Origin of the sequence: Aquimarina algiphila, from assembly GCF_007489275.1 — a bacterium.
Taxonomy (GTDB): domain Bacteria; phylum Bacteroidota; class Bacteroidia; order Flavobacteriales; family Flavobacteriaceae; genus Aquimarina; species Aquimarina algiphila.
The window spans coordinates 1-115,343 of record NZ_VLNR01000005.1; the positions used below are offsets into that span (position 1 = coordinate 1).

General features: G+C 32.2%; 111 protein-coding genes and 1 pseudogene (1 of these 112 running past the window's edge). 67 read left to right on the plus strand and 45 right to left on the minus strand.

The features are described 5' to 3' along the window. Positions 1 to 122: 122 nt before the first annotated feature. Both FOF46_RS03270 and FOF46_RS03275 read right to left on the minus strand, forming a co-directional pair. Positions 123 to 422, minus strand: a complete 300-nt coding sequence (locus tag FOF46_RS03270; RefSeq protein ID WP_143915447.1) for a hypothetical protein — start codon at positions 420 to 422, stop codon at positions 123 to 125. Positions 423 to 538: 116 nt separating this feature from the next. Continuing rightward, the gene (locus FOF46_RS03275; RefSeq protein ID WP_143915448.1) at positions 539 to 1,138 is read right to left on the minus strand and encodes a hypothetical protein; all 600 of its coding nucleotides are present in this window, start codon (positions 1,136 to 1,138) and stop codon (positions 539 to 541) included. Positions 1,139 to 1,562: 424 nt separating this feature from the next. On the opposite strand from FOF46_RS03275, the gene FOF46_RS03285 reads away from it, so the two are divergent. Next, complete coding sequence (locus tag FOF46_RS03285; RefSeq protein ID WP_143915450.1) at positions 1,563 to 1,949, plus strand: pyrophosphohydrolase domain-containing protein; 387 nt, start codon at positions 1,563 to 1,565, stop codon at positions 1,947 to 1,949. Positions 1,950 to 2,013: 64 nt separating this feature from the next. On the opposite strand, the gene FOF46_RS03290 is transcribed toward FOF46_RS03285, so the two are convergent. Beyond that, complete coding sequence (locus FOF46_RS03290) at positions 2,014 to 3,081, minus strand: branched-chain amino acid aminotransferase (RefSeq protein ID WP_143915451.1); 1,068 nt, start codon at positions 3,079 to 3,081, stop codon at positions 2,014 to 2,016. A 181-nt stretch (positions 3,082 to 3,262) separates the two neighbouring features. Here FOF46_RS03290 and FOF46_RS03295 point away from each other — a divergent pair, with 181 nt between their 5' ends. The 3 genes from FOF46_RS03295 to FOF46_RS03305 all read left to right on the plus strand — a co-directional run bounded on the left by FOF46_RS03295 (position 3,263) and on the right by FOF46_RS03305 (position 5,563). Beyond that, positions 3,263 to 3,769, plus strand: coding sequence for a DUF4920 domain-containing protein (locus tag FOF46_RS03295; RefSeq protein ID WP_143915452.1), 507 nt, complete (start codon positions 3,263 to 3,265; stop codon positions 3,767 to 3,769). Between the two features lie 11 nt (positions 3,770 to 3,780). After that, on the plus strand, positions 3,781 to 4,476 hold the full coding sequence (gene mnmC2, locus FOF46_RS03300) for a tRNA (5-methylaminomethyl-2-thiouridine)(34)-methyltransferase MnmC2 (RefSeq protein ID WP_143915535.1): 696 nt from the start codon (positions 3,781 to 3,783) through the stop codon (positions 4,474 to 4,476). A 181-nt stretch (positions 4,477 to 4,657) separates the two neighbouring features. Further along, a complete protein-coding gene (locus FOF46_RS03305) occupies positions 4,658 to 5,563 on the plus strand; it encodes a TIGR01777 family oxidoreductase (protein WP_109437213.1) in 906 nt (301 codons plus the stop codon). A 65-nt stretch (positions 5,564 to 5,628) separates the two neighbouring features. Here FOF46_RS03305 and FOF46_RS03310 read toward each other — a convergent pair whose 3' ends face one another. Then, on the minus strand, positions 5,629 to 6,300 hold the full coding sequence (locus FOF46_RS03310) for a YceI family protein (protein ID WP_143915453.1): 672 nt from the start codon (positions 6,298 to 6,300) through the stop codon (positions 5,629 to 5,631). 165 nt (positions 6,301 to 6,465) lie between these two features. Here FOF46_RS03310 and FOF46_RS03315 point away from each other — a divergent pair, with 165 nt between their 5' ends. The 12 genes from FOF46_RS03315 to FOF46_RS03370 all read left to right on the plus strand — a co-directional run bounded on the left by FOF46_RS03315 (position 6,466) and on the right by FOF46_RS03370 (position 17,959). Then, positions 6,466 to 7,008: a nucleotide exchange factor GrpE gene (locus FOF46_RS03315; protein WP_109437211.1), complete on the plus strand. Its 543-nt coding sequence runs from the start codon at positions 6,466 to 6,468 to the stop codon at positions 7,006 to 7,008. 6 nt (positions 7,009 to 7,014) lie between these two features. Further along, on the plus strand, positions 7,015 to 8,127 hold the full coding sequence (gene dnaJ, locus FOF46_RS03320) for a molecular chaperone DnaJ (protein ID WP_109437210.1): 1,113 nt from the start codon (positions 7,015 to 7,017) through the stop codon (positions 8,125 to 8,127). 284 nt (positions 8,128 to 8,411) lie between these two features. Next, positions 8,412 to 9,341: an ABC transporter ATP-binding protein gene (locus FOF46_RS03325; protein ID WP_109437209.1), complete on the plus strand. Its 930-nt coding sequence runs from the start codon at positions 8,412 to 8,414 to the stop codon at positions 9,339 to 9,341. Then, on the plus strand, positions 9,334 to 10,632 hold the full coding sequence (locus FOF46_RS03330) for an ABC transporter permease (RefSeq protein ID WP_143915454.1): 1,299 nt from the start codon (positions 9,334 to 9,336) through the stop codon (positions 10,630 to 10,632). The genes FOF46_RS03325 and FOF46_RS03330 overlap by 8 nt, the downstream gene beginning before the upstream one ends. Positions 10,633 to 10,636: 4 nt before the next feature. After that, a complete protein-coding gene (locus FOF46_RS03335; RefSeq protein WP_200825129.1) occupies positions 10,637 to 11,524 on the plus strand; it encodes a mechanosensitive ion channel family protein in 888 nt (295 codons plus the stop codon). 38 nt (positions 11,525 to 11,562) lie between these two features. After that, positions 11,563 to 12,462, plus strand: a complete 900-nt coding sequence (locus tag FOF46_RS03340) for a DUF6268 family outer membrane beta-barrel protein (protein WP_244299559.1) — start codon at positions 11,563 to 11,565, stop codon at positions 12,460 to 12,462. Continuing rightward, positions 12,462 to 13,625 carry a sigma-54-dependent transcriptional regulator gene (locus tag FOF46_RS03345; RefSeq protein ID WP_143915455.1) on the plus strand — a complete coding sequence of 388 codons (1,164 nt, stop codon included), beginning with the start codon at positions 12,462 to 12,464 and terminating at the stop codon, positions 13,623 to 13,625. Before FOF46_RS03340 ends, FOF46_RS03345 begins: the two co-directional genes overlap by 1 nt. A 51-nt stretch (positions 13,626 to 13,676) precedes the next feature. Beyond that, positions 13,677 to 14,198, plus strand: a complete 522-nt coding sequence (locus FOF46_RS03350) for a hypothetical protein (protein ID WP_143915456.1) — start codon at positions 13,677 to 13,679, stop codon at positions 14,196 to 14,198. Between the two features lie 122 nt (positions 14,199 to 14,320). Beyond that, positions 14,321 to 15,199, plus strand: coding sequence for a PPK2 family polyphosphate kinase (locus FOF46_RS03355; protein ID WP_143915457.1), 879 nt, complete (start codon positions 14,321 to 14,323; stop codon positions 15,197 to 15,199). A 20-nt stretch (positions 15,200 to 15,219) separates the two neighbouring features. Beyond that, positions 15,220 to 16,608, plus strand: a complete 1,389-nt coding sequence (locus FOF46_RS03360; RefSeq protein WP_143915458.1) for a M20/M25/M40 family metallo-hydrolase — start codon at positions 15,220 to 15,222, stop codon at positions 16,606 to 16,608. A gap of 41 nt (positions 16,609 to 16,649) precedes the next feature. Further along, a complete protein-coding gene (locus FOF46_RS03365; protein WP_109437203.1) occupies positions 16,650 to 17,408 on the plus strand; it encodes a Type 1 glutamine amidotransferase-like domain-containing protein in 759 nt (252 codons plus the stop codon). Beyond that, positions 17,405 to 17,959, plus strand: a complete 555-nt coding sequence (locus tag FOF46_RS03370; RefSeq protein ID WP_143915459.1) for a hypothetical protein — start codon at positions 17,405 to 17,407, stop codon at positions 17,957 to 17,959. The genes FOF46_RS03365 and FOF46_RS03370 overlap by 4 nt, the downstream gene beginning before the upstream one ends. A gap of 5 nt (positions 17,960 to 17,964) precedes the next feature. On the opposite strand, the gene FOF46_RS03375 is transcribed toward FOF46_RS03370, so the two are convergent. After that, complete coding sequence (locus tag FOF46_RS03375) at positions 17,965 to 18,330, minus strand: hypothetical protein (protein WP_143915460.1); 366 nt, start codon at positions 18,328 to 18,330, stop codon at positions 17,965 to 17,967. 98 nt (positions 18,331 to 18,428) lie between these two features. On the opposite strand from FOF46_RS03375, the gene FOF46_RS03380 reads away from it, so the two are divergent. The 5 genes from FOF46_RS03380 (at position 18,429) to FOF46_RS03400 (ending at position 22,406) form a co-directional block, all read left to right on the plus strand. Next, positions 18,429 to 19,799: an MATE family efflux transporter gene (locus tag FOF46_RS03380; RefSeq protein ID WP_143915461.1), complete on the plus strand. Its 1,371-nt coding sequence runs from the start codon at positions 18,429 to 18,431 to the stop codon at positions 19,797 to 19,799. 213 nt (positions 19,800 to 20,012) lie between these two features. After that, positions 20,013 to 21,047 carry an OmpA family protein gene (locus FOF46_RS03385; protein ID WP_167571733.1) on the plus strand — a complete coding sequence of 345 codons (1,035 nt, stop codon included), beginning with the start codon at positions 20,013 to 20,015 and terminating at the stop codon, positions 21,045 to 21,047. A gap of 68 nt (positions 21,048 to 21,115) precedes the next feature. Further along, positions 21,116 to 21,343 (plus strand): hypothetical protein, encoded by a 228-nt coding sequence (locus FOF46_RS03390; protein WP_109437198.1) that lies wholly within the window; start codon positions 21,116 to 21,118, stop codon positions 21,341 to 21,343. Between the two features lie 18 nt (positions 21,344 to 21,361). Next, positions 21,362 to 21,934 (plus strand): phosphatase PAP2 family protein, encoded by a 573-nt coding sequence (locus FOF46_RS03395; protein WP_109437197.1) that lies wholly within the window; start codon positions 21,362 to 21,364, stop codon positions 21,932 to 21,934. 127 nt (positions 21,935 to 22,061) lie between these two features. Next, entirely contained in the window at positions 22,062 to 22,406 is a 345-nt protein-coding gene (locus FOF46_RS03400; protein ID WP_109437196.1) for a hypothetical protein, read from the plus strand. A 72-nt stretch (positions 22,407 to 22,478) separates the two neighbouring features. Here FOF46_RS03400 and FOF46_RS03405 read toward each other — a convergent pair whose 3' ends face one another. Further along, positions 22,479 to 24,722, minus strand: a complete 2,244-nt coding sequence (locus FOF46_RS03405) for a transglycosylase domain-containing protein (RefSeq protein WP_143915462.1) — start codon at positions 24,720 to 24,722, stop codon at positions 22,479 to 22,481. Between the two features lie 436 nt (positions 24,723 to 25,158). Here FOF46_RS03405 and FOF46_RS03410 point away from each other — a divergent pair, with 436 nt between their 5' ends. Together FOF46_RS03410 and FOF46_RS03415 are read left to right on the plus strand one after the other, a co-directional pair. Continuing rightward, positions 25,159 to 25,437 carry a hypothetical protein gene (locus FOF46_RS03410; RefSeq protein WP_143915463.1) on the plus strand — a complete coding sequence of 93 codons (279 nt, stop codon included), beginning with the start codon at positions 25,159 to 25,161 and terminating at the stop codon, positions 25,435 to 25,437. Positions 25,438 to 25,927: 490 nt separating this feature from the next. Next, on the plus strand, positions 25,928 to 27,199 hold the full coding sequence (locus FOF46_RS03415; protein ID WP_143915464.1) for an acyloxyacyl hydrolase: 1,272 nt from the start codon (positions 25,928 to 25,930) through the stop codon (positions 27,197 to 27,199). A 5-nt stretch (positions 27,200 to 27,204) separates the two neighbouring features. Here the strand turns inward: FOF46_RS03415 and meaB are convergent, their stop codons facing one another. The 3 genes from meaB to FOF46_RS03430 all read right to left on the minus strand — a co-directional run bounded on the left by meaB (position 27,205) and on the right by FOF46_RS03430 (position 29,227). After that, positions 27,205 to 28,281 carry a methylmalonyl Co-A mutase-associated GTPase MeaB gene (meaB, locus tag FOF46_RS03420; protein WP_143915465.1) on the minus strand — a complete coding sequence of 359 codons (1,077 nt, stop codon included), beginning with the start codon at positions 28,279 to 28,281 and terminating at the stop codon, positions 27,205 to 27,207. A gap of 88 nt (positions 28,282 to 28,369) precedes the next feature. Further along, the gene (locus FOF46_RS03425) at positions 28,370 to 28,924 is read right to left on the minus strand and encodes a DUF2911 domain-containing protein (RefSeq protein WP_143915466.1); all 555 of its coding nucleotides are present in this window, start codon (positions 28,922 to 28,924) and stop codon (positions 28,370 to 28,372) included. A gap of 78 nt (positions 28,925 to 29,002) precedes the next feature. Next, complete coding sequence (locus FOF46_RS03430) at positions 29,003 to 29,227, minus strand: hypothetical protein (RefSeq protein ID WP_143915467.1); 225 nt, start codon at positions 29,225 to 29,227, stop codon at positions 29,003 to 29,005. 289 nt (positions 29,228 to 29,516) lie between these two features. Here FOF46_RS03430 and FOF46_RS03435 point away from each other — a divergent pair, with 289 nt between their 5' ends. The 4 genes from FOF46_RS03435 to FOF46_RS03450 all read left to right on the plus strand — a co-directional run bounded on the left by FOF46_RS03435 (position 29,517) and on the right by FOF46_RS03450 (position 33,125). Continuing rightward, entirely contained in the window at positions 29,517 to 30,008 is a 492-nt protein-coding gene (locus tag FOF46_RS03435) for an RNA polymerase sigma factor (protein WP_109437258.1), read from the plus strand. Beyond that, positions 29,992 to 30,606, plus strand: a complete 615-nt coding sequence (locus FOF46_RS03440; protein WP_143915468.1) for a hypothetical protein — start codon at positions 29,992 to 29,994, stop codon at positions 30,604 to 30,606. Before FOF46_RS03435 ends, FOF46_RS03440 begins: the two co-directional genes overlap by 17 nt. Next, positions 30,590 to 31,960 (plus strand): hypothetical protein, encoded by a 1,371-nt coding sequence (locus tag FOF46_RS03445; RefSeq protein WP_143915469.1) that lies wholly within the window; start codon positions 30,590 to 30,592, stop codon positions 31,958 to 31,960. The genes FOF46_RS03440 and FOF46_RS03445 overlap by 17 nt, the downstream gene beginning before the upstream one ends. 526 nt (positions 31,961 to 32,486) lie before the next feature. Next, positions 32,487 to 33,125, plus strand: a complete 639-nt coding sequence (locus tag FOF46_RS03450; protein WP_109437187.1) for a hypothetical protein — start codon at positions 32,487 to 32,489, stop codon at positions 33,123 to 33,125. Positions 33,126 to 33,480: 355 nt separating this feature from the next. Here the strand turns inward: FOF46_RS03450 and FOF46_RS03455 are convergent, their stop codons facing one another. After that, entirely contained in the window at positions 33,481 to 33,831 is a 351-nt protein-coding gene (locus FOF46_RS03455; RefSeq protein WP_109437186.1) for a DUF6249 domain-containing protein, read from the minus strand. A 150-nt stretch (positions 33,832 to 33,981) separates the two neighbouring features. On the opposite strand from FOF46_RS03455, the gene FOF46_RS03460 reads away from it, so the two are divergent. From FOF46_RS03460 to FOF46_RS03475, 4 genes are all read left to right on the plus strand, one after another. Further along, positions 33,982 to 34,569, plus strand: coding sequence for an RNA polymerase sigma factor (locus FOF46_RS03460; protein ID WP_143915470.1), 588 nt, complete (start codon positions 33,982 to 33,984; stop codon positions 34,567 to 34,569). Next, positions 34,553 to 34,942, plus strand: a complete 390-nt coding sequence (locus FOF46_RS03465) for a hypothetical protein (protein WP_109437184.1) — start codon at positions 34,553 to 34,555, stop codon at positions 34,940 to 34,942. The genes FOF46_RS03460 and FOF46_RS03465 overlap by 17 nt, the downstream gene beginning before the upstream one ends. 91 nt (positions 34,943 to 35,033) lie before the next feature. Further along, positions 35,034 to 36,362 carry a flavin-containing monooxygenase gene (locus FOF46_RS03470; RefSeq protein ID WP_143915471.1) on the plus strand — a complete coding sequence of 443 codons (1,329 nt, stop codon included), beginning with the start codon at positions 35,034 to 35,036 and terminating at the stop codon, positions 36,360 to 36,362. Between the two features lie 3 nt (positions 36,363 to 36,365). Continuing rightward, complete coding sequence (locus tag FOF46_RS03475) at positions 36,366 to 37,052, plus strand: peptidoglycan DD-metalloendopeptidase family protein (protein ID WP_109437182.1); 687 nt, start codon at positions 36,366 to 36,368, stop codon at positions 37,050 to 37,052. 101 nt (positions 37,053 to 37,153) lie between these two features. Here FOF46_RS03475 and FOF46_RS03480 read toward each other — a convergent pair whose 3' ends face one another. The 5 genes from FOF46_RS03480 to FOF46_RS31320 form a co-directional block, all read right to left on the minus strand. Further along, entirely contained in the window at positions 37,154 to 39,082 is a 1,929-nt protein-coding gene (locus tag FOF46_RS03480; protein WP_167571734.1) for an Ig-like domain-containing protein, read from the minus strand. Between the two features lie 419 nt (positions 39,083 to 39,501). Beyond that, on the minus strand, positions 39,502 to 42,873 hold the full coding sequence (secA, locus tag FOF46_RS03485; protein WP_109437180.1) for a preprotein translocase subunit SecA: 3,372 nt from the start codon (positions 42,871 to 42,873) through the stop codon (positions 39,502 to 39,504). 234 nt (positions 42,874 to 43,107) lie between these two features. Further along, on the minus strand, positions 43,108 to 43,329 hold the full coding sequence (locus FOF46_RS03490; RefSeq protein WP_008272287.1) for a DUF2795 domain-containing protein: 222 nt from the start codon (positions 43,327 to 43,329) through the stop codon (positions 43,108 to 43,110). 136 nt (positions 43,330 to 43,465) lie between these two features. Beyond that, positions 43,466 to 44,041, minus strand: coding sequence for a cob(I)yrinic acid a,c-diamide adenosyltransferase (locus FOF46_RS03495; RefSeq protein ID WP_109437179.1), 576 nt, complete (start codon positions 44,039 to 44,041; stop codon positions 43,466 to 43,468). Between the two features lie 18 nt (positions 44,042 to 44,059). After that, positions 44,060 to 44,227, minus strand: a complete 168-nt coding sequence (locus tag FOF46_RS31320) for a hypothetical protein (protein WP_167571735.1) — start codon at positions 44,225 to 44,227, stop codon at positions 44,060 to 44,062. A gap of 108 nt (positions 44,228 to 44,335) precedes the next feature. Between FOF46_RS31320 and recR the strand changes: the two genes are divergently transcribed. From recR to FOF46_RS03525, 6 genes are all read left to right on the plus strand, one after another. Beyond that, complete coding sequence (recR, locus tag FOF46_RS03500) at positions 44,336 to 44,956, plus strand: recombination mediator RecR (protein WP_109437178.1); 621 nt, start codon at positions 44,336 to 44,338, stop codon at positions 44,954 to 44,956. A gap of 43 nt (positions 44,957 to 44,999) precedes the next feature. Continuing rightward, entirely contained in the window at positions 45,000 to 46,109 is a 1,110-nt protein-coding gene (locus FOF46_RS03505) for a glycosyltransferase family 2 protein (RefSeq protein ID WP_333924394.1), read from the plus strand. Positions 46,110 to 46,199: 90 nt separating this feature from the next. After that, complete coding sequence (locus tag FOF46_RS03510; protein WP_143915474.1) at positions 46,200 to 47,543, plus strand: dihydrolipoamide acetyltransferase family protein; 1,344 nt, start codon at positions 46,200 to 46,202, stop codon at positions 47,541 to 47,543. A 343-nt stretch (positions 47,544 to 47,886) separates the two neighbouring features. Continuing rightward, complete coding sequence (locus FOF46_RS03515; RefSeq protein ID WP_143915475.1) at positions 47,887 to 49,515, plus strand: apiosidase-like domain-containing protein; 1,629 nt, start codon at positions 47,887 to 47,889, stop codon at positions 49,513 to 49,515. A 254-nt stretch (positions 49,516 to 49,769) separates the two neighbouring features. Next, positions 49,770 to 50,138 (plus strand): BlaI/MecI/CopY family transcriptional regulator, encoded by a 369-nt coding sequence (locus FOF46_RS03520; RefSeq protein WP_109437174.1) that lies wholly within the window; start codon positions 49,770 to 49,772, stop codon positions 50,136 to 50,138. Between the two features lie 107 nt (positions 50,139 to 50,245). Then, a complete protein-coding gene (locus FOF46_RS03525; RefSeq protein ID WP_167571736.1) occupies positions 50,246 to 51,568 on the plus strand; it encodes a M56 family metallopeptidase in 1,323 nt (440 codons plus the stop codon). Between the two features lie 58 nt (positions 51,569 to 51,626). Here FOF46_RS03525 and FOF46_RS03530 read toward each other — a convergent pair whose 3' ends face one another. From FOF46_RS03530 to FOF46_RS03555, 6 genes are all read right to left on the minus strand, one after another. Then, entirely contained in the window at positions 51,627 to 52,001 is a 375-nt protein-coding gene (locus tag FOF46_RS03530; protein WP_143915477.1) for a hypothetical protein, read from the minus strand. A 25-nt stretch (positions 52,002 to 52,026) separates the two neighbouring features. Beyond that, positions 52,027 to 53,187, minus strand: a complete 1,161-nt coding sequence (locus tag FOF46_RS03535) for a metal ABC transporter permease (protein ID WP_143915478.1) — start codon at positions 53,185 to 53,187, stop codon at positions 52,027 to 52,029. Continuing rightward, positions 53,180 to 54,310, minus strand: a complete 1,131-nt coding sequence (locus FOF46_RS03540) for a metal ABC transporter permease (RefSeq protein ID WP_109437170.1) — start codon at positions 54,308 to 54,310, stop codon at positions 53,180 to 53,182. The genes FOF46_RS03535 and FOF46_RS03540 overlap by 8 nt, the downstream gene beginning before the upstream one ends. A 97-nt stretch (positions 54,311 to 54,407) precedes the next feature. Beyond that, on the minus strand, positions 54,408 to 54,716 hold the full coding sequence (locus tag FOF46_RS03545) for a four helix bundle protein (protein ID WP_244299562.1): 309 nt from the start codon (positions 54,714 to 54,716) through the stop codon (positions 54,408 to 54,410). Between the two features lie 32 nt (positions 54,717 to 54,748). Next, a complete protein-coding gene (locus FOF46_RS03550; RefSeq protein ID WP_109437168.1) occupies positions 54,749 to 55,486 on the minus strand; it encodes a metal ABC transporter ATP-binding protein in 738 nt (245 codons plus the stop codon). After that, positions 55,486 to 56,400 (minus strand): metal ABC transporter solute-binding protein, Zn/Mn family, encoded by a 915-nt coding sequence (locus FOF46_RS03555; protein ID WP_143915479.1) that lies wholly within the window; start codon positions 56,398 to 56,400, stop codon positions 55,486 to 55,488. Before FOF46_RS03555 ends, FOF46_RS03550 begins: the two co-directional genes overlap by 1 nt. Positions 56,401 to 56,669: 269 nt before the next feature. Between FOF46_RS03555 and FOF46_RS03560 the strand changes: the two genes are divergently transcribed. The 3 genes from FOF46_RS03560 to FOF46_RS03570 all read left to right on the plus strand — a co-directional run bounded on the left by FOF46_RS03560 (position 56,670) and on the right by FOF46_RS03570 (position 58,857). Continuing rightward, the gene (locus FOF46_RS03560; protein ID WP_109437166.1) at positions 56,670 to 57,356 is read left to right on the plus strand and encodes a metal-dependent transcriptional regulator; all 687 of its coding nucleotides are present in this window, start codon (positions 56,670 to 56,672) and stop codon (positions 57,354 to 57,356) included. 81 nt (positions 57,357 to 57,437) lie between these two features. Further along, entirely contained in the window at positions 57,438 to 58,217 is a 780-nt protein-coding gene (locus FOF46_RS03565; protein ID WP_143915480.1) for a 3'-5' exonuclease, read from the plus strand. A gap of 28 nt (positions 58,218 to 58,245) precedes the next feature. Then, a complete protein-coding gene (locus FOF46_RS03570; protein WP_109437164.1) occupies positions 58,246 to 58,857 on the plus strand; it encodes a fumarylacetoacetate hydrolase family protein in 612 nt (203 codons plus the stop codon). Positions 58,858 to 58,900: 43 nt separating this feature from the next. Here the strand turns inward: FOF46_RS03570 and FOF46_RS03575 are convergent, their stop codons facing one another. Together FOF46_RS03575 and FOF46_RS03580 are read right to left on the minus strand one after the other, a co-directional pair. Then, on the minus strand, positions 58,901 to 59,377 hold the full coding sequence (locus tag FOF46_RS03575) for a thioredoxin family protein (RefSeq protein WP_109437163.1): 477 nt from the start codon (positions 59,375 to 59,377) through the stop codon (positions 58,901 to 58,903). Between the two features lie 2 nt (positions 59,378 to 59,379). After that, positions 59,380 to 61,743: a TonB-dependent receptor gene (locus FOF46_RS03580; RefSeq protein WP_143915481.1), complete on the minus strand. Its 2,364-nt coding sequence runs from the start codon at positions 61,741 to 61,743 to the stop codon at positions 59,380 to 59,382. 469 nt (positions 61,744 to 62,212) lie between these two features. Here FOF46_RS03580 and FOF46_RS03585 point away from each other — a divergent pair, with 469 nt between their 5' ends. Next, positions 62,213 to 62,551 (plus strand): Hpt domain-containing protein, encoded by a 339-nt coding sequence (locus FOF46_RS03585; RefSeq protein WP_109437161.1) that lies wholly within the window; start codon positions 62,213 to 62,215, stop codon positions 62,549 to 62,551. Between the two features lie 3 nt (positions 62,552 to 62,554). Next, the gene (locus tag FOF46_RS03590; RefSeq protein ID WP_143915482.1) at positions 62,555 to 63,823 is read left to right on the plus strand and encodes a CinA family nicotinamide mononucleotide deamidase-related protein; all 1,269 of its coding nucleotides are present in this window, start codon (positions 62,555 to 62,557) and stop codon (positions 63,821 to 63,823) included. Here the strand turns inward: FOF46_RS03590 and FOF46_RS03595 are convergent. Further along, positions 63,806 to 64,126 (minus strand): hypothetical protein, encoded by a 321-nt coding sequence (locus FOF46_RS03595; protein WP_143915483.1) that lies wholly within the window; start codon positions 64,124 to 64,126, stop codon positions 63,806 to 63,808. The genes FOF46_RS03590 and FOF46_RS03595 overlap by 18 nt on opposite strands. A gap of 432 nt (positions 64,127 to 64,558) precedes the next feature. Between FOF46_RS03595 and rpmB the strand changes: the two genes are divergently transcribed. The 6 genes from rpmB to FOF46_RS03625 all read left to right on the plus strand — a co-directional run bounded on the left by rpmB (position 64,559) and on the right by FOF46_RS03625 (position 69,699). Beyond that, the gene (rpmB, locus tag FOF46_RS03600; RefSeq protein ID WP_109437158.1) at positions 64,559 to 64,798 is read left to right on the plus strand and encodes a 50S ribosomal protein L28; all 240 of its coding nucleotides are present in this window, start codon (positions 64,559 to 64,561) and stop codon (positions 64,796 to 64,798) included. Between the two features lie 24 nt (positions 64,799 to 64,822). Beyond that, a complete protein-coding gene (gene rpmG, locus FOF46_RS03605) occupies positions 64,823 to 65,005 on the plus strand; it encodes a 50S ribosomal protein L33 (protein WP_109437157.1) in 183 nt (60 codons plus the stop codon). 6 nt (positions 65,006 to 65,011) lie between these two features. Then, on the plus strand, positions 65,012 to 65,164 hold the full coding sequence (locus tag FOF46_RS03610) for a DUF4295 domain-containing protein (protein ID WP_081748330.1): 153 nt from the start codon (positions 65,012 to 65,014) through the stop codon (positions 65,162 to 65,164). A 125-nt stretch (positions 65,165 to 65,289) separates the two neighbouring features. Further along, a complete protein-coding gene (gene ftsY, locus FOF46_RS03615) occupies positions 65,290 to 66,243 on the plus strand; it encodes a signal recognition particle-docking protein FtsY (RefSeq protein ID WP_143915484.1) in 954 nt (317 codons plus the stop codon). Between the two features lie 140 nt (positions 66,244 to 66,383). Next, a complete protein-coding gene (locus FOF46_RS03620) occupies positions 66,384 to 67,988 on the plus strand; it encodes a carboxypeptidase-like regulatory domain-containing protein (RefSeq protein ID WP_143915485.1) in 1,605 nt (534 codons plus the stop codon). A gap of 34 nt (positions 67,989 to 68,022) precedes the next feature. Beyond that, positions 68,023 to 69,699 carry an amidase family protein gene (locus FOF46_RS03625; protein WP_143915486.1) on the plus strand — a complete coding sequence of 559 codons (1,677 nt, stop codon included), beginning with the start codon at positions 68,023 to 68,025 and terminating at the stop codon, positions 69,697 to 69,699. A 259-nt stretch (positions 69,700 to 69,958) separates the two neighbouring features. On the opposite strand, the gene FOF46_RS03630 is transcribed toward FOF46_RS03625, so the two are convergent. Then, positions 69,959 to 70,636 carry a hypothetical protein gene (locus tag FOF46_RS03630; protein ID WP_143915487.1) on the minus strand — a complete coding sequence of 226 codons (678 nt, stop codon included), beginning with the start codon at positions 70,634 to 70,636 and terminating at the stop codon, positions 69,959 to 69,961. A gap of 110 nt (positions 70,637 to 70,746) precedes the next feature. Between FOF46_RS03630 and FOF46_RS03635 the strand changes: the two genes are divergently transcribed. Genes FOF46_RS03635 through FOF46_RS03645 form a run of 3 tightly spaced genes read left to right on the plus strand, consistent with a single transcriptional unit; the run spans position 70,747 to position 74,719 of the window. Then, positions 70,747 to 71,265 carry an RNA polymerase sigma factor gene (locus FOF46_RS03635; RefSeq protein ID WP_200825128.1) on the plus strand — a complete coding sequence of 173 codons (519 nt, stop codon included), beginning with the start codon at positions 70,747 to 70,749 and terminating at the stop codon, positions 71,263 to 71,265. Positions 71,266 to 71,319: 54 nt separating this feature from the next. Continuing rightward, positions 71,320 to 72,240 (plus strand): FecR family protein, encoded by a 921-nt coding sequence (locus tag FOF46_RS03640; RefSeq protein WP_143915488.1) that lies wholly within the window; start codon positions 71,320 to 71,322, stop codon positions 72,238 to 72,240. 37 nt (positions 72,241 to 72,277) lie between these two features. Next, positions 72,278 to 74,719, plus strand: a complete 2,442-nt coding sequence (locus FOF46_RS03645) for a TonB-dependent receptor (protein WP_208746745.1) — start codon at positions 72,278 to 72,280, stop codon at positions 74,717 to 74,719. A gap of 8 nt (positions 74,720 to 74,727) precedes the next feature. On the opposite strand, the gene FOF46_RS03650 is transcribed toward FOF46_RS03645, so the two are convergent. Continuing rightward, positions 74,728 to 75,840, minus strand: coding sequence for a serine hydrolase domain-containing protein (locus tag FOF46_RS03650; protein ID WP_143915490.1), 1,113 nt, complete (start codon positions 75,838 to 75,840; stop codon positions 74,728 to 74,730). 138 nt (positions 75,841 to 75,978) lie between these two features. Here FOF46_RS03650 and rimO point away from each other — a divergent pair, with 138 nt between their 5' ends. Continuing rightward, positions 75,979 to 77,280 carry a 30S ribosomal protein S12 methylthiotransferase RimO gene (rimO, locus tag FOF46_RS03655; RefSeq protein ID WP_143915491.1) on the plus strand — a complete coding sequence of 434 codons (1,302 nt, stop codon included), beginning with the start codon at positions 75,979 to 75,981 and terminating at the stop codon, positions 77,278 to 77,280. A gap of 175 nt (positions 77,281 to 77,455) precedes the next feature. On the opposite strand, the gene FOF46_RS31325 is transcribed toward rimO, so the two are convergent. The 6 genes from FOF46_RS31325 to FOF46_RS03670 form a co-directional block, all read right to left on the minus strand. Next, positions 77,456 to 77,632, minus strand: a complete 177-nt coding sequence (locus tag FOF46_RS31325; protein ID WP_160114235.1) for a hypothetical protein — start codon at positions 77,630 to 77,632, stop codon at positions 77,456 to 77,458. Between the two features lie 48 nt (positions 77,633 to 77,680). Further along, positions 77,681 to 77,857, minus strand: a complete 177-nt coding sequence (locus FOF46_RS31330; RefSeq protein WP_167571737.1) for a hypothetical protein — start codon at positions 77,855 to 77,857, stop codon at positions 77,681 to 77,683. 39 nt (positions 77,858 to 77,896) lie between these two features. Then, positions 77,897 to 78,067 (minus strand): hypothetical protein, encoded by a 171-nt coding sequence (locus FOF46_RS31335; protein WP_160114234.1) that lies wholly within the window; start codon positions 78,065 to 78,067, stop codon positions 77,897 to 77,899. A 599-nt stretch (positions 78,068 to 78,666) separates the two neighbouring features. Beyond that, positions 78,667 to 79,296 (minus strand): NAD(P)H-dependent oxidoreductase, encoded by a 630-nt coding sequence (locus FOF46_RS03660; RefSeq protein WP_143915492.1) that lies wholly within the window; start codon positions 79,294 to 79,296, stop codon positions 78,667 to 78,669. An 11-nt stretch (positions 79,297 to 79,307) separates the two neighbouring features. Next, a complete protein-coding gene (locus tag FOF46_RS03665) occupies positions 79,308 to 80,021 on the minus strand; it encodes a pirin family protein (RefSeq protein ID WP_143915493.1) in 714 nt (237 codons plus the stop codon). A gap of 113 nt (positions 80,022 to 80,134) precedes the next feature. Then, complete coding sequence (locus tag FOF46_RS03670; RefSeq protein WP_143915494.1) at positions 80,135 to 80,998, minus strand: AraC family transcriptional regulator; 864 nt, start codon at positions 80,996 to 80,998, stop codon at positions 80,135 to 80,137. Positions 80,999 to 81,232: 234 nt separating this feature from the next. On the opposite strand from FOF46_RS03670, the gene FOF46_RS03675 reads away from it, so the two are divergent. Then, a complete protein-coding gene (locus FOF46_RS03675; protein ID WP_143915495.1) occupies positions 81,233 to 81,490 on the plus strand; it encodes a hypothetical protein in 258 nt (85 codons plus the stop codon). Between the two features lie 186 nt (positions 81,491 to 81,676). On the opposite strand, the gene FOF46_RS03680 is transcribed toward FOF46_RS03675, so the two are convergent. From FOF46_RS03680 to FOF46_RS03710, 7 genes are all read right to left on the minus strand, one after another. Then, on the minus strand, positions 81,677 to 82,198 hold the full coding sequence (locus FOF46_RS03680) for a hypothetical protein (RefSeq protein ID WP_143915496.1): 522 nt from the start codon (positions 82,196 to 82,198) through the stop codon (positions 81,677 to 81,679). A 58-nt stretch (positions 82,199 to 82,256) separates the two neighbouring features. After that, on the minus strand, positions 82,257 to 83,702 hold the full coding sequence (locus tag FOF46_RS03685; protein ID WP_143915497.1) for a serine hydrolase domain-containing protein: 1,446 nt from the start codon (positions 83,700 to 83,702) through the stop codon (positions 82,257 to 82,259). 19 nt (positions 83,703 to 83,721) lie between these two features. After that, the gene (locus FOF46_RS03690) at positions 83,722 to 86,580 is read right to left on the minus strand and encodes a M16 family metallopeptidase (RefSeq protein ID WP_143915498.1); all 2,859 of its coding nucleotides are present in this window, start codon (positions 86,578 to 86,580) and stop codon (positions 83,722 to 83,724) included. A 49-nt stretch (positions 86,581 to 86,629) separates the two neighbouring features. Further along, positions 86,630 to 87,076: a tRNA (cytidine(34)-2'-O)-methyltransferase gene (locus tag FOF46_RS03695; protein WP_143915499.1), complete on the minus strand. Its 447-nt coding sequence runs from the start codon at positions 87,074 to 87,076 to the stop codon at positions 86,630 to 86,632. 12 nt (positions 87,077 to 87,088) lie between these two features. After that, positions 87,089 to 87,802: a hypothetical protein gene (locus tag FOF46_RS03700; protein WP_109437134.1), complete on the minus strand. Its 714-nt coding sequence runs from the start codon at positions 87,800 to 87,802 to the stop codon at positions 87,089 to 87,091. Between the two features lie 94 nt (positions 87,803 to 87,896). Next, complete coding sequence (locus FOF46_RS03705) at positions 87,897 to 90,071, minus strand: M3 family metallopeptidase (protein ID WP_109437133.1); 2,175 nt, start codon at positions 90,069 to 90,071, stop codon at positions 87,897 to 87,899. A 13-nt stretch (positions 90,072 to 90,084) separates the two neighbouring features. After that, on the minus strand, positions 90,085 to 92,565 hold the full coding sequence (locus tag FOF46_RS03710) for a M14 family metallopeptidase (RefSeq protein ID WP_143915500.1): 2,481 nt from the start codon (positions 92,563 to 92,565) through the stop codon (positions 90,085 to 90,087). Between the two features lie 126 nt (positions 92,566 to 92,691). On the opposite strand from FOF46_RS03710, the gene bshC reads away from it, so the two are divergent. Next, the gene (gene bshC, locus FOF46_RS03715; protein ID WP_143915501.1) at positions 92,692 to 94,287 is read left to right on the plus strand and encodes a bacillithiol biosynthesis cysteine-adding enzyme BshC; all 1,596 of its coding nucleotides are present in this window, start codon (positions 92,692 to 92,694) and stop codon (positions 94,285 to 94,287) included. A 120-nt stretch (positions 94,288 to 94,407) separates the two neighbouring features. On the opposite strand, the pseudogene FOF46_RS03720 reads toward bshC, so the two are convergent. After that, positions 94,408 to 94,908 (minus strand): annotated as a pseudogene (locus FOF46_RS03720) (pyridoxamine 5'-phosphate oxidase family protein); the annotation flags it as partial. A gap of 240 nt (positions 94,909 to 95,148) precedes the next feature. Between FOF46_RS03720 and guaA the strand changes: the two are divergent. From guaA to FOF46_RS03745, 5 genes are all read left to right on the plus strand, one after another. Next, positions 95,149 to 96,678: a glutamine-hydrolyzing GMP synthase gene (gene guaA, locus FOF46_RS03725; protein WP_143915502.1), complete on the plus strand. Its 1,530-nt coding sequence runs from the start codon at positions 95,149 to 95,151 to the stop codon at positions 96,676 to 96,678. Between the two features lie 231 nt (positions 96,679 to 96,909). Next, positions 96,910 to 99,072, plus strand: coding sequence for an amino acid ABC transporter substrate-binding protein (locus tag FOF46_RS03730; protein WP_143915503.1), 2,163 nt, complete (start codon positions 96,910 to 96,912; stop codon positions 99,070 to 99,072). Positions 99,073 to 99,649: 577 nt separating this feature from the next. Then, positions 99,650 to 100,186 (plus strand): DUF922 domain-containing protein, encoded by a 537-nt coding sequence (locus tag FOF46_RS03735; RefSeq protein WP_109437127.1) that lies wholly within the window; start codon positions 99,650 to 99,652, stop codon positions 100,184 to 100,186. Between the two features lie 19 nt (positions 100,187 to 100,205). Beyond that, complete coding sequence (locus tag FOF46_RS03740) at positions 100,206 to 100,430, plus strand: DUF3820 family protein (protein WP_109437126.1); 225 nt, start codon at positions 100,206 to 100,208, stop codon at positions 100,428 to 100,430. A gap of 284 nt (positions 100,431 to 100,714) precedes the next feature. Beyond that, positions 100,715 to 102,283, plus strand: coding sequence for an amidohydrolase family protein (locus FOF46_RS03745; protein WP_143915504.1), 1,569 nt, complete (start codon positions 100,715 to 100,717; stop codon positions 102,281 to 102,283). A 72-nt stretch (positions 102,284 to 102,355) separates the two neighbouring features. On the opposite strand, the gene lysA is transcribed toward FOF46_RS03745, so the two are convergent. After that, the gene (gene lysA, locus FOF46_RS03750) at positions 102,356 to 103,588 is read right to left on the minus strand and encodes a diaminopimelate decarboxylase (protein ID WP_143915505.1); all 1,233 of its coding nucleotides are present in this window, start codon (positions 103,586 to 103,588) and stop codon (positions 102,356 to 102,358) included. 153 nt (positions 103,589 to 103,741) lie between these two features. Between lysA and FOF46_RS03755 the strand changes: the two genes are divergently transcribed. From FOF46_RS03755 to FOF46_RS03765, 3 genes are all read left to right on the plus strand, one after another. Continuing rightward, positions 103,742 to 104,377 (plus strand): LON peptidase substrate-binding domain-containing protein, encoded by a 636-nt coding sequence (locus FOF46_RS03755; RefSeq protein WP_109437123.1) that lies wholly within the window; start codon positions 103,742 to 103,744, stop codon positions 104,375 to 104,377. A gap of 127 nt (positions 104,378 to 104,504) precedes the next feature. After that, entirely contained in the window at positions 104,505 to 105,698 is a 1,194-nt protein-coding gene (sucC, locus tag FOF46_RS03760) for an ADP-forming succinate--CoA ligase subunit beta (protein ID WP_143915506.1), read from the plus strand. Positions 105,699 to 105,773: 75 nt separating this feature from the next. Next, entirely contained in the window at positions 105,774 to 106,274 is a 501-nt protein-coding gene (locus FOF46_RS03765) for a cupin domain-containing protein (protein ID WP_143915507.1), read from the plus strand. 39 nt (positions 106,275 to 106,313) lie between these two features. On the opposite strand, the gene FOF46_RS03770 is transcribed toward FOF46_RS03765, so the two are convergent. Continuing rightward, positions 106,314 to 109,592: a S41 family peptidase gene (locus FOF46_RS03770; RefSeq protein WP_143915508.1), complete on the minus strand. Its 3,279-nt coding sequence runs from the start codon at positions 109,590 to 109,592 to the stop codon at positions 106,314 to 106,316. Between the two features lie 289 nt (positions 109,593 to 109,881). Here FOF46_RS03770 and FOF46_RS03775 point away from each other — a divergent pair, with 289 nt between their 5' ends. After that, positions 109,882 to 110,247 carry a hypothetical protein gene (locus FOF46_RS03775; protein WP_109437119.1) on the plus strand — a complete coding sequence of 122 codons (366 nt, stop codon included), beginning with the start codon at positions 109,882 to 109,884 and terminating at the stop codon, positions 110,245 to 110,247. A gap of 98 nt (positions 110,248 to 110,345) precedes the next feature. On the opposite strand, the gene FOF46_RS03780 is transcribed toward FOF46_RS03775, so the two are convergent. Next, positions 110,346 to 111,950, minus strand: a complete 1,605-nt coding sequence (locus FOF46_RS03780) for a class I SAM-dependent methyltransferase (RefSeq protein WP_143915509.1) — start codon at positions 111,948 to 111,950, stop codon at positions 110,346 to 110,348. Positions 111,951 to 112,022: 72 nt separating this feature from the next. Continuing rightward, a complete protein-coding gene (locus FOF46_RS03785) occupies positions 112,023 to 112,289 on the minus strand; it encodes a DUF1456 family protein (protein ID WP_143915510.1) in 267 nt (88 codons plus the stop codon). Between the two features lie 113 nt (positions 112,290 to 112,402). Here FOF46_RS03785 and FOF46_RS03790 point away from each other — a divergent pair, with 113 nt between their 5' ends. The 4 genes from FOF46_RS03790 (at position 112,403) to FOF46_RS03805 (ending at position 114,705) form a co-directional block, all read left to right on the plus strand. Continuing rightward, the gene (locus FOF46_RS03790) at positions 112,403 to 112,804 is read left to right on the plus strand and encodes a hypothetical protein (RefSeq protein WP_109437116.1); all 402 of its coding nucleotides are present in this window, start codon (positions 112,403 to 112,405) and stop codon (positions 112,802 to 112,804) included. Positions 112,805 to 113,068: 264 nt separating this feature from the next. Next, positions 113,069 to 113,506, plus strand: a complete 438-nt coding sequence (locus FOF46_RS03795) for an Hsp20/alpha crystallin family protein (protein WP_143915511.1) — start codon at positions 113,069 to 113,071, stop codon at positions 113,504 to 113,506. Between the two features lie 161 nt (positions 113,507 to 113,667). Continuing rightward, on the plus strand, positions 113,668 to 114,522 hold the full coding sequence (locus tag FOF46_RS03800) for an SPFH domain-containing protein (protein WP_109437114.1): 855 nt from the start codon (positions 113,668 to 113,670) through the stop codon (positions 114,520 to 114,522). A 3-nt stretch (positions 114,523 to 114,525) separates the two neighbouring features. Next, positions 114,526 to 114,705, plus strand: a complete 180-nt coding sequence (locus FOF46_RS03805) for a type II toxin-antitoxin system antitoxin (RefSeq protein ID WP_109437113.1) — start codon at positions 114,526 to 114,528, stop codon at positions 114,703 to 114,705. Positions 114,706 to 114,782: 77 nt separating this feature from the next. Here FOF46_RS03805 and FOF46_RS03810 read toward each other — a convergent pair whose 3' ends face one another. Next, positions 114,783 to 115,343 carry the 3' portion of a LytR/AlgR family response regulator transcription factor gene (locus FOF46_RS03810; protein ID WP_109437112.1) on the minus strand. Its footprint extends 198 nt past the window's final position, so 561 of the gene's 759 nt are visible here — the last part of the coding sequence; its start codon lies off the right edge, out of view; it ends in the stop codon at positions 114,783 to 114,785.

Sequence of the window (115,343 nt, forward strand, 5' to 3'; positions counted from 1 at the left end):
TAGAACCGAAATTAACTCGACTCAATTTACATTGGCACAATTCGAACTGTAAAAAGTGGCACAGTTTGAACTGAAATTACTGGCACTATAGCTCCGAAATCAGTGGCACAAATCAAACCGAATTATCCAAATGTGAGCCTTGTAAGGAGAGTATCTTTTTTTTGAATGGATAAGTCAAGTGCTTTTCTATAACTCTGAAGGATTAAAGAATCATTTTTAATAAAAGATTGATTATGAATATCTCCTTTCCTAAGGAAATTCATAATGTTGTAGGAAGAAATAGTTTCATTATTTTCATTGAGAAATATAGAGTCTTTAATTCCATTTTTTCTGGCATCGATATGCCAAACTAATATTTCTTTTTCTTTAGAATTATGGGCTTTTTTGACTTGCGTATAAGCTTCTTCAATTTGATTCTCCAATAAGTATTCAATAGTTTTTGCAAGAGTTTTATCATCTTGCGAAATGCATATTGTTGTAAAAAATGAAACTATTATGAATAAATGTTTTTTGTTCAAAAGTGATTTAATTATTTAGACTAATTAGAAATGTTAATCTTGTTTTCTGAAACAGCTATAACTCTTCCGAGGCAAATAAATGGAGGGAAAACTTTATCTCTGGTTTCATTATTACTGTTTATTTCCCTGGTTATTATTCTAGGATCATTATCGGATGTAATATCTATATTAAATTCATGTCCAATTTCTATAGGGATACGTCTGTTAAGTATATTGTCAACTATACCACATTCATTATTTCTGTTATTAATTGTGAATTTAATATGATGAGAAGCACCATTGCTTTGGTTATATTCAATATTTTTAATGTAAAACCGATCACAATCAGCTACATCCAATATTTTAAAATCTATAGATTCAATTATACTATCATTTTCCATTTCAATTTTACCTACAATCCCGAAACTATTTACAATATCGAAATGAAAAGGTTGATAGTTATCTTGATCTGTACAATCAATCTTTAATGAAAGATCATATCCATCAGGTATTCTTTGAGGTTTTTTGTTTTTAAATTTACACGATTCGCAAAGATTACTTTTTATATAAAGATTTCTTCCTAAAAGGAATGTTGAAAAAACCAGAATGATTATAATAATTTTAAGTAATGTTTTAGACATAATATTTTAGTTATTTAGTTTATCCAAAACTCTTAAAAAAGAGCATATCAACATATACCCAATACAAGGTATTTTTCTTTTGGTAATAAAAAAACCAAAAGAAACCCAGGCTATATATCAAAAATGATACTAACCAAAAGAGTTTTTATTTTGACAGAATACTAGGGGTGTATATGGTTTACTTAGGTTGTAAATACGTTTTTAACATAAATAACAACAAAATAAAGATAATAAAACCAATCAAAATGAAGATACTGCCTTTGTAATATTTGCGATGTAGCTTGATATCTTTTCGATAGCTGAAGATCATTAATAGAATGAAAGCTATAACAAAGCATCCTGCAAATATCAATTGGCCTGTACTAAACATAATTTGCTATTTTTACGGCAAAGATAATAACTGAGATCAAATAAAAATCAACATATGAAAGATAAAATTAGTGCAGTACAAGAGTTTCATACTGCGTTTAAATTGGGGTATAAAAATGAACCTATTGCAGATTTGGGAGAAGCAAAAAATACATTGCGATTTAACCTTATGAAAGAAGAGAATGAAGAGTATTTTGAAGCAGCTCAAGATAATGACTTGGTAGAGGTAGCCGATGCGTTAGGCGATATGTTGTATATTTTATGTGGTACTATTATAGAGCATGGTATGCAACACAAAATAGAAGAGGTGTTTAATGAGATTCAGCGCAGTAATATGAGTAAGTTGGGAGAAAATGGACAACCAATTTATAGAGAGGATGGTAAAGTACTAAAAGGCCCAAATTATTTTAAACCGAATATTAAGGAAATTTTAGACCGATAAATAAAAAAACTCCGAAAAGAATATTCTTTTCGGAGTTTTTTTTATGACAAAATATTTTGATTATCTATACCTTATATCTCCATCCAAAAGTATCTTCAGAGATATTATATTGTATATCCATAAGTGCTTTTTTGAAATAGTCTGCATAAGAATTTTCCTGTTTTTGGATTTCATAGTGTTCTCCCTGATACCCAAAAGCTTTTACAGGGCTTACAACAGCAGCAGTACCTGCTCCAAAAATTTCTTTAAGACTTCTGTTTTTAGCGGCTTCAACAATTTCACTCACTTTTACAGGCCTTACATCCACTTTAATTCCTTCCTTTTCAGCTATAGCAATTAAACTTTTACGAGTTACTCCATCCAAAATACGATCACTGATAGGAGCTGTTAGTAAGGTGTCATTAACTCTAAAAAACACATTCATGGTTCCGGCCTCTTCCATATACTCATGTGTATTAGAATCTGTCCAGATCACTTGCTGATATCCTTGTTGCTTTGCAAGGTTTGTTGGGTAAAATTGTCCGGCATAATTACCGGCAGCTTTAGCGTATCCAAAACCACCACTGGCAGAACGACTAAATTTCTCGGCAACCAAAACGCTTACATCTCCACTATAATAGGATTGTGCGGGTGAGCATATAATTAAAAATTTATATTCATCAGCCTCAGAAGCAGAGACACTGGCTTGAGTAGCAATGACAAACGGTCGTATATATAAGGAATTGCCAAAACCTGGCTTAATCCAATTGTTATCTAATTTTAATAGAGCATTTAACCCATCAAAGAAATATTCTTTTGGAAATTCGGGCATTGCTAAACGTTCAGCTGATTTATTAATTCGTTTATAATTTTCATCAGGTCTGAATAAAAAAGTATCTCCCTGATCATCTTTGTAAGCTTTCATGCCTTCAAAAACAGCTTGTCCATAGTGAAAGACACGAGCAGAAGGCTCCATCGTCAAAGGCCCATAAGGGACAATCTTTGGTGTTTGCCATTCTCCATTAATATAATCACAGACAAACATGTGGTCTGTAAAAATTTTCCCGAAATTAAGGTTTTCAAAATCTACCTGTCCAATTTTGGACTCGCTTACTTCATTAATTTCTAAAGTCTGAGAAATTGTGTTTTTCATCCTAATTTAAATTTTAAAGATAAGGATAGTAAACTATCCCTAGTTTATTAACTATACTCTTTGTCTGAAAATGATGGTGATGCTAACACCTTATAAATTTCCTTACAAAAATACCCTTTTCTGTTAAAATAAGAATTTTAAAAATGTTTAATTTTACAAAACGTCAGGATAATAAAAGATTATGAAAAAAAATATACTATTTTTTGCGGTATTACTATTGTTGATGAGTTGTAATTTATCAAATAATGGTCAAAATACATTTTCTATTGCAGAGATTGATAGTAAAAATTATGAAAGTTATGGAGGGAAAGTGTCTTCAGAAAATATTCATAATAAAAAATCAATTGCAGAGAAATACAAAACACTTAAAGAAGGAGATACGGTTGCAATTGCATTTTCAAGCACGGTCAATAATGTTTGCAAAGCCAAGGGATGTTGGATGAAAGTTACCTTAGGAGATGATAAAGAAACTATGGTGAAATTTAAAGATTATGGTTTTTTTGTTCCTAAGGATATCGAAAATGATACAGTAATTGTTCAAGGTAGAGCGTATGTGAGTGAAGTATCTGTAGAAGAACAACGTCATTTTGCAAGTGATGCAGGAAAAACAGATGAAGAAATAGCCAGTATTACCACTCCAAAAAAAACATACTCATTTATTGCTGATGGGGTTTTGATAAAAAACTAATGCAAGATCATATACAACGTAAAATCATTACTACGGCAGATGGGTCAAAAACGATTCATTTACCTGATTTAGACGAGCATTATCATTCTAAGCATGGAGCAGTTAATGAAGCCAAACATGTTTTTATAGACACTGGTTTTAAACATATTTTAGCAAAAAATTTTTTTAACCCTCTTCATATTTTAGAAATAGGCTTTGGGACTGGATTAAATGCTTTTGTGACTTTTCTAGAGGCGCAGAAAATTAACCAAAATATTGATTATGTTGGAGTAGAAGCATATCCGGTTTCAATACATGAAGCCAGATTGATGAAATATCCCGAAGCACTTTCTGAAAAGGAGAACACATCCATTTTTGATGATTTTCACGAATCACCTTGGGAACAACCATTCGAAGTTAAATCGAATTTTATATTCACAAAAAGGAAACAATTTTTTGTGGATATAAATGATCAAAATAGTTTTGACTTGATATATTTTGATGCTTTTGGTGCAAGGGTTCAACCTGAGCTTTGGACTGTAGAAATTTTTGGAAAGATGTATAACGCACTTCGCCCAAATGGAGTTTTGGTAACCTACGCAGCTAAAGGAAGCGTGAGAAGAGCAATGCAAGAAGTTGGTTTTGAAACAGAAAGACTTCCTGGGCCTCCGGGGAAACGAGAAATGCTCAGAGCTACTAAGAAAGATAATATTGGTGATGCAAACTGAAATTGTGAGGTATAAATTTTAATAAACGATTGTTAAACCTATAATAAAGGAATTGGTTTTGTTATAGGGTGATAGTACTTTGTTTTGTAGCACACAAAATAGATTAGAATCACAATTACTAAGACGACTAGAATATTCGGTGATCATTCATTATTAAGGCTAAAAATAATAAAAAGAACAGATGAAAATTTTAATTACTGGTGCTACCGGTTTAATAGGTCAGGAAATAGTAAGTGTGTGCCGTCAACAGAATATTGATGTTAATTATCTGACCACTAGTAAAAACAAATTAAGTTCTGATCCTGGTTATACAGGTTATTTTTGGGATCCTAAAAAAGGTGAGATCGATACGGATTGTTTTGTAGGTGTCGAGGTCATTATTAATCTGGTAGGAGCTACTGTAGCAAAACGATGGACTTCATCTTATAAAAAGGAAATATTGGAGAGCAGAACCAATACGGCTTCTCTTATTCTTGAATCTTTAAAGACTACAAAACATTCAGTTCGGCACATTGTTTCGGCTAGTGCAATTGGGGTATATCCAGACTCATTTCAAAATTATTATATGGAAGATGCTACAGAAAGAGACTCAGGTTTTTTAGGAGAGGTAGTAGAGAAATGGGAAAAAGCTGTCTTAGATTTTGAAACTATAAATATAGATGTTAGTTTGTTACGTATAGGATTAGTGCTGTCAGAAAAAGGAGGAGCATTTCCTAAAATTGCTAAACCAATCCAATTAGGAATGGGGTCTTTTTTCGGGAATGGTAAACAATGGCAGAGTTGGATACATGTTCATGATCTTGCTCGTATGTTTATGTTTGTTGTTCAAGAAGAATTAACAGGTGTTTTTAACGCGGTTGCTCCAAATCCCGTTTCTAATAAAAAACTTACTCGTACAATAGCAGAAAAATATAATAAAAGAATTATTTTGCCTAATGTACCCAGGCTTACAATGAAACTAATCCTAGGAGATATGCATAGCCTTTTATTTTCAAGTCAACGGGTGTGTAGTGGTAAGATTTCATCTTTGGGATTTGATTTTGATTATGATAACATTGTGATGGCAGTTGATGTATTAGTAGAATGAAATAAAAAAACCGATATCACTTAATGATACCGGCTTTTAATGAGTTTTTTAAGGATATTACTACATTACCCTTTATTAGCTTTTACCGTAATTTTTAACTCGATATCGTCATTAATAAACTTATCACCTAAGTCTTCAAATACAGATTTTGAAGCATAATTCACACCCCAATCAGTACGGTTAATAGTAAAAACCTCTGTGTTTAGAACAACAACGTCTCCTTGTGTAGATATGTTTGCAGGAAATGAGATGTTCTTTTTAATACCTTTTATAGTAAGATTACCTTCTATATATTTTTTTCCTTCTTTATCTGCAATTCCGGTAACTTCAAAAGAGGCTTTAGGATGTTGAGCTACATTGAAAAAATGATCTTCTTTACCTTCTCCCTCGCCTTTTAGATGACCTTCTAAGCCTGCTTTTTCTTCTCCTTCAAGATCAGTTACAGTGATCGATGTCATATCAATTTCAAATGATGCACTTTCAATTTTTCCATCTTTGGTTTTAAGCTTACCGTTTGCTATGTTAATAGTTCCGTTATGCTTTCCTGTTGGTTTAGAGCCTATCCAATCTATGGTGCTGGATGCAGAATCCACAATATAAGTAATGGCTTCAGGTGAAGCTTTTTGCACTTCTTCTGCGGTATTAGCTTCTGTTTCATTTTGTTTTTCTCCTTTACAAGAATAAGTAGAAATACCGATGATAGCGATTGCTAATACGCTGATTAATTTGATTTTCATGAAAATTAGTTTATATGGGTTTTAAACGATTTCAAAAATATTTTTTAACAAATGAAATACTCTTAAATATATACTAAAAAAATCCTGTGACATTATGACATTCAATTCAAAAATGGCAGTACTTTTGCTACTTCAAATTGAAAACGTATAAAAGATACGAATTACATGAGTAAGAAAAATAAAAATACTGAAGATGTAAAGGATCAAGTAGAAGAAGTACTTGATACTCCTGTTGAAGAAACAGAGACTGAAAAAGTAGATCCTGTAACAGAACTTAAAGAAGAATTAGACAAGGAAAAAGATAAATTTTTAAGACTTTTTGCAGAATTCGAAAACTATAAAAAACGAACGTCTAAAGAACGTTTAGAGTTATTCAAGACAGCAAGTCAGGACGTGATACAGTCTATGTTACCGGTATTGGATGATTTTGACAGAGCGTCAAAAGAAATTGAGAAGTCAGAGGATAAGAATCTTATCAAAGGAGTAGAACTTATTCATAATAAGTTAAAAGAAACATTAAAGAGTAAAGGTTTATCAGAAGTAGAAGTAATTGCAGGTGATACTTTTAATGCAGATGATCATGAGGCTATTACTCAAATTCCAGCTCCAAGCGATGATCTTAAAGGCAAAATCGTTGATGTTATAGAAAAAGGCTATAAACTGGGAGACAAGGTTATTCGTTTTCCTAAAGTAGTAACAGGACAATAATTAGGTATGAAGGAAGATTTTTACGAGATATTAGGGATAAGCAAAAATGCTACAGATGCTGAAATAAAAAAAGCATACCGTAAAAAAGCTATTGAATATCACCCTGATAAAAATCCAGGAGATGCTACAGCAGAAGAGAAGTTCAAAAAAGCAGCTGAAGCATATGAGATTTTAAGCGATCCCGATAAGAAAGCACGTTATGATCAATATGGTCATCAGGCATTTGAAGGCGGTGGCTTTGGAGGTGGCGGAGGTATGAATATGGATGATATCTTTAGTCAATTTGGTGACATCTTTGGTGGCGGCGGTTTTGGTGGCTTTGGCGGTTTTGGCGGAGGCGGCAGACAACGTAGAGTTAAAGGAAGTAATCTACGTATTCGTGTTAAGCTTACTTTAGAAGAGATTGCGAATGGAGTAGACAAAAAAATCAAAGTTAAAAGAAAAATCCAGGCTCCAGGAACCACTTATAAAACTTGTGGGACTTGTAACGGAACAGGACAGGTAACAAGAGTTACCAATACAATTCTTGGAAGAATGCAAACTTCATCTGCATGTTCTACTTGTGGAGGAGCAGGTCAAGTAATGGATTATAGGCCTTCTGATGCAGATGGTCAAGGATTAAAAGTGACAGAAGAAACCGTAAGTATTAGTATTCCTGCAGGAGTAGAGGATGGGATGCAACTTAAGGTTTCAGGAAAAGGTAATGAAGCTCCAGGTGATGGAATCGCTGGAGATCTTTTGGTAGCTATAGAAGAACAAGAACATCCAGAACTTCAACGAGAAGGGAATAACTTACATTATGACTTGTATATTAGCTTCTCTGAAGCTGCTCTAGGAGCGTCGAGAGAAATTGATACTGTATCGGGTAAGGTACGTATTAAGATTGAAGAAGGAGTGCAAAGTGGTAAGATCTTGAGATTAAGAGGGAAAGGTATTCCTAGTCTTAATGGTTATGGAAAAGGAGACTTGCTGGTTCATGTAAATGTATGGACACCTAAAACATTAAATAAAGAGCAACGAGAATTTTTCGAAAAAATGTCTAAAGATGATCATTTTAGACCTAACCCTGAAAGTGGAGAGAAATCATTTTTTGAAAAAGTAAAAGATATGTTTTCGTAATAGAATTGAGTGATTTTAACCATTGAGAATGATTCAATTCTATTAACGTTTGATTAAGAAAAATTCGTATATTTGAGACATCACTAGCGCATTTAGTGATAATTTTTCTTTTTCATAGCAATTTTTTTCCCATCCTAAATACTTGTATTCAGGGTGGGTTTTGTTTTTTGTATAATTTGATTTTAAAAATATATACTAATTAATATTTAACATAATTAGTATAAGTTTTCAAGTTTTCGTATCATTCAGCTTCTATAATAAACTACAATAATATTTTACGGTCTATGACTAATCTTTTAGAGGTACGGCAAGCCACAAAACGATTTGGAACTTTTACAGCATTAGAGGATGTATCAATTCAAGTGCCTAAAGGAAGTATCTTTGGATTACTTGGTCCCAATGGAGCTGGTAAGACCACACTAATACGAATTATTAATCAAATTACATTACCAGACGAAGGAAGTGTATACTTAGATAATGAATTGTTGAACCCCAAACATATTAAGGATATTGGATATCTACCCGAAGAACGGGGATTGTATAAATCTATGAAAGTAGGAGAGCAGGCATTATACCTCGCTCAATTAAAAGGGTTAAGTAAGACAGAAGCAAAAGAGCGCCTTAAGTTTTGGTTCGATAAATTTGAAATTACTCATTGGTGGAACAAGAAAATTCAGGAGCTCTCTAAAGGGATGGCTCAAAAAGTACAATTTATTGTAACTATATTGCATAGACCTAAACTACTGATTTTTGATGAGCCTTTTAGCGGTTTTGATCCTATAAATGCAAATGTAATCAAAGATGAGATTTTACAGTTACGTGATGAGGGAGCCACTGTGATATTTTCTACACACCGAATGGAAAGCGTAGAAGAATTATGTGATCATATTGCTTTAATTAATAAATCAAAAAAAATCCTGGAAGGAGAAGTATCAGAGATTAAAAGAACTTATAAGTCTAATACCTTCGAGGTTGGTCTTCTAACAGATGATCATGATAAAATATATAATAACTTAAAAGAGAAATTTACTGTTACACCTGCTGATTTTAAAGTGATTGATGATCAATTGAAAATGAAAATAACTTTGGATAATAATGCATCATCGAATGACTTACTTAGATATTTGTCAGAAAGAGGGCAGGTTATGAGGTTTAATGAAGTAATACCAGGAGTTAACGAGATATTTATTAAAACAATTACAGAGAATGAGTAACCTTAAGTTAATTATTAAAAGAGAATTTATAGCTCGGGTTCGCAATAGAACATTTATAGTGATGACGTTCTTAAGTCCATTGATCTTTGTAGGTATGATTTCATTAATTGCGTGGTTAACGACCTTAAATAATGATGAGATTCATAAAGTTGCATTTTTTGATGAAACTGGTTTATTTACTTTTGATTTTAAAGATTCTGATGAAATTGATTATATAGACTATAGTAGATTGCCTTTAAACGATGCAAAGGATTCTGTGGTGATTAAACAGTTGGATGGATTGCTATATATTCCTAAAAAGAACACAAATAAAGAACTTGCAACCTCAATTCAATTTTATGCAGATGAATCTCCTAATATCTCAATTCTTAATAAAATTGAAAAAATAATAGGAAATAAACTAACTAATCAAAATTTTACAGAAAAAGGCCTTGATTTATCCATGATAGAAAAAGCTAAAGCCAAAGTAAATATCCAAATAGAGAATTTTTCTGGAGAGAAAACCTCTAAGATGTCTAGTTATGTAAAAATGGTTTTTGGCGGAGCGGCAGGATATTTTTTGATGATGTTTATCATTATTTATGGTAATATGGTTATGCGATCCGTAATAGAGGAAAAATCTAATCGTATTATAGAAATTATTATTTCTTCGGTAAAACCTATACAATTAATGATGGGGAAAATATTAGGAACTTCTTTTGCTGGAATTCTTCAATTTTTGGTTTGGGTAATTTTGGGAGGAGTTTTATTAACAATAGCGACATCAGTTTTTGGTATAGATCCTCAGCCTGTAGGAATGGATGAATCATTGGCTTTACAAGAAGGAAATCATGAAGAAATACAATTGTTACTTCAGGACATTTTGAAACTTCCATTGGGAACTCTAATATTTTCGTTTTTCATCTATTTTATAGGGGGTTACTTTTTGTACAGTTCTATTTATGCGGCGATAGGTGCTGCAGTTGATAGTGAAACAGATTCTCAGCAATTTATGTTACCTATTATATTACCATTGATGTTAGGGATTTATGTAGGTTTCTTCTCTGTAATAGAAAATCCTCATGGTACGGTATCTACTGTGTTTTCTATGATCCCTTTGACCTCTCCTATAGTGATGCTGATGCGAATTCCTTTTGGAGTACCTTGGTGGGAAGTATTGATCTCTATCTTTTTATTAATAGGAAGTATTATCTTTATCATATGGTTAGCAGGTAAAATATATAGAGTAGGAATACTTATGTATGGAAAAAAACCAAGCTATAAAGAACTATTTAAATGGATAAAGTATTAACCCTATGATTCAGGAAGAACTTACAGAACAGGTAAAGGAAGTAATTCAAGAAAATATTTGGGGAACTATACAGGATTTTTTGAGTTATGAAATTTTTTATTTTGGAAAAGATCATTCAATTAAATTAACTGTTGGATTATTACTTTTTGTTATTTTAATAATGGTTATCACTTCTTTTTTACTTAAAATCTTTAAAAGAGTTGTAACCAAAAAACTTCGCAGAGAGGATAAACAAAAATTCGAATCCATATTCTCATTTTCAAAATATTTTGTTTATCTGATCGTTATCTTTTTTACTTTAGACAGTATTGGTTTTAATATTACAGCGATATTTGCCGCTTCTGCTGCTTTATTAGTAGGTGTTGGACTTGCATTACAAACTTTTATTCAAGATATATTGTCAGGTGTTTTTATTTTCATGGACCAAACCGTACATGTAGGCGATATTATAGAGTTAGATGGTAAAGTGGGAAGAGTAGAAGAAATTAAATTGCGAACTACCAGAGCAGTGACCATTGATAATAAAGTATTGATTATTCCTAATCATAAATACTTAACATCGGTGTTGTATAATTGGACTCAAAATGGTTCAGTTACAAGAGAGTCGGTTACCATTGGTGTGGCATATGGGAGTGATACCGAATTGGTTAAGGAGTTGCTTACTAAAGCAGCCCTGTCTAATTCAAACGTGTTAAAAGAACCACCACCATTAGTTTTATTTACTGATTTTGCAGATAGCTCATTAAATTTTAAATTAATTTTTACTATTAATGATAGTTTCCAGGGAGCAATACCAAAAAGTGAAATTCGATTTGAAATAGATCGTCTATTTAGAGAACATAATATTAATATTCCTTTCCCACAACGTGAAATCACTATTGTAAAAGAATAAAAGAATATGGAAGTGCATATAACATACAACTCCCCAAGATGATAAAAAACTCCCTGCTTGTAGCATGCATACTTCTATATGCTTTTAGTAATCTAAAAGCGCAAGACACTGACTTGGTGAGATTTGAGTATGCTTATATTCCACAAGCAGAAAGTGATAATGTATATAGCAGAGTTAGGTTTTCTTTTAATTATCCTATAAAAATGGATGATAAAGGAACTTATTTGGTCATAAGTCCACAATACAGGTATAATAGTTTAAAGATAGATGACGGATTGGTTATAGATGATAGAGGAGATTTTAATAATTTCCAAACTTTTGGACTAGAGCTTGGTTATACGTTTAAAATGAAAAATAACTGGCGCTTTGGAACTAAGGTAGGAGTAGGGATTTCATCTAATTTTGAAGGTTCTGGATTAGAAAGTGATGATTTCAGATATACAGGATCTCTATATTTTGTAAAAAGCTATAAAAATAAAAATGCTCCTAAGACATCACGTTTGATATTAGGCCTGCGATATGCCACACCCGCAAGTATAAATTTTCCGTTACCGATTATTAATTATTTTAAAAGATTTCATCCTAGTTGGTCATATTCGCTGGGTACACCTAAAACAAGTATTAAGTATTTTTTTAATGAGAAGAATACTTTACAAGCGTTTATTGGTCTTGATCGATTTTATGGTAATTTGCAAAACAACAGAGCGTTTGTAGATCAAAATGGAGAAACAAAAGTGGCAGAAAACGCTTCTATGCTAAATATTATAGGAGCATTAGGATATCAATATTATTTTACGGAACACTTATTGTTCTATGCATATGGAGGATATACATTAAGTAATGAAATTCGCTTACGGGATGGGAATCAGGAAAATGTACTGAAGATTAATGATCAAAATACATTCTATTTCCGTAGCGGAATAAAACTAAAAATATAATGGCAAAAATATTAGTAATTGAAGACGAAGCGGCGATCCGAAGAGTTCTTGTGAAAATCTTATCTGAAGAAAGTAGTAATTATGAAGTCTTTGAAGCCGAAGATGGGCTTGTTGGGATTGAAAAAATTAAAGCAGACGAGTACGATCTTGTACTTTGTGATATTAAAATGCCTAAAATGGATGGAGTAGAGGTATTAGAAGCTATAAAAAAGATAAAACCAGAAATTCCTATTGTTATGATCTCTGGTCATGGTGATTTGGATACCGCTGTAAATACAATGCGTTTAGGCGCTTTTGATTATATTTCTAAACCACCAGACTTAAATCGTTTACTCAATACAGTACGTAATGCTTTGGATCGAAAAGAATTGGTCGTAGAAAATAAGATGCTTAAAAAGAAAGTTTCTAAAAACTACGAGATGATAGGTGAATCTCAAGCTATTTCTGATATAAAAAACATTATTGATAAGGTTGCTGCAACTGATGCTAGAGTATTAATTACCGGACCTAATGGTACAGGGAAAGAGTTGGTGGCACATTGGATTCACCAAAAAAGTGAACGCTCAAAAGGACCAATGATAGAGGTGAATTGTGCTGCAATACCTGGTGAATTAATAGAAAGTGAACTTTTTGGTCATGTAAAAGGAGCTTTTACTTCAGCAAATAAAGATCGTGCAGGTAAATTTGAAGCAGCCAATGGGGGAACAATATTTCTTGATGAAATAGGAGATATGAGCCTTTCTGCACAAGCAAAGGTATTAAGAGCTTTACAGGAGAATAAGATACAACGAGTAGGTAATGACAAAGATATTAAAGTCGATGTTAGAGTTGTTGCCGCAACAAATAAGGATTTAAAGAAAGAAATAGCTGATAATAAATTTAGAGAAGATTTATATCACAGACTTGCTGTAATTTTGGTAAGAGTACCTGCGCTAAATGACAGAAGGGATGATATTCCTTTATTGGTAGAATATTTTACCAAGAAAATAGCACGAGAACAAGGGGCACCTGTTAAGAATTTTTCACCTAAAGCAATTAAGCAATTACAGCAATATGATTGGACAGGTAATATAAGGGAGTTACGAAATGTAATTGAACGCCTGATTATTCTTGGAGGTAATGAGGTGAGTGAGGAAGATGTTAAACTTTTTGCGGCAAAGTAAGAAGTAATTAAAAACACGATCTTGCGACCAATACTCCATATGCCCTAAGAAATGAAAAGAATTCTATGTTTGGTTTTAATGTCGTATATTATAAATACGGCTAATGCTCAGTATGATCCAGGAGCAACTAATTATGGCTTTATAGCAGCAAAAAGTTTTGCACTGGATAAAGAAATAGCTTTAGGGGCTAGAGTAGAGTATGCGTTTAATTGTTATACTACTTTTATGGGAGAGTATAATCGTACGTTTGCTATAGGTGCTGATGAAGATTATGAAGGATTTAATGAATTAGCTTTTGGAGTAAATTTAATATTGTTTAACTGGTATCCTACAACTATAACTGCTGGTATGGGGTATGTTGGTAATGATTCGAGTGTTTTTGAAGAGATCGAAGATGAAGCTTTTTTGGGATTTAGAACAGGAAACTTTAATCATGGAGCACAAATAAAAATTAGAGCATTACATCAAGCAACCAGATATGTCCATATTTTTGCAGAATTAAATGTAAAGAGTTTAGGAAGAAGATATGACACCTTCCTGATAGGCTTTAGTTATGATTTTAATGCCAAATAGTTAGGAGTTTCAATAAAAAATAGATGTTGTTAAAATCGAAATATATGAGAGTTTAACATCAAAACAATTTTCTTACCCATAGAAAACTTTAGTATCTTTCGGATAATAACACAAATCATATCATGAAGAAGATAAATCACGAAGATTTTAAAGTATCCCATCCTGTAAAACTGTCTAATATTCCTACCACTTTTGATCTTAAAGAAGATGAAAAGAAAATAGAAAAAGAACTTGAAGAAGTTCGCGAAAAACTAGGGAAGCTTCAGGATACATTATACGCTCATGGTAAATATGCAGTATTGGTCTGTCTTCAAGGTATGGATACTTCTGGGAAAGATAGTTTAATTAGAGAAGTTTTTAAAGATTTTAATACCCGTGGGATAATCGTACATAGTTTTAAGGTACCTACAGCGTTAGAGTTAGGTCATGACTATTTATGGAGACATTATATTGCTTTGCCACAGCGTGGTAAATTTGGGGTCTTTAACAGGACACACTATGAAAATGTCTTGGTTACTCGAGTACATCCAGAATATATAATGGGCGAAAATATACCCCATATTAATAGCGTTGAGGATATAACTGATGCTTTCTGGGATAAGCGTTTTGAACAAATACGAAATTTTGAGAAACATATTGCAGAAAATGGTACGTTGATTTATAAATTTTACTTACACCTATCCAAAGGAGAGCAAAAGAATAGACTACTACGCAGACTCGAAAAAAAAGAGAAAAATTGGAAATTTTCATCAGGAGATCTAAAAGAGCGTAAACTTTGGGATACGTATCAAGCTTGTTATCAAGAAGCAATAAATAGAACTTCTTTATCTCATGCTCCCTGGTATGTAATTCCGGCAGATGATAAGCCTGTAGCAAGGTATATTGTCGCTAAAACATTATATGATACTTTAAAAGAGTATGATGATATACAGGAACCAGAATTAGATGATAAAACAAAAGCAAATTTAGGACTTTATAAAAAGCAATTAGAAAACGAATAAAAGCCTGTAAAAAACACATTATGTCAAGAATTATAATCCCAATCATATTTGCAATTGTATCATTAAGTAGCTTCGCTCAAAATGATGTAAAAGAAGATTCGATCATATTAAAAAAGATATATGATACCTCATTACTCAATGGTAAGAGTTATTCATGGTTAGATTACTTGTCTAATCAGATAGGAGGAAGACTTTCAGGTTCTGTAAATGCACAATTGGCAGTAGAATGGGGAGAAAAAGAATTAAAAACACTTGGTATTGATAAGGTATGGTTACAATCGGTTATGGTTCCCAAGTGGACTAGAGGAGTAACTGAATTTGCATACATAGAAACAGAACCAGGAGTGACAACCAATGTGCCAATTTGTGCCTTAGGAGGATCGGTGCCTACACCGATAGGAGGAATTAAAGCTTCGATTATAGAGGTAAAAGGATTAGAAGAGCTTTCTGCATTGGGAAAAGAGCAAATTGAAGGAAAATTGGTTTTTTATAATCGCCCTATGCAAGCAGATTTAATAGAAACATTTAGAGCATATGGAGGTTGTGTAGATCAACGATATTCTGGAGCAGCAGAGGCAGCTAAGTATGGAGCAACAGGAGTTATTGTACGTTCGATGAATCTTAGATTAGACGATTTTCCTCATACAGGTGCAATGAGTTATGGAAATCTTAAAGATGCAGATAAAATTCCAGCGGTTGCAATTAGTACAAATGGAGCGGATCTGTTAAGTTCTATGCTTAAACTCAACCCAAAGATTAAGTTTCATATTAATATGAACTGTCGTACCTGGAAAGATGTAAAGTCATATAATGTGATTGGAGAAATTATAGGAAGTGAATTTCCGAATGAATATATGGTAGTTGGCGGACATCTTGATTCCTGGGATCTTGGTGATGGCTCTCATGATGATGGTGCAGGGGTTGTACAATCTATGGAAGTATTGCGAATATTTAAAGAAATTGGATATAAACCAAAACGATCCATTCGTGTTGTTTTATTTATGAATGAAGAAAATGGTTTGCGTGGAGGAAAAAAATATGCAGAAGTTGCTAAAAATAAGGGAGAAAACCATGTTTTTGCTTTAGAAAGCGATGCAGGAGGGTTTACACCAAGAGGTTTTTCTTTTGATTGTGATGATGCTAATTTTAATATGATTGAAGGCTGGAAACCTCTTTTTGAACCGTACTTAGTACACTATTTCGCCAAAGGTGGAAGTGGTGCAGATATAGGGCCTCTTAAAAAAGATGGAATTGTACTTGCAGGATTACGACCTGATTCACAACGTTACTTTGATTATCACCATGCAAAGAATGATACTTTTGATGCAGTCAATAAAAGAGAACTAGAATTAGGAGCAGCAACAATGACGAGTCTTATGTACCTTTTTGATAAATATGGGGTGAAGTAGTTTATGGTCAGTTTTTATATAAAAATAAAAACACGAAAATCATGAGAATATTTTTGTTAATAGTATTGTTTTTTGTCTATAATATTACAACAGGTCAGGATATTAGTTCATCTGATAAAAAACTGTTTGTTTATGGAGGGCAGGTAAATAAAGAATTTATAAAATATACTGCACAGTTAACGGGTAAAAAAAGACCTAAGGTTTGTTTTTTACCTACTGCAACAGGAGATAATGAGAGGTATATGAATTTTTGGTATCAATTGTGTTCTGATCTTGATATAGAGCCACATGTATTAAAAGTTTGGATTAATTCTTATCGCCAAAAAAAATCCTTCGAAGAAATCTTGTCCAGCATGGATGCAATTATTGTTGGAGGAGGAAATACGTTAAATATGCTAGCAATATGGAAAGCTCAAAAAATAGATTTAGCATTAGAAAAAGCATATGAAAAAGGAATTGTATTAGCGGGAGGTAGTGCGGGCTCTTTATGCTGGTTTAATGGTGGAACTACAGATTCAAGACCTAAAGAATTAAGTATTGTCAAAGGATTAAGCTTTCTTAATTATAGTCATTGTCCTCATTACAATTCTGAAGAATCCAGAAGACCATTATATCATGATAATATTTTAAAAGGAATTTTGAGTGACGGTTATGCTTGTGATGATAAGTCGGGAATTCTTTTTGTTAATGGAAAAGCAAAAAGTGCATTGTCCATTGATAACGAAAGTAATTCATATTATGTGTATAGAAAGGAAGGAAAGATTGTAGAGGAAAAAATTGATTCAGAAATTATAAAATGAAGGACCATTTATATTTAAGGATAGCTGTATTATTCCTAATCATCATATGTAGCAATTGCACCTCAGAAACAGAAAAACAAGTTGATAAAACAAATAAATTACTAGATAATGGTATGCGTTTGGTGGTTAAAAAAACCAATGAAACAACTAAGGAGATAGGAATTTTTTCAAAACATAATTATAGAACAACGCATAGCTATACTTATAAATTTACTGTAGATGGAGGTGATGTAAATTGGGATGGAGGAAGTGGTGAGCCTAAACATATACTTTTTTGCGAGAATTCAGTTTATGTTCATTATCTAAAAGAAAAATATATTTCAGTTCAAAGAGATACTACAAGTACCGAAATCAATAATAATGGCTATAATATGGTAGAAGAAGTTTTTGAATTGTATATTGATAATCGCTATTTTTTTAAGCTTTTTGGAGATGATTATTGGGTAGAAATTACCCCTGAGTCATATGCGAATAAAAAAACATCATGTGATGAATACAATATCCCAAATGATAATGAACTGTCATTGGTTCAACTAGGAAAAGATGGCTAGTTTTGTCAACAATCAAAACTTCCATTACATAATATCATCTTATAAGCCATAGTCAATCCATAGATAAACGCGTCCAAAATTGGTATGCTAGCAAAAAGTATAGATAGAAAATGTTTCTTACTAGCAAATAATACCCATGAAGGTATAAGACTACCAAATACTATAAAAGGAAAGAAAATTAGGCTTGCAACTGAAATAGATTGTATGATACTATCATGAGTAAGAGGAGCACTAAACATAAAAAATGCTGCCAGGATAAATGGTATCGTTGGTAATATAAGTATGATAGAAACAATACTTACAATGATAAGATAAACCCTAATCCTATTTCTCTTTTTGATTTCTTTTTCATTATTAATAATTTCAGACATATTTTCTTTTATGACTTATTTTAAATAACGTTAAATATACAATAAGAATATTTTAATTTATATCAGTTCTAATACCTTTGCGAGTTCAAAATCAAAGAATGCTACAACAATACACCAAAGAGTTTCGATACAACCTTAAACTTGCAGCACCAGTAATGTTGGGAATGCTAGGGCATACTTTTGTGGGATTGATCGATAATATTATGGTGGGACAGTTGGGAACCGCAGAATTAGCTGCAGTATCTTTGGGAAATAGTTTTATGTTTATAGCGATGTCCCTGGGTATTGGTTTTTCTACGGCAATTACACCCTTAGTTGCAGAAGCAGATGGGGAGAATAATTTTAAAACAGGTAAGTCAGCGTTTAAACATGGGTTATTTTTATGCACAACTTTAGGAATAGCTTTGTTTCTATTGATTTTGGTAGCAAAACCATTGATGTATTTCATGAAACAACCCATAGAAGTGGTTGAATTAGCAATACCATATCTGGATTTGGTTGCTTTTTCTTTGATTCCATTAGTAAGTTTTCAAGCACTAAAACAATTCTCAGATGGATTATCTATGACAAGTTATCCAATGTATGCTACACTCATTGCAAATGTGGTTAATATTGTTTTAAATTATCTATTGATCTTTGGTAAGTTTGGTTTTCCTCAAATGGGAATAGTTGGAGCGGCTGTAGGGACTTTGGTTTCAAGATTAGTAATGGTTATTTTTTTGTGGATACTGCTTAGAGGTAAAGAAAAATCAAAAGCTTATGTTACACAAATTAAATTCTTTGTTTTAGAAAGTAAAATGCTCAATAAAATAATAGCATTAGGGTTTCCTTCTGCTTTACAGATGTTTTTTGAAGTTGCAATTTTTACCGCTGCCATATTGTTATCAGGAATTTTGGGCAAAAATCCGCAAGCGGCAAATCAAATTGCGTTGAATTTATCTTCAATGACATTTATGGTCGCTATGGGGCTTAGTGTGGCAGCAATGGTACGTGTTGGTAATCAAAAAGGATTACAGCAGTTTGCAGAGTTGAGAAGAATTGCCATATCAATTTTTTTGTTGTCTTTTCTTATAGCAACCGTTTTTGCATTGATTTTTATCATCTTTAATCAAATGTTACCTAAAATTTATTTAGATGTAAAAGATGTAAAAAATCTTACGGATAATACAGAGGTGATCACTATTGCGGCTAAATTGTTACTTATAGCAGCATTATTTCAAATTTCGGACGCTATACAGGTTACTGTATTAGGAGCTTTACGTGGACTTCAGGATGTTAAAATACCGACATTTATTACATTTATTGCGTATTGGGTAGTAGGATTTCCTATTAGTTATTATTTAGGATTGTATACTGAATATAAAAGCTCAGGGATTTGGATTGGATTATTGGCGGGACTTACTGCTTCTGCCGTTTTATTGTATGTTAGATTCAATGTTTTAACCAAGAAATTAATTCAAAACAAATAGTATTTCCAAGCGCTATTCAGGTTTTTTTTTATCCTGAAAACCATGTAAAAAAGGCTTCTCTTTTTAAATAAAATAAAAGTTGAATACCTTTTTTACACTTCTTGCGTTTATTTGGTATTAACTAATAATTAACTATCTTTCCAAAAAATACAGAATACAAAAATGAGAGTCCCAAATTCTAAATTTTGTCTGCTGCTTATCGTTTTCGCTTTAATGGTAAGTCAGAGTGGTACGAGTCAAAACTTTACTCATAGTAAAAATCAGAATCTTATTCCTAATCCAAGTTTCGAAGAAACCAATGCAGCCGTTAAAAGGTTAGACATGGAAATGCAGAATTTTGGGATTATGAAGGATTGGAAACCAGCTATTAATACTCCCGATGCTTATCATCCAGATTTAGAGTTGATTAGATTTATTCATAAATCTCCTAATTTCTTAAAACAGTTTGGAGCACAGGAACCAAGAACTGGAGAAGGAAAAGTAGGAATGTATATTGCTGGAGGGACATATAAAGAAGGGGTAACAGCTAAACTGAAACGGCCCCTTTCAGCAGGGAAATACTACTATTTTCATATGTATGTTTCTTTGGGAGAAGGGATTTCAAATTCATGTACTTCATCTATAGGAACATATTTTAGTGCCAGAAGTCCTAAAATAACAGGAACATCAAAATTACCACTACATATAGAGTCCTCAAAAATGGTATGTGATACCAAGGAATGGGTTAAAGTATGTGGAGTATATAGAGCAAAAGGAACAGAAAAGTACCTTTCGTTAGGATATTTCTCTGATGGGCCAAAAGGAAAATCTGTAAAAGGAGGTGGGTTTGATACAGCTTATTATTTTATCGATGATGTTCTATTAATGGAAATGAGAGATACTAAGAACCTCTCTTCTAGTCAGGTTTGTGATATGGCTTTGGATTTTTCTCCTGTAGAATTTTTAATTGGAGAGAGTGAAGCATATACAGAGATTAAAAAAGCATTAGATTCATATATCCAATATGTGAAGATATTTAAAGTAACCTCTGTTAAAATTAGTGGTCATGCAGATGATGCGGGAACAGCTTTTGAAAATGAAATCATGTCTGCAATGAGAGCCATTAATGTTAAACAATACTTTGTTGAACAAGGGATTGACGAATCTATTATAGAAGTAATTGCAGCTGGAAATACTGAACCTGTTGTTACCAAGGGATCTAACCTCGATCCAGAATCGAATAATAGAGTAGAAATTAAGATCGAATAGTTAAAGAATTATTTTCTGATGTATCTGAAAAGATAGTACCTTTGGCTTTATAATTTTATGTGTTGATTATGGGCTTTCCGAAATTCTTATTAGGAGATAATACAGATTATCCAGATGCTATTTTTGTGATTCATACCGAGTTCCCCAGATTTATTATTAATCTTGCAGATGACGAAGTAGAATGGTTAGAAGAGTTTGATAAAAATGATGAGAAAGATTTACAGGAAGAAGCAGAGAACCTTTTTCAAGCAGCTAATGATTTCTATGATCGTGAGATAGAGCGATATGATGAATAATAATACAATATCTTAAGAATGGAAGAGCTTATACAATTAGATAAAGATCTTTTTTTATATCTCAATAATTTAGGAACTCCTGCATGGGATGGATTTTGGTTATTTATGACTGAAAAGTTTTATCAAATCCCCTTGTATTTAGTATTGCTATTCTTTTTTTATAAGTATTTTGGTATTAGAGGAACAATTATCACTTTAATTGTTGTAGCCGCTTTGATTACCGCTACAGATCAATTATCAAATTTGTTTAAAAATGTATTATTTATGCGTCCAAGACCATGTAGGGCAGATGGAGTTGCAGAGTTAGCACGCTTTATTGCAGAAAGATGTGGAAGACATGGTTATTTTTCTGGTCATGCAGCCAGCTCTATGGCATTAGCATTTTTTACAGGTTTAACCTTGCAGAAACATTTAAAATACATTTTTCCTTTTATGGTAGTATGGTCTATCATTGTAGCGTATAGTAGGATTTATGTAGGAGTTCATTATCCTGGAGATATAATCACGGGTATGGCAATTGGTATCGTATTAGGAGTAGGAGCTTATAAACTCCAAGGACTTCTTATTAAGAAATATGGTGAAACTTCGTAAAATTTAATTGACTTTCTCTTTTGTACTAAAAACAGATATACTTGTTATTTTCACTGAAAACAGGGTGCTATTTATTAAACATTTCATATACTTTTGATAGGTGTCAATTTATTATAACGTAAATCATATGATTAGAAAAATAAGCATAATGATTGTGTTCATTTTTATAGGTCATTTTCAAAGAGAATGTTATAGTCAAACGATAAGAACTAATAGCATTGTTGATATTGAAGAGGTTATAAAACAGAAGGAAAATGATAAAAGACAACAGGCAATGCTAATCAATTTTGAAAAAAGATATAAAATAGATGATCGTATTTTAGTTGAAGAATTTCAAAACTATTATGAGCTAATAGTGAGTCATTTAGATAAAAATGGGTATACAGGTGGAGCAGAAGGATATACACTGGATAAAAAAACAGGAAAAATAAAAATGGTGTGGCATGAACACCCTATGAAATTGCCAGAATGAATATTTTTCTAGTTAAGATTTTTTAATAATACCTAAGAATTTTACAAGAAGCAATTGGCTATATACTACTACTTATGCTTTTCTAAATTTTTTCTTTTTCTTCTTTTTACCAAAAAGACGCTTAAGAAAGTTGTCTCTCTTCTCGGGTTTACAATCAATATCTTTTAATACTTCTTCAGAGATCTCCTCAAATTTACTTTTGGTTATAGGGTCAAAAATAGGGTCTTGATTCATTTTTTGATATAGCTTAGCAAAAATGGGCAATGCAGTATTAGCTCCCTGACCTAGTGCTGTTGTTTTAAATCCTATATTATAATTATCGTTTCCAACCCAAGTAATGGATACCAAGTTGGGAGTAATTGCAACAAACCATCCATCTTTATTATCTTGGGTAGTTCCTGTTTTACCGGCAATTGCATTTTCTAATTTGTAAGATGTTCTTAGTCTGGTGGCAGTACCTTCATCTATAGTAGATTTCATCATTTCCAAAAGTACTTGTCTTGTATACTCATTATAAGCCGGTATTTCTGATACTTCAGGTTCAAATGAGGCTATTAGGTTGCCATTTTTATCTTCAACTCTGGAGATATAGTAGGGTTTTACACTCTTTCCTTGATTTACATAACTTGCGTACGCTCCAGATAATTCTTTTAATTTAATACCATCTGTACCTAGAGCCATTGCAGGGTCTTCAGAAAGTGAAGCTGTAATTCCTAATTTTTTTACTTGTTCTACTACTTTAGGGATTCCCACTTCATTAAGTACTTTGACAGCTATAGTATTCACAGAGGTGCTTAGGGCTTTTTCTAACGTAAAATTGAGATAGGGGTCTTCCTCTTCTGAAGCATTTTTTGGAGTCCAGTTCTTAAGATTAGTATATGTAATTTCTTTTGCAGAAAAATAAGTACAAGGTTTCATTCCATTTTCAATTGCGGCTGTGTATACAAAGGGTTTAAATGTAGAACCTACTTGTCTTTCACTTTGTGAAACATGATCATACTTAAAATAACGATAATCTATTCCGCCAAGATAAGTTCTAACCGCACCTGTTTTTGGGTCAATAGCGATCATTCCAGTATTAAGAAATTTAAGATAGTGTTGTAGGCTATCTACAGAAGATATTTTTTTGGTAATGTTCCCATTCCATTCAAATAATTCAATGTCTTTTTTTATTGATAGAGAATCTGTAATTTGTTTCTCTGTGAGCCCTTGTTCTTTGTATGTCTTATAAATTTTGAGATTTTTAATCGCATTTTCTGCAAGCTTCTTATTGTTTTTCCATGGAGCCGAGCTTCCATATGATTTTTCATAATTACTTTGTAATATTTGCATATGTTCTTTCATCGCATCCTCTGCCAAAGATTGCATTTTATAATCCATAGTAGTGTAAACAATTAGTCCATCATTGTAAATGTCATAAATACTACTGTCTGGTTTCTTATGTTTTTCAAGAATTTTTGCTAATTCTTTTTTTACTTCTTCCCTAAAATAAGGAGCTAATCCAAGGTCATGATTAAAATGTTGGTAATCGATTTTAATAGGTTGACTCATAGTCTGATTAGATCGATTCGAACTGATATAGTTGTATTTGGTCATCTGTTGTAAAACAACATCTCTTCTTAATTGACTTCTCTCAGGAAAAAGTCTTGGATTATAACTATGATTTGCTTTTAAACTTCCTATGAGAGTAGCAGATTCTGATAAAGTTAATTGATGGGTTGGTTTATTAAAGAATTTTTGAGATGCACTCTCGATACCATATGTGTTATCTGGAAATGGTACAGTGTTGAAATATAATGTAATGATTTCCTGTTTAGAATAGATTTCTTCTATTCTTTTTGCAACAAATGATTCTTTTAGTTTATTAATTACAGTACTAAATATTGTATACTTTTTTCTGCCAAATAGATTTTTAGCTAACTGAAGAGTAATCGTACTTCCTCCCCCTGATGATTTGTCTTGTAATAAAATGGTTTTAAAAAAAACGCGTAACAAACTTTTGTTATCTACACCATCATGTTCATAGAATCTAGCATCTTCTGTTGCTACAAGAGCATCAATAAGATGTTGAGGTAGCTCCTCATATGTAATAGGTTGTCTGTCATAGATATAGTATTTACCAATCAAATGACCATCTTTATCTAATACCTGAGTGGCTTCAGCTTGTTTTAAAGAACTTAATTCTTCTTTATTTGGTAATTTCCCCCAAAAACCAAAATAAATACTGGCATAAAAGCAGACGCATATTAAAATAAGTCCGCCAATTGTGAACAGAAGCCATTTGGTCCATCTTTTTTGTACTATCTTTTTTATCATACCCCAATCTTGACAATAATAACGTTTGAAACACAAAATTATTAAGTAACATTATATAGTATATGAATTTTCTTAAACTCAGGCTTCACAAAATATTTTACTCAATGTATTTGTATTTATGATTTGGAATATTCTAAATTATAAATGTAAATAGATCAGAAAATTTACAATGGTCTCTTTTCTAGTATGTTGTTTTGATTTATAACAAGAAAAAAGAGAAATATTTTTTGTTTTTTTAAAGCTGTTTTTTTGGAAAGTTTCATTTTTTTTAAGTAGACTTGTAGTACTATATTACTCAGTGAAATACTTATTTAATTATTTGAGAATTACTTGAGGTATGTAAAAAGTTTATTCCTCAAGATTTGTGATTTATACTAATACATGCGTGCATGTTATTTGTTATTGTATACGTATTAACCTAAACCTACTACAGATCATGAAAAGAGTAATTGTTGACTACAAGAAATTAAATAAAAACATTTTAAATCTTTTAGTAGAGAAATTTCCAGATGGATATAATGATGACGATATTATCTCATTTAGAAATCAGCATAATGAAGCTATTGAAGCTGTTGAAGTAAAAACAAATGATACAATTTATTTGGTTAAAATTAGTAAGAGGCTAGCTGATTCTATGCAGAGTTTTGATGGCCCAGGTGTTGATATTCCTTCGGCAGTAAATGATGAACAGGTAGGAGAGTTAGATATCGAATAGTAATATGATTATAATTTAATTTTATTCATATTCTTTACCATTCGACTTTTTTAGGTATACCTTTCATAATTGAACTTAAAATATTTTTTAAGAACTTCATCAAAGATAAACCTATCCCTGCATTTTTTTCTGTTATGCTTTTGGAGATTAATTCTTCAAAGGTAGAGAAGTATGGAGTAATATTGTATACCAAAATCTAATGAAAGATAGTGTCAATACATCATATTAACCCTTCCTGAAGTTAATTATCTTAAATACATAAAACGCATATTTTTTTACTTAGTGAATAGGCGCTAGTGCTTTATTATATCTTTTTGTTAAGAAAATGTTATAGAAAACTTAATTTTTTTTACTTAATTTACAATCTTTCATTGCATTATATGTGATTAAAAATAAAATAATACTTAAGTAAAAGATTAGTTTAACAAATATAACCTGTCAAAAATTAAGGTGAGGGGAAGCCTGTTTGGAGGTTGTGTAATAAAAGTGAATGAAGCATAAGGGATATTATTTGCTTATTTTTTTTATTGGGATAAAGGTACATAGTCAAATATCTAATAGTACAGATAAGAGGCCATTCTTTGTAGTGCCAGAAATTTTAATAGGAAAAACAGGAGAAGCTAATACTGGTTTTCCAGAAACCAAATTACAAAAATCGTTTTTTGTGAGTTTTGGAAGACGTAGTAGAATGATTGATCAACAATGGGCAATCTTATTAGGTTATCCAAAAACGGGAGTTTCACTTGGTGTAACCGATTTTGGGAATACTGAAAAATTAGGAATGGCGTATACAGTAATGCCATTTATTGAAGTTGGAATATTTCGAAAATATTCTAGTAGATGGAATTTAAATATAGGTATGGGGAGTTCCTATATAGATAAGCAATTTCATCCAGATACCAATCCTTTTAATCAAGCCGTTACCACAAAAATTAATTGGGCTTTTAGATCATTTGTTTATTATGATATATTTAAAAAAGAGGCACTAAATTGGCGCTTGGGCTTTGGGTATACTCATTATTCTAATGGCCATACAAGATTGCCAAATCAAGGACTTAATTCATTTCTAGTTAGTTTATCTTCTAATATAGGAAAAGAAGACAAAACTTCTGATAAAGATCGAATCATTCAAAAAGAGAAAAGAATTCGTTCTTCAGAAACTTATTTTTCTGGAAGGATAGGGATTGGTCAAAATGTACTTTCTCGTATTTATAATGACAAAAAAGAAGTATATTCAATAGCGTTGTCTGCTGGTAAAATTATAAACAGAACTTTTAAGTTTGGCGCTGGGTTTTATTATCGATTTTATGAACAATATTATGATCATATAAATGAAAATGGACCGCTAATAAGCGAGCAAGTACCTAATTTTAGAGATAACCCTTACCGATATGCAACAAATTTAGGTTTTTTTGCAAGTACAGAGTTTTTAATGGGGCATGTGGGAGTAGAAATAGACCTTGGTATAAATATTTATAAACCTTTTTATAAAATTGACTGGCAACTTAGTCAAGGATATTTCTTTAAAGGAGAATATACCAGACTTGGAGAATTAGACTCATATTACCAGATAAAACGAACTATATCGTCAAAGCTAGAGATAAAATACTATTTGTTTAATACTAACAAGTCTCCTAAGAATAATATCTATATCGGGGCTAGTATTAATGCTAACCTAGGACAAGCTGATTTTTCTGATCTTAGTTTAGGGTATGTATATCGATTTAATTTTAAAGAAAGAAAACACACACGTTCTAATTAAGCTGCTTACTTTTCTTTACTCAATTCTAATAAATAATGTGCAGCAGCAAAAGGAGTAATTTTGTTTTGTTGGACCCCTTGGATTTGTGAATTTAATTCATCTTTGATTTTTGGGTTATTATAAAATGAACTTTTTAGTTGTTCTTCTATAGTTTGCAGAAGCCAAAATTTATTTTGCTGAATTCTATTTTCTTCAAAAAAGCCATTTTTAGAAGTGACCTCTTGGTATTTCAGAATCAATTCCCAAATATCTTCAATGCCAGAACCTTCTAAAGCACTACACGTTAATACTTCTGGAGACCATGTACTTTGTGCAAGTGGGTATAAATGTAATGCTTTTCTAAATTGATTTTTGGCTTTTCTAGCTCTTAATAGGTTGTCTCCATCTGCTTTATTAATGACCAGAGCATCTGCCATCTCGATGATACCTCTTTTAATACCTTGTAATTCATCTCCTGCTCCTGCTAATTTTAGCAATAAAAAGAAATCCACCATACTATGTACTGCTGTTTCACTTTGTCCTACGCCTACAGTTTCAATAATAATAACATCATATCCAGCGGCTTCACAAAGAATAATAGATTCTCTGGTTTTTTGAGCAACTCCGCCAAGGGATTTTCCTGATGGAGAAGGACGAATAAAGGCTTCTGAAGAACGTACGAGTGATTCCATTCTGGTCTTATCTCCAAGAATACTTCCATGAGATATGGTACTACTAGGATCTACAGCCAAAACTGCTACTTTCTTTCCCTTTTGAATTAATAGATTACCCAAGGCTTCTATAAAAGTACTTTTTCCCACCCCAGGAACTCCTGTAATTCCTATTCGTATAGAATTGTTTGCATAAGGAAGACACATTTCAACAAGTTGTTGAGCCTTTTTAGAATGCTTTTGCTTCGTACTTTCAATTAGAGTAATACCTTTGCTTAAAGCCGCGGTGTCTTTATTAATAATTTCGTCAAATATAACTTTTACAGAAACCTCTTTTTGTTGTAGTCTTTTAAATCTATCAATGGCATATCCTGTAGTACTAGAAGGTACTTTGGGAGATTGACTTTTATGTTTGGTTTGATCTTTAGACACAAGATAGCTTTATAGCAAAGTTATAAATTCCTTATTTGGAAACCTGAAAATTAATAGGATTGTGTTATCAAATTAAATAATTAACCTTTTACACTTTAATGGGAACCGCTACTGCGGTTCTATCCCATGCCAGGTAGAGTATGGTAAATTCATTTGCATTTTCAAAATAAATAGAAAACTGTTCTATGATATTTAATAAAGGTTGTGTAGGAACTTCTACAATAAGTGCATCAAACGCTGGATCTCTTTTTGAAGCACCATCCATGTTTACCCCCCATCCATACTCTTGACTGTTAAAAATTACTTTCCAGGATTTTTGATTTGGAATAGTCCATAAAGTATAAGTTCCAGCTTTAAGGGTGGTGCCGTCTACAAAAATGTCTTTATCTGTAGTAAAGGTCGTTGCTTCATTGGCCCCTGTTCTCCATACTTGATTATAAGGAACCAATTTTCCAAATATTTCTCTATCTTTTTTATATGGGCGATTATAAAATACTGTAAAAGTTGCATCTTTTGCTGTATGGGTAACGATTTCTTCTGGACTATGTTTTTTAGTATTTTGCTTCATAAAATACATTCCTGCAAATCCAATGATTACAAGTCCAAATAAAATAAAAACTATTCTTTTTAAAAGTTTTGGCATAATAATGTTATTTAATTTTTAAATATAGCCCTTTTACAGTTTAGAACTATGTTTATAAATTCATAAAAAAAGACCAACTTAAAATGATCTGGTTAATCTGGTAATGTTCATTGCATTTACAGCGCAAGTATTTCTGACAGTGGTTAGAACATTAAGCATGTTTTCATTTGGATGTTTGCGCTCAATAAAAGCATCAATATGATGTATTAGTGTTTGAGAGCAGTTAAGGTTTTTTTCTAAAAGATTAAATAGATCTTCAACATCATCATCATTATGTTCTACATTCTTTTTTAAATTATACATGATTTTGTGTGGTTAATAATTAATAAAAGTGTGTATGATAGTCAGTTATAGCCTAAAAACTTACTTATACAATAGTTAATTTTTTATTAATTATTTGATATTCAGTGCTTTGTTGTGAATGTATGTTTTTTATGTATAATTTTGCAACACAGTATATGTATATATCGTCTCTATATATGAATACGATTTAAAACTGTTTTTTAAATAATAATCACTAACCTAAAGTAAATTAAGTTTGTTACAAAGCGAGCTAATAGAACAATGTAGAACTAACGATCGTAGAGCGCAAATGAAACTCTATAATAAATACTGTGATGGTATGTATTATGTAGCATTGCGATTTCTTAAAGATCCGTTTGAGGCAGAGGAAGCTATGCAAGAATCTTTTATTAAGGCATTTACTAGACTTCATCAATTTACTGGTGATGTAACCTTTGGAGCTTGGCTTAAGCGTATTGTTATTAATAAAAGCATTGATATGCTTAAAGCTAAGAAAATGAATATGGTTGCAATTAATGAGCAGGTTATGACTACAGTAGAAGAACAGAATGATTGGTCAGTATCCGATTCTGTAACTGTAGATGAAGTAAAAAAAGCGATTGAGAAATTACCAGAAAAGTATAGATATGCGGTCATGCTGTTTTTGATAGAAGGATATGATCATAATGAAATAAGTGAAGTATTAGACATTACCCCTGTTTCATCAAGAACATTAGTACATAGAGGAAAAAAACAGCTACAGGAACAATTAAAACATTTGAAAGATGGCACAAGATATTAGAGAGCTATTAAAACAAGATAGACAGATTCCTTCAGAAAAAATAAAACAAGGACATGAATTCAGGTTTATGTCTAGATTAGAAAAAGAACTTCCTCAGAAAAAAACACGAAGTTTAAATTATAAATGGCTTAAGATAGCAGCCAGCATAGTTGTGATTCTTTCTATTTCGGTATTAACTTTTAATCAGCTAGGGGGAGAAAGCTCAGAAGGAATAGAAGTAGTTGATGTAAATGATTCTAATGTTGTAAATGCTACTGTGAATTTGAATAAACAATCTTCTACACTTGCAGAAATATCTCCAGAATATCAAGAAGTAGAAAATAGCATATTGACGAGTATAAAATTTCAATTATCACAGATCACGATTGATGATACAAATAGAGAATTAGTAGAAAGTTTTATGGCTCGATTGGATAATCTTGATAAAGAATATCAAAAACTAAATAGAGAATTAATAGAGGTGGGGCCAAATGTACAAAGCGTAGAGGCTATGATGGAAAACCTAACTATAAGATTATCATTATTAAATAGACTAAAAGACAAACTAAAAGAATTAGAGAGCATTGAAAATGAAAATTACAATGAGATACAAGCTTAATTGTGTTACTGTACTTGGGGTATTGTGCTGTGTAGGATTATTAGCTCAGGATAAACAAGATAAGTTAAATAAAAAATTTACCGTAGATGATGATGTAGTTGTAAATTTAAATACAAGTCATACTAATATTGTTTTTGAAACCTGGAATAAAAATTCAATAGCAGTAGAAGCGTATTTAGAAGGTAGCGGATCTAACGAAAATAGTCAACGTATACTTGATAGTTGGCAAATAAATGTAAGAGGAAATAATCGTGAAGTAACTATTAGTTCTGCCGCTGGTAATTTATGGAGTGGAAATGTTACAGCTTCTAGTATTCGAATGAGCAAAAACTTACAGGAATTAAGAATGTTGGGCCCGGTAATTACTGATATGTTGAGCCCTCTTATGGAGAACATTGAAAAAAATCCTATGCCAAGTGCTCTTTCTGATCATCAAGCTAATGTTAACTACAGTAATGGTAAGGTTAATAAGAATGATGAAAAATATATTCAACAATGGGAGAGCCAAATACGAGAAAAACTTAGCGATGATGTAAGTAAGGAAAACCAAAAATGGGCTCAGTTTGATAATACATCAAAAGGAGTGACTGGTCAAAAAGAAATTCGTGTAGAAACTTGGGGAGAACAATACGGTAGACAGATGGATGCTTGGTCTACTCAATTTTCAAAAGATGTTGAAAATCAACAAAAAGGAACTGCTAATATTACAGTATATCAATATAGTGCCAGAAAAATAAATACAAAGAACACCAGTAAAATTATAAAAATACGTATGCCCAAAGGAGCTAAGTTAAGACTTAATATCCGTCATGGGGACGTACAGTTAGCAGAAAAATCTAATGATATTAGAGCATCTCTATCGCATACAAAGCTTTCTGCTAATGTAATTGATGGTAAACAGACGTTTATTAAAGCTTCTTACTCCCCGGTATTTGTAAGAGAATGGAATAACGGTCGACTTGTGGTAAATTATGTGAAGAATTGTAGAATTCAAAATGCTAAGAATTTATTGGTCAATGCAGATTCTAGTAACATTTATATTCAGGAGCTTAGCGAAAATGGTGCCATCTCAGGAAGTTTTGGTGTGATTACCATTGCTAAGTTAGGAGAATCTTTCTCTACTTTGGATTTGGCAGTTCAAAACAGTGATTTTAAGTTAAACTTGCCAGATACAGCATTTAACTTATCATATACTGGAGCACAAAGTATAATTTCTTTACCCAAAACGTTAGAAATAAATACTAGAAAGAATTTTGGAAACGTTTTTATTAATGGGTTTAAAAAAACACGTAGTACAGACAAAATGATCACTATTAATGCAAAATATAGTGAAGTTGTATTAAATAATAAATAGTTTTTCGTAGTAAGTAATGTAGTGTTAATTATAAGAAAGCTCTATCGGTTTTTTAAACTGATAGGGCTTTTTTAGTCATTATATGTAGTAAATGTTTCCCTGCAATTAAAAAGATATGATAACCTTTTACAAGCGGTAAAACAAAAAATATTTACTACAGTTGATTGATTAATGGTATTGTATTTACACTCAGATAATATTAAATCTAAAGTATCAAATTGCATTTTTTGTACTTAATTATACAGAATAAAACGTAAGAATGATAGGTAGATGTTTCTTTTAATCTAGTGAATAATGCTTTTTATCTGGTTTTTTTAGTATTCGATAAGTGTAATCTATTAAAAATCAATGAATTAACATTAAATAAAGGAAAATTTAACATTTTTTGTGTCTTTTGTCGAAAAACAAAAACGTTTGATCTAAAAGTCTGATTTTTAATTTGTTTAACAATAATTATGTAATATCATTGTATGGTAAAACCGTAATAAATTAATATTAAACCTTATTACGAATAAAGAATACAAAGATGAAATTGATAGCATATATTTTTAGTTTATTTTTATTCTTAAACAGTTATGCAAATGACATGGATCAATCTTTAGAAGTAGAGATGGATGGTCTAGTAGTGATGGTTGTAGATTTTCAAGAGGGAGATAAAATTAAGTTATTTGAAGTAGAGACTGGAGACCATGTTTTATCAAAAACACATGGAGAGATAGATCTTAGTCAATTACCAATGGGATCTTATTTGTTAGAAAATAATGAAGGTAGATCAGTAGTTATCGAGCGTTTAGAAGAAGAAATTAGTATTGAAGGAGTTATTGAGCATAGTGAAACTGATTTTGTATTAGAAAATGATAGTGAAAGAACTTTTGTTCCTGCAGATATTAATGTAGAACAAGAATTTATCCATTACTATGAAAACGCAGAAACAAATCTTCTTGCTGTAGAAAGAGAAGGAGATATAGTTAAAGTGATAGATTTTGAAGACGGAGATAAAATTAAGTTATTTGAAGTGAAAAATACAGTTCATGTTTTATCTAAAACAACAAATTATGTTGATTTAAGTCAATTGCCTGCAGGTGTATATGTTTTAGAAAATGATAGAGGAGATTCTGTAGTATTAGAGAAGTTTGTTGACGAAGATCAAGTGGCAGATATGTAATAATAAATTGATAGATATAAAAAAAAGCCTTTCATAATTTGAAAGGTTTTTTTGTGTATTAATATATTTTGATCAATTAGGCATTCTTATTTTTAGAACAGTGTTATATCATCGGTTTACGTTTTATTTAAAATAAATGGTGAACGATAAAATAATGTATATGAATAAGGATAGAGGGTCTATGAAAGAAAGAAGTTATATGATGCTTTACATTAGGTTTATCATGTCTTTATTTTGCGTAAGATATACAAAGACAAAGATGTATAAAGATATATGAAGAATAAAAAATAGGTAAAAAAACTATGCCTGTACATCATTGTACAGGCATAGTTTTTTTACAAAAACAAAGGCTTGTTTATTTGTCTAAGTTTTTAGTCATGTTAAAGCCAGTAAATAATCCTACTCCAGCCATTAAAAAGATTGTTCCTGGATATGCTATATCTTCATCAACACCGATAGATAAATGTAAAATTCCAGCTATAAAAATCCCAATCCCAATTCCCATTAATAATAAGGATAGGTTTAAGATAAAAACTTTCCATATAGGGGTAACTCTTTTCTCTTTGCTACTATAAAAGATAGAAGCATCTGCCCCCTTTTCTATAAGTGCCATGCGTTCTTTATTTCTAGCTGCAATAAATAAATAGAATATTCCAAAAATAGATCCAAATATGGATAATGGTATTAGTGCTTCGATAAAACTCATAATTTTTGATTTAAATGATTATACTGTTCGTTTTCTAATTAAGACGAAGTATGATTCAAAGCGGTTACAAAAAAAAGATAAAAAATATATTTTGTACTTTTTATTAAAATTTATGTAACCTATACTTATACGCTATCGTCTTATGAAGAAATGAACCATCAATCAGATCAATATTATATCAATCAAGTTCTCGAAGGGCAGGTGAATGCTTTTTCTGTTTTGATAGAACGTTATCAGAACTTAGTGTACACTGTAGTATATCGTATGATCAAAAATAAAGAAGAAGCAGAAGAAGTGGCGCAGGATTCTTTTATAAAAGCATTTAAATCTCTAGATAATTATAGAGGAGATGCGAAATTTTCTACTTGGTTGTATACTATAGCATACAGAAAGAGTTTGGATGCTTTGAAGAAAAGTAAGCGTATGATAACCTCAGAACTTATCGAAGAAATTAATGAGGGTGAAATAGAATTGGTAAATGATGCATTAAATTATTTACAAGCCAAAGAACGAAAAAAGATAATTTCAAATAGTATAATGAAGCTTGCTAAAGATGAAGCTGCTATCATAACATGGTATTACTTTGACGAAAAAAGTGTAAAGGAGATTGTTGAAATGACGGATCTAACGGCAGATAATGTGAAAATAAAACTCTATCGTGGTAGAAAAAAACTATATTCGATATTGAAATATCACATTTCTCCAGAAATTAGTAGTAAAAATGGAAGAGCAATATAAAAATGATATCCAACATTTGGTTAAAGAGGCAGGATTAGAATCTCCTTCTGCAAATTTTATGAATAATATAATGAAGGAAATAGAAGTTTCTTCTCAAAAATCATTGAATTACACTCCCTTAATATCAAAAAAAACATGGTTGATAGTTGCTTTGGTGATTGTGTCAATACTAGGGATTTTATTGCTTTTGTCTGATAATGAAGTATCTATTTTGCATACCATTGACTTTTCTTTTTTAAAGGTTATAGATCTGGATAATCCATTTTCAGACTTTACACTTCATAAGACAACCCTCTATGGTATATTATTTCTCGCACTTTTATTTTTTGTACAAATACCAATACTAAAGAGAAGAATAGATAGTAGTTTTTAGAGGTGATTAGTATATCTCCCGGGAAATATTTTTTAAACTGCAACACATTTTCTATTTTACAGATCTATTAATTAGGGATCATATCATCTAAATGGAAAGAAGAATTTGTGTTATAGGAGCAGGTCCTAGCGGAATAACAGCGTTAAAAAATATAAAAGATAAGGAGCTTAATGTCATCTGTTTCGACAGAAATAATGAAGTAGGAGGTAATTGGATCTATTCAGAAGAAGAAAGCCATTCTAGTGTTTTTGAAACTACCCATATAATAAGTTCTAAAACATTATCACAATATGAAGATTTTACTTTTGACGATTTTGATGAAACAGTAGCCGATTATCCTTCTCATGACGAGTTAAGACGTTATTTTCAAGCCTATGCCAGACATTTTGAGCTATACCCTTATATTCAATTTGAGACTTCGGTACAACATTGTAAACGTATACATAAAAATGAATGGCATATTACTATAACACATAAGGGAAAACAGTATACAGAGATTTTTACAGATTTAGTGATTTGCAATGGTCATCATTCTGTACCTAGAGTACCAAAATATTCGGGTATGTTTACAGGTCAGTTTATACATTCTCATCATTATAAAAAAGCTTCGCCTTTTGCAGATAAAAGAGTTTTGGTAATCGGTGGTGGTAACTCTGCTTGTGATGTGGCAGTAGAAACTAGTAGGGTAAGTAAAAAAACAAGTATTAGCTGGAGGAGAGGCTATCGTATTATCCCTAAATTTTTCTTTGGACTACCCTCTGATATTGTAGGAGCTCGTTCATCATGGATGCCTGTAAAAATTAGAAGCTGGCTTAATGACAAATTGTTAAACTTGATGTTAGGTAAAAATAAGCTATATGGATTACCAGAAGTGAAAACAAAATTTGGAGAAACACACCCAACAATAAATGATGAATTATTATATAAAATTCGTCATGGTAAAGTACATCCTAAGAAAGATATTGAGCGACTAAATGAGAAGATGGTTTATTTTAAAGATGGCACAAGTGAAGAGTTTGATGTAATCATAGCTTGCACAGGATATATTTTGAAACATACATTTTTTGATAGATCGTTTATTGATTATAGTAGCGGACCAGTGCCTTTGTATTTAAAAATGTTTCATCAAGAATATCATGATCTGTTTTTTATTGGGATGTTTCAACCTTTAGGGTGTATTTGGCCGGGAGCAGAATTACAGAGTAAGATTTTAGCAAATTATTTAGTGGGAGAATGGGAAATGCCTTCTACTATTGAAAAACTGTGCCAACGTGAAGTGACTCATCCACATTATAAGCAAATTAATACGCCTAGACATACTATAACAGTGGATTATCATTTGTTTAAGAAAGAACTGCTAAAACAATTACCCAAAAAATGGAAGTCGAAAATACCAAAAACTATTTCACAAAGTACTTAGATAATGAATGATAATTTTAAAAAAAAGATAAAAAATATCTCACATGATTTTATTTCTGTGGTAGATTCAGAATTCGTTAAAGAAGATTATGTTGCGATTGATCTTTCTGCGACCAATCCAGACTTAGATACTATAAATGTATCCTCTTCAAGAGCATTTGAGGTGTATATAAAGGAATATATAGCTCAAAACAAAGCAAAGGTAGCTTATGGTGGTTATAATGAAGTAAGGGGGATTTATAGCAGGAGTTCTCATTTTAATCAGCATAATCCAGAAACAGAACGTAATATTCATTTGGGGATAGATATTTGGTGTGATGCAGAAACCAAAATACTCGCCCCTCTTGATGGTAAAATTCATAGCTTCAAAAACAATAATAATTTTGGAGATTACGGGCCAACCATTATTCTAGAACATGCATTAGATGATGTTGTGTTTTATAGCTTGTATGGGCATTTAAGTTTAGGGTCACTTTCAGGAATTACTGTTGGAGACCCTGTAAAAGCGGGACAAACTATAGCTGCTTTGGGAACTGCATCAGTAAATGGAGATTATGCTCCTCATTTGCATTTTCAGGTTATTAAAGATATGCAAGGAAATATTGGAGATTACCCTGGAGTTTCTAATAAAAAAGACCTGGAGTTTTATTTGCAAAATTGCCCAGACCCTAATCTTTTGTTGAAAATATAGTTGTTTAATACTATGTACCCCACTAAAAAAAATATTCTATAAAAATAAAGGTGCTCATTTAATGAACACCTTTGTCTTTTTAGTATTAGAGCTATACAAAATTAATCTAGTATAACACTATCTATCGGAATAGTTAGCGTTTTTCTTGGCCCTTGATTATTAGTAATATCAAGATCTAACTGTTGTAAGAAAAAATCTTGACTATTAAAAAGCCTAACTTCCACAATGCTAATAGTCACTTTACCATCTGCAGGCATTTGAAACTTTATTGCTTCAGCGTAAGCATCTACATATTTTGTTCCATCAGGATTTTCTGAAACATTTATCTGTACTATGTCTGTTGGATTAGATTGATTTAGTAATTCTGTGCCAGAACTATCTTTCACAGAATATTGTATAGTCATTTCTGTGAATTGAGCACTAGATTGTGGATCCACATCTAAATATGCAAATAATTGCATAACTACTTCAGAATTTGCAGGAGCAGTATATAAACCTGTATTTTGATTAAGTGTTATAGGGTCTGCGATAACATTAAAACCTCTAGTTTCCGAGATTGAATTATCTTCTACCGAGGTAATAATAACACTTGTGTTCCCTGGGGTGATGGCCTTGGCAAACCCTCTTGATATTTCTAAAATACTTGGATTAGTTGACGTGAATATAAGTTCTTGATTTGTGGCATCTACTGGTAGTATTTTTGGATAAAGATTCTGTTGTTGCCCAACAAATAATGAGCGTGGATTATCATAGTAAAAAATAAAACCGGTAATTGGGATAGGGTCTTTTACCACACGTAACATTACAGAATCGGTCAAATCAGGATTGCTGGCAGATGTTGCTGTAATGGCTACGGTTCCTAATGCCACACCAGCTACATTACCATCATTGTCTACAGTCGCAATGCTCGGATCGCTCGATGTAAATACAAAATCTCTTATATCATCTGGTTTTACATTAAAGTCATTGATTTGAATTTTTTGTACGCCACCAATTAAAATAGAAGATCTTCTTGGTTGTGTAGAGATAAATCGATCACCATTTGGTATTCTTTCAGTTACTGTTATTTCTATTGATTGGGTTATTTGGGGATTGTCTACCGAGGAGGCAGTAATTGTAATTACTCCTATTTTTGGTTTAGTGTGTACATAACCAGATTCATCTACTGTGGCGATTGATTCATCACTACTTGTCCAGTTAAGATCTACAGCATTTGCATCTATAGGAGAAAATATAGGGATTAATTGTAACCAATCGCTTGCTGGGTAGCTTATTGATGCTCCTCTAAAAAATGCGAAACCAGTTAAAGGGATTTCATCTGAGCTGGGTAATGTTGTGAATTCAAAATCTAAAGCAACTGATTTTTGATTCGTACTTATTGCTAACAATATTCCTTTGTACAATGTTTTGGGTTCTAAATTTTCAAAAATGTACGTGTTATTTGTAAGACTATTGGCAATTAAATCTCCTTCTAGATATATGTTATAAGTGATTTGAGATCCATCACTTATAGTAGCTGTATCCCAATTAAGCGTTGCACCATTATTGATGATACTATTTACTGTAATATTCGAAATTTCTGGTGTTGGAGCACTAGGATCTGCAAATTGTTTCGTTTTAACAATAAAAGAGATAGGATCTAATTCAATACTTTCTTTAGCATTTTTATGATTGGTCTTACTATTTAATAATGAAGTTTTACTATCTACAGTTTTTGGTACAATACGACCAGAATATTCTGTATTCGCTTCTAATTTAGTTAAAGTGTAATCTGTATCTTCGTTACTGTCCTTAATTTTGGTATCCCCCAAATAAATGTCATATACTACCTCTTCGTTATTTGGTCCGGAAACCGCTGACCATTTTAGATTAACCAAATTAAATGAAATATCATTATCCTCGAATTGAATGTCTGAGTTTTCAGAATTTTCATTGTCGGGGTTTATAGGATCAGCTTCATCTTCACTACAACCTATCCCTAATAGAACTATCGATAAGAAAAGTATCGATTTTGTTATATATTTTTTCATAGCAAATGAATAGTGATTTACATTAGTATTGTGACTCTGCATATTTGATTGTTTCTTAGACATCATAATATTAGAATGTTTGTTTAGAATTTTAATTATTTTTTGTTTTCCCCAAAACCATCTTCTTTAGTAGAAGGTGTATTATACACGTTTAATTTTAAAAGGCAACGCTTCCTTTATTTTTTACAAAAAAAGTAAATGTAGAGAAAGATGGTACGTATTAACAAAGTAAGATTAGTGATATTTATAAATTTGGACTAGTTTATGAGGTGTTTGCTGAAGAGTAAGTTGTTGTTTTTGATTGGTTTATGGGTTTTTGGATATAGAAATACACATCAATCAATATAGTTTAAGTAAAAAACAAAAAACCTGAAGAATTAACTTCAGGTTTTTAAATAATGTATAGAGTTTATACAGTTTTATTCGTTAACCAAAACCCATTCTCCTTTTTCGATTAATGGGATAGCTTGTTTGTATTTTACGGTTTTGTTCTCTCCACTCATTACATGTTTGATAGTAACTCTGTCGTTACGTCCGATTTTTGGTTGTTCACGTACAATAGTCTCAGTAACTTGTGGTTGGCCTTGAGTTTGCCCTGCAGCTCTATTTTGAGCGGCACGCTCATCCATATTAGGTATTTCTTCTTTAGAAGTTTCCAGGTTTTCTCTTTTTCGTACTTGACGAGCTTCAGAGATGTCTTGTGAGTCGCCAGTTGGTAATTCACCCTTAAATAAAAATGAAATAACATCTTTATTAACTTCTTCAATCATTACTTTAAACAATTCAAAAGCTTCAAATTTGTAAATTAGTAATGGATCTTTCTGTTCATGAACTGCTAATTGTACACTCTGTTTTAATTCATCCATTTTACGAAGATGAGTTTTCCAGGCATCATCAATAATAGCAAGTGTAATATTTTTTTCGAAATCAGTAATTAATTGTTTTCCTTCAGTTTCACATGCTTTCTTTAAGTTTGTGATTACTTCAAGACTTTTTACTCCATCTGTAAAAGGAACTCTGATTGGAATTTTATCAACATCTGGATTGCTTTTCGATAAGTTTTCATATACTTGTTTAAGTACAGGGTAAGCTGTATCAGCGTTACGTTTCATTTTATCCTGATAATGCTGATATGCTACTTTATATACTTCTCCGGCGATCTTCTGCGCATCCATTTTTTCAAATTCTTGTTCAGAAATCGGACTACTCATAGAAAAGTATCGAATCAATTCAAATTCAAAATTTTTAAAATCTTGTGCTCCTTTGTTTCCTTCTGTGATTACTTCTACAGTATCATAGATCATATTGGCGATATCCACACGAAGACGTTCCCCAAAAAGTGCATGATAACGACGTTTGTACACCACTTCACGTTGAGCATTCATTACATCGTCATATTCTAGAAGTCGTTTACGTACTCCAAAATTATTCTCTTCAACTTTTTTCTGGGCTCTTTCAATAGATTTAGAGATCATAGAGTGTTGAATTACTTCTCCCTCTTTTAATCCCATTCTATCCATCATTTTTGCAATTCGTTCAGAACCAAATAAACGCATTAAGTTATCTTCTAAGGACACATAGAACTGTGAACTTCCTGGATCTCCTTGACGACCAGCACGACCACGTAATTGTCTATCTACACGACGAGAATCATGACGTTCTGTTCCTACAATTGCAAGACCTCCCGCAGCTTTGACTTCGTCTGATAATTTGATATCGGTACCACGTCCTGCCATATTGGTTGCAATAGTTACAACTCCTGGATTACCAGCTTCAGCTACAATATCAGCTTCTTTTTTATGAAGTTTTGCGTTTAAGACATTATGTGGGACTTTACGAATAGTAAGCATTCGACCTAATAATTCAGAAATCTCTACAGAAGTTGTACCAATTAATACAGGTCTTCCTGCACGAGATAACTCTGTAACTTGTTCTATAACAGCATTATATTTTTCGCGTTTGGTTTTGTATACCAAATCTTCCATGTCTTTTCTGGCAATAGGTCTGTTGGTTGGTATTTCTACAACATCTAATTTATAGATTTCCCAAAGTTCTCCAGCTTCAGTTACTGCAGTACCAGTCATCCCAGATAACTTACCGTACATTCTGAAGTAATTTTGAAGAGTTACCGTTGCAAAAGTTTGAGTTGCGTCTTCAATTTTTACGTTTTCTTTTGCTTCAATTGCCTGATGTAACCCATCACTATATCGACGTCCATCCATGATACGACCTGTCTGTTCGTCAACAATTTTTACCTTATTGTCCATAACCACATATTCAACATCTTTTTCAAATAAAGAATATGCTTTTAATAATTGGCGAAGGGTATGAATACGTTCACTCTTTACACTATAGTCTCTAAAAAGATCTTCTTTCTTTTCTGCTTCGTCTTCTTTGGATAATCCTTCACCTTCGATTTTGGCGATTTCCATTCCAATCTGTGGTAAAACAAAGAAATCAGGATTTTCTTTACCAGAAAGATAATCTACTCCTTTATCAGTAAGATCTATTTGGTTGTTTTTTTCTTCAATTACATAATATAAATCGGCATCAATCTTGTGCATTTCACGATTGTTGTCCTGCATATAGAAGTTTTCTGTTTTTTGAAGTAGTTGTTTAACTCCTTCTTCACTTAAAAACTTAATCAATGCTTTGTTTTTAGGAATTCCTCGATATACCTGTAGTAATTTAAATCCACCTTCTTTAGCGTCTCCTTCTTTTATTAGCTTTTTGGCTTCTGCAAGGACTGTAGTAAGGTACTTTTGTTGTACAGAAACAACATCTGCAATTTTTGGTTTTAACTCATCAAATTCATGAACATCTCCTTTTGGAATAGCTCCAGATATAATAAGAGGTGTACGTGCGTCATCAATTAATACAGAATCTACCTCATCAATAATAGCATAATTATGAGGGCGTTGTACTAAATCCTCTGGTGCATGAGACATATTATCTCTTAAATAATCAAAGCCAAATTCATTGTTGGTACCGTATGTGATATCAGCATTATAAGCAGCTCTACGCTCTGCAGAGTTAGGTCTATGGTTATCAATACAATCTACCGTAAGTCCGTGAAATTGAAAAATAGGTGCCATCCATTCGCTATCACGACGGGCAAGATAATCATTTACAGTAACCAGGTGAACCCCATTACCAGATAGTGCATTAAGATATACAGGAAGCGTTGCTACCAGAGTTTTTCCTTCCCCTGTTTGCATTTCTGCTACTTTTCCTTCATGCAACGTGACTCCTCCTACAAGTTGTACATCGTAGTGTACCATATCCCATTTTACTTCTTTACCTGCAGCATCCCAGCTTGTAGACCAAATTGCTTTTTCGCCGTCAAGGGTGATATGGTCTCTGGTTCCAGAGAGTTCACGATCGTATGCAGATGCAGTAACTTCTATTGATGTATTCTCAGCAAAACGTTTTGCAGTTTCTTTTACAACGGCAAAAGCTTCGGGAAGGATATCGTTTAAAGCTTTTTCTGTAGCTTTGTATGCATCTTCTTTTAAGACATCAATTTCACCATAAATATCTTCTTTTCTATCAATATCTTCTGTGTCATCAGCTTCTTTGATAAGTACTTCAATCTTTTCATTGATTTTTTCACGAGCTTCATTAATGCTATTTTTGAATTCAATAGTTTTAGCACGTAATTCATCATGAGAAAGGCTAGATAATGCCTTTTCTGCTTGTTTTATAAGTTCAACCTTTGGTTGAATCTCTTTAATGTCTTTTTTGGATTTATCTCCAACAAATACTTTTAATACAGAATCTAAAATTCCCATAATATATGGTTGTGTTGTTTATTGAGATTTTAATTTCAAAATGAAACTAATTGGTTTAACCTACTAAATGAGGTAACGTCAAGTCTGATTCCAATCATTTTGGAATACATGCTTATCTCAAGACCTAAAAAGGTCTGATTATACAATACTTTTAAGCAGTAAATAACCACAAAAGCGGCGTAATTTACGCAAAAAAAAAGCCTCTTGCGAGACTTTTAATACTATTTCATTTATTTAATATTCATCCTCATTCCAAAGATAATCTTCATCGGTAGGATAATCAGGCCATATTTCCTCTATAGAGTCATATGAATCTCCTTCATCTTCAATTGCTTGCAGGTTTTCTACAACCTCTAAAGGTGCTCCAGTACGAATTGCGTAATCTATCAACTCGTCTTTTGTAGCTGGCCAAGGTGCATCACTTAAATATGATGCTAATTCTAAAGTCCAATACATATGCTTACTGGTTTAATTTTTTGCAAAAATAATTTTTTAGTTTAAAAAGTCAAGTAAAAAATTAATTATTTAAACAATAATTATAAGAACGTGATTTTTTAGGGTTTCCTATAAGAAACTTTTTAACAGTAGAATTTTAAGATTTTTTTGCGGGAATCCATTTTATTTCTTCTGCTCTTAAATCGTGGGACAACTTTCGTGCCAGTACAAAAAGGTAGTCAGATAGTCGGTTTAGGTATTGTAATGTAGCTTCTTCAAAAGGTGATATTTCATATAATGCTGTCGCTAAACGCTCAGCTCTTCTGCATACACAACGAGCAATGTGACAGAATGACACAGTTTGATGGCCTCCAGGTAATACAAAATGTGTCATTGGTGGCAAAGATTCATTCATACGATCAATTTCATTTTCCAGAAGTTCTATGTCTTCTATAGAAATAGTAGGTATATTAAGTCTTTTCTGACCACTTTTAAGAATAGCTTTTTCTGGATCAGTTGCTAAAACAGCTCCTACAGCAAAAAGTTTATCTTGTATTTTAATTAATACTTGTTTACTGAGTTCATCGATTTTTTGATCTCTGATAAGACCTATATGTGAATTTAGTTCATCAACAGTGCCATAACTATCTATACGAATATGATGTTTGGGAACTCTGGTTCCTCCAAATAGAGCAGTAGTTCCTTTATCACCTGTTTTTGTATATATCTTCATTTGAATTATATTTTAATACTATTTATTTTTCTTTTTCTTTAAATAATTCTTTCTAAAATTACGCTTATCACGATCATACAGCTTGCTTTTGTTTCGTTTTGTATTCCATGAAATGATAATAAATAAGACAGCGATGATAATAACCACTAAGATGAGTTGTGTTTCTTCAGAAAGAGCATCTAACATTATTCCTACTTTTTAGGTAAAAGTAGCAAAAAACGTTTCAACCGCATAGTAAGAATACTATAGTATTTATAAAGCGATCTTCATTAAAAATGTTAAATTTGTTGTGCTATGGAATTTTCTTCAAAATTATTAGAAAACGCAGTTTATGAAATGTCGCAATTACCCGGTATAGGAAAACGTACGGCATTGAGGTTGGTATTACATTTGCTGAGACAACCTGAAACTCAAACAGAACATTTGGTAAAAGCTCTGGGGGCATTACGTCAAGATATTAAATTTTGTAAAACATGTCATAGTATCAGTGATACAGACACTTGTGATATTTGTAGTAATCCCAATCGAATTCGTGAGATTATTTGTGTCGTAGAGGATATACGTGATGTTATGGCTATTGAGAGTACAGGTCAATATAGAGGATTGTATCATGTTTTAGGAGGAAAAATAAGTCCACTAGATGGTATTGGGCCGCTTGATCTTAATATCACTTCTCTAATCGAAAAAGTTAAATCAGGAATGGTAAGTGAATTAATATTTGCATTAAGTGCTACTATGGAAGGAGATACTACCAATTTTTATATGTATAAGCAATTAGAAGGAATAGATATAAAAACTTCTACTATTGCAAGAGGAATTGGAGTTAATGATGAATTAGAATATGCAGATGAGGTTACCTTAGGACGAAGTATTTTGAATCGAATTCCTTTTGAAAATGCATTAAAAAGTTCATAATTCTTTTAAATAAAAAGCTAATACCCTGAAGTTATCTGTTGTCATTATTAACTATAACGTACGTTATTTCTTAGAACTTTGCTTGCAAAGCGTTAAAGAGGCGATACAGGCTATGGATGCTGAAATTATAGTTGTAGACAATAATTCGGTGGATGATAGTTGTGAGATGCTCAAAAATCGGTTTCCAGAGGTAATTCTTATTGAAAATACAGATAATGTAGGATTTGCTAAAGCTAATAATCAGGGTGTGGCAAAGGCAAAAGGAGAATATGTGTGCATCCTTAATCCTGACACGGTAGTAGGAGTAGATGTTTTTGATACATTGATAAGTGTTGCAGATCGTTTGCCAAATGTAGGCTTCTTAGGTCCTAGATTAATAGATGGTACAGGTAATTTTCTGCCGGAAAGTAAGCGCAATATCCCTTCACCATTAACTTCTTTTCGAAGACTTTTTAAAATTAGATTAGGAAACGTAAAAAGCTATTATGCAGATCATGTTTTAGAAGAGGAAATAGGAGATGTAGATATTCTTGTAGGAGCTTTTCTCTTGGTGAAAAAGAAAAATTATCTTACAATAGAAGGTTTTGATGAAGATTACTTTATGTATGGAGAAGATATTGATATCTCATATAAAATAAAAAAGAAGGGATTACAGAATTATTACGTAGGTGAAATCACAGCAATTCATTACAAAGGAGAAAGCACGGATCGTAATGCAGTATATATACAAAGATTTTATGGAGCAATGCGAATATTCTATAAAAAACACTTTAGGAGTAATTGGTTTTTGGATAAATTGGTTTCTATTGCAATACGTTTGGTTTCGGTTATACAATCATTCCGTAATTATGATAAAGAAAAAAGAATAATCGATCACTATTATTTGGTTTCTGATAATCATAATGTATGGGAAAGATTATGTGATAAAGTGAATCAAAGAATAGAAAAAGTGTCAATAGAATCCATAGTAAATTTGGGAGATAAAAATATCGAGATTATCTTTGATAACAATTTTATCTCTTTTACAGAGATTATTCGAGCAATACAAAACCTTAAAACAAGTAATTGTACATTTAAAATTAGACCTGCAAATTGTGATTATATTATAGGAAGTAATTTCAGCGATGGAAAAGGAGAGGTTTTAGTATTTTAAATAAATTTTAATAGATAAAAAATAATTTTTAAGTCGAATTTTAAGTAAATTCGCAAAAAATATAACTTATAAACACTTTTAATTAAGGATATGGCAAAATTTGAGCTTAAACTTCCGAAGATGGGTGAAAGCGTTGCAGAAGCAACAATAACAACTTGGTTAAAAGAAGTTGGAGATACAATAGAATTGGATGATGCAGTTGTTGAGATTGCTACAGACAAAGTAGATAGTGAAGTGCCTAGTGAGGTAGAAGGTGTGCTTGTTGAAAAGCTTTTTGAAGTAGATGATGTAGTACAGGTAGGTCAAGCTATAGCTATAATCGAGATAGAGGGTGAGGGTGCACCAGATTCAAGTCCAGAGGAAGTCAAAGTTGAAGTCGAACAAACTCCTAAAGAAGCTGTAGTCTTAGAAGCAGAAATGGCGGGGACTACAGAAACAATATCAATAGGTGTAACAGATTTTTCGACTAGTGATAAATTTTATTCACCCCTGGTAAAAAATATAGCTTCTACTGAAGGAGTTTCTTTACCAGAATTAGAATCAATTCTTGGAACAGGTAAGGATGGCCGAGTGACCAAAAACGATATTCTGCAATTTGTAGAAAATCGTAAAAATGTAAAAACAGAAATTAAAACTTCTGTTCAGCCTACAACGCCTGTGGTTAAAGAAGCTCAAAAACCTGCTAAACCTGTAGCTGTAAAAGCTGCACCAATAGTAGCATCTGGAGAGGATGAGATTATAGAAATGACCAGGATGGGTAAACTCATTGCGCATCATATGGTTGAGTCTGTTCAGACTTCGGCTCATGTTCAATCGTTTATTGAAGCCGATGTAACTAATATTTGGAATTGGAGAAAGAAAGTTAAAGCAGATTTTATAAAAAGAGAAGGAGAGAATCTTACATTTACTCCAATCTTTATGGAGGCTGTTGCTAAAGCTATCAAGGATTTTCCGATGATAAATATTTCAGTATCTGGTGATACAATTATTAAAAAGAAAAATATAAACTTAGGTATGGCAGCTGCCTTACCTGATGGTAATTTGATCGTTCCTGTTATAAAAAATGCAGATCAATTAAATCTCGTTGGAATGACCAAAGCGGTTAATGATCTAGCTGGTCGCGCACGTAATAATGCATTAAAACCAGATGATATCCAAGGAGGAACATATACTGTTACTAATGTAGGTACTTTTGGAAGTATTATGGGGACACCGATCATAAATCAACCACAGGTTGCTATTTTGGCGCTAGGGGCTATTAGAAAAGTTCCAGCAGTAATTGAGACTCCTGAGGGTGATTTTATAGGTATACGATATAAAATGTTCTTATCACACTCTTACGATCATAGAGTTGTAAACGGTGCATTAGGTGGACAATTTGTACAACGTGTGAAAGACTATTTAGAAGTTTTTGATGTTAATAGAGAATTTTAAAATTGTATCTATTTTTCTTTCATTGCTGAACAAGAAATATTAATAACAATAACATATCAAAAAAACCACGACTATATAAGTTGTGGTTTTTTCTTTAGTAGAATTAAAGTGTGTTACTTTTTTCTAACCAGTAGTGTTTTATTATGTAGTAATAAAATCTAATGAATAGATATATTAAAGCTCTTTTTCTTAAATAAAACCATGATGTAAGAATCGGTAAACTTGAATTTATCAAATTTCAGATACTTGATCTAGGTGATTTGTTATATGATTTAAGTCGTATGTGACCATATTATTGTTTTTTAGGTTTTAGTTTTATGTATTAAAGAATAAATACATTAGAATGAAACAATTCATAAACATACTTTTTTTGTTGATTCTTGTTACACAATCTATCGCACAACATCAGGAGCAACCTTTTAAGTCTAATCAAAAGCATAAAATAAAGCAATGGGAAATTTTAGATATTTTACTAACTGCAAATACTATAAAAAATCCATTTAAAGATTCTAGTACTGTTATATTTACCAATAGTTCGGGAAACAAATTGGTGTTACCATTGATATATAATGGAAATACTAATAACAAAAGTGAGTGGTTAATTAGATTTTCTAGTGCAATAATTGGTACTTGGACCTTCATAACCCAAAGTGAGCATTCTTCACTGGATAAGAAAGAAGGAACAGTAACCATTTTACCGAACAAAGATCATAAAGGAGGTGTTCGATTATCCAAGGAAGATACTCGTAATTTTTATTATGAATCGGGAGAAAAATATACCCCAATAGCATTTGAATGTGATTGGTTGTATGCTTTGGATTATCATAATGAGAAGAAGCTATCGAAGACAAACCATTTGCTTAATCTAATTAAAAAGAACGGTTTCAATCAAATTGTAATGAATGTATTTTCATATGATGTTAGCTGGAAGAAAGATGAAAAATTAGCTGCACATCCTCAACACGAATTTGGCGGACCAGAAAACATATTTCCCTTTTTAGGAACTAATGATACTCCGAATTTTAGTAGTTTGAATGTAGATTTTTTTAAAAAATATGATAGAACCTTGTTGGCCATGCATGAGCGACAATTATTTGCGCATATCATGATTTATGTATGGAATAAATTAGTAAAATGGCCAGATATGCAATCTGATGCGGACAATTTGTATTATGATTATGTAATTAAGCGTTATCAGGCTTTTCCTAATGTGTTATGGGATGTGTCCAAAGAAGCTTTGTACTATGGTAGAGCGGACGAAGCATATATTTCTGAACGTATCCAACGAATTCGCAAGCAGGATTCTTATAAACGTTTAATAACAGTACATGATTATGGGTTTTGTAAAAAACATGGAGATGAGGTAGATTATATATCCTCACAAGACTGGAGCCACAATATATATAACAAAACATTGGAAGCATATACCACATTTAAGAATAAGCCAATTTTTAATATAGAACATGGTGGGTATGAGACGTCTGATTATACTGTTTTTACAGGAGATTATACAAATGCAGAAGTGTGTTTGCGTAGGAATTATATGTGCTTATTCGCAGGAGCAGGAACAACCTACTATTGGCAAGGAACTTCCTGGAATGTTGTTGTGTATAACCCTTTTCAACAACCTGAAGATTCATATAAACCAAAATTTGATTATTTTCAATATTTAAGTTCATTTTGGAAGCAATTTGCAGATGAAGATTTGAAACCAGCTCCCTGGATGAATAGTAGTGGTTATGCCCTAGCAAATAAAAAAGGGCTTCAGTTACATTATGTGCCTAAAGAGAACTTTCAAATTAAATTGGGGTGGGTTTTAAAACCTGAAAAAGATAAAACAAAAACATATTATTGGTTTAATACCTTAACAGGAGAAACAACAACGCCTAAACCTGCAAAAGGACAAGGTTACATTAACCCCTGGCGTTATGAGGCAGATGCTATTTTGGTTTCTAAAATTACAGAAAAATAGGTAAATGTATAATACATAAATGATACATATAGTAGTGTAGTGATCATTGTATTTTTTAGAAGTTGAGGTAGATCTTTTATTAAGTTGTGCGAAGGATAATAAGTAAGGCTATGACAATATTGTCATAGCCTTACTTATTTATAAATAGAGAAGTTTTTATTGATGTTAATTGCAAAATAAATACTAATTCAAACTATTAAATTAGTTCAAACTAAAAATTTAGTTTATATTAGCTAAACAAAATTCTTATCTATATGAAACAACTTACTAAAGCAGAAGAAGATATTATGAAAATTCTTTGGGATATAAATGAAGGAGGAGTAGTATCTATTTTAGAACAATTACCAGAGCCTAAACCAGCTTATAATACAGTTTCTACTATTGTTAGAATCTTAGAAGATAAAGGGTTTGTAAACTACAGAAAAGAAGGGCGTATTCATATTTATTTCCCTCTTATAAAAAAAACAGATTACAGTAATCAAAGTATCAATAAGCTAATAGATGGATATTTTCAGGGCTCTTTTAAAAGTATGGTTTCCTTTTTTATAAAGAAAAATGATATAAGTATTGCAGAAATGGAAGCTGCAATGAAAGAAATTAATAAAGATGAAAAGAAAAAATGATACATTATATACTACAAATACTAGTTGTTCAATTACTTTTCTTATTAATATATGATCTGTTCCTTAAAAAAGAAACTTTTTTTAATTGGAACCGAGTTTATCTTTTGATGACATCACTACTAAGTTTTATTCTACCGCTTATTAAAATAGATGTAATAAAGGAGAATATACCAGAACAATATATGATTCAACTGCCTGCAGTATTAATTGGTAATGTCTCGGAAGAAATAGAAGGTTCAGAAGTTATAATAAAATCATCAGATTCTTTTTTTAATTTTCTTACTATAGCACGTTTTAGCGAATACCTATGGTATACAGGAATGGTAATTAGTCTACTTCTTTTTTGCTATAAACTCTACAGGATATTAAAATTAAAACAGACAGGAATTAAAACCAGAGTAGAAAATTTTAACTTGATTTCATTACCAAATACAAACACAGCTTTTTCATTTTTTAATACCATTTTTTTGGGAGAAAAACTATCTGAAGTCAAAAAGACAAATATTCTATTGCATGAGAAAATCCATATTAAAGAGTATCATACATTGGATTTACTCTTCTTTGAAATATTGAGGATCATTTGCTGGTTTAATCCGCTAGTATATGTATATCAAAACCGGATTGCAGTGCTTCAGGAATATATTGCTGATTCCAAAGCAATTTCTGAAACAGATAAAAAAGAGTATTATCAAGATCTGTTATCGCAGATCTTTCAGACCGATAAAATTTCATTCATCAATACATTTTTTAATCATTCATTAATCAAAAATCGAATAGTTATGTTACAAAAATCAAAATCAAAGAAAATTTTTCAATTAAAGTATTTATTACTAGTTCCTGTTATGTTGTTAATGTTATTATACACTTCGTGTGCTCAAGATACTAGTGCTCAGTCAAAAGTAATGTCTGAAAATGTTGATAGTCCTTTGATAGAAAAAATTCAGGCTGTAAGACACCAAATAGAAAAACAAGGAAATGTATCCCCAGAAGAAGAAAAAGCATTAAAAGTATTAGCTCTATTAGTTACTGATGATGGTTTTTCTAATCCTCATTATGAGGATGTATATGGTATGGCAGATATCCCTTTTGGAGTAATAGAAAAAGTGCCAGTTTTTCCGGGTTGCGAAAACCTTTCGCAGGAAGAGACAAAAAAATGCTTTAGCCAGAAAATCTCACAGTATATAGTAAAGCAATTTAATACAAAACTTGCAAAGGAAAATGGACTTACAGGGTATCAGGAAATTGGTGCTCGGTTTTCTATTGGTAATGACGGAAAAGTAAAAGATATTAAGGTGAAAAATAAAAGTAAAATACTAAGAGAAGAAGCACTTAGAGTTCTAGAAGGATTACCAGTAATGATTCCTGGAGAGCAGGAAGGTAAAAAAGTAAGTGTTATGTATAAATTACCTATTAAATTGAAATTTAAATAAGGGTATCGTGAGTATTTACTAAAACTAAAGCCGAAATATTTTATTTCGACTTTAGTTTTTAGAGCTGAGTACTATCTTTCTTTTTTAAATTTTTAATACGTTCTGCTTCTATATTGTCGAGCTTCTCATTTACAATCAGGTTATAAGTATAATGTGATTCTACATCTGTTAATGGAATAAGAATCAACATTTGTACTTTTGTTTTTGCCGGGATACTTTTTATAATAGGGCGTTGTGCACTTCTACGATATCCAGTCGGGTTCACTTTTAAGAATATGCTTTTATTCTCATTAGTATCATTTTGTACATAGAGAATTGTTCTTTTTTTCTGGATGTCTTCAATTAATCGAACTGATTTTTCCTGGCCAAAACTTATAAAACTAAATAAGAATATAAAGAGAAATGCTATTCTATTGTTTCTTAAGGATGTCATTGTTTTTCTTTTAAAGATAAGAGATTTAACCTCTAAATAAGAAAAACCGATCTTTCATATTTTCAATTTCAGAATTTTTATTTGTAAGAATATAGTCGATAGCTTCAGTAGTAAAATTTTTACCCTTATTTGTTAAGGAGACAATGTCATTATCTATAGTAATCATGTTATTTTTTAGAGCTAGATCCAAAACAGATTTGGATTGTACTTTCTGCCAATTAATATGTTCGTTTAAGTGTTTAACATGACGTTCTTCTTCTTCTTTATGATTTCCTAAGTGAAGAAGAAATGTAAGTAGTGAAACCTCTATTCTTTGTTGTTTCTGTCTATACAGTACAGAGAATAAACCTTTATCAGGTGCAAATAGATACACAAATAGAAAAACCAATCCTAAAACCGTAGTCATCGACCCAGAGATAGAGGTGTCTAAGGCATGGGCCATCCAATATCCTCCAATGGCACTACTAACCCCAAAAAGTACAGAGAGTAAGAGCATTTTTTTGAGATCATTTGTTAGTAAATAAGCAGTAGCTGCTGGAGCGATCATTAGTGCGATCACCAAAATAGCACCAACAGCATCGAATGCACCAACTGTGGTGATCGAAGATATTGTCATTAATCCATAGTGCATTACAATAGGGGAGAGCCCCAATGCAGAAGCGAGACCAGCATCAAATGTACTGACTTTTAATTCTTTGAAAAAAGCAAAAAGCAAGCCTAATGTGATCAATAAAATACTACCGATAATCCATAAGGACTTGGGGCCTACATCGGCTCCTTCCAAAATTAATCGATCAAAAGGAGCAAAAGCTAATTCTCCTAATAATACGGCATCGATATCAAGGTGGACGTCGTTTGCATTTTGGGCAATAAGTATAATCCCTATACTGAACAAAGCAGGGAAAACCAGCCCAATTGCAGTGTCTTCTTTTACCAATCCTGTTTTCTGAATAAATTCTACTAATATTACTGTAATCACTCCACTTGCGGCAGCAAGAATAATTAATAATGGAGAAGATAAATCGTGAGTAATAAAAAAACCAATCACAATACCAGGTAAAATAGAATGGCTTATGGCATCAGTGATTAACGCCATTTTTCTTAACACAAGAAATGTACCGGGGATAGCACATGCAATAGCCACAAGGCTAGCAATTAATTGTATTTCTATCTGCGCGCTACTCATTTTCTTCGGTAATTAATTGATCATATAGATTTGAAGCGGTGTTATATCCAGATTCAGTCATAGACCACATGTTTCCACTAATCTTTACGTAATCTTTGTCTTCCAGTTTTTGAAGAGATTTTCTGGTAAATCCTTGAAAATTATTCAAGATTTTGATCGCATGTGGGTGTGCAATATCTTCATGGGTCTTTGCGATATTATACATAAAAGATAAGGTTTTATGTAATTGAAGATCATTTCTGTTTTTGCGGAAACGTATTTCTCTGAATAATAATCCTCGCCCAGGTGAAAATATAAACGAAACTAATACAAATACCCCCGCAACTAATACGATTACGGGTCCGGTAGATAGATTATTATGGCTGGCACTAATTGCGGTTCCCAGTACTCCAGAAAATGCACCAAATATAGCTGCCAAAATAACCATTACAGATAAATTGTTTGTCCATTGTCTAGCTGCGGCAGCTGGAGCTAAAAGCATGGCGCTCATTAATACAACGCCTACAGTTTGTAAACCTAGAACAATGGCTATCACAATAAAAGTAGTAATAAGAATATCCAAAAACTTAGTGTTAAAACCTAGTGTTTTTGTGTAATCAGCATCAAACAATAGTAATTTAAGTTCTTTCCAGAATAATAATAAAATGACTAAACTAATTGCTGTAACAATTACCATTAACCATACATCGCTTTCTAGAAGTGTTGCTGCCTGACCAAAAAGGTAACTCTCTAGACCTGCTTGATTGGCATTTGGCATTTTTTGGATATATGTGAGCAATAACATACCAAATCCAAAAAATAATGATAAGATTAGGCCTAAAGCAGTATCAGATTTAAGATGTGTCTTACTTGTTATTCCTCTAATCCAAAAAGTTCCTATGAGACCACTAATTAATGCTCCAAGTAAGAATATTGAACTATTTTTAGTACCCATAATTAAAAAAGCAATAGCAATACCAGGTAAGGCAGCATGAGAAATAGCATCACCCAATAAACTTTGTTTTCTTAATACGGCAAAACTACCTAACATTCCGCAGATTGCACCAAGCACAGCCGTACCTAACGTTATTGTTCGTAACGTATAATCTGTAAAAACAAGTTCGATATATTGTTGTATATCCATAGAGTTATTTAGTCATTAGAGGGTAGGAATTAGTTCTTATTTTTGTTTTTAAGATGTTTTTGTAAACTAGTAATCATTTTTGATAATTCTGCTAGCCTTAGTCTAGTCGTCTTATTTTCGTTTTCGGATATATATATCTTCTTCTATTTGCAATTGTAGAACAGACTACACATTCCCGTACTGAATCTATTGCTATCTGTAAATACCTATTAAATTGAGCATCCGTATTTCCTGAGCCTTCAGCAATATTTAAAGCTACAGAATTTGCCGCACGGATATATTGAGATGATAGTCCATAAGTTTCAACACTTGGAAATTTTTCACAAGTATTATAAACCAAGTCAACAAAGTTAAGTGCTTTTTGGTATACTATTAAATCTTCAAAATTGAATTTTACTTCTTCCATAAACTACCCTCTATTTGCTAAAAACTATTCATCTACCCTTGAACACTAACTTTGTAGTTAATTCCGTATGTCTTGGTTAAGTTATCATCATTAAAAATATCTTTCACTGGCCCGGTAGCAATTTTCTTTACATTAAGAAAAGTAACCCAATCAAAATATTCTGGTACAGTTTGAAGGTCGTGATGCACAACAATAACCGTTTTTCCTGCTTTTCTAAGTTCTTTTAGAATATTGATAATAGCTTTTTCGGTTGTGGCATCCACACCTTGAAAAGGTTCATCCATAAAATAAATCGATGCATTTTGAACTAAAGCTCTTGCTAGGAAGATACGCTGTTGCTGCCCTCCAGAAAGTTGACTGATCTGTCTGTTTTTAAAAGAAAGCATTCCTACTTTTTCTAACGCTTCCAAAGCAGCTTTTTTTTCTTTTTGTCCAGGTCTCTTAATCCAGCCAAGACTACCATAAGTCCCCATCATAACCACATCCAGAGCAGTGGTAGGAAAATCCCAATCGACACTTCCTTTTTGCGGTACATAGGCAACTAGAGATCGTTGTTTTTTATAAGATTTCCCATAGATTTGAATGCTTCCCGCAATTGGTTTAATGATATCTAAAATCGATTTGATCAAGGTAGATTTACCTGCTCCGTTTGGCCCTACAATTGCCATTAATACTCCTTCAGGTATTGCTAGGTCAATATCCCATAATACAGGTTTGTAATTATAAGCTACGGTGAGGTCATCTATTTGAACTGCAATTTTATTTTCCATTATTGTAGTGCATTTACAATAGTATTTACGTTATATTCAAACATACCAATATATGTTCCTTCTTTGGTTTCTAGATTACCAAGAGCATCCGAGAATAATGTACCTCCTATGCTTACTTCATGATCCTTTGATTTTACAGCCGCTTGCAGAGCTTCAATAGTTCGTTTGGGAACAGAAGTTTCTACAAAAATAGCTTTCACCTCTTTCTCAATAATAAAACTAGCTAATTTCTGAACATCCTGCACTCCAGCTTCTGTGGCAGTAGATAAGCCTTGAAGTCCAACAACATTAAAATCATAGGCTTTTCCGAAGTAGCTAAAAGCATCATGTGCGGTTACCAAAATTCTTTTTTCTTTTGGGAGAGTAGCTATTTTCTTCTTTAACCTGGCTTCAAGTGTATCTAATTCTAATAAATATGCATTTCCATTAGTTTCAAAGACTTTTGCATGTTTTGGATCGATTTCTTTAAGTTTATTAATAACAAATGTGGTAATGATTTTCCAGTTTTCGACGCTAAACCATATATGTGGATCGTAGTTTGATGCAAAATAATCAGAGCCGATTAATGTATTTTTATCCAGACTTTCTCCAATAGCTATGGTCTTATTATTCTGATGTTGCATTTTTTCAAAGACCTCTACTAGTTTACCTTCCAAATGTAAACCATTATAAAAAATTACATCGGCATTAACTAATTTACTAACATCACCTTCACTTGCTTTATATAAGTGAGGGTCAACACCACTACCCATTAAACCATTAACCTCTATTAAGTCTCCTCCGATATTTTTAACCAGATCTGTAATCATAGAAGTAGTAGTAACTACTTTAAGTTTTTGATTCTCATCTTTCACTTCTTTTTTACATGAAAATGAGAGTGAACAAATGACTAGTATCGAGATTATTTTATTCATTTTATTTTTTTGTTCTTTTTCAGTTTTACCTAATTACTCTCAATTCGAATACATCTTCTCAGTATCTTCATAAAAATCGGTAGTCATTTTAAAATCGAAAGTTGATTATTCTATCATACTTGTTTTAGTGTTTCTGGTAGTGCTTTCCCTTTGAGAAAATAACACTAAGCACAACTAAGAGTTAATAAAGGAAGTAAGATGATTCTATATAATTGCATTAGGTTTAGTAATTTTGCTATATTATTTTGACAAAACTAAAAAAGTTAGTTATGACTAACAAATTAAATTTGAATAATTTAACAAAAAGTGAAGAAGATTATTTAAAGGCTCTTTTTCAATTACTTATTGAAGATAGTTCTGTAAAGGTGGGAAATAATCAATTGGCAGATTATCTTAAAGTTTCACCAGCTTCTACGAATAATATGATTAAGAAGTTGAAAGCTAAAAACTATGTAGTAAGTGAAAAATATGGTAAGCTGGATTTAACAGAAGAAGGAAAGTCTATTGCTGTACGATTGATTCGTAAACATAGACTATGGGAAACTTTTTTATGTAATTACCTTAATTTCACATGGGATGAAGTACATGAAGTTGCGGAGCAATTAGAACATATTAAATCCAAAAAGTTGATCAACGAACTGGATCGCTTTATGGATTTTCCTGAAAAAGATCCACATGGAGAGATGATTCCAAATGCAGATGGAGAATATTCAATTTTACCTAAAATTACACTTTCTTCACTCTCTGATGGGGATGTTTGTCAATTAGTGGCAGTGGATGATGGATCTGTTAATTTTTTAAAATATGTATCTGAAATTGGACTGGCATTAAGCAGTGAAATTAAAGTTCTCGAAGTTCGTGAATTTGATAAGTCTATTCGCATACAGTTTGATAATACTATAGAAACCGTAACTAGAAAGTTTGCTGATAATGTATTCGTTAAGAAGGTTGTATAGTTTTTATAAATGTTAAAATAGAGTTAGGCTATAAGATAGTTAAAGAATAGCAGTTATCTTTGAGTATCACACAATCAATTTATGGAGCTTAATTTAAAAAGACCGATATGTTTTTTTGATCTTGAAACGACCGGTATAAATATTTCTAAAGATCGAATTGTAGAAATTTCTATTCTAAAAGTATTTCCTAACGGTACTCAGGAGAGTAAAACCTGGCTGGTTAATCCTGAAATGCCAATACCTCCAGAGACTACTGCTGTGCATGGTATTGATGATGAGAAAATAGCTAATGAGCCTACTTTTAAACAATTAGCAAGTAAAGTTAGTGAAATGATTAAAGGTTGCGATTTGGGAGGGTTTAATTCTAATCGATTTGATATTCCGTTATTGGCAGAAGAATTGTTAAGAGCAGGTCTTGATTTTGATATGAAAAATGCAGTTGCGATTGATGTCCAGACTATTTATCATAAAATGGAAAAAAGAACACTTTCTGCAGCTTATAAATTCTATTGTGATAAGGATCTTACAGATGCACATTCTGCTGAAGCAGATACAATGGCAACCTATGAGGTATTAAAAGCTCAATTGGATAAATATCCTGAATTAGAAAATGATGCAAAGTTTTTAGCCGAATTTAGTTCTAGAAAACAATTTGCAGATTTCGCTGGTTTTATTGCATATGATGATGATAAGAAAGAGGTCTTTTCTTTCGGAAAGCATAAAGGGAAGCTTGTTGAACAAGTTATGGACGAAGAACCTGGGTATTTTGGATGGATTCAGAATGCTGACTTCCCTTTGTATACAAAAAAGGTTCTTACAGCAGTGAGACTTCGTAAACTAAATAACAGCTTGAAATTATAATCATTTTTCCTATCATTTTTATTGAATTATGAAGCTTATTTGTATCGGTCGTAATTATACAGATCATATAGAAGAATTGGATAATGAGAAACCTAAAGACCCAGTGGTTTTTATAAAACCAGACACTTCAATTTTACTAAAAAAACAACCTTTTTTTATTCCTGATTTCTCTAATGATATACATCATGAGTTGGAAGTATTGGTAAAAATTAATAGAGTTGGTAAACATATTGATAGAAAATTTGCGCATAAATATTATGAGGAAATAGGATTAGGCATTGATTTTACTGCCAGAGATCTTCAGACAAAACTTAAAGAAAAAGGCTTGCCCTGGGAAAAAGCTAAAGCTTTTGATGGTGCTGCTGTTGTAGGAAAGTGGGTTTCTAAAGATAATTTTAAAGATGTAGATGATATCGATTTTCATTTGGAAAAAAATGGGGATACCGTCCAGAAAGGAAATACAATGTTTATGCTCTGGAAGATCAATGAATTGATAGAATATGTTTCAAAATACTTTACTTTAAAGATAGGGGATGTCATATTTACAGGTACTCCAGCAGGTGTTGGGTCGGTAAAACCAGATGATGTTTTGACTGGTTATATAGGTGATGATCAGTTTTTTTCGATAAAAGTAAAATAGAAAATTATAAGCTTAAGTAAAGTGAACAACTTTAATTTTTTACTTATAATACCTGTAAAAGTCGTTTAGGACTCATATATGTAAAAAATCTTTTATCTACTTTAAAGGTTTCGTCCATAATAATAGTTGCGGGTAGAGAAAGGGGACGATTTTTTCTGGAAGCTAATAATATAGGAATGTCATGTATGGGACTTCTTGAAGTCAAATGATTTTCATTGGTAAAAATACTTCCTCCAAAAACGATAGTATCCTTGGTTTCGACATTCATTTTTACTACATAATATTCTTCGGATAATTTTTTCACAATATCAGGTTTGGTAAAAACTACCCGATCCATCTTTTTACAATATACGCACCAGTCAGCATAGAAACTGATAAGAACCTTTTTAGGTTTGATTTTTAAAGAATCTTCCAGTTGTTCAAAAGATATCCATTGAACTTTTTCTCTATTTTGAGCGTAGCCTGTCAAAGAAGATAAAATGACTAGAAAGATGGAGAGTGTAATTAATTTAGATTTCATATTTAGTGAAGTTTACCAAATTTAATCCCTATAAAAAAGGTTCTTGGAGCTCCAGGACCATAAATATAATCAGAATCTCGTAAAGGACCTATATCAAAATCATCCTGGTAGTTGTCGAAGATATTTTTTATTCCTCCACTAAAAGTCATTTGAAAATTTTCTGAAATATCGGTATGATATTCAAGTTTTATATTCACATCAAAAAAAGAATCACTATCGACAAGGTCTAAAAAGCCAGATGGGCTTACTACTCGAGGAATTGTCATAGAACCTGTATACGTCCCAGTAAGGTCCATGTTAAAATGTTCTCCAGGTATCCATGATGTATTAAAGTATCCATAAGAATTAGGGTTTCTAACAAATTCATCAACACTTACATCAGTTTCATTTGGTATCGTTCCATCAGTTTCAAAAAGTATTTGTGCTTCATCATATTCTGCCTTTTGTATCGTTCCTCCAATCTGAAATTGCCATTCTTTAGAAGGGGAGATCCCTATTTCTAAATTAGTTCCAAAAACATTGGCTCCAGACCCATTTCTAACTTCTTCTAAAATAGACCCATTTTCTAACACTGCACCAGTACTCACAAGTGTAAAAGGATCTTGTAAATCGGTATAAAAACCTTCAATCAAAATATCAGTTTGTACTTTGTTGAAGTTCTTACTATAGTTAAAAGAGGTGGTGTAGGCATTAGAGTACTCAGTATTTAAATCTTCTGATAGGATTACAAACTGAGGTTCACCGCCGACTGATGAAACGTGTAAATCTTCATTGAATGCTTGTGGTGTTCTAAATCCTCTGGCATATCCTCCTCTAAATTTTAAAGCCTCTGTTATATTATAAGAAAGGGTAAGACGCGGGCTTAATACTGTTTGTTCTATCGAAACCTCTCTAGATATACCACCAATGTTATAATCTCCTTTAACATTAACATGGTCCAATCTTGTTCCTACAAGTGCTGTTAGATTGTCATTAGGTTTCCATTCATATTGTGCATAAGATCCAATGGTATTTACATTTTGATCAATTAACCTATCGTATCCTGGAATAATATCTTCGGTATCACTTAGGTTATATTCTACGCCCACAGTAATAATATCTTCGTTTTTAAAATTATAAGTGTATTGTGCTCCGGATACTAAAGCTAAATCTTTTGTGGTACCATAAGAATTAAGCGCAAGAATACTATCCTGTTGAGTTCTTGAACCTCCTAAACCACCATAAAAACTTCCTCTTTCTGTGTATTGCCCCGAAGTATATACTGAAAAATTGCTGTTGAGATTTTTGTTTTGTAGATCATATGTTATTCCGCCTAAAAAAGTATCATGATCTAATTGTTCAGTAATATCTGTAAAGTGAGGGGCTAAGTCAAGTCGATCTCCACCTCTTCGAAATTCTTTTAAGGTGGTTAAGTCTAAAGAAATTTTACTACGTTCATTTGGTTTAAGGTATGTTTTAATGCCAAATGTAGTGTTTGATAATGTAGTTAATTCAGAAAATCCATCATCATTTGCATCAAACTCTTCGCGATCTCGCTTTAGTCCAAAAAGTGTTATTCCGCTCATAAGGTCATCACTCACTAAAGAAGAGTTAAAGTTAATTAGGCGATCAGGTACATCGCCGTCTATCAAGCCAAAATAACTACCAATTTCCCATGTATTAAGTACAGGGTCTTTGGTGATAATGTTAATAGTTCCTGCAATAGCGTTAGAACCATAAAGAGCAGAACCACCACTTCTTACTACTTCTATGCGTTCGACAATATTAGTAGGAATTTGTTCTAAACCATATACATTATTTAGTGCGCTAAAAACAGCCCTGCTGTTGACCAAAACTTGAGTATAACTTCCATCCAACCCATTTAATCGCACTTGAGTAAAACCACAGTTTTGACAATTATTTTCTACTCTAACCCCAGGAGAGTAATTAAGCCCATCTGATAATGAGATAGATTGTGTGGCATTAAGTAATTGTGGATTTAGAACATTAACTACTACAGGAGCTTTTTTTCTATTCACTCGATTCCTGGTTGCGCTTATCACAATTTGATCCAGATTAAGTCTATCTTCTTCAAGTTCGATTTTTTTTATTGTAGACTCACCAGGTATAATAGCAACTTCTTCTTTTGAAGTCTGAAACCCTAATAAACTTACCTTTACAGTGAAATTACCAGCAGGAATGTTTTTTACTTCATAAAAACCTTCTCCATTGGACGAGGATGATGTTCTAAAAGACGTATTGAATACTTCTATAGTTGCAAATGGTAATTGTTTGTTATTTGATGTAATAGAACCTTTTAAACTTCCAGTCTGAGATATAACAAAAGTTGATTGTAATAAAATAAAGAATACTAAATAACGCTTCATGATAAAAAATTAGTCTTGGCAAATTTATAAAGTTAGTTTCAACTAACAAATATTTTAACTATTTTTATATTCATAAATTTCAGTATCCTAAAAACAGTATTAAAAATGCTATACCATGTTATATTGAGACCTGTTTTTTTTATGTGTAATTATTGAGTTTTATCTTATGAAAGGTTCGTAAAAATACTAATGATTATAAGGTGTAGTAATGATCAATCCCTACTTTGAAGTGAAAACAGCTAATGTTTTTTGTTTTATAATAGAAAATATGTGAATATTTCTATGTTTATAGGCTTAATTTTGAATGAATTATCGAGGGAGTAGTAAGAATATCCTTATAAATGTTTTAGATTAAAGACTGGAGGTATTATATTTACGGTACATCAGCTGGGATTGAACCTATAAAAACGGATATTATTTTAGCTGGATATACAAACAACCAACAATTTTTTCAATAAAAGTTATATAAATGAGCAAAGGATATAGTTTAAAAAATGTAGATGAATTATCAGGAGGTGATAATGAATTTATAGCTGTATTAGTACAGACATTTTTAGAAGAAATACCACCTGATCTCGATAGTATGGTTCAGGCAGTAAATTCTGATAATCCACAAATGGCATACCAATATGCTCATAAAATGAAACCTAACCTTCAGTTATTTGATATTGATCTTTTGGCTCAAATTAAACAAATTGAGGCATGGTCAAAAACAAATAAAGCAAAGGAAGAGATACTACCAATTTTAGAGCATATTGTTACTACAGTAAATGGTGCTATAGAGAATCTTAAAGCTGATTTTAGTTAATATATGTTTGCAGAAATTATTACTATAGGTGATGAAATTCTGATAGGTCAGATCATTGATTCTAATTCTGCGTTTATGGGAAAAGAATTGAATAAGATAGGTGTTGATGTACATCAGATCACATCGATTAGAGATGATCGACAACATATTCTTGATGCTCTTGATGAGGCAAGTAAGAGAGCAGATATAGTGTTGCTAACAGGAGGTCTTGGACCGACTAAAGATGATATTACTAAACATACTATTTGCGAATATTTTGATGATACTTTGGTGCAGAATGATCAGGTGTTGGCTCATATAGAAAAGTTATTTGCAAAATATATCTCAACTCCAATTTCCGAGGTAAATAAGCAACAAGCTCTTGTTCCTAAAACTTCAACGGTCTTGATGAATCTTTTTGGGACAGCACCGGGAATGTGGTTAGAAAAAGAGAATAAAGTATTCATATCAATGCCTGGAGTACCATATGAAATGAAAGGTTTAATGAAGAATGAAGTACTGCCAAGACTACAAAAGAGATTTGACAGACCATACATTATACATAAAACTATACTTACATACGGTTTAGGAGAAAGTTCTATTGCAGAAAAAATTGAAGATTGGGAGAATGATTTACCCTCTTTTATTAAGTTAGCCTATTTACCTAATTTAGGTAATGTAAGACTTCGGCTTTCAGCTAGAGGAAATGATAAAAACCTTCTAGAAGATACAATAGAAAGCAAAGTACTGGCTTTACATGATATTATAGGTGATATTATTGTTGGCTATGAAGAAGATGAAACTATCGAAGTAAGAATAGGGAAGCTATTGGTTAAACAAAATAAAACACTTTCATTAGCAGAGAGTTGTACAGGTGGTAAAATAGCGCAATTATTTACAAGCAGAGGAGGAGCATCAGCTTATTTTCAAGGGGCAGTAGTTACTTATGCTACTCAATCCAAAGTTGATATATTAGGAGTGGATGAAGAAATTATAAAAAAATTCACGGTAACTAGTGCTGAAGTTGCAGAAGCAATGGCTTTATGTGTAAAAGAAAAGTTTAAATCAGATTATGCAATTGCAACTACAGGTAATGCAGGTCCAGAAAAAGGAGATGGAGATGTAGAAGTGGGTACAGTTTTTATTGCAATAGCGAGTCCAAATGGTGTTTTTTCAGAAAAATTTGTATTCAGTAATCTTAGGGATCGAACCATTGGAAAAGCTGTTAATAAATCATTTGAGCTTCTTCTGCGCGAATTGAGGTTAAATAAAGATTTAATCGCGAATGATTAATTGTTCTACCCATGCGATAGCATCGTCTAAAGTGTGAAAAATTTGAGTGGGTTTGTTTAAAAAAACTTGCTCTAATTCTGCAACCTCTTTATTGAGAAGATCATATGTTACTACTGCAAAGCCCAATAAATTAGGAAATAAATCAGTAGATTTATAATGAGCTGTAGGTTCAAAAGAGTATGAATTAATCCTATTGGATATATATACAAAAGGTGTTTTGTTTCCATAGTGTTCTTTGCCTAGTTGAAATAATGCAGCAGCTTTCTCAAAATTAAGTATAATACCTTCTTTTATTTCTGTCACAACATAGTTTTTATAGAAATAGGCTGAGCCTATATCAAGCTCGTACTTTTTAATAAATTGTTTGTTGTTTTTTGTATACATTATATGATGTAGATATTATATCCTAAGATACAATAATAAATGGTAATGATTTAAAAACTAAGATACTGTGTTGTAATAAAAAAGCGAATCATGGTACCATGATTCGCTCTATAATTACTACTTAATTACCCCCATAATAAGTTGTAAGTTTTTACTATAAAAATTAACTACTATAAAAGTAATAGAATCCTTTTATTTGTGAAATAGGTAAAAACCCCTTTTTTTTCTTTTTTTATGTCTTAAAAGAAAAACTAAAAAAAGAAGAAAATTTTACTAAACTATTATTGGTGGTTCGCTAAATAATTCGTTAATTTGCACCCTGTTTTGAAATAATACCAAAATTAAGAAGAGATGTCAAGAGTTTGCGAGCTTACAGGTAAAAAAGCAATGGTAGGGAACAATGTTTCTCACGCGATGAATAAAACAAAACGTAAATTTAATGCGAATTTAATTAAAAAGCGTTTTTATATTCCAGAAGAAGATCGTTGGATAACACTTAAAGTGTCTACTGCTGCGTTAAAAAATATAAATAAGAACGGAATCTCTGCGGTTTTAAAAGAAGCTAGAGAAAAAGGTTTTTTTAATAAATAATCTTCTTTTTTAAAGATACTTATAATGGCAAAGAAAGGTAATAGAGTGCAAGTGATCTTAGAATGTACAGAGCATAAAGCTACGGGTAAACCAGGTACATCAAGATATATTACAACAAAGAACAAAAAGAACACTCCTGATAGAATAGAATTAAAGAAATTTAATCCTGTTTTAAAGAAAATGACTGTTCATAAAGAAATAAAATAATAAGAGATGGCAAAGAAATCGGTAGCATCGTTACAAACAGGATCAAAGAGATTAACGAAAGCCATAAAAATGGTAAAATCTCCAAAAACAGGAGCTTATACTTTTGTAGAATCAATAATGCCACCAGAGGCAGTTAGTGATTTTTTAAAGAAAAAGTAATCCCTTACAAGATATTTTAAAAAGAAGCCGTTTCAATTGTATTGAAATGGCTCTTTCTTTTTATATTTAAAGAATGTAACTAACTATTTTAGTTTTTTTAATTTTTAGCATATTGAATAGTACAGATGGGGCTTTTTAAAAATATATTTTCTTCAGAGAAAAAGGAAACACTTGATAAAGGATTAGAGAAATCTAAAACTAATTTTTTTTCTAAATTAAGTAAAGCAGTAGCAGGTAAATCCAAGGTTGATGATGATGTACTGGATGATTTAGAAGAAATATTAGTCACAAGTGATGTTGGTGTGAAAACCACCATTAAGATTATAGAACGTATAGAAAACCGTGTGTCAAAGGATAAATATCTGGGAACAGATGAATTAAATAAAATCCTTAGAGAGGAAATTGCGGGTTTACTTTCTGAAACCAATGTAGGAGAAGCGACCGATTTTGAGATTCCAAAGGATAAGAAACCCTATGTTTTAATGGTTGTTGGGGTAAATGGAGTTGGTAAAACCACTACAATAGGAAAATTAGCTTATCAGTTAAAGAATAAAGGGTTAAAAGTTGTATTAGGAGCAGCTGATACCTTTAGAGCGGCGGCTATCGATCAGTTACAAGTATGGGCAGATCGAGTAGATGTTCCTATAGTTAAGCAAGATATGGGTAGTGATCCGGCTTCTGTGGCTTTTGATACATTAGAATCGGGAGTGAATCAAGATGCAGATGTGATTATAATTGATACAGCAGGTAGATTACATAATAAAATCAATTTGATGAACGAGTTGACAAAAGTGAAACGAGTAATGCAGAAAGTGATAGGAGATGCTCCTCATGACGTATTATTGGTTTTAGATGGTTCTACTGGTCAAAATGCTTTTGAACAAGCAAAACAGTTTACAGCTGCTACAGAGGTAACTTCGTTAGCAGTTACCAAATTAGACGGAACAGCCAAAGGCGGAGTAGTGATTGGTATAAGTGATCAATTTCAAATCCCTGTTAAGTATATAGGTGTTGGAGAGGGTATTGAAGATCTTCAGGTATTTAATAAATATGAATTTGTAGATTCGTTCTTTAAATAAAAAAAAGAAACTGTTATAATATAGTTAAAAAGGCACCTTGATATAATTAAGGTGCCTTTTTTTATTGATTTTTATATAAGGATAATATACAAGCAAAAATTGATTGGATTGTAAACCTTACCCATATAACGGTTTTAATAATGATATTTAAGAAAGCTCTTTTTTTTGTCATAACTATTTTTTGTTGTTGTTTACAGAGAATTAACGCTCAGAATCAGTTTGATCAAGATCAATTCCTTTGTCGAATATTAGATGAAGATTCAAAAACTCCGATATTTTATGCTACTGTTAAGTTGCTGGGAACAAATAGAGGAGTGATTGCAGATGATGAAGGTCAATTTAGACTCCCTTCAACTTTGGATGTTTCTGGAAAAATAAGTCTATCTTCTATAGGATATAGAACTAAAGAAATAGTAATAGGGAAACTTCTTAGCAACCAGATAAATATTATTTATTTAAAACCCAATGTTGAAGAATTAGATGCTGTTACATTGGTTTCGGGAAGAAAGAAAAAACGTCGGTTTACTGCTAGGCAAATCATAAAAAAAGCATTACAAAATATTGTTCTAAATTATCCTAAAAAGCCATTTTCATATATAGCTTATTATCGTGATTATCAGCAGCCTGTAGATGATTCTTATAGAGTGTTGTCCAATCAAAAAAAAAGCACTCAATATATTAATTTAAATGAAAGTATAATTGAGGTATTCGATGCTGGATTCGGTACAGATTATTTAACTAATAAACAAAATCAAACACTGCTTTATAGCTATCACAGAAATGAGACTTTTGCTCAAGATAGTGGATTAGCTATCCCTTATGATAATGTAAAAGAAAAATACCTGGAAAGTGTTATTATTTCTCCTTTAGGAGGAAATGAATTAAATGTCTTGAATATTACCAATGCAATACGGAATCATGATAGGATGTCTTTCTCCTTTATAGATGTTTTGGATGTAGATTTTTTGAAGAATCATTTTTTTAGCTTGCAAGGTATCCGTTACCTTGATGATACCCCGATCTATGAAATTAATTTTGTGGCAGAAGACGCGGCTTCTGGAGCACTACATTTTGCAAAAGGGAAAATTTTTATTGCTAAGGAGAATTTTGCAATTCATAAACTTAATTATGAAGTATTTAAACAGAAAAAAAAGAATGCATTATATAGAGTTGCATTAGAGTATGCTCCTATAAAAGGAAAAATGTACCTTAATTATATAACATTCAATAATAAATTTCAGGTTAATACTGATTATTATTTTAGGATAGAAAATATTTTCTTAGATCTTGATAATATGTTTTTTGATGTGTATTTCAACAGAAAATTAGATAAAAAAACAATAACTCCTATTTCAAATAAGTTTAAAATAACATATACTTATAAAAAACATAAGGTTCGTATTAAGGATGTTTTAACCTTTGATGATCATTTAAGGATTGTAATAGATCAAGAACAATTATTTTCTATACCCGATTTTAACTTTAAAAACTTTTCTGAAGATATTAAGTTAAAAATTAGAAATATCAGTGACATTGATGGAAATGTAATAAACGAAATTCCTAAAGTAACCTTAAATCAATATAGAGAGATATTTGTACAAGAGGTTTTTCCCGGTAAAAAGATAAAGGATACTACAAAAACAATGAATAAGTATGCTCCATTATCTACGTCTGAGATTAATCTTTTTAAAGATAAAGATAAGTATTGGGTAAATACTCCGTTAAAAAAGCACACAGGTCATTAATTAAGAGAATTTTTAAATTTAAAATCTACTTTTCATGAAAAACGTAATTATACTTCTTCTTTTTGTTGTTTCTGTTTTTGTTTCTTGTAAAAAGGAAAAGGATACAAAACCACAAGAAGAGAAACAACCCAGGGTAGTTTGGCAATCCTATGATGAAACCAAAGATCTGGAAGCAACTCAATCACTTGAGCAGGCCAGGATGCATTTAAAATTGGTGAATTCTAAAGTATTGGATAAAAATGACATTTGGAAGAGTTTAGAGCCCGAATTAGATTTTTTCTCTGAAGAAAAATATAAGAGTTTAAAGCAATTTATCTTGGAAAAAGATATACCTACAATTCAACAAAACATAAAAGATAATAGGCTTACGTATGAAGAGTTAACTCTTTTCTATATCTACCGCATTAGAAAATACGAAAGTGATAATGCTTTGTCATTAAATTCGGTGATAGCTCTCAATCCAAAGGTAGTCGATCTTGCTCGAGAATTAGATAAAGTTGATAAAGCGAGTATTGATGTAAATTCTGTTTTTGGGATGCCTATTCTGCTTAAGGACAATATCAACACAGAAGATATAGCTACCACAGCAGGAGCAATAGCGCTGCAGCATAATAATACTAAAAACGCTTTTATAACAGAGAAGTTAATTGCGAAAAATGCGTTAATTCTTGGCAAAGCTAATCTTAGTGAATGGGCATATTTTTTATGTTCAGGATGTCCAGTTGGTTATAGCGCAGTAGGTGGACAAACTCTTAATCCATACGGGAGAATGATTTTTGAAACCGGAGGATCTAGTTCGGGTAGCGGAGTTACGGTAGCAGCAAATTTTTGCGTCGCAGCTATAGGAATGGAGACTAGCGGGTCTATTTTGTCTCCATCTAGTCAAAATTCTGTAGTTGGGCTTAAACCAACCATTGGAGTATTAAGTAGAACAGGAATAGTGCCTATTTCGAGTACTTTGGATACTCCTGGTCCTATGACCAAAAGTGTGATTGATAATGCAATTGTACTCAATGCAATTATTGGTAAGGATAACAATGACGCACCTTCTATAGCTACAGATATAAATTTTGTAAACTTAATTAATGATGTGAGTTTAAAAGAAAAGCGTTTTGGTATTATAAAAGACCTTTTAGAAGATTCGATATACAAAATAGCAACAGAAAAAATAGAGAAAGCAGGAGGTGTGCTTATTGAAATTGAACCAGAACAAGTTCAATTACCAGGTTTCCTAAGCATTTTGAATATTGATATGAAAAACGATCTTCCAGAATATATTAAAACACAGGCTGGGGATGAAGTTGAGATAAAAAATATCGAAGATGCGATTGCTTTCAATAATAAAGATACGTTGATACGTATTCCATATGGGCAACAATTATTTGAGGGTATAATAACAGATAGCACTACAGTCGAAGAATTAAATGAGATTAAGGAGAGGTTAAAAACGGCTGCGCGTACATATTTTGATGTTCACATAAATAAACATCAATTAGATGCAATACTCTCCATTAATAATTATCATGCGGGATATGCCGCTGTTGCCAAATATCCGGCTCTTACAGTACCTATGGGATATTCAGCCAAGGGAGAACCAAAAGGGCTTACGTTTATTGCCGAACCTTTTTCTGAAGGTAAATTATTGCAATTGGGTCATGCGTACGAAAAAGTTACAAAAGAACGTAAGATGCCTGTTTCATACATTGAATAAAATATAAAAATCCCCTCTTTTGTAAAAAAAGAGGGGTGTGGGTTTTAATTGTTGAGGTCAAACGTCAAATAGATCATAAAAATGCAATACGCTATTAAGAAAGCCCCGCTTAACAGCAATCCAAGTTTTGACGCCTGTTTAGGTAATTTTGACATAGGTTTTGGTTTGTAGAGTAAGATGATTATGGGTTTTAATTTATTTGTATGATATTAAGTGATTTTTTTGTGTTATTAATGAATATAAAATAAGTGATAATGATTTAATTACATCTATTTCTAAGTACATCATCAAAAGTGTTTTCTAATTCTCCAAGACTGCTAACCCTTAAGACAGCACCATCAGAAATAAGAACAGTCATAGGAAAATCCAGGTTAACAAAATCATTTCGATTTAGCCCGTCTATAAAATCATAAAAGTCCTTATCATTTTCAAAATCCACTTTAAGTATTAATTCATTTTGTGAATCAAAACCAGAAGCAGAAAGTGGGTATTCAAAATCAATACAAGCGATACTATCGTTTTGACCATTACAATTGTTTACCTGTCCTTGTAGTTGTGTATCATCATTAACTGCAATTTCTGTAAAGTCATTAAATATTAGAGTTATTGGAAAACTAAACACTATTGGATCAGTATCATTAAAAAGTCCTTGGTTGGCTGCAATGTCGTCTATAGTGTTATAATTTATTACTTGACTATTTGCTGTAATCGTGAACGGAAATTTTATACTAAAACAACTTGCTTTATCAATAGAGTCATCTACAGAACCGTCATTAGTTACGGCACGTAAAATCAACCCAGCTATTTTAGAATCTGAACTAAGGTATTGATTATTTGTGTCTTGTAATAATTCATCTGATTCACTTCTACAAGATGTGATGAACATGGTAATACCCCATGTTAAAAGAAATAGAATTGAACTGGTTTTTGTATTCATAAGCTGCAATCTTTTCAAATATAAGATTATACTATTATAACAACTAAATATTAAAAATCCCTTTTTTATTTTAGTTTTTTCTAAATTTAAACCCAAGAAACTTTATAAAAATGCCAAAAGAGCTGCAAGAAGATGTCTGCGAAGAAAAGATGTTTTCTAAGATCTATACGAAATATTCAAAAGATTTATACAACTATCTATATTATAAATATGGTGAGTCACTGAGTCCTAATGATAAAATGCAAGATGCTTTTATTAAGTTATTAGATAACTGTAAAAAAGTTACTCCCTCTAAAGCAAAAGCTTTTGTTTTCAGTGTTGCAAAAAATATGATGCTTAATGAGATAAAACATCAAAAAGTAGTGCTACGACACAGAGAGAATAAACCAAAAGAATATACAAATGAGTCACCAGAGTTTATTATAGAAGAAAAGGAGTTTTTGAAAAAGTATCAGATTGCATTGAGCAGGTTAACAGAAGATCAGCGAGTCGCTTTTTTATTAAATAAAGTAGAAGGGAAAAAACATATCGAAATCGCAGAAATGCTTGGTGTAACGCGTAAGGCAGTGGAGAATAGAATCTATACAGCATATAAAAAATTAAAAAGCGAAATAGAAGGTTTTAAATAATTGTAAAGGAAAAAGAAACATTAAGTTGTTTTATATATAGAAGGGTGTAAAAAAATGAATAAAGAATATCTCATAGAAAAATGGTTGATTGGGGAATTAACCAAAGAAGAGCTGGAAGCATTCAAAAAATTGGATGATTATGATATGCATATCAAAATCATGGAAGGAGCCAAAAACTTTAAAGCTTCTGAAGTTTCTGAAGTAGCAGATTTGGATAGTTTCTATGCAAAGCTGGATCAACAAAAAACACCTGCTGTCGAACATAATACTTGGTATAAACCATTTCTTAAGATCGCAGCAGCTTTTGCAATATTAGTAGGTATAGGGTCGCTTTTCTTCCTAAACTCTAATACAAATATAGAGACAATGATCAGTGAGAAGATTTCTGTAGAATTGCCAGATGCTTCTACTGCAATGTTAAATTCAAAGTCAGAAATAACATTTAATAAAAATGACTGGACTACTAAAAGAGAAGTAACTCTCGAAGGAGAAGCTTTTTTTAAAGTAGCTAAAGGATCAAAATTTGATGTGATTACAGATGCAGGTAAAGTGAGTGTGCTAGGTACACAATTTAATGTCAAGAATCGTGAAGGGTATTTTGAAGTACAATGCTTTGAAGGATTGGTTAATGTGAAATATAAAAATCATATAAAGAAATTACCGGCAGGTAAAACTTTTAAAGTTGTAAAAGGAATGATAACTTCTGATACTACATTAAATCAACAGCCAGAATGGATGAGTAATGTAAGTAGTTTTAAGAGTGTTCCTTTTTATGTGGTAATTAATGAGTTCGAAAGACAATATGATGTTGTTTTTTCGTTAGAGAATATAGATACTTCGCGTATATTTACGGGAGGTTTTGTGCATACAAATTTAGAAGAAGGCTTAAAATCAATAACATTACCCCTAGATCTTAACTATACCCTTGACTCAACCAATAACATCAAACTATTTAAAGACAAGCCAAAAAAGTAACATATTATTACGGCTTTTTTTTGCATTTTTTGCGTTCTTGTCTTATAGCCAGAATTCAAATGATAAGATATTATTAGTCGATATTATTTCTGATCTTGAAAACCGTTTCGAATATAAATTTACTTATGCAGATGATACGATAGAAGATATTTATGTATCAAAACCAAAAAGAAATATTTCGATTGAACAAATTCTAGAATTTCTAAAGAAAGAAACAAGTTTGAAGTTTAGTAAACTTGCAAATAACTTTATTTCTATTAATAAAAAAAATGTGTCTTTTGTTATTTGTGGAAAATTAGAAGACAAACGTACAGGACTTCCTCTCGAAAGTGCAACTATTCAAGGAAAAAAGAACTCATCGATAAGTAAAGAAGATGGAAGCTTTGAATTAGAGATTTCAAACCCACGTGAAACTATCTTAATAGGGCATTTAGGGTATAGAACGATATATCGGTTGGCTGATTCTTTTAGGCCAAATGAGTGTGCTCCCATTTTTATGAATCCAAAAATAGAAACATTATCAGAAGTTATACTTAATGATTATATCACCAAGGGAATTGATAAATCTGCAGATGGTAGTTTGCAAATCGATTATAATAATTTTGATATTCTTCCCGGACTTATAGAAACAGATGTTTTACAAACAGTACAGGCATTACCTGGAATTCATAGTGCAGATGAAACAGTGTCTAATATTAATATAAGAGGAGGAACCCATGACCAAAATTTAATTCTTTGGGACGGTATAAAAATGTATCAATCTGGTCATTTTTTCGGATTGATATCTGCTTTTAACCCAAGGCTTACCAAGAAAGCTGTACTTTTAAAAAATGGAACAAATGCAGAATATACAGATGGAGTGTCGGGAACAATCATAATGAATACAGATGAGAATGTTAATGATGATTTCAATATGAGTGTTGGATTAAATATGATTAATGCAGATGCTTTTATGGATATCCCCATAGGAAAAAAATCTTCATTACAAATAGCCGGAAGAAAATCGATAAGCGATGTTGTAGAAAGCCCTACATATGAAGAGTATTTTAAGAGAATTTCTCAGGATAGTGAGCTAACACCTGAAAATGAAAACATAATATTTGATTTTTATGATGTTGGTTTACGGTGGAATTATAATATTTCTGATAATGATAACCTAAGAGTTAATTTTTTGGCCATAAATAATGAATTAGTATTTACAGAAAATATTAATACTAATACTATAGAAGAATCCCGTCAAAGTAGTTTAATGCAAAATAGTTTTGCAGGAGGAGTTTGGTACGAGAGGAGTTGGAGTGAAACATTTAAGTCTGTTCTTCAGGTATATGAAACAGACTATTTACTTAAAGCCGTCAATGCAAACTTTCAGGATGGGCAACGATTTTTGCAAGAAAATATAGTCTCAGAAACAGGAGCAAAATTAAAAACATATTATGATTTTAATGAAGCTATAACACTTCTCAATGGATATCAATTTATAGAAACAGGAGTCTCTACTTTAAATGATATAGATGAACCGCCGTTTAGAATAAAAGAGAATAGAGTAATAAGAACGCATAGCACTTTTTCTCAATTATATTATAAATCTAAATCAACCAAAGTAAATGTTGGAGTACGATATAATTTTAATGAGAAATTTGATAGCCACATTATTGAACCAAGATTGTCGTTTAACCAAAAATTTCTTAAATATTTTAATGTAGAAGTATTAGGGGAGTTTAAACATCAAAACATTTCTCAATTAATAAATGAACAAAATGATTTTTTGGGAATAGAAAAAAGAAAATGGATACTGTCTGAAGAAGAAGAAATACCGATTATAAAAAGTAAGCAAGCATCTTTAGGATTGTATTATAATAGAAAAGGGTTGTTAATGAGTATAGAGGGGTATTATAAAACAGTAGAAGGGATAAAAGCCAAAGGACAGAGGTTTCGTAATGAATTTGAGTTAGAAGACGCTATCGGCGAATACACCGTAATTGGAGTTGATTTTTTAATTAATAAAAGATTTAATGATATTAATACATGGATGAGTTATTCTCATGCTCAGAACAATTACATTTTTACCGCCTTTAGCGATGAAGAGTTTCCTAACAATATAGATATACGACATTCTTTAGCAGTAGGAGCATCATATACAATTAATAATTTAAAAATATCAACTGGGGTAAATTGGAATTCTGGGTTACCTACCACCAAGCCAATAGCAGATAACCCTATATCAGGTGATGATATTAACTTTGAAAAAATAAATAGTAGTAGGTTGGATGAATATTTAAGGTTAGATATTTCGGCAACCTATGATTTTAAAATAGCTAAAGGAGTTTTAGCCCATACAGGGGTATCTGTTTGGAACCTTACAAATAGTCAAAATGTAATCAATAAATATTACAGAATTGATCAGAATAATGCACTTCAGGAAGAAAACGAATTCCCTTTAGGGCTAACACCAAATGTAACGTTTAGAGTGTCTTTTTAAAAAAAGGATTAATTTATTAATGCATTGATTCTCTCCCATAAATCATTATCAAAACTAGAAGGTCCTAATAGTGCTTCCCCAGTATCATTACCCATTCTAACTACTACAAGGTTTTGACTAGGAACTATATATAGTTTTTGATCATTTTTGCCAAGACCTGCAATTAGATCATCTGGCGCTTCTGGTATTAATTCACTCATAAATAATATTTCAAATCCGGGAGCTCTGAAGCTTGGTTTTCCGTTTAACCACCATAAATAGCCATAGGATTGATTTAATACCTGTGATGTGGTTGTCATTTCCGAAAAATAATTCGTGTCATTAAGGACCTCAGTAGAATCCCATGCTCCTTTATTTAGGTTCAATAATCCAAAACGTGCCATGCTTAGTGCTGTACTATAGTAAATGTTAGAGAAACCAAGTTTTATCCAACTACCGTCCATACCGATTTTGTTTTTTACTTTTGTATCAAAGTATACATTATAGTCTTGATTAGAAGCCTTTGAAATGATATCGGTGACCAAGGTATAAGTAGCATTGTGATAATACCAAAAATTGTCAGGAGCATTGAGGTAAGTTAAACAGTCAGGATCAGTGCAATTTTGATTAGTAATAGTATAATCCAAACCGGTTGTCATGGTTAGGTGACTTCTTATTGTGATAGCATCCTCCTGTTCTTTAGAGATATTTGCCCATCCAGAACCTAGGTAGGTAGCAGATGGTTCATCAATGTCTAGTAGGTTTTCTTCTTGCGCAATTCCAACGGTAAATGCCGTGAGCGTTTTTCCCGCAGAATACCAAGGATTAATATCAGTTGCAATAGATCCGTTGAAATATTTTTCTATAACTATTTTTCCGTTTTTTAGAATAATAAATGCTTTCGTTCCTTTTGCTTCGAGAAAATCATATAGAGGTTGTTCTTTATTAGTATTCCATCCAAGTTCTTGAACTGATAGTGTTTCCCAAATAGCAGAATCTATTGGTGGAAAATACAGAGTATTGTTATTTGTAGTATCTGTAATAATAGTTTCATCAGAGGTTTGATCTGTAGATTCATTATCAGAGCATGAAGCGTTCATCAACAATGTGATAGCTATACTATATATAACAACCTTTTTCATAGACTGAGGTTTTACAGATTTAGACTCTTTAATTTACAAAAGGTTTAATAAAGAGAAGAGGTAACATTCAGAGTTATTGGATTTATAGGGTGATCTTTAGTTAATCCTCGTATCTTTGCAGACCTTTATCCAGAATATATGAGAACAAAGACATTAAAGAAGAATAAAATCAATGTAGTCACATTAGGTTGTAGTAAGAATGTATATGACAGCGAAGTGCTGATGGGACAATTGCGCGCAAACAACAAAGAGGTGGTTCATGAAGAGGAGGGTAATATTGTTGTAATTAATACTTGTGGTTTTATTGCAAATGCAAAAGAAGAGTCTGTAAATACTATTTTGGAGTATGTGCAAAAGAAGGAGCAGGGTACAGTTGATAAGGTTTTTGTAACTGGATGTTTATCCGAGAGATACAAACCAGATTTAGAAGAAGAAATTCCAGATGTGGATAAATATTTTGGTACAACCGAACTTCCAGGGTTATTAAAAGCTTTAGGAGCAGATTATAAGCATGAATTAATTGGAGAGCGTTTAACCACGACACCAAAGAATTATGCGTACCTTAAAATTGCTGAAGGATGTGATCGTCCATGTTCATTTTGTGCAATCCCTTTGATGCGAGGAGGTCATAAATCAACACCAATTGAAGAGCTTGTAACCGAAGCAGAAAAATTAGCTGCCGACGGAGTCAAAGAATTGGTTCTTATTGCTCAGGATTTGACATATTATGGTTTGGATCTTTATAAAGAAAGAAAACTAGCAGATTTACTAAAAGCATTGGTAAAGGTAGATGGTATTGAATGGATACGTTTGCATTATGCATTCCCAACTGGATTTCCAATGGAAGTACTTAAGGTAATGAAAGAAGAACCAAAAGTATGTAACTATATTGATATCCCGCTTCAACATATTGCTGATCCAATATTAAAATCGATGCGACGAGGGACAACTAAAGCAAAAACAACTAAGTTACTTAAGGAGTTTAGAAATGCAGTTCCAGAAATGACAATTCGAACCACACTTATTGTTGGATATCCAGGAGAAACACAAGAGGATTTTGAGACATTAAGAGATTGGGTAAAAGAAATGCGTTTTGAACGTTTAGGGTGTTTTACATATTCACATGAAGAAAATACACATGCCTTTAATCTTGAAGATGATGTTCCTGAGGAAATAAAGATGGACCGTGCAAATGAAATTATGGAAATTCAATCTCAAATTTCATGGGAATTGAATCAACAAAAAATTGGTAATGAATACAAAATAGTTATCGATCGTAAAGAAGGGAATTATTTTGTAGGTAGAACCGAATTTGATTCTCCAGATGTGGATAATGAAGTATTGGTTGATGCATCCAAACACTATCTTAAAACAGGAGAATTTACGACAGTCAAAATATATGAAGCAGAAGATTTTGATTTGTATGGAGAACCTATCTAGTAAACAATCTAACTTCTTTAAGTAGATATATAATACAACTTAATTCTAATACAAAAAGAAGCCCATTTGGGCTTCTTTTCTTTAAATAGCAGGCTCTTTTTTTATGTTTTTGGCTAACTCTAAATTGTTAAGAGAACTATTTTTTAAAAAAGAGAAATATTGATCTCTTTTTGTCTTAATTATTTAGACCGTGGTCGCTTTCAACATAGGTGTCAATAATTTTTCCAGGCTCAACATCAGGGGTTTCCTGTGGAGTGTTTTCTGTGGTAGCAATACTTTCTTCAAATGATTCTGCTTCGCAAGAACATAAGATAGTAATAACTGAAAGTAGAAATAATGATTTTTTGATCATCGTTATAAATTTTATTTTGTTGGGCAAATTTGTGGTAAAACAAAAAGTTTAGTTGTTTAAGCCACCATCATTTTCAATATAAGTGTCAATAATTTTTCCTGGTTCAACATCAGGAGTTTCCTGTGGAGTGTTTTCTATAGTTGCAATGCTTTCATCAAACGATTCTGCTTCACATGAAAATAAAGTAGTAACAATAGCAAGTAGAAATAGTGATTTTTTGATCATCATTATAAATTTTATTTTGTTAGGTAAATTTGTGGCAAATTATTCTTTAATAGTTCCATCATTAGGATTAGTAATTTCTGGATTTGAATCTCCTGGGGGTACTTCTTCTGTATTATTTTCCTGAGTTGGGATTGATGAATCAAATGATTCTGCTTCACATGAAAATAAGATTACAACAACAGCTAGTAGAAATGGTAATTTTTTGATCATTATTTAAAATTTTATTTTGTTCTTTTTATTTTGTTCGTTTAAATCGGCGGCAAATGTATTTAAAAAAACAACACAAAATCTTAAAGTTTCGCTAATGAATTTCCTGCGAAAAAAGGAGGGCGAAAAAAGTGAATTGAAGTATTTTTAATTGAATTAAGGTGAACGTTTTGAATTATTCAATACTCTAAAGGAAGAAGGTGATTATTCTTCAAATTTTGAATCATTTTATTGAAAAATAATCATCTTAATTATTGGTTAAAATAAGCATTATGTTAACAATATGATAATATTAGAAGTGGTTTTTATAGTATTTTTATGAATAATTCATTAAAAAATATGATTTTCGTGTTTTTATTTAATTTTTATAAGTAAATACGATAACCTTCTTAGAGATTTGAATGATAAAAAAATGATCTGATAATTTTTAGAGTTTTAAAACGTAATAATTGCACTTTTTTTTAGAATTAGCAATTAAAATTGTGCCTAAAAAAGACTTGTAATTTAGATGTTTTAAAATAGGTTTAAATAAGAAATAGGGTTTGTAATATAAAGAGGTCTAAATTTTTCACATATAGACCTCCTTACTTTACTTTGATATTTTATAATACCTGAAATAATTCTGAAATAGGTTTGCGTACTTTTTTACTATCTTTAGTTATATCCTCATCAGATCGATATCCAATTGTAGCAATTACTGATGCAGATAAACCTTTTTCTGATAATCCCAAAATGGTATCATATTCGTCGGGTTCAAAACCTTCCATAGGACATGCATCTATTTTTAGCTCTGCACAGGCGGCTAACAAATTACCCAAACCTATATATGTTTGTCTTGCTGTCCAGTTCTTAATGGCATCATCATTTAATTCTCCAATTTTTGACTTCATAAAGTCTCCATATCCTTCTAGATCTTCAATGTTAAGATTTTGGGTATCTGCTTTTAATTTTAAATAACTATCAATGGTTTCTGCCCCTACTTTGGTATGATTACAAAAAACAACCAAGTATGATGCATCGACTATTTGGGATTGTCCCCAAGATACAGGTTGTAGTTGTTTGCGTAATTCTGAATTTTCTATAATTAAAACAGTATACGGTTGTAACCCATAAGATGAAGCAGATAACGAAATCGCTTCCTTGATTTTTTCGAGATCAGTTTCAGAAATTTTCTGTGTTGGATCAAATTTTTTGGTGGCATATCGCCATTTTAGGTTTTGTATTAATTCCATTATTAATGATTTTAAATTGACATTGGTACTTCCATTAGTAATATTTTGGATTCACTATCTGCGATAACATTAATTTTAGTAGTATCCCAGACACCAAATCCATCTCTTTTGTTTAGGCTTTGTCCTTCTATATTCATATCTCCTTCAAGTATGAATGCGTATACTCCATTATTAGGATTCTTTAATTCATAGGATATAGAATTTCCTTTTTCGAACTTTCCTATGTGAAACCAGGCATTCTGATGAATCCAAACTCCAGAATCTTCAGAGTTAGGAGAGAGGACTTGTAATAATTGGTTTTTTAATTCACTTTCTTGCAAAGTAATTTGATCATAACGCGGTACTACATTTTTTTGATTAGGAATTATCCAGATCTGCAGAAATTTTACGGGAGCATCATTATTTTTATTGTACTCACTATGAAAAATTCCGGTACCGGCACTCATTATTTGTATATCACCTTGTTTTATAACCGTAGTATTGCCCATACTATCTTTATGTTCTAGATCTCCTTCTAATGGAATAGAGATAATTTCCATATTATCATGTGGATGTTTACCAAATCCCATTCCCGCCGACACTATATCATCATTTAATACCCTTAAAGCACCAAAATTCATTCTTTCGGGGTTATAATAGTTGGCAAAACTAAAAGAGTGATTAGAGTGTAACCATCCGTGATCTGCTTTTCCTCTGGTATCTGCTTTATGCACAATAGTTTTCATTTTATATCCTTTCTTTTATATGGTATTTCTTTATTACACTACAAAATTGATACTTTTTAAGTCTAAAAAGAATATAAGAATACGAGGTAGTCATATCAAAATCCGATATTGGATTACTTTTTAAATTGAGAAGGTGAGATTCCTGTACATTTTTTGAAAAAATTACTAAAATTGGATGGCTCAGAGAACCCAAGTGCATAAGCAATTTCTTTAGTAGTATGATCAGAAAAGAATAACATGCGCTTTGCGGCAATTGTGATACGTGATTGGAGATATTCTTTTGCTGTTCTACCGATTAAAGATTTTACAGTTCGATTAAGGTGATCAGGTGTGACGTGTAATGCTTCTGCATATTGATGAACCAAATGCCATTCTGAAAAATGATTTTCAACTAAGGTCTTGTAATCCTTTAATATTGTGGATCCAGCATGAATCTGTTGGGTGTTTTTTTGATCCAGATCACAAATGTTATTACAGGATATGAGGAATAATTTAAGTAATGCTCCCAAAGCATGATATTTAAATTTTGTATGAGAGCGTAGAGTACTGTAGATTTGATCACAGTACATATTTAATATGTCTACCTGTTCAGAATTTAAAGGTAAAGGAGGTGATTTCCCATAATCTGTAAAAAGATTAATATCTTCAATAAAATGATAGTCAATATTATTTTCGGTTAGAAATTGCCTGGAGAATGTAATTACCCAACCATAAGATTTATGTTCTTCGATGACCTGATGAATTTGTCCGGGACTTATAAAAAATACCTGGTGATTCTCCAGGTCATAGGTTGTAAAATCTATGATATGTTTTCCTTTAGCTTTTTTTATAAAGAGTATAGTATAGAAATGATGACGATGAGGTTCATCTAGTTTGCCTTTGTTTGCCTCATACATACCTTCTGTTTTCTTAATATCAAAAGTCATTTGATCATTTGATCGATCTACAAACTCATAAGTTTTAATGGACGAAGGCATAAAATTGATTAAGCAAACTAGGCTATTGATTTTTTCTCAATCTAAATATAGCTATTTAAGATTGATAATTGTTGGTAAAATATACTCTTCACATTTATTTCTTGTTCATTTTTCTATAATGGTTTATAAATTAAAAGATTTTCTAAATTACTTACATCAACTAATCATATTGCCATGTTGTAACACATTATCGAATTTGGAGACCGATAAGGCACACTCAAAAAGACTAATCATATGACTAAGGATTCTAAAAAAGGTGAATTGAAAAAAAAGGAAGGGTTGAATTGGCAAACCGAGGCAGACGCTGAACTTAACTCTTCTGAATGGTTTGGAGCAATTATTCGCTATTTTTGGCACTTAGGAAGGAAGAAATTTGACACTTTTTATAATCAAAGAGAGTTAAAAAAGAATGCTATAATTGGATGGTTATTAAAAGTTATCATGTTAATTATCCTAATTTACTTAGGATATCTATATATGAATTCAATTTAAAAACATGTTAGAATAAGGTGTATAGCCCATTGTGTATGAATTCCTCAACTGAATTCATTACAATTTTGCATCTTAATGATTCGTTGGGAAGTTTCCTTAAGAAAATTCCGCAACAAGCCATACAAAGAATGCTATAATTATGGTTTTGTAAAAAAATAAAACATAGCATCAATGAAAGTAGCTTCGTCAGTTATTTTTATCCAAATGCATTAAAATTTTTCTCACTTTGGATTTGATGGAAGCACTTTCAGCTTGCATAGCATTTTGACAGAGTACTCTAAGCTCTTGTTTATATTCAGGGATATGTTTTGTTACTTCATAAAACCCTTGATACCCCCAAGCTCGAACAAACTTTTTTTTACTAATAATACATGCTCTTACAAACAGATCCAAAGTATTAATAACGGAAGTACTAATGAGAACTTTTGGGAGTAATTGTAGTATATGTAATTTGGCTTCCCAATTTTTTAACTTGGTACTATTGCTTAGTAGTTCATTTATTAAATGTTGTGGGAGCGTTTTTTTATGATCGTAATGATGCTTAATAAGCCAGGTAGTAGCAGTTTGAAGTGCTGTGGTATTATATGTAATGTTTACTAAGGATTCAAAAAATGAAATATCATGATGGTTATGGTCATAACAGGCTATTAAGTAATCGGTATGAATACCATCCCATTTTTTTAGAATATGGATAAGATTACTTTCCATTTTTATATTGACATCAGATTACTTTAATCAACTCTTTTATGATTGATAGAGTAATGTACTATTTTTTTGTAAACTTATACTCGTCATCCCAAACAACCGAAAAGTTTTCTTTTTCTTCCTTTATAAATTCTACATATTTACCATAGGTAATATCAATAAATTTGGTATTGGATAATGCTCGAAGAGGATAAGTTGTAGTATTGCTAAGATCAGTCATGATCAGGTGATCACCATCTTTTTTAATTTCAACAGTTATGATTTCATGGTTCTTATTACCGATGTAAGTACCTAAATATTTGTTTTTTGTATCTGAAGGAATTTTTATTGTTTTAATCTTTTTTGGAAGTATAATATCCCAGGAATTAAGTTCACATAAGCCTCTTAGGATTTCTCGAAATAAATCCTCTCCATTATCAGAGTTGGTGGTCATAATAATGCCATCGCCAGTATATGGGTACATCACCATATAACTAAAAAAACCAGCAATTCTTCCGCTATGCGAAAAACTAAAATAATCATCTTTTCCTCTTAGGTCAAGCCCCAGACCATATTTATCGCCTTCCATCAATTCATTTGCAGAACCTCTTGAAATATTCCCTTCTTCTGTAGTTAATGATTTTTGAAGTGCTATACACATTTTTGCTAAATCAGAAGGGGTGGTCCATAATCCTGCAGAAGTCTTTCTCGGCGTATTATGCCAATAGCCTTTCCTCACTTTTCCTTTTGTAGTGTAGGAATAGGAGTATTCGACATTGTTCTTATTTGGTAAAATGGTCTCAAAAGTACTATGAGTCATTCCTAGAGGTTCTAGTACATTTTCTTTTGCCAAATCAGCAAAGGGGCTACCTGTAATATCTTCTAATACCTTTTGAACAATTGAATATCCAGGATTAGAATAATTATATACTGTTCCTGGTATGGTATCCATAGAAAATCCGGGATTGTTTCCAATACCATTAAGAGTCTCGTCTAAACTGGGAAGTCTTTCTGTTGTAGTATACCCACTGGCATTAAAATTTGAAACTCCGGCAGTATGATTGAGTAACATTCTCAGTGTTATTGAAGCTTTACTGGTAAAATCATTTTCTGGTAGCTCCCAGGATTTTAGATAAGTGCGAATATCTTCGTCAAGGTCTAATACGCACTGATCTCTTAGTTGTATTGTTGTCAGCCCAGTGATCGATTTACTAATCGAAGCCACTTGAAATCTAGTATTTTGATCAACGACTATATGATCTTCTTTTCTGGCGTAACCATATTCTTTTACCAAGTCTATTTTCCCATCTTTTATAGTGGTTATACTAACTCCAGGGATATTATAATGCTTCATTCTATCTAAAATATTGTAATAACGAGGTTCAGAAATCACTTGAACCATGGGAAGCAAATGATCCTCAAATAATAAATTTTGAGGATCGTTATTACGTTTCTTGGTTTTAGAACAAGAACAAAATAATAGCATGATAGTAAACAGAATAGTCGAATATATTACTAGTGATTTCATCTGTTTACATTTTGTCGCTTTAGTCCTTTACCTTATCATTGTTTTCGTTTAACAAAATCGGAGTGCCAAAACCTAATTGTTCTAATTTCTTTAATTGTGTTTTGGCATCACCTACTACAAGGTATGTCATTTTGTTAGGATTAAGATATTTATTAGCCAACTGTTTAACTTCTTCTACAGTCATATTATTTACAATAGATTCTCGTTGGGTAACATAATCTTTTGGATATTGAAAAGAACTAATGTTAAGTAACATATTCAATTTAGAGTTTAAAGTCTCAAAGGCTCTGGCGTTGCTTTTTATTAAAGAGCTTTTTGTGATTTCTAAATCATCTTGATTATAGTTTTTACCGTAATTATTAAGAATCTGTTTAATCAACTCTGCAGATTCATAAGTAACATTGGATCGTACACCACTTGATATTCTAAATGGTCCTGGGATAGTACTACCAGAAAATCCAGAGCGTATACCATAGGTGTATCCTTTACCTTCACGCAATTGTTGTGTCAACTGAGAGGCAAAACCCCCACCTCCTAATCGATAGTTCATAACTTGTGCAGGATAATAATCAGTATCTGTAGCAGCCAGGGCAGGATATCCAAATCGTAATTGTGATTGTTTTGCATCCGGGACATCATAAAAATATACTTTGGACTGTTCTGGAGCTTTAGGTGTGTCTATATCTGGAAATCTAACTTCTTTAGTTTGCCAATTGTTATTGAGCGTTGCTAACGAGTTTTTTACTTGAGAACTTGTAATATCTCCTACGATAAGCATCTTAGTAATGCTAGGTGAAATATTTTGGTTATAGTATTGTTTAAGATCATCAATAGTTATAGACATGACAGATGCTTCTGTGCCTAAATTATCATGAGAAAGAATATGACCTTCTCCATAAATAAGTTTAGCATATTGGTTGTTTGCGATATTTCTAGGACTAGCTTTTCCTTGTTGAATTTCACTAATAACACTTTGCTGAAGTAATCCAAACTCTTTGACATCCCATCTGGGTTGAAGGATCATTTCTTCTATCAAGCGTATGGTCTTGTCATAATTTTTGGAAAGAGTACTACCTTGTATTACTATGTTTTCATTTCCTCCCGAGATTGTAATAAATGCACCAAGGCTTTCGATCGCATTTTCGAGCTCTTCTGGAGTTTTATTTTGTGTTCCTTTAGTCATTAGTCGTGCTAAGAGGTTGGATACACCAATTTTGTCTGACTTTTCTAATAATAATCCTCCTCTGATATTCATTCTAAATTGAACAAGCGGTACTTCACTATTTTGAATTCCGTATATCTCTAGTCCTGAACTAAGATTTTCTTGCCATAATTCAGGTATTTTGACCTCTGGACTTTCTCCATATGGAGGCTCTAGAGAACGATCAAAAGAAGAAGGTGTTTTCTCATATTCTGCAGTAATGCTAGCATCAAAAGTTTCTTCAGCTCCTTCAACGATTTTCTCTTCCACAACTTCAGCAAGTGTCGAATTATTAAGTATTAAGTCGGTCTTACCAATAGGAACAAAACTGGTGGCAATATAATGCTTGTCTTTAATGTACAGGTTATATACTCTAGTAATGTCATCAATAGTTACTGCCAGTATATTTTGCACATCCTGATTAATAAAGCCAGGATCTCCAGCAAAGATTTCATACTGTGCTAATTGAAACCCTTTACCGAGTACACTGGATAATCTGTTATAAAAAGCGGTTTCTTGACCAGCTTTTATACGATCCAAATCTTGTTGAGAAATACCCTCGGTTTCAAATTTAGTAAAAGCTGTTTTAATTGCTTTATCAACATCGTTTAAGTTCGTTTTTTCAAAACCACGAATAATTAATTCATACTGCCCAGCTAATTCTGATCCAGCATTATACATGGTAACCTCAGAAGTTAATTGCTTTTCTTCTACTAATACTTTATAGAAAGGAGCTTTTTTTCCTTCAGAAAGATAACTGGTTAATACTTGTAGAGGGTAAGAGTCAGGATGATATACTGGAACCGTAGGCCATGTCATGGTTAATTGTGGAAGTCGTGCAAAATTATCTTCATAATATAATTTTTTGGTTTCGTTCAAGATCGCAGGACGTTTTTCGAGGGTTGGAATGTCTTTTCCTCTTTTAATCTCATCAAAGTATTTATGTACCCATTCTTTTGCCTGATCAGCATCAAAATCTCCTGCAATTGTTAGTGTTACATTGTTAGGAACATACCAACGGTTATAAAAATCTTTTACATCTTGTAATGTTGCGTTCTGCAGATCCTCGAGAGATCCTATTACTTGCCAGCTGTATGGATGATCTGCAGGATACATGTTTTTGCCAATTATATAATCAACATGTCCATAAGGACGATTGTCGATACTTTGACGTTTTTCATTCTTAACTACTTGTTTTTCTTTAGCCAAAACAGGGTCGGTAACAGTATTAATGAAGAACCCTAGTTTATCAGCTTCTGCCCAGATCATCTTTTCAAGGGCATCCTTAGGGACAGTTTGGTAATAATTAGTTCGATCTCTGCTTGTAGAACCATTTGCCCCGGATCCTCCAATACGTGCGCTCATTTTATCTAATCCACCTTTTCCCAGATTTTCTGATTCCAGAAAAAGTAAATGCTCAAATAAGTGAGCAAAACCAGTTCTTCCTTCGATCTCACGAGCAGAACCAACATGTGCAGTTAATGCTACTGCAACTACAGGATCAGATGTATCTCTATGAAAAATTACTTGTAACCCGTTGTCAAGTGTAAACTTCTCAAAATCTACATTAAATTCCTTGTTTTTGATTGCTTGTGTTTTGGGTTCTGGATCTTTTTTACAAGAGATCAGTATTCCTGAAAGGAGTACGATTGTAAATAGAAATTTTATTGTTTTCATGATTGATAAATTAAGATGATTTTTTTACTTAGAAATAATGTAATGTCAACTAAGGTCTTAATGCCTCATATATTACGATACTTACAGCATTTGCAAGGTTTAAACTTCTAATATGGTCATTATATATCGGAATTTTATAGGTTCTATCAAGATTAGCTTGAGTAATATTTTGTGGGAGACCTACAGACTCTTTTCCAAATATCAGGAACATATCATCTTCATAATCTACAGACCAATGGTCAGCTTCTCCATGACTAGAGAAAAACGCCATCTTTTTATTTTTATGCATGGCAAAAAAGTCTTCAATATTTTCATATATATTTAGAGAGAGGTGTTTCCAATAATCTAGTCCTGCTCGTTTTACCCTCTTGTCACTTAGCTCAAATCCAAACGGTTTTACTAAGTGTAAATTTGATCCCGAGGCCAAGCTTAATCGACCAATATTACCAGTATTTGTAGGGATTTCGGGTTCTATTAAAACAATGTTATATGCCATTCTTTATGGTTCTTATTTGTTTTTATGAGAATTTGAATTGTTTAAAATAATGAGTTTTTGCCATATTTTTCTGCTTAATCCAGTAGTTAGAATCTCAATTTCGTTAACTGCTCTAACGACTTTTTCATCGGGTAGGCTTTGTGAATATAATGCAGCTACTTTACCAACTAAGGCTGTTGCTTCTGAGCAATAATCCAAGTATCTCTGAAGCTGAAAAGGGGTAAAAGAACGTTTTGGTGAGTTTTCTGTTGCAGATTCTGATAGGTCAGTAACATTGGGATCTTTTGTTAGTTGGTGCATATCAATTACATGTGCAATGACTCTAAGTTCATTAAGAGATTTTAATGCACGTTTCATTTTTAACCTCGACTCTAAAGAGACCAGAAAGAAGATGGCAGCGCCTAATAAAATGATATCATTAAAAATAGCTTCTGATATCGTAACCACATTGGCAAGTGTAGTTTTTCCAAGTTTTAGATCAATATAGGTAATGCTATAAACTAAACCTCCTAAACCAATCAATATAATCAAATACGAAAAAACTCTAAGTGTTATATTAGGAGATGAAATCCATTCGATATTTTGTTTGGTCTTTTGAGTTGTATTCAAAAATTGTAGACATAATGTATTGAGTCCTGAATTTGGAAATCGATCGGCTACTCTTTTTTCTAGTAAATCGATTGTCTTAATGATTTTATCAGGTTCGAGACGTATACTATCATTCATAAGTGTAAAGTATTCAAAAATCTAAATTACAAAAAAAGCACACGTTACATTCTGTTAAGAACGCAAGTGCGCTTTTTTTTAGAATATTTTCTATTTAAGATTTCGGAACAGGAAATCCTCTATCTTTCATTAATGCTTCAATTTTTGCATCACGTCCTCTAAACTTTTGATAAGCTTCTGCTGGATCCATTGCATTACGAGGTGCAAAAAGATACTTTACTAATTTAGCAGCTACTTCTTTGTCATAGAATCCACCTGGTGCTTCTGCAAAAGCTTCTGCAGCATCAGAAGTAAGTACATCGGCCCACATATATCCGTAGTATGCAGTGGCATATCCTTCACCAGAAAATACGTGTCCAAAATGAGGTGTGCGATGACGCATCACCAATTCTTTGGGCATGTTTAGTGATGTTAATGTTTCTTTTTCAAAAGCATCAACATCAATATTTGATGGATCTGCCAAATGAAATTTCATATCCATTAGGGCAGAGGCTAGGTATTCTGTAGTAGCAAACCCTTGATTAAAAGTTGCCGCTTTTTTAATTTTTTCAACCAATGCTTTTGGCATAGGTTCTCCCGTTTTATAATGTACTAAGTAGTTATCAATCACTTTATCTGTAGATAACCAGCGCTCTAATAATTGAGACTGAAACTCTGTGTAATCACGTACGCCACCATTAAGGGTTGGGTATCTTACCTCTGATGAAAAGAAGTGTAGTGCATGTCCAAATTCATGGAAAAAAGTAGTGGCATCATCCCAGGATACTAAAACAGCTTCTCCTGGAGCCGGCTTCACAAAATTAGAATTATTAGACCCTAGTACAGTCTTTTTTCCATCAAAAGTGGTGTGGCTTCTATACGTGTTTGCCCAAGCTCCAGATCTTTTTCCGGTTCTGGCAAATGGATCCAAATACCATAAGCCAATATGTTCTCCAGAAGTTTTATCATTTACTTCCCATACTTTTACATCTTCATGAAAAACAGGAACCTTACCTTCTTCAACAGGTGTGAATTTGAAATTAAATAACTCACCAGCAACAAAAAACATAGCCTCTCTTAATTTATCTAATTGTAAGTACTGTTTTACTTCATCAGAATCGAGATCGTATTTCTTTTTTCTTACTTTTTCAGCGTAATAACGATAATCCCAAGGTTCTATGGTAATATTATCTTTGTTCGCATTAGCCACAGCTTGCATATCGGCTACTTCTTCTTTTACTCTGGCTATAGCAGCAGGCCAAACGGCATTCATTAATTTCATTGCATTTTCTGGATTCTTCGCCATACGATTTTGTAATCTCCAGTCTGCATAATTATCATATCCTAGTAATGCGACACGTTCTTTTCTTAATTTCAGAATTTTGGCAATATTTTCATTATTATCCTTATCATCCCCATTGTCTCCTCTGGAATAGTAATTTTTCCATACTTTTTCACGCAAGTCACGCTCATCAGAATAGGTAAGGAAAGGATCCATAGAAGATCTGGTATTGGTTACAGCATATTTACCTTCTTGCCCTCTATCTGTAGCAGCTTTTGCATATGCATTAATTAAAGGTTCTGATAAACCACTTAATTGATCTTTTGTAAGATAGGTTACATACCCTTCTTCATCAGCTAAAATGTTATTAGAGAAATTAGTGTATATTCCAGAAAGTTCTTTATTGATCGCAGCATAACGCTTCTTTTTTTCTTCATCTAATTCTGCTCCATTCATAGCAAAGCCTTCGTACGTTAACTGTACCACTCTTTGCTGATCAGCTTCCAGAGGTGTTTTTAATGAATTGTCATATACTGCTTTGACACGTTGAAATAACTTCTCATTTTGAGAAATTTTAGAATTAAATTCAGACAATTTAGGAGCCATTTCCTTCTGGACTTCTCTAAATTCTGGCGAGGACATATTACCGCTTAAAATCCCATAATATGTAAATACCCGACTTAATTCTGCTCCGGATTTTTCTAATGGAATGATTGTATTTTCAAAAGTAGGAGCTTCAGTGTTATTAGCAATCTCATCAATTTCTTTGAGATTAAGTTCCATTCCTTTTTCAAGAGCCGGTTTTATATCGGCAACTGTCATTTTATCAAATGCAGGAGTACCACCATATGGTCCTGTCCATTCTTTTAATAAAACATTTGCGGTCTCTTCTGTTTCTTTTGTTGTTTCGGTTTCCACAGGTTCTTTCTTTTGATTACAACTTGTCATAAGTACAATAGCAGATAGTGCTACTGTTTTAAAAGTTGTAGAGAGTTGTGAGTTAATCATGACTATTCAATTTTTAAATTCTAAACTTGTTATTGTTAGCAAAGAAGATAGCGTTTACAAAGAAAAGCTTTCCATTTTCCCAAAAGGATCTAAATAATGGATTATCTACCATATAGATAATACTTCCACTACCGATTTGAGACTCTCCAAAGACAAGAGAGTTATTTAGGTTTTTTAGGGCATCTTTTCCGGCAAATCCAGATACACTTTGTGGCTGTTCTATGTAGGCTATATTATAACCATCCTTAAGAAATTTATAAGAATTACTTCCTAGTTTTAGACTAAAATACGTATCGTCATATCCAAAAGCCATAGGATGGGACGGATCTACTTTTGTTTTAAAAATACTTCCTGTAATAAAATCTTTGACACTTTTACGTTCTCGTTGATCATAAGGAATAAGATTGCCTATAGAATCCTTATCTTTTTCACTTGCTTCATTTTTCTTAAGGTCAAAACCTTCTTTATCAGCAAAAACACTTACCGCGTTAGCAATAGCAATTACTTTTCCACCGCTACGCACCCATTTTTTTATTTTATCCAAAGTGGTTTTATCGAGATATCCATTATAATACCCGTTTGGCATAATGAGCACGTCATATTTATTAAGGTCGATTCTTTTGAAATATTTGGTATCAATGGAAGTAATAGGAAATTTTAGTTGTTGTTCAAAGAAATGCCATATTTCTCCATAACTTAAAGATGAAGTATAATCACCTTTTAATACTGCAATTTTTTGATTATTAATTAGTTTTACTTCTGGAGATCCAAAATCTACGCCATTGCCAGAGAAACTTGTAGGAGTGGTATAGAGTTTACGATAATGTTTGTTAGCAATGTCAACTACTATTTGATCATAATTTTTAGTTTTACGATTATCACTTTTTGTAATAATTAAGCTCCCTTTTTTAAAGCTTTCGGTACCATTTGTAAAATCTTTTTCACTAAAACGTACCCTGATATTATGTTGCAATAAATCAGCCATAAAAGAAGCATCCTCAATACTATTCCACTTGCTTATATATCCAGCTCCAGAAGAAGATACGGTATTGTTTATAGTAGTAGTCTTTTTGTTTCCATTTGCAGCAATTAATGAAGTTGACGCAATGGCATCTAACCCGTATGCATGAGGAATACTCCAGGCGGTAATATCATAGGTAAGAGGATTGCTTAATTTTGCATCGGGTTCAAAGAGCACCTTTACCATTTTTCCTTTGGGTTGATTTACGCTTACTACTAATGCTCCATTACCATTAATACTACCTGCTTTATTTTCTTTAAAGTTAAATCCTGAAATTTTTGCAGTATTAGAGAATCCATATTTAATTTCATGTTTATCCAATAAATTTGTCAGCGCATTAATTTTGTCAGCTTTTCCAGTTAGAACATAACTCTTATATTTTAAATTAGAATTCTCAAAGAATTTCTTAAACTCAGTAGTTAATTTTTCTACATTTTTAGATGCAATTTCAACTGTTGATAACCCAGTTGTTGTATGATGTAAAGCTCTGTCTTTAAGAGTTAAGATATAGCCTTCATCAGTTTGAATACCTAATCCGGCACGTCCATGACCCGCTTGTTCATAAGTCATTCCGATTGCTCCCATAAAAGTTGGGTAAGTATCTCCATAACTTGGATATAATAAATCAAAGCGTTCCCTCGTATAGAATAGCCAGCCTTCTGCATCAAAGTACCTGGCATGATTCTTACCAATTTGTGTTTGAAAATCTCTTTGCCAGGGTGTTATAATTTCGTGAAAAGGTTCTGCTGCAGGAGCAAAATAGTAAGGCTCATTAATACCTTGTTCATGAAAATCTACATGTACATGAGGCATCCAGGTATTGTATACTTTTAAACGCTGTTGCGATTCTACTTGAGTAGCCCAAGCCCAATCCCTATTAAGATCAAATAAATAATGGTTAGGTCTTCCTCCTGGCCAAGGTTCATTATGTTCTGTAGCCAATTGATCTACGTTATATGGTGTTGCTTTTACCTGATTATACCAGTTTGCGTATCGATCACGACCATCGGGATTAATACAAGGGTCTATAATAACCACTGTGTTTTGTAACCAGGATGTCTTTTTGGTAATAAGTTCGTAGATAGTTTGCATTGCAGCTTCTGTACTAGAAGCCTCATTTCCATGTACATTATAACTAAGCCAAACAATTGCGGTTTGGGGTGAAGCCGTACCTTCTGCTATACCTGCATTTCTGAGATTATCTAATCTGATGTTCTCAATATTATTAATGTTCTCTTCAGAAGAAATGATAGCATATGTTAATGGTCTGCGTTCATTAGTTTTTCCATAGGTATGATACGTAACCATTTTAGAATGATCAGCAACATGGTTGAAATAATTAATTACTTCGGCATGACGTGTAAATTGATCGCCAATTTCATAACCTAAAAATTCTGCCGGAGATTGTAATTTGTTTTGAGAGTAAGTTAAACATGTCGTTACGACAAAGAAAGTGAATATTATTTTTTTCATTGATTGATGATAGTTTTAAAAGGGTAAAATACCGAGTTAAATTTAGGATATAATCTGTATTAACTAAAATTTAGGATTTACAATCACAATCTAATGTATATTTAACCTCTCAAAAAAAACATACGTATGCCTAGTGACTGTATTCCGTTTCGTGATACGAATTACTTTTCATCTCTTATTTGTGATTATTTAGACGAAAAAGCTGAATTACAACCTTTTTATAATCGTTTTCCTAAATTAGAAAACTTCAAAGACCAAATTGAAGAGAAAAAACAATCATTTTCTGATGAGAATAGAAAGATACTTGTTAGTGCATTAGCAAATCAATACAAATCTGTTACAATATCTGAAGCTACTCAGGAAAATGTTGAGTTGCTTAAAACTAAAAATACCTTTACCGTTGTAACAGGACATCAATTAAATCTTTTTACAGGGCCGTTATATTTTTTGTATAAGATTATTTCTACAATAAATCTAACTAAGGTTTTAAAAGAAAAGCATCCAGAAAATAACTTTGTTCCAGTGTATTGGATGGCGACCGAAGATCATGATTTTGATGAGATTAATTATTTTAATCTTTTTGGTAAAAAGATCCAATGGAATCGTAAGGATGGTGGGGCCGTAGGCAGATTTGATACAAAAGGGCTTGATAAAGTTTTAGAGGTTTTTTCTTCGGAAATCGGATTAGGTCGTAATGCAGAACAACTTAAATTACTATTTAAAGAAGCATATTTAGAACACAGCAATCTTACTGAAGCTACCCGTTATTTAGCAAATAGACTTTTTGGAGCGTATGGTTTAGTAATTATTGATGGGGATGATGCAGATTTGAAACAACTTTTTGTTCCATATGTAGAAAAAGAACTGGTAGAACAAGTTTCATATGCTAAAGTTTTACCAAAAACAAAGGAATTAGAATTACAAGGATATAAGGTACAAGTAAACCCCAGAGAAATCAATCTTTTTTACCTAGCAGAAGGTTTAAGAGAACGTATCATAGAAAATGAAGGAAAATATTTTGTTAACGAAACAGATATTTCTTGGAGCAAGAGTGAAATATTAAAAGAACTCTCTGAGTTCCCAGAGAGGTTTAGTCCCAATGTTATGATGAGGCCTTTATATCAAGAGGTTATTTTACCTAACTTATGTTATATTGGTGGAGGTGGTGAATTAGCATATTGGTTTGAATTAAAAGATTATTTTGATGCTGTTCAGATACCTTTTCCAATGCTTTTACTTCGTAATTCGACACTGATTCAGACTGAAAAACAAGCAGAAAAAATTGAGAAATTAAATGTTTCTGATACAGAATTATTTTTAAAGCAGCATGAATTAATTAATCGCAAAGTGCGTCGTATCTCTAATATAAATATCAATTTTGACCCGCAGCGTAAACATCTTAAAAAACAGTTTGAAGAGATGTATACATTAGCAGAACAAACAGATGTTACTTTTTATAATGCTGTAAAAGCACAAGAAGTAAAACAACTCAAAGGGTTGGATGCGTTAGAAAAGAGATTGTTAAAAGCGCAAAAAAGGAAGTTAAGTGATCATGTAAAGCGTTTAACAACAATGCAAAACGAATTGTTTCCTAATCAAAGCTTACAAGAACGTAATACGAACTTTTCTGAATTATATTTAGAATATGGAGAAGATTTGATACCTATGTTGCTAAAGTATTTAGATGCTCTTAAAGGACAGTTTTTGGTTTTGAAAAAGTAAGTAGGTATTAGCTTTTAGATGAAGCCATATTTATTAGATATGAGATATTACATTCTAGTATGATTTTAACTATGAATCAAACGTATTATGAAATTCCCGATACGATATATTTTATATAGTTTACGGAACCAGAAACATACCTTTCCAATTTGTGTTTTCTTTTTTAAACAGTACCCTAATATGATTTGGTCGTTTCAAACGTAAATATTCAATACGATTTGGAATTAATTTGATGACCGAAAAAAAATGCTTCCCTTCTAGATAATCAACTGCTTCAGGATTTTTTATAGCTTTACCTGGGGATAGTTTAGAAGTGTATTCTTTCCTGGAGTTTTGTGGTATTTGATTCCAAATTGATTGTAATTTGGAATCATCAGTAATAATTTTAGCATTAGCTTGTATTGAAATTTGTAATAATCGCTCGGTATCAAAAAATAATAAGCTAACTGCATCATGCTCTTTGATATGATTCATTTTTTCAGACCTTTTGTCTGTATAAAAAATAAGTTGTAGTTGATCATTGGTTTCTCGAAGTACAACGGTACGCATTTTTGGTGTTCCGTTAATATCTGAAGTCGCTAGTGTAAAGTATCTAAAAGGATGGTCCTTATTTTTGAGGCAGCTTTTAAGTCTCTGATAATTGAAGAAAAGATGATGTCGGGCATGTGCGAATTTTTTTCTTAAAGTTAATCAATTTAATGAGGGAATCAAAAGTAAAAGGATCTGGATAGTATTATGAAAAAGTAGATTATAATGAGGAAAACGATAAGATCTATGCTTTAAAAATAACCTGTTATAAATAAAGTGAAAAATTATTCTATTCAGGATTTCAGGGTTATTAATTTAATTTTATTTTTGCCTATGCAAAACAACGTACTTATTTTAGATTTCGGATCGCAATATACTCAGCTTATTGCACGAAGAGTTAGAGAGTTAAATATATATTGTGAAATTCATCCCTACAATAACTTACCAGATAATGTGTCAGATTTTAAGGCAGTAATCCTTTCTGGTTCACCTTTTTCGGTTAGAGGAGAAGATGCTCCACATCCTGATTTATCAGAAATTCGAGGAAAAAGACCGCTATTGGCAGTGTGTTATGGAGCTCAGTATTTGGCACATTTTAGCGGAGGAGAAGTTGCTCCGTCCAATACAAGAGAATATGGTAGAGCGAATTTATCATTCGTAAAAGGAGGAGAACAGTTTTTTGAAGATATTACAACAGGTTCGCAGGTATGGATGAGTCATAGTGATACAATTAAAAAATTACCTACTGGCGCGATTAGACTGGCAAGTACAGGAGATGTAGAGAATGCGGCATATAGGATTGAAAATGAAGAAACTTATGCAATTCAATTTCACCCTGAAGTATATCACTCTACCGATGGGAAGAAATTATTAGAGAATTTCTTGATTAAGATTGCAAATATTTCACCTGACTGGACGCCAGATTCTTTTGTGGATTCTACTGTAGCAGAGCTGAAAGAAAAAGTAGGTAATGATAAAGTTGTTTTGGGATTAAGCGGAGGTGTCGATTCTACTGTCGCAGCTGTATTACTACATAAAGCTATAGGAGAAAATCTACATTGTATTTTTGTGAATAATGGATTACTTCGTAAAAATGAATTCTCGGCTGTATTAAAACAATACGAAGGGATGGGACTTAATGTAAAAGGAGTGGATGCTTCGGCACGTTTTTTGGATGCGCTTGCAGGAGAAAGTGATCCTGAAGGAAAACGAAAAACTATAGGAAGGATTTTTATTGAAGTATTTGATGATGAATCGCATAAAATAAAAGATGCAAAATGGCTTGGACAAGGAACGATTTATCCTGATGTGATTGAGTCGGTTTCAGTTAATGGACCTTCTGCTACTATAAAATCTCATCATAATGTTGGTGGTTTACCTGACTTTATGAAGCTAAAAGTTGTAGAGCCATTGCGTATGTTGTTTAAAGATGAGGTGAGAAGAGTAGGAGCGTCGATGGGGCTTGATCCAGAATTGTTAGGGAGACATCCTTTTCCAGGCCCGGGATTAGCTATTCGAATTCTAGGGGATATAACACCTGAGAAAGTTTCTGTTTTGCAAGAAGTAGATGCTATTTTTATAAATGGTTTGAAAGAGAATGGACTGTATGATAAAGTCTGGCAGGCAGGAGCAATTCTCTTACCAGTGCAAAGTGTAGGGGTTATGGGAGATGAACGTACTTATGAAAATTGTGTTGCTTTAAGGGCTGTAGAAAGTACCGATGGTATGACTGCTGATTGGGTAAATCTTCCTTATGAATTTTTACAAAATACTTCTAATGCAATAATAAACAGAGTAAAAGGCGTTAATAGAGTAGTATATGATATTAGTTCTAAACCTCCTGCAACCATAGAATGGGAATAAAAGAGTGTTTTAATTCTAATTTTTGAAGTAAGGAATAAAAATAAGTAGTATAAAACCTTCTGTTAAGAAATTGTTGTTTAACCAAGATTCTTTTTAATAGCGTAGGTTTTATCTAATTCTTAAAGCCATAAAATAATATATAATACGCATAATCAAAAATTTTGAAACCAACCAAAATAGTTGTTAAGCGAATTAGACCTGACCATTTAAAAAAAACAATAAACATAACAGATGAAAAAGTTTTTATTGATCTTTTTGTTATTAATAGCAGCAGGTTCTGCCTATGCTCAGAGGTATAAAAGTCACACCGTTGCTAAAGGAGAAAATGTGTATAGAATAGCAAAACGCTATAATACTACTCCAGAAGCAATATATAAAATAAACCCTACAGCAAAAGATGGAGTTAAAGAAGGTGAAATTCTTGCTATTCCTATAGTCGATGATGAAGAATACAAAACGCATGTAGTAGAAAAAGGAGATACCGTATATAATCTTTCTAAAAAATATAATATTTCTACAGAAACATTCTATTTACTGAATCCAGAAGCAAAAAACGGTATTAATATAGGTCAGGTTCTTAACGTAGGAAAAATAGAGAAGAAAGATCCGTCTGCTATTGATGGTGGCTCGGTAGTTGGTAAAGAGAATGTTCTGGATAGTTTAAAAATCATACCTAAAGAACGAAAAATTGTTCGATTTATAACTCATAAGGTTAAGAGAAAAGAAACTTTATATGGTATTTCTAAAAGATATAAGGTTACTGTCGAGGATATAAAAAAACATAATAAAAGATTGTATTCTGAACAGATCAAAAAGAAAGATAAATTAAGAATACCTGTGTTTGAAGATGAATCTAGCCCAACCGAAATAGTTATAGATAGTACAACTACTAGATTGTCAACAACCACTAGATATACAATTAAACCAAAAGATACAAGATATAGTATTTCCAGAAGACACGGGATTACTATTGGAGAGTTAGAACGGCTTAATCCTAATATGGATACTAACCTTCCCGTGGGGATGCAAATTACGGTTCCAACATCTATTTTCGTTTCGTTAGAAGATACAGTTCAACCGGGCTTTGAGTTATATGAAGTTAAACCCAAAGAAACTATTTACAGAATCTTAAAACGTACAGGGATATCTGCAGATTCTTTATTTAAAATGAACCCGTACTTAAGGGATGGTTTAAAAGCGGGAATGGTAATTACAATTCCCAAGGATACATTAATGACAACGACTAATCTTGTTGAAGCTGGTGGAATTATTGATTTAGGCAAAAGTCTAAATAATTTCGCTCCCAAAAAAGTAGCTGTAATGCTTCCTTTTAGCTTAGATACATTAAATTTTGAAGCCATAAAAGATACAGAGGAGTATCTAAAAAATAAGACAAGCCTTAGAATTGCGTTAGATTTGTATAGTGGAGTTTTAATTGCTGTAGATTCTGCAAGAACAAGAGGGATAACTACAGAGCTAAATGTTTTTGACACGAAGAAGAATGATAATGAAAAATATATAAAGGAGTTAATTGGTCAAAATAATTTTGAGAATACAGATGTTGTTATAGGGCCTTTATATCAAAACAATGCAGAAGTAGTGGCGTCTGAACTTAAAAAGTATAATACGCCAATATTTTCTCCAGCTTCAAGAAAAGAATCAGCGCTATATGATAATTTCTTTCAGACAAGACCAACCAATGTAATGCTTCAGGATAAAATCATTTCTTATGTAGAAAAAGACTCTACTGCTAAGAATATTATTATTATTGCACAGCAAGGTAAAAGGCATGAAGAAATAAAAGAAAAATTAAAAGCTAAATTTCCTAATGCAAAGATTGCTAAAATAGAAGAAGGAAATTACCTTTATGAAGTTCGGCTTAATAAAGTTTTACATAAAAGTATGCCAAATTGGGTGTTTCTGGAGTCCAATGATGTTGCTATGTTAAGTAATGTAATTCCGTTACTTAATGCTAAAGCAGAAAGCCATCAAGTTACCTTATTCACGACAGATAAAAATACTGCTTTTGATAGTGATGATATAAAGAATGAACAATTGTCAAAACTTCATCTCCATTATCCATCTGTGGACAAAGAATTTGATAATAAAGTAGTAGTAGAAGGAGAAGAAGTAACACCTTTTGTTAAAAGATATAAGAAAGAATATGGTATAGATCCTAATAATTGGGCTATACGAGGTTTTGATATTGCATATGATATTTTGTTAAGATTAGGAGCAGCCGAAAATTTATATCAAGCTGCATCTTTTGAGGGAACTACAGAATATGTAGAAAATAAATTTGAATATTCTAAAAAACTTTTAGGAGGATATTATAATAAAGCGTCCTATCTCATTAAGTTTGATGATGATCTTAAATTAACAATAGTAGAGTAATTTTTGTTAAAGTTTAGCGACTTTAAAAAAGTTATCTTAAGTTTGAAAAATCTAATAAGTATTAATTGGGAATTTTAATACTTAGAGTATTTTCTTATTCAATATAAGTTTTGAATACAGATAAAATAAAATTTGATCAAAGTAGTGGGGACTTTGATAATGATGCTTCTTAGTGATTTTGATATTAATAACATAAGGTTAACAATTAATCTTAAAATGTTTTAGTTGAAAAAATAATAAAGTCAATAGCATAAATAATACTATGTATTGATAAAATAAAAAAAGATTTTTCTATATCTTTGATATTGTTTGGGTTATCTTTTTTTAATGTTTTTTATTTATAAAATAAGATATCCTTGGCATTATAATTGATAAGTTTTTAAATGTTAAGAAAAACAAAAAAATAATGTAAGATAGATTCTAGAAATTATGTATAATTTAAAAATAGATTGTATATTTAGAATCAAAAAGTAAAGCTATTTTATAGTATGTCAACAATATCTGCCCCATATTGTATCCCTTGACATTGTAAAATGGAAAAATAATAACTATTGGTTGGGCATAATTGTTTGCAATTATGAGTAAGTACTTTACTATTGTTTTAATTTTATTTATTACCAATAATAATGGTTTTGTAGGTAAATTCTCGTACGCAGAAAAAGATACTTTAGAATGGTCGGATTTTAGGGGTAAACCTAAATTTGATAGTCATTTTGCGGCTAGTGTGAATACGGGGATAACTTATCAATGGTCCTATGGTAAAGATAAAGGAGAAATCGAATTAAATTATCAGGTTGATAGTTTTTGCTATCCTTCTCTGTCTTGGGTTAAAAAAGGACATATGTCTGAAGATCTTCTTTCTCACGAACAATTACATTTTGATATTTCAGAATTGCATGCGAGAATCATGCGAAAAAGATTAAAGGAATACAAAGCAGGTAAGAACATACGTAGAGATCTTAATAAGATGTACAAGTTGGTAGAAAGAATGAGGATAAATATGCAAGAACGATACGATGAAGAAACAGATCATTCAAAAAATAAGGTGAATCAGGCAAAGTGGGATAAGAAGATAGAAACTCTCATGTGGTATTATAGGGATTATACAAAATAGTTTTGATTCTAAAAATTGTATGGAAATCTCACTCCAAAAAGACTTTTTAGAAAAATTGGCACATACCAAAATGCCATTCGGAAAATATAAAGACAGATATCTTATAGATCTTCCAGAATACTACGTCGTGTGGTATCATAATAAAGGATTCCCAAAAGGAGTTTTAGGACAGCAACTACAAACTGTCTATGAATTAAAATTAAACGGCTTGGAATATTTAATTAGAAATATAAAAAATATGTAATCACATATTTGTAAATAGATAGTTTGAAAGTTTATTCCTCCCCCCTAAGATTATTTACATTTCGTTGAGTAAGGTTTTATTTTTTAAATAAAGACTTGTAAGTGCACAATTCTTATATGTTCTGTTTATACAGTGTTTAACACAAAAAACGTTGATGTTAAATTCATAGCAGAAGGTATTCAGTTTATTTTGAATTGAGTATGTTTAATGATAATTTAATACTCTAGAGTTTTTTCTAGGAGTATAAAACACTCTTTTTTTTGTTCTAATCATTTTTGTAAATAATGAAAAACATAAAATACACACTTATCATTGTTTTAGCCATATTAGGCATATTGCAGTCAAATTCACAAGAATTAGGAGAAGGACCTTTTTCTCAATTAATTATTAGAGGTGCCACATTAATTAATGGCAATGGAGCTCCTCCTAGAGGTCCTGTAGATATTGTAGTTGAAAAAAATATAATAAAGGATATTGTAGTAGTGGGATATCCTGGTGTAGAAATTAATTCCTCTAAACGACCAGTATTAAAAACTGGAGGCAAAGAACTTAATGCAGAAGGGATGTATGTTTTGCCCGGATTTGTGGATATGCATGGGCATATTGGTGGTAAAGCGCAAGGGGCAGATTCTGATTATGTTTTTAAATTATGGATGGCACATGGTATCACTACAGTGAGAGAACCCAGCGGAAGAGGAGTAGATTGGACAATGAAGCTGAAAAAATCAAGTGATAAAAATGAGATTGTTGCACCTCGAATTTTTGCATATACTGGATTTGGGCAAGGTAGTAAATTGCCTGTAAGTACTCCGGAGATGGCAAGAGATTGGGTTCGGGAAAATGCAAAAAAAGGAGCTGATGGGATAAAGCTTTTTGGAGCCGCTCCAGAAATCATGAAGGCTGCTTTGGACGAAAATAAAAAACTAGGATTACGTTCTGCTTGTCATCACGCCCAAACTGATGTCGCTAGATGGAATGTTTTACATTCTGCAAGAGCTGGACTTACTTCTATGGAACATTGGTACGGGTTGCCAGAGGCATTGTTTGATGATAGAACGATTCAGGATTATCCACTCGATTATAATTATCAAAATGAACAACATCGATTTGAAGAAGCAGGAAAATTGTGGAAACAAGCTGCAAAACCTTATTCTGATCATTGGAATAAAGTGATGAACGAACTTATAGAGCTAGATTTTACCTTAGACCCTACTTTTAATATTTATGAGGCTAGTAGAGATTTGCAAAGAGCACGCAGAGCAGAGTGGCATGAAACATATACATTACCTTCTCTTTGGCGATTTTATCAACCAAGTAAAATTTCTCATGGATCATATTGGCATGATTGGGGAACAGAACAAGAAGTCGTCTGGAAAGAAAATTATAAATTATGGATGACTTTTGTTAATGAATATAAAAATAGGGGAGGACGTGTAACGGTTGGGTCAGATTCAGGGTTTATATTTCAACTTTATGGCTTTGCATATATTAGAGAGTTAGAGTTGTTTAGAGAGGCTGGTTTTCATCCCTTAGAAATAATTAGAGCCGCAACGTTAAATGGCGCTGAAGCACTTGGTGTATCTGATAAAATTGGATCTGTAGAAGTAGGGAAATTTGCTGATTTTGTAGTGCTGGATGAAAACCCTTTAAAAAACCTTAAAGTTTTATACGGAACAGGAGCGATTCGATTAACAAAGGATAATGAGGTTATAAGAGCGGGAGGAGTAAGGTATACAATCAAAGATGGAGTTATATATAATGCCAAAGAATTGCTGGCAGATGTAAAGAAAATGGTTGATCGAGCAAAAAAGGAAGAGGGCTTTACGATTACTCAACCTGGTGTAAAAGAATGAAATTTATGTTTTTTAGAAAAAAAAGCGCCTGATATCAAATCAGACGCTTTTGTGTATATTAAAACTTTTAAGCTATGATGCTGTTTCAGTAACCTTAGAAAATATATCTGCATCTACTTGGTTTTTTATGAGATCATCAAAGGTTTCACGCTTACGAATCAAGTGAGCTTCTCCTTCATGCCATAATATTTCTGCTGGACGATAACGAGAATTGTAATTACTAGCCATAGAAAAACAATAAGCACCTGCATTTTTAAACGCAATAGTATCTCCTTCATTAATTTCTGAAATTCTCCTGTTCGTGGCAAAAGTATCTGTTTCACATATATATCCTACAATAGAATAAAAACGTTCTTTTCCTTCGGGGTTAGAGATGTTGATAATCTCATGATGAGAATTGTAAAACATAGGACGTATCAAATGATTAAAGCCGCTATCAATTCCAGCAAAAACAGTTGAAGTTGTTTGTTTCACTACATTTACTTTAGCTAAAAAATATCCAGCCTCGCTAACTAAGAATTTTCCGGGTTCGAAACCTAGAATAAGCTCTTTTCCATATTCTTTGCAAAAGGCATTAAAACGTTTAGTGAGTTTCTCTCCGAATTCTTCAATATCAGTTTCGATATCTCCTAACTTGTATGGCACTTTAAAGCCGCTACCAAAATCGATAAAATCAAGATCCTTGAAGTTTTTGGCAGTTTCAAATAATATTTCGCTGGCATATAAAAAGACTTCGATATCAAGGATGTCACTTCCTGTATGCATATGAATACCATTGATATTCATACCTGTATTTTCTACGATTCTAAGGATATGCGGAATTTGATGTATTGAGATACCAAATTTACTATCAATATGACCTACAGAAATTTTGCTATTTCCACCAGCCAATACATGTGGGTTAATTCTAATACAAACAGGTACATCAGGATGTTTGGTTCCAAATTGTTCCAATATAGAAAGGTTGTCGATATTGATCTGAACACCAAGAGCAGAAACTTGTTCTATTTCTTCTAGCGAAACACCATTTGGAGTAAAAATAATATTACTAGCTTTTACCCCAGCTTTTAATCCTAAATTCACTTCCTGAATAGAAACCGTGTCTAGCCCTGCGCCTAATGAATTCATTAGCTTCAGAATAGTCATATTAGACAGTGCTTTTACCGCATAATTCAGTTTTACCCGTTTGACCTTTTTAAATGCATTAGAAAGACGGTTGTACTGTGAAATAATTTTTGAAGAGTCGTATACATAAACTGGACTCCCAAATTCTTTTGCAATTGCTAATAAATTTTCATTTTCCATCGTGTCACAAATTTAAGCCTACGAAATTATCAATAAATTTAGAGATAATGTCGTCTAATAAAGAAAAAATCTACCAATGTAGTAGATTTAGAGATTTTTAACGAGTGTTTAAGGGGCTTGTGCCTCGTTAATTAGTACTTTTATTAAAAAAATATGATACCTCTTTTTCCATTACAGACCGTTGTTTATCCTGGAGAGCGTTTGCCTTTACATATTTTTGAAAAAAGGTATCAACAATTAATACAAGATTGTGAGGAAGAAGGAATTTCTTTTGGTATACCAACATATATTGATGATAAATTAGAGTATGGAACCGAAGTAAGACTTCAAAAAGTTGCTCAAAAATACCCAGAAGGAGAGAGTGATGTAATTTGTATTGGAACAAGGATCTTTAAGATAAAAAATTTTTATCAACAGTTTCCGGGTAAACTTTATGCTGGAGGTGAGGTCGAATTTCTAAAAGATAACGATAGTAGTCCAGAAGAACTTCAGGAAGAATTGCTTAAAAATATAGCTATCTTGTATGTAGAGTTAACTATAGAGAATCCACCGGTATTTGATATTCCCTTTGTAAGCTACCAAGTTGCGCATAAAGTTGGTTTGGCATTACACCAAGAATATCATCTGTTAAAACTTCGTACTGAATTTGAAAGGCTTAATTATCTTATTGGCCATCTTAAAATAACAATTCCCGTGGTGCGCGAGATGAATAGAGCAAAAGAAGTTATCAAAATGAATGGTCATTTTAAGAATTTTGATCCCCTAGATTTTGAGGATTTTGAGTTGTGAAAAATGAGTATTTTCTGAGTCATTTTATGAATTAATTTAAGCTAACTTTTTTTACCGTAAAAGATTGGCACAGTAACTTCACTTTTCCTATTTTTGAAACTCCTAAAAAAGGCAAAAAAATAATAGTATGAACTTACACGAATATCAGGGTAAAGAGATATTAAACAGCTTTGGCGTACGTATTCAACGCGGTATTGTTGCGCAAAATGCAAATGAAGCTGTTGCTGCAGCAAAACAATTAACTGCTGAAACCGGAATAGGATGGCATGTAATCAAAGCACAAGTTCACGCTGGTGGGCGTGGAAAAGGTGGAGGTGTTAAGCTTGCTAAAAACCTTAAGGAAGTAGAAGAAATAGCGGGTCAGATCATAGGAATGAACCTGATTACTCCTCAAACTTCGGCAGAAGGTAAAAAAGTACACCAAGTATTGGTGGCCGAAGATGTATATTATCCTGGAGATAGTGAACCAGATGAATTTTATATGTCTGTATTATTAAATCGTACTACTGGTCGTAATATGATTATGTATTCTACAGAAGGAGGAATGGATATTGAAACCGTTGCAGAAGAAACTCCCCATCTTATTTTTACAGAGGAAGTAGATCCAGCTGTTGGATTGTTACCTTTCCAGGCAAGAAGAGTTGCATTCAATTTAGGTTTAAGCGGAGGAGGGTTTAAAGAGATGACTAAATTTGTAATGGCTTTATATACAGCTTACGTTAAATCTGATGCATCATTGTTTGAGATTAATCCTGTTCTTAAAACTAGCGATGATAAAATCATGGCTGTAGATGCTAAAGTGACAATAGATGATAATGCACTATACCGTCATAAGAACTATGTAGATATGAGGGATATACGAGAAGAAAATCCTATTGAAGTTGAAGCAAATGAGGTAGGTCTTAATTATGTTGACCTTGATGGTAATGTTGGGTGTATGGTTAATGGTGCAGGTCTAGCAATGGCTACCATGGATTTAATCAAGCAAGCAGGTGGTGAACCAGCTAACTTTCTTGATGTTGGTGGTACGGCAGATGCTAAGCGTGTAGAAGAGGCATTTAGAATTATCTTAAAAGATGATAATGTAAAAGCAATTTTGATTAATATTTTCGGTGGTATTGTTCGTTGTGACCGAGTTGCACAAGGTGTTGTAGATGCTTATAAGAATATGGGTGATGCAATTAAAGTGCCGATTATTGTTCGTTTACAAGGTACAAATGCAGATATCGCAAAAGAACTTATTGATAACAGTGGGCTAGATGTGCAAAGTGCTGTACAGTTTCAAGAGGCTGCTGATAAAGTACAAGCAGTGTTAGCATAACAACTAATAATCTTATGTATATTAGAAGCGATCTGTTTAAGGTCGCTTTTTTTTGCATAAAAAATAAATGAAATAATGAATAAAGTTGAAGAGATAGTACATAGATTAGAGATGAATTCTCATCCAGAAGGTGGGTATTATAAAGAGACTTACCGAAGTGAAAGTATGATTCCTCAACATGTTTTAGGAGAAGGATTTACCGGAGCTCGTAATTATAGTACAGCTATTTATTTCTTACTTACATCTAATAATTTTTCAGCATTTCACAGGATTAAACAAGATGAAATATGGCATTATTATGAAGGGTCTTCGTTGTATGTTCATGTCATTGACCCTAATGGTAAATATAAAAGGTATAGTGTTGGGATAAATCTAGATCAAGAAGAACTACCTCAATTAGTAGTTCCTGCCGGCTGTTGGTTTGCTTCTAGTGTAAAAAATAAAGATAGTTACTCTTTGGTAGGGTGTACCGTAGCTCCTGGATTTGATTTTAGTGATTTTGAGTTAGCAGAAAGAAGTGCTTTAATTAAAGAATATCCAAAATATAAAGAAATAATCACTCAGTTTACAAGATAAAAAAATACCTGATTAGTAAATCAGGTATTTTTTTGGAGTTTAATTCCTTGCCCGTTTAGGATAAGGAGGTCTTTTTCGTTCCTTTATTGGATTATTTTGAAGCTCCTTTAGGATAATTTCGATTGCTTTTTCTAATTGAGGATCTTTACCTTCTATTACCTCAGACGGGAGTTGTTCTACTTCTATATCTGGTGCGACACCAACATTTTCAACAATAAACCCATCTTCGGTCCAGATAGCTACATTAGGGGCAGTAACACTGGCACCATCAATAAATTCAGGAAAACCTAATACTCCAACTAAGCCTCCCCATGTTCTTTTGCCAACTAAAGTTCCAACTTTAAATTTTCTAAACATCCAGGGTAACATATCACCTCCAGATCCTGCAGTCTCATCAATAAGCATCACTTTTGGCCCCTGGATCGAAGCACTTGGAGTTTTTAGATCTCTACCATATCTGAAATTCCAATGTGATTGATAAGGGTTTAGTAAAAGGTTAATATAGTAATCAGCTATTTGCCCACCGCCATTAAATCGTTCATCGATAATAATTGCTTTTTTATTGGCTTGAGGATAGAAATATCTTTTAAAATATTCATGACCTGCTGTAGTGGTGTTAGGTACATATACATAGGCAACTTGCCCGTTTGTCGCTTTGTTTACTTTTTTTAGGTTTCCTTCTATCCAATCACGATTTCGTAATGAATATTCACTAGTTACAGGTGTTACTTTTATGATTCTTGAACTAGTATAGTCTGGATTAGGTCCAACGGTTAATTCTGTTATTTTGTTGGCAGTATTTTCAAAAAGGCTAAAGATATTTTGGCTACTATTCAGATCTTTTCCATTTATCGCCAATAAGTAATCACCTTCATTAACATCGATACCGGGTTCTGTTAAAGGAGATCTTAATTCTGGATTCCAGTTAAGTCCTCCAAATATCTTTTTAAATTGATATCTACTATTTGAGATTATGAAATCAGCTCCCAAAAGTCCACCAGGTATACGTTTAGAGGTATTCAATTGTTCCCCGCTTCCCTGAAGTCTATGATGCCCAACCGACAATTCGCTGCACATCCATTGTATGGTTCTGTTTAGGTCATTTCTACAAGATAAGTGCGGTAAAAATTGAGCATATTTCTCTTTCATAGCTTCCCAATCAGAACCATGCATCCCAGGATCATAGAAATAATCCCTATTAATTCTCCATGCTTCATTAAAAATATTTGTCCATTCTTGTGAAGGATTGATTTTTACTTGAATATCTCTAGTTTTTAATACATTATCTCCATTTTTTGGTTTTTTACCTATTTCTGTAATTCCCCACGTATTCTTTTTATTGTACAACATTTTCTTACCATCAGAAGAAATCACGTAAGTGTCTAATTCCATAATCTCAGTGTCTTTACGTTCTTTTAGGTCGTACTGATGAAGTGTTGGAGATTCGTTATTATTATTTGTGCTACCGGATATATATAATATTTTATTTTCTTCACCAGAGCTTAAATCATAATACAATCCTTCTTTTATGGGTAAATCAATAATCCTGTTTTGTATTCCATTAAGATCAATCTGTATCGGTTTAGAAGTATCTTCTTTTTTAGAATCTTTATTGTCTTTAGATTCTTCTTTACTATTTTCTTCTTTATGCTCTTCTTCATCGCTTTCTTTTACAAAAGGTGAAATTGTACCTTTCTGCAGTGTTACCAGGTATATAGAATTTGTAAGCGACATGTCTTGATTAGATAGGTCAAACCAATTTACCAGAGGTCCTGCATCCGTCGAAGCAGTAAAATATATGTATTTTCCACTAGCGTCAAAAACGGGGTCACTTACGTTACTTAAACCATCAGATATAGAGTAAGACTTTGAGTCTTTAACGTTATACAAGAATATTTGTTCAAAATTGCTTTCTATGATTTTTGAGTATAAAATCCAATTAGAGTCTGAAGACCAATCTCCAAATAAGTTCCTAAAAGGTCCTGGATAATAATATTCATCGCTATTTATTTTGGTGATTTTTTTCGAAGTAATATCCAAGATATATAGATTTCTTCCATTATCAGAAAAGCTAATCTTTTTACCATCGGGAGACCAGTTTGTATAGGCATAAAACCCTGTTCCTGAAACTTTAAATTTTTTGGTTTTACCCTTGCCATCTTGTGATTTGATATGAAGTTCATATTCTCCAGAAACATCAGAGAAATAAGCAATTTGTTTTCCGTTGGGTGACCATGCCGGATACTTTTCATGACTCCCTGGACTTAGCGTTAAATTTCTAGGATCACCTTTATCTTTAGGGACAGTTATGATTTCACCTCGATAATCAAAAACTGCTCTTTTTCCGGAAGGGGATATATTTGCGGAACGAATGTGTCGATCGCCTTTAACGTACCGCTCTCGTAGTTCTAATAAGTCTGTGCCGATGCCTATCTTTAATTTGGTAGTGTTTTTTTGTGTGATGTTATATATATGAAGATACCCAGCTTGTTCCAAAATAATTTTGTTCTCGTTAAGAGCTGCGTTTGTGATAGGGAAATCATTATATTGAGTAAGTTGGTTTATTTCGTTTGAAGAAGTATTGTAGGAGAATAAATTAAACTCTCCATTTCTATCACTTAAGAAAAAAACTTCATTTCCTTTCCACATAGGCTGTACATCGTTACTTCCTCCATTTGGTTGAGGAATTTTAACGATAGATTTATCTTTAAAAGAAAATAACCAAATATTTGCGGTTGTTCCTCCTCTGTAATTTTTCCATTGATGAAAACGTTCTCGAATAGGGGTGTAGGCCATATAATTTCCATCAGGAGAGTAAGTCGCATGCCAGGCATTAGGTATTTCTAGCTCAGTTGGATATCCTCCGTTAATAGAAATTTGATATAGTTTTGAATACCTGTTGGTGTGAATTGCTCTTTGTGAATTAAATAATACAGATTTGCCATCAGGAGAAAAATTAAGAGTATTATCTCGTCCAGGATGCCAGGTAAGTCGTTTAGGTATTCCGCCATTAACAGGAATTATAAATACATCAACATTACCATCATACTCCGCACTAAAAGCAATATGCCTACCGTCTGGGGAGAAAACCGGATTGGATTCAATACCCTTGTCTATGGTAAGTCTTCTTGGTTGAGTGCCATCGAGATTGGCAACCCATAAATCTTCTGCATAAATAAATGCAATATTTGATTTGCCAATTGTAGGTTGATGCATCATTCTGGTATCAGTAGGATCGATAGAAAATGATTGTAGTGGGATAAAAACTAAAGTAAATAATACTATGAGCTTAGAGAGTGCGAAATTAAACTTCTTCATTATTGATATAAATATTTGTAATCTTGGTGTGATATAAGCTAGGTGAAAATACAGTTTTCTCAATGGTGTTTTGTTAATCATTTTTTAAATTATCAATTATCATTTTTTTAAAGCTTAATAGAAAGGTGATATCATAAAAAAAGTACAGAAGAACGAAGGTTTTTGATTTTGTTTTTTCCTAACTAGTATTTGTTAGTTTGTTAACATTTGTTAAATGTAAGGTTATGGTGTAACAAACTTATGGTTCTCGTTGTCTTATAGGTATAAATCAATAAAAAACGAATAAATCATGAAAAAATTAAATGTAGTGCTTTTGGCCATTGCATTTGCAATAACAAGTGTTGCAAGTGCCAATACAAACCCAACAACTAAAGCACAAAATGTTATTAACAAAAAAGTAAAAACATTATTAAAGAAGCCTTCTTTTAAAATAGCAAAAGAATTGACAGCTTATGTAACCATCACTATAAATGATGAAGGAGAAATGGTAGTATTATCTGTTGATACAGAGAGCGAAGAATTAGAAAGCTTTATCAAGCACCGTATAAATTACAAAAAAGTAGGAGCGCAGGTGTATGCTGATACTAAGTTATTCAAATTACCAGTTCGTTTGGTGGAAGAATCTGTCTCGTTTGATGGAGGAATATTGTTATAAAACATTAGGAAAAATTGTTAAAATCCCGGGATTCATCAACCGGGATTTTTTTGTTTAGATACTTTACTAAAAGTAAAACTTATTTGATTTATGGATTTCTATTTGCCAATTATATAGTTGATACTTACTGTAGCTAACTCAGAATTTGGAAATTTAGAGAAATATTTTGAATCACTTTGCAGACCAACTTCTTCAATTATCTTTAGAAAGGAATCAATTTCCAAAATATATTGATCAGAAAAACCATGAGTTGCATCATATGCGGTAGCCGCAGTTTTACCAAGACTTTGAGAGGTTAGGTTTGGTGCTATGGTATGCAGTTCAATAACAATTAAACCAAATTTGGTAATATAGGGTTCCCATTTCTGAAAATGGTCTTTTAAATTACGTTCTACATCATTATTATGTAATCGTTTTCCGCGATAGCTAAAAGCTCCCGTAGATTGACTAGGTGCGTCAAGTTGAGATACTGGTTCACTCCAAATTCTATTATGATCAAGAAATGTTCTCACAGACAATAGATCCTTTAATTCTATAGTGTAATTTTCTTTTAGGTCTTTTTGAAGTAATTCGGGATCACTAATATCTCCCCAAATAACTTTTGCCCATATGTCTGCCTGAATTAGATTTGCTCTGGTAACTTTTAAGGCTGCTTTATTATAATCTGCACCAACAAGAAACAAAGGATAGTCATCGAGGTGTTTTCCTCGTAATGTTTTTGAAGCTATTACTTCAAAAAGATGAATTAAAAATGCTCCGTTACCACAGCCCATATCCAAAATCCCTTTTGGTTGTTCATTCAAAGGTTTATTAAATAAACTAATGATAATTTCGTCAATTTTTTTAAAGTAAGTAGTGTGTGCACCCCCGCTTCCCCAAACATTCATTTCACGATCTACATGAGTTTCGGTGTCTTTTTCAGAGTTCCATAGTGCATTAGGGTCTCCAAATAGTAAAGAGTCCATTTGTCTAAACATAGGAATATAAGAAACGGTAACTCCATATGCAGAAGCTCTTTTGGCAAAAAACAACCCTTTGTTAGTAAACGTATAATTAGTACCTGACTTACTAAACCAGCCCAGATGGCTCAAAAATGTAAGAATGGTATCGAAGCTTTCTGGAAATTTATGATATTCATCAGCACTAAAGGAGGCTTCCATGAAGTATTTGTGAAACATACCTCCCATGCCTAAATGTACTGTGGTAGGTCCTACTAAAATCCCTTCAATATGTTTAAGAATTTGATCCTGAATTAGAGTAGTTGTTATATCCTCTGAAGGTAAGAGGTCAAAACGATTTGTATATTTTTTAAATAACTGTTCAAGTTTTTGAAATGGATCCATTTCGAATTTTCGAGGATGAAATTTACCCGAATATTCCAGTAGATTTACAACATCTTTATAAATATGAAAATGATCAAAGGCTGATTTAGAGATAGAATTGGTCTGTATTATTATTTCATCATTATCTATATTATATTCTAACCAGCCCTGGGCACTCAATATACGTAGTGCTACATTAAGGTATCCTTCATTAGCTTTTTTTGCTTCAGAAATTTGTGAAATAGATGTTTTCTTATTCTCCAGAAGATAATCTGTAATGTTGTTTTTATGTAAAGAATATGCGACCGGAGCAACCGCAATTCCATCTAAATGACGAAAAAGTTCTTCTCTATATACTTGTTTTTCTTCGATAGATAGCATAGATACTTAATTTGACGGTTGTAAGTTTGTTAACTTCAACCAAATTAAGCATTTATTTTGAAGTGCAATATCCTATTTTGGATTCTTATTGTCTGGAGAGGTTTTCTTTTTTTCAGGCATTGGACCCCTTAGGTGAATAATTAGTCCATTTAAAAAGTTGCGAAGAATTTGATCTCCGCATTCCATGTATTTTGGGTGATTTTCATTTCTAAAGATTGCACCTAATTCACTTTTAGTTACCTTGAAATCAACTAATGCACAAACTTTTACAATATCATCATCACGCAATTTGTGTGCGACTCTAAGTTTCTTAAAAATGTCATTATTTGTTAAACCCATAAGGCAAAGGTATATTTTATAATTGAATTGATATAAGATATGCGAAAGGATTATTTGATGAAGCATGTAATTAGTTGAAATTTATTATTTTCGACAAAAAGTAAAAGGAATATATGTACAGTAAAGAAGAAAAATTGAGTTTACTTTCAGAAATGGTAGAATTTGCAAAAGTAGACAAGGAGCTTAAAGAACAAGAGTATAATTTTATTTTGGCAGTAGCAGCACAACTTCAAATTACAAAAGAAGAGATAGATGCTTTGGTAGAAAAAGAAGCTGAAAAAAAGAGTTTGCAACCAGAATCTCAGAGAATTCTTCAATTTCATAGATTAATTTTGTTAATGAATGTAGATCAAGAGACCTCTCAGGTAGAAATTCATAAAATCAAAGAAATAGGATTGCATATGGGGTTAAGGACAGAGGCTATTGATACAGTTCTTGAGAAAATGCATGATTATCCAAATAAAGTGATTCCTCCAAAAGAATTAATTACAATTTTTACCAGATTCTATAATTAGAACATATTAAAAACACCATGCTTATATGATTAAGTGTGATTTTGTTTGAAAAATTTATAGTGAATACAATATTTAACCTACAAAATTCCCTTTGTGGGTTTTTGTTTTTATGAGGTTTTGTCATTCTAATAGTAAATAAATTTGACAAAATGTCATCTATCGACGGTGTATTTATGACATAATGTCGCAAAAATACTAATGGAACTTTAATTGCTATATACTCATTGAAATTATGATTTAAAATAATCTTTAAAATAAAATATAATGAGTTTACTTAAAAAAACAGACAGATTACCTTTCCTTTTTGATGATTTTTTAGCTACCGATTGGTTCGGAGGAACAGCTAATATTGGTAAAATAGCAAATAATACTCCTGCAGTAAATGTAAAAGAAACAGATGAAGATTTTTATGTTGAGCTTGCTGCTCCAGGTCTATCAAAAGAAGATTTCAATATCGAATTGGATAACGACATGCTTACAATCTCTTCAGAAACAAAGTCAGAAAAAGAGACTTCAGAAAATAAAGGTAAATACACGCGAAAAGAGTTTAGTTATAGCACATTCAAAAGATCATTTAGCTTACCTGATACAGTAGAAGGTACAGGAATAGAAGCTTCGTATGAAAATGGAGTACTGTTGGTAACGATACCAAAAAAAGAAGAAGCAAAGATACAACCTAAGAGGTTGATAGAGATTTCATAAAGTGATTTGATTTGAGATTTTATTTAGTTAGTTAATGTTGTAAAAACGCCTTTTGTAAAAAAGGCGTTTTTGCTTTTTATGGTTTCATGTCTACCATAGAAAAGATTTTTTTGAAATTTGAATTATTTTTTGTATTATTATGATATCAAAATGATATTATTATGAAATATGAAAACAAAATGAAACCAAATAATGGTTATATAGTATTAGGAGTATTGGTATTGGTGATCATTTCAATGCTATTAGGGATTATTTTCACAGAGAACCCTTTAATTCTTGCCTTATTAGTTGTAATAGTTTTTATCATTAAGGGCTTTTTTATTGTTAATCCAAATAGTTCTAAAGTTATGGTGCTTTTTGGAGCATATAAAGGAACAGTAAAGGATAATGGCTTCTTTTGGACTAACCCTTTTTATTCGAGGCAACGAATTTCTTTGCGAGCCAGAAACTTCTATAGTGAACGGGTAAAAGTGAATGATAAAATTGGGAATCCAATCTTGATTAATGTAATTTTGGTGTGGAAAGTAGAGGATACTTATAAAGCAGCCTTTGATGTTGATCAATATGAAGAGTTTGTGAGAGTACAAACAGATGCGGCAGTTAGAAAACTTGCGGGTTCCTATCCTTATGATAATTTTGCCGATGGACAACATGAGGTAACATTGTTATCAGGGATGGATGAAGTAAATGAAGCTTTGGAGAATGAAATTACAGAACGTTTGGCTATTGCTGGAATACATGTCATGGAAGCTAGAATAGGGTATCTTGCCTATGCTCCAGAAATTGCAAGTTCTATGTTAAAGAGGCAACAAGCAGTTGCTATAGTTGCAGCGCGTAAAAAGATAGTAGAAGGAGCAGTGGGTATGGTAGAGGATGCGTTATCTAAGTTGTCAAACGATAACATTATTGATTTTGATGAAGATAAAAAGGCATCTATGGTAAGTAATCTTATGGTTGTTTTATGTGGAGATAAAGAAGCGACTCCTGTAATTAATACCGGTACACTTCATTCATAATATATGAGTAAGAAAAAATCATTTGTTCTTAGAATAGACCCTGAAACTTTTAAGTTAATAGAGAAATGGGCAGATGATGAGTTTCGTAGTGTTAATGGTCAATTAGAATGGATGATACATAAAAGCCTTAAAGATGCTAAACGATTAAAAACCAAAAATAAAGATAATTCAGAAGAGAAATAATACTATGTTCCTTGGTATAATAGTATAAAACACCCTTTTGTAAAAAGGGTGTTTTTATTTTAACGTATTTCTTTTTGTTATAAATCTAACCACTTTTTGAAATTAGAAGTTCGCTCTCTCGATACAATTACATTATCATCATCCGAAGGCCTTAATTTTAAGAGTAATCTACTGTTAAAATAACTATGAATTTCAATAACTGCTTTAACAGAAACCATAAACTTTCTATTGATTCTAAAGAATTGTACAGGGTCTAAAATATCTTCTAACTGGTCGATAGAATATTCTATAGGGTAATGTTGATCTTTATGTGTGTGTAAAAAAATCAATCCTTCATCAGATTTAAAATATGCGATGTCGTCTACACTAAAAGTGTTAAATTGATTACCGACTTTTACCATAAATCGTTTCTTAAATTCTTTAGAAAACAGGTTTTTAATTCGCTCAAATTTTTCATTTTCTATAGCTGTGCTATCATTAGGGAGGTTTTTTCTATATTTTGTGAGTGCGTTTTTAAGATCTTTTTTGTCAATAGGTTTTAAGAGATAGTCTAAACCATTATATTTAAAACCTCTAATCGCGTATTCGTTATATGCAGTAGTAAATATGACTGGTGGATGATCTTCTAAAGTGTCAAG

Coding starts and splice junctions, on each gene's coding strand:
- FOF46_RS03275 (WP_143915448.1), bottom strand. CDS start 1,138: ATGTCTAAAACATTACTTAAAATTATTATAATCATTCTGGTTTTTTCA.
- FOF46_RS03285 (WP_143915450.1), top strand. CDS start 1,563: ATGAAAGATAAAATTAGTGCAGTACAAGAGTTTCATACTGCGTTTAAA.
- FOF46_RS03290 (WP_143915451.1), bottom strand. CDS start 3,081: ATGAAAAACACAATTTCTCAGACTTTAGAAATTAATGAAGTAAGCGAG.
- FOF46_RS03295 (WP_143915452.1), top strand. CDS start 3,263: ATGAAAAAAAATATACTATTTTTTGCGGTATTACTATTGTTGATGAGT.
- FOF46_RS03305 (WP_109437213.1), top strand. CDS start 4,658: ATGAAAATTTTAATTACTGGTGCTACCGGTTTAATAGGTCAGGAAATA.
- FOF46_RS03310 (WP_143915453.1), bottom strand. CDS start 6,300: ATGAAAATCAAATTAATCAGCGTATTAGCAATCGCTATCATCGGTATT.
- FOF46_RS03315 (WP_109437211.1), top strand. CDS start 6,466: ATGAGTAAGAAAAATAAAAATACTGAAGATGTAAAGGATCAAGTAGAA.
- dnaJ (WP_109437210.1), top strand. CDS start 7,015: ATGAAGGAAGATTTTTACGAGATATTAGGGATAAGCAAAAATGCTACA.
- FOF46_RS03325 (WP_109437209.1), top strand. CDS start 8,412: ATGACTAATCTTTTAGAGGTACGGCAAGCCACAAAACGATTTGGAACT.
- FOF46_RS03330 (WP_143915454.1), top strand. CDS start 9,334: ATGAGTAACCTTAAGTTAATTATTAAAAGAGAATTTATAGCTCGGGTT.
- FOF46_RS03335 (WP_200825129.1), top strand. CDS start 10,637: ATGATTCAGGAAGAACTTACAGAACAGGTAAAGGAAGTAATTCAAGAA.
- FOF46_RS03340 (WP_244299559.1), top strand. CDS start 11,563: ATGATAAAAAACTCCCTGCTTGTAGCATGCATACTTCTATATGCTTTT.
- FOF46_RS03345 (WP_143915455.1), top strand. CDS start 12,462: ATGGCAAAAATATTAGTAATTGAAGACGAAGCGGCGATCCGAAGAGTT.
- FOF46_RS03350 (WP_143915456.1), top strand. CDS start 13,677: ATGAAAAGAATTCTATGTTTGGTTTTAATGTCGTATATTATAAATACG.
- FOF46_RS03355 (WP_143915457.1), top strand. CDS start 14,321: ATGAAGAAGATAAATCACGAAGATTTTAAAGTATCCCATCCTGTAAAA.
- FOF46_RS03360 (WP_143915458.1), top strand. CDS start 15,220: ATGTCAAGAATTATAATCCCAATCATATTTGCAATTGTATCATTAAGT.
- FOF46_RS03365 (WP_109437203.1), top strand. CDS start 16,650: ATGAGAATATTTTTGTTAATAGTATTGTTTTTTGTCTATAATATTACA.
- FOF46_RS03370 (WP_143915459.1), top strand. CDS start 17,405: ATGAAGGACCATTTATATTTAAGGATAGCTGTATTATTCCTAATCATC.
- FOF46_RS03375 (WP_143915460.1), bottom strand. CDS start 18,330: ATGTCTGAAATTATTAATAATGAAAAAGAAATCAAAAAGAGAAATAGG.
- FOF46_RS03380 (WP_143915461.1), top strand. CDS start 18,429: ATGCTACAACAATACACCAAAGAGTTTCGATACAACCTTAAACTTGCA.
- FOF46_RS03385 (WP_167571733.1), top strand. CDS start 20,013: ATGGTAAGTCAGAGTGGTACGAGTCAAAACTTTACTCATAGTAAAAAT.
- FOF46_RS03390 (WP_109437198.1), top strand. CDS start 21,116: ATGGGCTTTCCGAAATTCTTATTAGGAGATAATACAGATTATCCAGAT.
- FOF46_RS03395 (WP_109437197.1), top strand. CDS start 21,362: ATGGAAGAGCTTATACAATTAGATAAAGATCTTTTTTTATATCTCAAT.
- FOF46_RS03400 (WP_109437196.1), top strand. CDS start 22,062: ATGATTAGAAAAATAAGCATAATGATTGTGTTCATTTTTATAGGTCAT.
- FOF46_RS03405 (WP_143915462.1), bottom strand. CDS start 24,722: ATGATAAAAAAGATAGTACAAAAAAGATGGACCAAATGGCTTCTGTTC.
- FOF46_RS03410 (WP_143915463.1), top strand. CDS start 25,159: ATGAAAAGAGTAATTGTTGACTACAAGAAATTAAATAAAAACATTTTA.
- FOF46_RS03415 (WP_143915464.1), top strand. CDS start 25,928: ATGAAGCATAAGGGATATTATTTGCTTATTTTTTTTATTGGGATAAAG.
- FOF46_RS03425 (WP_143915466.1), bottom strand. CDS start 28,924: ATGCCAAAACTTTTAAAAAGAATAGTTTTTATTTTATTTGGACTTGTA.
- FOF46_RS03430 (WP_143915467.1), bottom strand. CDS start 29,227: ATGTATAATTTAAAAAAGAATGTAGAACATAATGATGATGATGTTGAA.
- FOF46_RS03435 (WP_109437258.1), top strand. CDS start 29,517: ATGAAACTCTATAATAAATACTGTGATGGTATGTATTATGTAGCATTG.
- FOF46_RS03440 (WP_143915468.1), top strand. CDS start 29,992: ATGGCACAAGATATTAGAGAGCTATTAAAACAAGATAGACAGATTCCT.
- FOF46_RS03445 (WP_143915469.1), top strand. CDS start 30,590: ATGAGATACAAGCTTAATTGTGTTACTGTACTTGGGGTATTGTGCTGT.
- FOF46_RS03450 (WP_109437187.1), top strand. CDS start 32,487: ATGAAATTGATAGCATATATTTTTAGTTTATTTTTATTCTTAAACAGT.
- FOF46_RS03455 (WP_109437186.1), bottom strand. CDS start 33,831: ATGAGTTTTATCGAAGCACTAATACCATTATCCATATTTGGATCTATT.
- FOF46_RS03460 (WP_143915470.1), top strand. CDS start 33,982: ATGAACCATCAATCAGATCAATATTATATCAATCAAGTTCTCGAAGGG.
- FOF46_RS03465 (WP_109437184.1), top strand. CDS start 34,553: ATGGAAGAGCAATATAAAAATGATATCCAACATTTGGTTAAAGAGGCA.
- FOF46_RS03470 (WP_143915471.1), top strand. CDS start 35,034: ATGGAAAGAAGAATTTGTGTTATAGGAGCAGGTCCTAGCGGAATAACA.
- FOF46_RS03475 (WP_109437182.1), top strand. CDS start 36,366: ATGAATGATAATTTTAAAAAAAAGATAAAAAATATCTCACATGATTTT.
- FOF46_RS03480 (WP_167571734.1), bottom strand. CDS start 39,082: ATGAAAAAATATATAACAAAATCGATACTTTTCTTATCGATAGTTCTA.
- secA (WP_109437180.1), bottom strand. CDS start 42,873: ATGGGAATTTTAGATTCTGTATTAAAAGTATTTGTTGGAGATAAATCC.
- FOF46_RS03490 (WP_008272287.1), bottom strand. CDS start 43,329: ATGTATTGGACTTTAGAATTAGCATCATATTTAAGTGATGCACCTTGG.
- FOF46_RS03495 (WP_109437179.1), bottom strand. CDS start 44,041: ATGAAGATATATACAAAAACAGGTGATAAAGGAACTACTGCTCTATTT.
- FOF46_RS31320 (WP_167571735.1), bottom strand. CDS start 44,227: ATGTTAGATGCTCTTTCTGAAGAAACACAACTCATCTTAGTGGTTATT.
- recR (WP_109437178.1), top strand. CDS start 44,336: ATGGAATTTTCTTCAAAATTATTAGAAAACGCAGTTTATGAAATGTCG.
- FOF46_RS03510 (WP_143915474.1), top strand. CDS start 46,200: ATGGCAAAATTTGAGCTTAAACTTCCGAAGATGGGTGAAAGCGTTGCA.
- FOF46_RS03515 (WP_143915475.1), top strand. CDS start 47,887: ATGAAACAATTCATAAACATACTTTTTTTGTTGATTCTTGTTACACAA.
- FOF46_RS03520 (WP_109437174.1), top strand. CDS start 49,770: ATGAAACAACTTACTAAAGCAGAAGAAGATATTATGAAAATTCTTTGG.
- FOF46_RS03525 (WP_167571736.1), top strand. CDS start 50,246: ATGACATCACTACTAAGTTTTATTCTACCGCTTATTAAAATAGATGTA.
- FOF46_RS03530 (WP_143915477.1), bottom strand. CDS start 52,001: ATGACATCCTTAAGAAACAATAGAATAGCATTTCTCTTTATATTCTTA.
- FOF46_RS03535 (WP_143915478.1), bottom strand. CDS start 53,187: ATGAGTAGCGCGCAGATAGAAATACAATTAATTGCTAGCCTTGTGGCT.
- FOF46_RS03540 (WP_109437170.1), bottom strand. CDS start 54,310: ATGGATATACAACAATATATCGAACTTGTTTTTACAGATTATACGTTA.
- FOF46_RS03545 (WP_244299562.1), bottom strand. CDS start 54,716: ATGGAAGAAGTAAAATTCAATTTTGAAGATTTAATAGTATACCAAAAA.
- FOF46_RS03550 (WP_109437168.1), bottom strand. CDS start 55,486: ATGGAAAATAAAATTGCAGTTCAAATAGATGACCTCACCGTAGCTTAT.
- FOF46_RS03555 (WP_143915479.1), bottom strand. CDS start 56,400: ATGAATAAAATAATCTCGATACTAGTCATTTGTTCACTCTCATTTTCA.
- FOF46_RS03560 (WP_109437166.1), top strand. CDS start 56,670: ATGACTAACAAATTAAATTTGAATAATTTAACAAAAAGTGAAGAAGAT.
- FOF46_RS03565 (WP_143915480.1), top strand. CDS start 57,438: ATGGAGCTTAATTTAAAAAGACCGATATGTTTTTTTGATCTTGAAACG.
- FOF46_RS03570 (WP_109437164.1), top strand. CDS start 58,246: ATGAAGCTTATTTGTATCGGTCGTAATTATACAGATCATATAGAAGAA.
- FOF46_RS03575 (WP_109437163.1), bottom strand. CDS start 59,377: ATGAAATCTAAATTAATTACACTCTCCATCTTTCTAGTCATTTTATCT.
- FOF46_RS03580 (WP_143915481.1), bottom strand. CDS start 61,743: ATGAAGCGTTATTTAGTATTCTTTATTTTATTACAATCAACTTTTGTT.
- FOF46_RS03585 (WP_109437161.1), top strand. CDS start 62,213: ATGAGCAAAGGATATAGTTTAAAAAATGTAGATGAATTATCAGGAGGT.
- FOF46_RS03590 (WP_143915482.1), top strand. CDS start 62,555: ATGTTTGCAGAAATTATTACTATAGGTGATGAAATTCTGATAGGTCAG.
- rpmB (WP_109437158.1), top strand. CDS start 64,559: ATGTCAAGAGTTTGCGAGCTTACAGGTAAAAAAGCAATGGTAGGGAAC.
- rpmG (WP_109437157.1), top strand. CDS start 64,823: ATGGCAAAGAAAGGTAATAGAGTGCAAGTGATCTTAGAATGTACAGAG.
- FOF46_RS03610 (WP_081748330.1), top strand. CDS start 65,012: ATGGCAAAGAAATCGGTAGCATCGTTACAAACAGGATCAAAGAGATTA.
- ftsY (WP_143915484.1), top strand. CDS start 65,290: ATGGGGCTTTTTAAAAATATATTTTCTTCAGAGAAAAAGGAAACACTT.
- FOF46_RS03620 (WP_143915485.1), top strand. CDS start 66,384: ATGATATTTAAGAAAGCTCTTTTTTTTGTCATAACTATTTTTTGTTGT.
- FOF46_RS03625 (WP_143915486.1), top strand. CDS start 68,023: ATGAAAAACGTAATTATACTTCTTCTTTTTGTTGTTTCTGTTTTTGTT.
- FOF46_RS03630 (WP_143915487.1), bottom strand. CDS start 70,636: ATGAATACAAAAACCAGTTCAATTCTATTTCTTTTAACATGGGGTATT.
- FOF46_RS03635 (WP_200825128.1), top strand. CDS start 70,747: ATGCCAAAAGAGCTGCAAGAAGATGTCTGCGAAGAAAAGATGTTTTCT.
- FOF46_RS03640 (WP_143915488.1), top strand. CDS start 71,320: ATGAATAAAGAATATCTCATAGAAAAATGGTTGATTGGGGAATTAACC.
- FOF46_RS03650 (WP_143915490.1), bottom strand. CDS start 75,840: ATGAAAAAGGTTGTTATATATAGTATAGCTATCACATTGTTGATGAAC.
- rimO (WP_143915491.1), top strand. CDS start 75,979: ATGAGAACAAAGACATTAAAGAAGAATAAAATCAATGTAGTCACATTA.
- FOF46_RS31325 (WP_160114235.1), bottom strand. CDS start 77,632: ATGATCAAAAAATCATTATTTCTACTTTCAGTTATTACTATCTTATGT.
- FOF46_RS31330 (WP_167571737.1), bottom strand. CDS start 77,857: ATGATCAAAAAATCACTATTTCTACTTGCTATTGTTACTACTTTATTT.
- FOF46_RS31335 (WP_160114234.1), bottom strand. CDS start 78,067: ATGATCAAAAAATTACCATTTCTACTAGCTGTTGTTGTAATCTTATTT.
- FOF46_RS03660 (WP_143915492.1), bottom strand. CDS start 79,296: ATGGAATTAATACAAAACCTAAAATGGCGATATGCCACCAAAAAATTT.
- FOF46_RS03665 (WP_143915493.1), bottom strand. CDS start 80,021: ATGAAAACTATTGTGCATAAAGCAGATACCAGAGGAAAAGCAGATCAC.
- FOF46_RS03670 (WP_143915494.1), bottom strand. CDS start 80,998: ATGCCTTCGTCCATTAAAACTTATGAGTTTGTAGATCGATCAAATGAT.
- FOF46_RS03675 (WP_143915495.1), top strand. CDS start 81,233: ATGACTAAGGATTCTAAAAAAGGTGAATTGAAAAAAAAGGAAGGGTTG.
- FOF46_RS03680 (WP_143915496.1), bottom strand. CDS start 82,198: ATGGAAAGTAATCTTATCCATATTCTAAAAAAATGGGATGGTATTCAT.
- FOF46_RS03685 (WP_143915497.1), bottom strand. CDS start 83,702: ATGAAATCACTAGTAATATATTCGACTATTCTGTTTACTATCATGCTA.
- FOF46_RS03690 (WP_143915498.1), bottom strand. CDS start 86,580: ATGAAAACAATAAAATTTCTATTTACAATCGTACTCCTTTCAGGAATA.
- FOF46_RS03695 (WP_143915499.1), bottom strand. CDS start 87,076: ATGGCATATAACATTGTTTTAATAGAACCCGAAATCCCTACAAATACT.
- FOF46_RS03700 (WP_109437134.1), bottom strand. CDS start 87,802: ATGAATGATAGTATACGTCTCGAACCTGATAAAATCATTAAGACAATC.
- FOF46_RS03705 (WP_109437133.1), bottom strand. CDS start 90,071: ATGATTAACTCACAACTCTCTACAACTTTTAAAACAGTAGCACTATCT.
- FOF46_RS03710 (WP_143915500.1), bottom strand. CDS start 92,565: ATGAAAAAAATAATATTCACTTTCTTTGTCGTAACGACATGTTTAACT.
- bshC (WP_143915501.1), top strand. CDS start 92,692: ATGCCTAGTGACTGTATTCCGTTTCGTGATACGAATTACTTTTCATCT.
- guaA (WP_143915502.1), top strand. CDS start 95,149: ATGCAAAACAACGTACTTATTTTAGATTTCGGATCGCAATATACTCAG.
- FOF46_RS03730 (WP_143915503.1), top strand. CDS start 96,910: ATGAAAAAGTTTTTATTGATCTTTTTGTTATTAATAGCAGCAGGTTCT.
- FOF46_RS03735 (WP_109437127.1), top strand. CDS start 99,650: ATGAGTAAGTACTTTACTATTGTTTTAATTTTATTTATTACCAATAAT.
- FOF46_RS03740 (WP_109437126.1), top strand. CDS start 100,206: ATGGAAATCTCACTCCAAAAAGACTTTTTAGAAAAATTGGCACATACC.
- FOF46_RS03745 (WP_143915504.1), top strand. CDS start 100,715: ATGAAAAACATAAAATACACACTTATCATTGTTTTAGCCATATTAGGC.
- lysA (WP_143915505.1), bottom strand. CDS start 103,588: ATGGAAAATGAAAATTTATTAGCAATTGCAAAAGAATTTGGGAGTCCA.
- FOF46_RS03755 (WP_109437123.1), top strand. CDS start 103,742: ATGATACCTCTTTTTCCATTACAGACCGTTGTTTATCCTGGAGAGCGT.
- sucC (WP_143915506.1), top strand. CDS start 104,505: ATGAACTTACACGAATATCAGGGTAAAGAGATATTAAACAGCTTTGGC.
- FOF46_RS03765 (WP_143915507.1), top strand. CDS start 105,774: ATGAATAAAGTTGAAGAGATAGTACATAGATTAGAGATGAATTCTCAT.
- FOF46_RS03770 (WP_143915508.1), bottom strand. CDS start 109,592: ATGAAGAAGTTTAATTTCGCACTCTCTAAGCTCATAGTATTATTTACT.
- FOF46_RS03775 (WP_109437119.1), top strand. CDS start 109,882: ATGAAAAAATTAAATGTAGTGCTTTTGGCCATTGCATTTGCAATAACA.
- FOF46_RS03780 (WP_143915509.1), bottom strand. CDS start 111,950: ATGCTATCTATCGAAGAAAAACAAGTATATAGAGAAGAACTTTTTCGT.
- FOF46_RS03785 (WP_143915510.1), bottom strand. CDS start 112,289: ATGGGTTTAACAAATAATGACATTTTTAAGAAACTTAGAGTCGCACAC.
- FOF46_RS03790 (WP_109437116.1), top strand. CDS start 112,403: ATGTACAGTAAAGAAGAAAAATTGAGTTTACTTTCAGAAATGGTAGAA.
- FOF46_RS03795 (WP_143915511.1), top strand. CDS start 113,069: ATGAGTTTACTTAAAAAAACAGACAGATTACCTTTCCTTTTTGATGAT.
- FOF46_RS03800 (WP_109437114.1), top strand. CDS start 113,668: ATGAAATATGAAAACAAAATGAAACCAAATAATGGTTATATAGTATTA.
- FOF46_RS03805 (WP_109437113.1), top strand. CDS start 114,526: ATGAGTAAGAAAAAATCATTTGTTCTTAGAATAGACCCTGAAACTTTT.